Origin of the sequence: Vulgatibacter sp. (assembly GCF_041687135.1) — a bacterium.
Taxonomy (GTDB): Bacteria; Myxococcota; Myxococcia; order Myxococcales; family Vulgatibacteraceae; genus JAWLCN01.
Genome location: NZ_JAWLCN010000006.1, coordinates 168,638 through 249,564 on the forward strand (window position 1 = coordinate 168,638; position 80,927 = coordinate 249,564).

The window sequence follows — 80,927 nt, forward strand, 5'->3', positions numbered from 1 at the left end:
ACCGGCTTGTCCGGCGGCGGGTGCGGCGCCGGGGCGGCGCGGATGATGCGTGGCTCTGCGTTCACGGCGAAACCTCCTCCGGTTGCGGGCAAGGTAAGCCTTCGTCGCGATCGTCCCGCCTCCCTGCCATGCGAGTAGGGCCCCGCCCGCCCGTGGGGCCACCGAACCCCGGGAAGGTCACCGAGCCGCCGGTGGTTGCGGCCTGCGATGGCACCTTTGATCGCTGCGATTCGCTGGCTGGCCTACAACCTGGCGCCTGCCCTCTGCCCCGAATGCTCGGGACTGCTCTCGCCCGTGCTCCGGCGCACCGCCCGCGAGATCGGCGCCGCCCTGCCGCACACCGATACGCGGCGGGAGATCCGCTCCGATTGGCTCTGCTGCGAGGATTGCGACTACGCCATCGCCCTCGACATCGGCGAAGAAACGGCTCGCTGAGCCTGCAAGCGTCCCGGCGTTTCCTCTGGGAGCCTCTCCCGGGTGACCCATTGCCGACCGCGCCTGCAGCCCAAATGTTCCCGGTGGGACAGTGTGGGGCAGGCGACTTTCGGCCCCGTGTGCGCCGCTCCCTGCGGCGCCAGGCCCGAAGGAGGTTGGGACATGGCAGGGACGAATCCGCTCGTCCAGAACGAGCTCTTGGCAATGGAAAAGCCGGTCGCCCGCATCAGCTGGGGCGGCATCTTCATCGGCGCGATCGCGACGCTGGCGGTGGGCATCCTGCTCCACGCGCTCGGCGCGGCGATCGGTCTCACCGCGATCAACCCGGCCCGGGGGGAGTGGGGCGGCAATGCGGGGATCTGGACCGGTCTCTGGTCCTTCTTGAGCATCGTGGTCGCGACCTTCCTCGGCGCGCTCCTCGCGTCGCGGGCGTCGACCGTCTTCTTTCGCAGGGACGGCGCCTCGCTCGGCTTCATGACCTGGGCGCTCTCCTTCCTGGCGATGCTCTTCTTCGTGGCCTTCGCGGCGGGGAGCGCCGCCCGCGCCGGCACCCAGCTCGTGGGCTCCGGGCTCGAGGCTGCGGGCGCCGCCGCTCCTGCGGTGCAGCAGGAGCTGAGCCAGGCGCAGCAGCAGATCGCCGGCCAGGCCCAGCAGGCGCAGCCGGGGCAGGCTGCGACGCAGGCCGCCGACGTGGGCGCCGCAGCGGGCTGGTGGTTCTTCGTCACCGCCCTCCTGGGCATGGGCGCCGGCATTCTCGGCGGCGTCGCCGGTGTGCCGAAGACGGCCAAGCGGCTCGAAACCCGCCGCACCGCGACGGTCCGTCCGCGCGAGGCGTAGGCGGCGAATCTGGTCAGGCCAGGAAGGCCGGCGGCCTCTACGGAGGCAGCGCCGGCCTTTCCTTTGCGCAGGCCCGCCACTCTTCGCTATCTAGCCGGCCCATGTCCCGCTCGATCGTCCTCCATCTCCACGGCGAATCCTTCGCCCGCCGCTACCAGGTGGCCTCCCATGCCATCACCGCCGCAGCGGCGGGGGACGCGGTGCTGGTGGTCTTCTGGTTCGACGCGCTCGCGCGCCTCGCTGCCGGCACCTTCGACGAACCGCTGCAGGGCGAGGACGAGGCGGTGGCAGCGCGCCACCGCGCCCTCGGCCTGCCGCCGCCGGCGGAGATGCTCGCGGAGGCGCGCCTCCTCGGCGCCCGTTTCGCCGCCTGCGAGACCGGCGTGCGCCTCGCCGGCGTCGATCCTTCGCGGGCCCGGGAGCTGGTGGACGAGGTGCCGGGGCTGCAGGAACTCCTCTCCCGGGCCCGGGCGGCGGACCTCGTACTCTACGTATGAGGTCCCATCCTCCCATCCTTGGCGCTTGATCCGGCCCCGCCTCGTGGTCGACAGTCGCATCCCGACCCGGGGGGGCAACCCGCAAGAGGAGCCTGGTTGAAGACCGCCAGCTACGCCGTGATGTTCACGGACATCAAGGGCTTCACCGAGCGCACCAGCCGGCAGACCCGCGCGGAGAACGAGCGGCTCCTGCGGCTGCACGACGCGTTGCTGCTGCCGGTGATCGCCGGCTACGGCGGCAGGCGGGTGAAGACCATCGGCGACGCCTACCTGGTCGTCTTCGACTCGGCCACCCGTGCGGTCGCCTGTGGCGCCGCGCTCCAGGACCGGCTCGCCCTCTTCAACCGCCGGGTCGCCGACGCCGAGCAGATCGAGGTCCGTGTCGCGATCAACGCCGGCGAGGTCCGCGTCGAGCGCGACGACGTCTACGGCGAGGCGGTCAACATCGCTTCGCGGGTCGAGGAGACCGCCGAGGCCGGCGAGGTCTGTTTCACCGAGGCGGTCTATCTGCTCGCCGACCGCACGTGGATGGAGGTCGACGACCTCGGACCCCACTCGCTCCGCGGGATCCCCGAGCCGGTGCGGCTCTACCGCCTCCACCGCACGCCGGAGGGTGGCATGCCCTACGGTGGAGCGGCGCTGGAGCGGCTCGAGCTCGCCGATCCCGACCCCGCCGAGCTCGCCCGCAGGCGCCTCTCCGCGTCGCGGCTGTGGCGCTGGTTCGCCGTCGCCGCCACCGCGGTGATCCTTGCTGCGGCGGTGGTGGCGCTCACCGACACCGGCCCGCTGCGGCGGGTGGAGCGGCTGGCGGAGATGGGGCGGGCCGGCGAGGCGGAGCAGTCGATGCGCTCGCTGCCGCCGGGCACGCTCTCCGACCCGGAGCAGACCTATCTCGAGGGGCTGATCGCGCAGGCCCGCGGCGAGTCCGATCGCGCCATCCGCCGCTTCACCGAGGCGGCGCAGCGCGATCCGAAGCTGGGACGGGCCCGCGCCGGCGACAGGCTGGTGGCGCTCCTCGGCCACGACGCCTGCGAGGTCCGGTCCGCCGCGGCGAAGAGCCTCGCCTCGATCGACTACGAAGCGGGGATCGAGGCGCTGCGGGATCTCTCGGAGCGGGAGCCCGAAGGGGAGGGCTTCCTCGCCAGGATCAAGCTCGGCGGCTGCAACGCCGGCGACGCGGCCCGCGAGGCGATCGCGACCCTCGAACGCAAATAGCGCGGCGCACCTCACAGGCAGCGCCTGGCCCGGGCGTGCCACGCCGGCGCTCCCGCTTCCCATCGGCGGCGCAGGATGCCAATGTCCCCCGCGTACGAACGAACAACGCGAGAGGGAAGGCCGTGATGCGTACGGGTCTCGAGGTTGCCGCCGCCAGCCGGTTCTCCGTGCTGCGCGGCCTGCGCGTCGGCGCGATCTGCAACCCCACCGCGGTGGATCGCCGCTTCGTCCACCTGGCCGATCATCTGGCTGCGGCGGAAGGTGTCCACCTCGCCGCGCTCTTCGGTCCGGAGCACGGCATCCGCGGCAGCGCGCAGGACATGATCCACGTGGCGGGGGGCGTGCGTGATCCCCGCACCGGCGTCCTCGTCCACTCCCTCTACGGCCCCACCTTCGATTCGCTGGCGCCGACGCCGGCGATGCTCGAGGGGCTCGACGTGCTGGTCTACGACGTCCAGGACGTGGGCGCCCGCTACTACACCTTCGTCTACACCATGGCGCTCTGCATGCGCGCGGCAGGGCGGGCGGGGATCAAATTCGTGGTGCTCGACAGGCCCAATCCGATCGACGGCGTGCACGTCGAGGGCAACCGGGTGCGCGAGCCCTTCCGCTCCTTCGTCGGCCTCTACGATCTGCCCAACCGGCACGGCATGACCGCAGGCGAGCTGGCGCAGCTCTTCAACGAGCTCCACCCGCCGGAGGAGCGCTGCGCGCTCGAGGTGATCCGCTGCGAGGGCTGGGATCGCACCAAGGAGTGGGACGCAACCGGCCTGCACTGGATCCCGCCCTCGCCCAACATGCCCACCGTCGACACCGCCCGCGTCTATCCCGGGATGTGTCTGCTCGAGGGGACCAACCTCTCCGAGGGCCGCGGCACCACGAGACCCTTCGAGCTCTGGGGCGCGCCCTTCCTCGATCCGGAGGCGCTGGCGGAGCGGCTCGCGGCGGAGGCGCTCCCCGGCGTGCTCTTCCGGCCTGCGTATTTCGAGCCGACCTTTCAGAAACACGGGCGGCAGATGTGCGGCGGCGTGATGCTGCACGTCACCGATCGCGAGGCCTTCCTGCCGGTGCGCACCGGCGTGGCGTGCCTGCTCGCTGCGCGGGAGCTGGGCGGCGACGCCTTCCGCTGGCGGACCGAGGAGTACGAGTACAGGAGCGACGTGCCCGCCATCGATCTGCTCGCCGGCAACGACGAACTCCGGCAGGGGATCGACGCCGGCCGCTCGCTGGCGGAGCTCACCGCCTCCTGGGACGGGGAGCTCTCGGCGTTTTTGCCGCTCCGGAAGCGCCACCTCCTCTACCCGGAGGCCTGAAGTGCGGATCGCGCTCTACGGCGGCTCGTTCAACCCGCCCCACGTCGGCCACCTGCTCGTCGTCTCCTACGTGCTCGCCACCGCGGAGGTGGACGAGATCTGGCTGATGCCCTCCTACCGCCACCCCTTCGGCAAGGAGCTCGCGCCCTTCGTCGATCGGGTGGAAATGTGCTCTCGGGTCGCCGCGGTCTTCCGGCGCGGCGTGGCGGTGAGCTCGGTGGAGTCGGAGGTGCCGGGGGAGGGCCGCACGGTCGACACCCTCGAATACCTGGTGGAGCGGCACCCCTCGTGTTCGTTCCGGCTGGTGATCGGCTCGGACATCCTGGACGACACGCCGAAGTGGAAGGCGTGGGACCGGGTGAAGGAGCTGGCGCCGCCGCTGCTGATCGCGCGGGGCGGGCATCCGCATCCCGAGGCGCAGGGGCCGGAGATGCCCGCGGTGTCGAGCACCGAGGTGCGGGGCCGGCTCGCCAGCGGCGCTGGGGCGGAGGCGCTGGTGCCGAAGGCGGTGCTGGAATACGTGCGGGCCCGCCGGCTCTACGGCACCGGCGGCTGAAGATCGCGATCTTCAGCGGCGGCGGATCGGCTTGCGGAGGAGCTTGTCGATCCGCTCGAGGCCCTCGGGATCGGCCGCGCCCTGCTGCGCCGCGATCTCCAGGGCCCTGGCGGAGAGCGCGACGTAGGCGGCGTATTGCGGCAGCTCGCGCAGCGCGGCGAGGTGGGCCTGCACCACCGCCGCGTCGCCGCGGGCCACCGGGCCGGTGAGCGCGTCGGGGAGGCCGGTGCGCTGCAGGTTCTCGAGGGACGAAGCCAGCAGCGGCAGCAGCGCCGCGAGGGCCTGCTCCCTGGCAACGCCAGTGGAGGCGAGGAGCTCTGCGGCGAGATCCGCCAGGGCGACGAGGCCGTTGGCGGCGAGGCTCGCCGCCGCGTGGTAGCGGACCCTGCCTGCTGCGGGAACCTGGAGCGGCCGCAGGCCCACCGTCCGTGCCACCCGGCGCAGGAGCCGCGCCGCAGCGGGGACGCCGTCGATCGCCGCGGCCTTGCCGGTGAGCTGCACCGCACCGGGGCTGGCAGCGACGAGGGGGTGGAGCGAGCCGATCGCGGCGCCGGCAGCCGCCGCCGCCTGCAGGGGCTCGAGATCGAGGGCGCCGGCGCAATGGGCCACCACCTGGCCCCTGCCGACGAGGCCACGCTGCGCCAGATCCGTCGCCACCGCGGCGATGGCGCGATCGGGCACGGTGAGGAGCACGAGCTTCGCTCCCTCGACCTCGGTGGGCACGCCGCCGCTGCGCAGGGTGACGCCGGGCAGCCGCCGGCGGGTGGGCGTGCGGCTCCAGGCCTGCACCTGCCAGCCGTGGGCGGCGAGGGCCCGGGCGAGGGCGGTGCCGAGGCGACCGAGCCCCACCACGAAGACGGTGGGGCGCCTTGGCGTGCGCTCGAGGCGCGGCACGCGGGAAACGGAACGCTGGTGGACGGTGCGGGCGCTGCGGCGGACCATGTTCGAGACATAGCGCGCCGCGGCGGACGGGGCACGCACGGATCGCGTTGCGCGCCGGCGTTCGCTGCGCCAAGGTCTGCGGCCATGCGCACCGTCCATACGACGCTCGGCGGATTGACCTGCCACGTGGTCGAGGAGCCGGGCACCAGGCCCGACCTCGCCGTGATCCTCTGCCACGGCTTCGGCGCCACCGGCGACGACCTCGCGCCCTTCGCAGCGGAGATCGCGGCGCGGCTCCCGGCGGTGCGGGGGCGGGTGCGCTTCGTCTTTCCCGAAGCACCGCTCACCCTGGGCGACCTGGGCTACGGGACGTCGCGGGCGTGGTGGATGATCGATCTCCAGTCGATCGCCGCCCGCCGCGCTGGCGACGGCGAGGCGCTCCGTCGCTACCGGCAGGAGACGCCCGAGGGGCTCGGCCATGCGCGGCGGCTCCTCCGCGGCGCCGTCGATCAGCTCCTCGGCGAAACGGGGCTCGGTTTCGGGCAGGTGGTGCTGGGCGGCTTCTCGCAGGGATCGATGCTCACCCTCGATCTCGCGCTGCGCCTCGACGAGCCGCCGGCGGCGCTCTGGGCCCTCTCCGGCACCCTGATCGCCGAGCCCGAGTGGCGCCGGCTCGCGCCGCGGCGCAAGGGGCTCCACGTGGTGCAGAGCCACGGGACGCTCGATCCGATCCTGCCCTTCGAGAACGCCGTGGCGCTGCGCGATCTGCTGATCGAGTCGGGGCTGGAGGTGGATTTCCTCTCGTTCCCCGGCGAGCACACCATCCCGCCCACCGCCCTCGACAAGCTGATCGGATCGCTCACCGGCCTGCTCGCCGCGAAGTAGCTAGACGCGGAAGGCGAGGTCGTCGCCCTGCACGGTGGCGTGGACTGCCGCGCCGTCGGCGATGGCGCCGCGGAGGATCGCCTCGGCGAGGGGCGCCTCGATCTCGCGCTGGATCGCCTGGCGCATCGGCCGCGCGCCGAGGGTCGGATCCCAGCCGCCGCGGTCGAGGAGCCGCTCGATCACCGCGTCGTCGAAGTGGACGGCGATGCGCCGCTCCGCAGCGATCCGCTTCGCCGAGTCGGCGAGGAGCAGGCGCGCGATCTGCGCCACCTCGTCGCGCCGCAGGGGCTCGAAGAGGCAGCGGTCGTCGATCCGGTTCCAGAGCTCGGGGGGCAGCTGCGCCCGCGCCGCTTCCAGCGCCCGGGATCCCTTCGCGCCCTCGTCCTGCGCCGCGGCGCCGAAGCCCATCCGCGGCGCGGAGCGCTCGGTGAAGGCCTCCGCGCCCAGATTCGAGGTGAGGATCACGATGCTCTGGGTGAAGTCGATCGCCTTGCCGCGGGCGTCGGTGAGCCGGCCCTCGTCGAGGACCTGGAGCAGGAGGAGGAGCACGTCGCGGTGCGCCTTCTCGATCTCGTCGAAGAGGACCACGCTGGCAGGGCGCCGGCGCACCGCCTCGGTGAGCTGCCCGCCCTCGCCGTGGCCCACGTAGCCCGGCGGCGCGCCGATGAGCCTCGCCACGCTGTGCGACTCGCCGAGCTCGCTCATGTCGACGCGGACCAGGGCGCCCTCGCTGCCGTGGAGCACCTCGGCGATCGCCTTGGCCAGCTCGGTCTTGCCCACGCCGGTGGGGCCGAGGAAGAGGAAGGAGCCCATCGGCCTGCGGGCGCCGAAGCCGGCGTAGTTGCGCCGGATCGCCGCGGCGACCTTCGCGATCGTCTCGCGGTGGCCCATCACCCGCCCGCCGAGATCCGCCTCGAGGCGGAGCAGCTTCTCGCGATCGTCGAGGAGGAGCCGGTCGAGGGGAACGGCTGCGATCCGCGAGACCACCGCGGCGATGGCGCGCACGTCGACCCGGTCGCCGCCGGCCCGTGCGGTGCGGGAGCCGGCGAGATCGAGGAGGCCGATCGCCTTGTCGGGGAGCTGCCGGTCGGGGATGTAGCGGGCCGAGAGCTGCGCCGCAGCCTGCAGCGCCTCGTCGTCGTAGGCCACGCCGTGATGCCTGGCGTAGCGGGGCGCGAGGCCGCGGAGGATCTCCACCGTCTGCGCCAAGGTGGGCTCGTCCACCCGCACCGGCGTGAAGCGCCGCTCGAGGGCGGGATCGCTCTCGACATATTTGCGGTACTCGTCCCAGGTGGTGGCGCCGATGCAGGGGAACTCGCCGCGGGCGAGCGCGGTCTTGAGCTCGTTGGCTGCGTCCTGGGGACCGTCGCCGGAGGAGCCGGCGCCCACCACGGTGTGGAGCTCGTCGAGGAAGACGACCACGCGGCCGCCGGCGGCGCGGACCTCCTCCTTGATCGCGCCGAGGCGCTCGGAGAAGGAGCCGCGCAGGGAGGTGCCGGCGACGAGGCCGCCCATCTCCAGCTCGACCAGGAGCCGCGGCGCCACGCCTGTGCGGGTGGCGGCGAGGAGCTGCTGGGCCACGCCCTCGACCACCGCGGTCTTGCCCACGCCGGGATCGCCGACGAGGACCGGGTTGTTGCCGCGGCGCTTGCCGAGGATGTCGACCACCTCGTCGACTTCGCGCTCGCGGCCGATCACCGGATCGAGGCGGCCCTGCGCCGCAGCTTCGGTGAGGTTGCGGCCGAAGGTGGCGAGCTGCGGGAAGACCGCCGGATCGAGGGCTAGCTCCGCGGTAGAGAAGCGGCGGGGCGTCGCAGCTGCGTGGATGCGGGCCACCGGATCGGGCTTCGCTGCGGGCGCGGGCGCGGCTGCGCGCGCGATCGGTTCCGGCGGAGGCGCGATGGGCGCTGCTGCACGTGGGGTCGACGCAGGCGGTGGTGCGGCAGGCGGCGTCGCGCTGGGTCGCGCTGCGGTAAGGCCGGGGGCCGCTGGCGTTGCGGGCGGTGGCGCCATCCGCGGCGCCGGCGGCTCGGCAGGCTGCGCGGCCCGATCGATTGGCGTCCGCCGCGCGGTCGCGGCCCGGGGCCTCGGCGGCTCGGTGCGCGTCGGCGCCAGCGCCGCCTCCACCGCCAGCCCCCCCACCGGCTCCATCCCCTTGGGCCTGCGGCCCCCCGTGTACCAGGAGAGGACGGTGTTCCGCAGCGCCGCCAGCGGCAGCCCCGCCTTCACCAGCAGGTCGTAGGCGAGCGTGCCCCGCTGCCGCCCGAAGGCGATGAGCAGGTGGAGCGAATCGGTGGGCGCGCCAACGCCAGCGGCGATCTCCCGGGCCCGGAGGAGCGCCTCCTCCACCTTCGCCGCAGGCTCGTCCGGCGTGCGGGTGAGGCCCGTCACGATCTCCCGATCCCCGATCCCGCGCTCCGCCAGCAGCGCGCCTGCGGCGCAGGGCGTGGTGAAGAGCGCCAGCAGCAGGTGCGCCGTGGTGAGGGGCTGGCCGACCGAAGCGGCGATGTCCTCTGCCTGGGCGAGGATCTGCTGGATCTCACGGGTCTCGGGCATGGCGATATCGCTTGGCTAGCAGGCCGGAAAGCAGCCGGACAACCGGCATGCGCCGCGCCCCCTGTGGATAAGGAGGGGGCTTGGCGCTATCGTGCGCCCGTGAACACTGCACCCCTCGTCATCGGCGTCGCCGGTGGGACGGCCTCCGGCAAGACCACCGTGGCCCGGCGCATCGCCGAGGCCCTCGGCGAGACCTGCACCCTGCTCGATCAGGACGCCTACTACCGCGACCTCTCCGACCTCTCGGTGGAGGAGCGCGCCGAGGTCAACTTCGACCACCCGGACGCCTTCGACGTGCCGCTGCTGGTCGAGCACCTCCGGGCCCTGAAGCGCGGCGAGGCGGGGGAGAAGCCGGTCTACTCCTTCGCCGCCCACAACCGCGAGGCGCGGACGGAGCGGGTGGTGCCGGGCAGGGTGGTGCTCCTCGAGGGGATCCTGGTGCTGGGGATCGAGGCGATCCGCGACCAGATCGACGTGAAGATCTACGTCGACACCGAGGACGACGTGCGTGTGCTCCGCCGCCTCACCCGCGACGTGAAGGAGCGCGGCCGCGACTTCGACGGCGTCGTCTCGCAGTACCTGCGCACGGTGCGGCCGATGCACTACGGCTTCGTCGAGCCCTCGAAGCGCCACGCCCACATCATCATTCCGCACGGTGGCAGCAACACCATCGCCGTCGACATGGTGGTGGGCGCGATCCGCGGCAGGCTCGCTTCGCCCGAGCAGTAGGAATCCTTTCCCCGCCTGCGCGCATCCAAGGTCTCCACGCCGGGACGCCGGAGATGAGGAGCCTCGTGATGGAGAAGAACGTCGGCGCGCAGTGGGACGAGCGGTTTTCGAACGAGGAGTACGTCTACGGCACCGAGCCGAACGACTTCCTCCGCGAGCGGGCGCCCACCTTCCCGGAAGGCGCCAGCATCCTCTCCCTCGGCGAAGGGGAGGGGCGCAACGCCGCCTTCCTCGCGGGCCTCGGCCATCGGGTCACCGCGGTCGACGCCTCCGCGGTGGGGCTGGCCAAGGCGAAGACACTCGCCGAATCCCGCGGCCGCTCGATCGAGACGGTCCACGCCGATCTCTCGGCCTTCGCCATCGAGCCGGCGCGCTGGGACGTGGTCCACGCCATCTTCTGCCACCTGCCGGCGCCGCTGCGGCGGCAGGTCCACCGGGCGGCGGTGGCGGGCTTGAAGCCCGGCGGGCGCCTCGTCCTCGAGGCCTACACGCCGGCGCAGCTCGGGTTCCGCACGGGAGGTCCGCCGGTGCGCGAGCTCCTCTACACGCTGGACGAACTCCGCGAGGATTTCGCGGGACTCGATCTCGAGGTGGCCCGGGAGATCGAGCGGGAGGTGGTGGAGGGCAGGCTCCACCACGGCCGCGCGGCGGTGGTGCAGATCGCGGGGCGCAAGCCCGGGGTGTGAGCGCGCGCCGGCGGCAAGGAAGTTGGAAGGGCCGTGCCCCCGTGCTAGGCACGACGGCATGCGTGCCTTCCTCGTAGCGCTCCTGCTCGCCACCGCCTGCACCAGGACCGAAGCGCCGCCCCCGGCACCGCCGCCGGATCCGCTGGCGGAGCAGCGGATCGCGGCGATGACGCGCAGCCTCGAGGCCGTCGGGGTCAAGGTGACCGAGGTGGAGCAGCTGCGCAGCCTGCGGGAATTCCCCAACTGCGTCGACGCACAGCTCCGCTACCGGATCCACTTTGGCGCGTCGCCGCGCTTCGTCAACGTTTCGCGCTTCGCCAAACCCGAGGAGGCACGGGCCTGTCTCGAGGATTTCAAGGCGACGGCCCTCAAGGCGGGGCCTTCCGCCTGGGATCGGCTCGGCCCCACCATCTCCACCAACGGGCCGTGGCTCTACCTCTTCCCGCAGGACCTGACCGACGGGGCGCTCCGCAAGAAGGTCGTGCAGGCGCTGCAGCACGTGCAGTAGCGGCCCGGTGAATCTGCGGGAGCGGCGGACGTCGAGCACGGCATCGACGCACGGCGCGCCGTGCACGGAGGTCGGATGCGCTATCCCCTGGTTGCACTGCTCCCCTTGATCGTTGCCGGCTGTGCCGGCTCCCGGCCGGTGCCGGACGAGGAGCCCGGCGCCGTTCCCGTTCCCGAGGAGACCGAGGAGGCGCCGCCGGCAGGTGGCCCCGCGGTGGCGGTGCCGGTGGAGCCGGGCTACGAGCCGGCGCCGGACGAGCCTGCGACGGAGGAGCCGGAGGAGCCGGAAGCGATCCCCGAGGACGAGAGCGGTGCCGGCGAGCCGCAGGGCACCGTCGATCTGCCGCCACAGGGCGAGGAGACCTGGGTGGCCCCGGAGATCCGCACCCTCGCCGAAGCGCTGCAGCAGGCCGAGGTGCCGCCGAGCGCGGTCTACTACGTGGGCGGCACCAACGCCGCCGGCTGCATGGAGCTCTACACCTTCCGCTTCTACTACGGCGAGCGCACCCGCTACGCCGACGTGGCCGGCTTCGAGCGCCTCACCGACGCGGAGGAATGCCAGCAGCTGGTGGAGCAGCGCGGCGGCCTCGTCCCCGATCGGATCGGCGTCTTCCTCGTCGACTTCTCCGACGAGGTCGCAGGCGAGATGGAGATCCGCCGCAGCGTCGTCGACGGCGTGGGCAACCTGCCGGTGGGCAAGGCCACGCCGATCCCGAAGGCCACCACGCCCTTCGGCGCCGAGCCGGGCACGGTGGTGCGCAAGCGCCAGCCGCCGCCGGCGGGATGAGTGCGGCGGACAATCTCGAGGTACAGTGATGGCCGATCGGGTCACCAGCTCGTGTCGTGACGCAGCTCGGTACCTTTTCGCACATTGATCATCGAATTACCGGTAACCGTCCTCGGCTGAAGCGCTGGTCGGCCTGCGCCGGGCACTTCCGCCGGCTGAGCTGCCGCCCGATCCCGGGCGGCAGCTCAACGCTATTCGGAGCGTGGCTCGTAATCCCAGCCGAACGGGGTGCCGATCGACTCGAACGACGCCAGGTCGTAGCGGTAGACCGCATCCACCCGCCGATAGTGCATGCCGAGCGGCGTCTGGGTCACGTAGAGATGGCGGTCGGTCAGCGCGATCTTGTGGACCGTGTGATCGGGCAACGACGCGATCCGCCGCGCCACCCAGGCACCACCTTGGGCGAGAAGGACGTGTGTGTACTCATCGAGATCCTCGTCGGGGATGCGGTAGTGGTGCACCACCGCTGCCACGTGATCCCCCCACGTGGCGAGCGCCGATACGAAGAGCTTCTCGTCGAGGATGGGGCTCGTCGGATGCTGCTGGCCGTCGGTACCGATCAGGCGGAATCGGCCACCGGGCTGATCGAGGTCGCAGCCGCGTAGCCCGTCGGGCACCACGGCCCACGTGGCGAGCGTCGCGTCGCCTGCCGCCACCCTGCAGACGTCGGCATCCGGCTCCGTTGCGCGGAGCGTTGGCTCATCGTTCCCCGGTGCCCAGGAACGCAGCCTCGAGCCGATTTCACTGCGCTCCAGCTCCGACCAGACCACCTGCGTGCCGGTGGAGATGGCCGCCGCGAGAGAGACGGCCTCCAGCGGATCGACCTCCACGAGCTCGGTCGATCCGGCCTCGCGCGAGGCGCGCAGGTTTCCGCCGTGGCCGACGACGAGGTGGCCGGTCGCCTCGAGTGCGTGGCGATACCAGATGCCGATCTGCTGGAGCGGGGTCCAGGGGGCGAGCCAGCGCCATGCACCCGTCTCCGGGTCGAGCAGGCCGATCGCCTCCATCACCGTCCCGTCGTCGCCGAACGAATACTTCCGCCCGAGCGACTGCTCGCCGAGCAACGAGCCGAGGCAGCTGCCCCCTGCGCTCTCTGCACGGGTGCGCCGAAGTGCAGCGAATGTGGTGCCATCGCTGAGGTCGATGTGCCGGTCGATGACCACGAGGCCCAAGGGCGTCTCGGGCAGCACGTTGGACACCGCGAGGTAGGTGCGGCTCTCGCCGCCCACGACGCGAGAGGTGAGTTCGGCCGTGGCTGCGAATTCGCCCAGGCCGGCGACGACATCCGCCCGCTCGCACCCGGAACCGCAGGGCTCCCAGCGCAGCGGCGGCGCCTCGAGCCGTTCGGCGCGTCCCTGCTCGATTCGGCAATCGGAGGAAAAATACGCCGCACCGGGCAGGGGCTGCCAGGTCTCCTCTGCGAGGATCCAGGCGGGGACTTCGGCCGCGGTGCCGCCGCTGCCGCCCGTTGCGACGCCGCCGGCACCACCAGGGGCCGTGGCTCCCGCGGATCCGCCAGCTGCGACCTGCCCGCCCGTGCCGCCTTCGCCCTGCGAACCCGCCGCGCCGGGGGAGCCCCCCCGCTCCGCCTCGGAGGAGGCGGAGCCTGGGGGGCACCCGAGGGTGCAGAGGGACGCGAACGCGATGGCGATCAGAGCCCCGCGCATGGCCCCTCGTCGACGCAGCGGTGGGGGGCGAGTTCGACGTACGAGAGCCCGGCACCCTCCACGGCGATCGCTGCCACCGGTGCGAACGGGCCCATCACCGGCTCGTCGATCAGCAGGCCCGGCGCCGTCGCGGTTCCCTCGAGGGCGAGTGTGTCGGCGCTCAACCGGGCGATCCACGCGTGGACCTCCGACTCGGCGGCGGTGACCGCAAGCGTCGCAGCGCCGAGCACGTGCAGCGAGTGCCGGTCGAATGAACCCGCAACTCTCGACACGATGCGCATCTGATCTCCGTGAAAATATGTGCCAACCGAGGCCGGATGCGAGACCCACGATGTCAGAAGCTGCCTCTCCTGCTCAACGTTCGCGCTGCGTCAACGCTGTCGCATGGCTTTCGAGCTGCGCGAGATCGATGCGGATGATTCTCTCGAGAGAGGAATCGTGCCTGTCTCGATCCCGTATCCCGAAGTACAGGGCATCAGCGTCCAGGGCGAGCGTTCCATGCGGGATGTCCTCCGCAGGATCGAGCCGCAACAACCATGCGCCGCCGTCCGACGAACGCACGACAGCAATTCCAGCGGCCTGGATGCTGTTACCGTCGAGGAAGTTGATGTGGGCGGCGGAGTAGTCGCCGCTTCGGACAGCGCGCTCGTCGAAGATGAAAGGCTCGAGTTCGTAGCTCGTCGATCGAGCAGGCACGCCAGAAGCCGAAACTTCGTTCGTGTGGAGGAGGTTCGCCGCATGCCAACAGGAGGACGTCCCCGCGGCATCGCTACCCCAGAAAAGAGAGACAGAATCGTCGGTGTCTGGGGCGACGAGGCAGGCTCGCTCATCGAGCTGGACCACAGCTGTTGCTGCCCCCTCATCCGTCAGCCTGCGAAGAACATAGCCCCCCGAGGCATGGTCCTCCACCCAGGTGACCCGCACGTCGCCCGACGAACCGTGGACCTTTCCGGTGCTCTCGATGCGCCTTCCCCCTGTGGCCAGTTCGATGGAGGCGATTGCACCGAAGCAGTCGAGTGCGAACCGGCCACCAGCCAATCCCAAGGGGACGCAGACAGCGGAGTCGCGTTCGAATTCATGCGACCAGACTCTACCGGCTTCCGTTGCGACACTACCGGACCGGAGTCTGCGCCCATCGCTCAACACCGCCATGATCATGTCGGCGGTGCCTGAGCGAGAGCCCGCGGCAGCGCATGCTGCCGTCTCTCCTGGACCGTTATCCTTGTACCTGAAGCCGTCGCGCACCTCGCCGTCTAGGAGGTCGATAAGAAGCTTCAGCCCGTAGATTCCATCCTGGTGCCTGATAGGTGTGAACGTACTCAGAGCTACCGAACCCGCGTAGCTGACCAACGAGGGTAGAGCGCGCCGCTCGAGAAGTCCGCTTACGTCCAGTTGCCGGCATCCATCGCCGCACGCTTCCCAACGCAACGAGAGGGGAGCGGGATAGATGAGCGGGCGGTCCACCTGGCAGTTCGGCCGCCACTGCTCCGTCTGCGGCACGGCCTCCCAGAGAGCTTCGTCGGCCATCCACTCGCCCAGGGTCGCAGGCCGGGCGAGCTGGTTGCCGCCGGTGCCTCCCGCGCCTGCGCCGCCACCTCCCGCGCCTCCATGCGCGCCGGCGGTACCAGCCCCGCCGCCAGCGGCTCTCGATCCCGAGGGCGTGTCCACGCAAGCCGCCACTGTCATGCACGCCAACGCGATCAAGCCGACTGATTTCCGCACGCGAGCGACCTCGATGGGGTGAGGGGCACGTGGATAGCCCAGCACATTCCATCATGGGCTGCATCGCTGCGGGGAACGGTATCGCCATGCATGCGTTCGCACGGGAGCACTGCCCAACGCCCCAGTGATGGCGTGGGGACCGTGCTCGGGCCGCGGCTGGCTGTTAGAAGCCCGCGCCGATCCCGAGGTAGGCGCGGTGGCCGCCGCCCAGCTCCACGTCGAAGCCGTAGCCGTAGCCGAGGCGCACCGTGCCGCCCAGGTTGCCGGCGAGCACGTTCCAGCGGAGCTCGCCGCCTGCAGCCGGATGTACGGCGCGGGTGCCCAGGCCGTCGAAGGCGTCGCCCGCCTCGGCGAAGAGCGCGCCGGAGAGCTGCCCCGCGTAGAGCGGCAGGGTCCAGGCGCCTGCGTCGGCACGCCAGATCGGGAAGCGGTATTCGAGGGTGCCGAGCACGAGGTTCGAGCCGGCGAAGGCGCCGGGCTCGTAGCCACGCAGCACCGCGGTCCCGAGGAAGCGGCCGGTGTAGAGCAGATCGAGGAGCGGATCGCGCAGCGTCGGCCCGCCCAGCGAGAAGAGCCGGCGGTTGCCGAGATCACCCTGGCCGAGGCCCACCCGCCCCAGCACCGCGAGGACGTGGTGCTTCGCCCACGGCAGGCGCAGGTAGGCGCCGCCGCTCAGGTCGAGGGCCGCGTAGGAGAAGTCGCTGCCGAGGGCCTCGCTGCCGAAGCGGGTGCCGATCGAGAAGCCGACGCCGTCCTCCGGCGAGATCGCGTCGGCGGGGCGCTCGGTGGAGCCGAAGCCGAAGCCGAACTGCAGCTCCGAGGCGAGGCCCGCCTCCGGCGCGTCGTCGGGATCGACCGCCAGCGGCTCGAGCCAGTTGCCCTCGTAGCCCACCGTGAAGGAATGGGAGCGCCGCGTATTGCCCCAGGGGAAGGTGAGGGAGGCGGCAGCGCCGCTGGCCCGCTCGGTGGTGCCGGCCGGGAAGCCCGGCACCGAGCGGTAGCTCGTGCTGGCGCCGAAGCCGAAGCGCGGGAACCAGCCGCCGTAGCCGTAGCCCAGCGCACCCTGCGGCTGCCCCGAGTTCAGCCCCATGCCCGCAGCCAGCGACCAGGCGTGCAGGCCCACCATGTCGCTGCCGGCGATCGAGGCGCCGATCACCGTGCCGGCGGTGTCGGCGGCGAGGTAGGGGAACCAGGTCTGCGGCGCGATCGTCTCCAACGGATCGTAGGCGCGCACCGGGTAGAGCGCGCCGTCGGTCGGGGCGAGGGGCTGCGGGCGCTGCTCCACGTGGACGCTCGCCGGCCGCGGCTCGAGCGAGGCGAGCGGCGCCGCCGCCACGTCGAAGCCGTAGGAGGAATAGGTGGTCCAGGCGAGCCAGGTGCCGTCGGGCGAGACGTCGGGCTGGAAGGCGCCGGTGAGCACGTTGGTGAGCTGCACCGTCTCGCCGCTCGCGAGATCGAGGCGGTAGAGGTTGAAGACGCCGCTGCGATCGCTGGCGAAGATCACCGCGTCGCCGTCCGGCGTGAAGGTCGGATCGAGATCGAGGGCGCCGTCGTCGGTGAGCTGGCGCAGGGCGCCGCTCTCGCGGTCGAGCAGGAAGAGATCGCGGCCATGGGCAGGGCGCGTGCGTCCGAAGACGATCCGGCTGCCGTCCCGGGAGAAGCGCGGCGTGTAGACCTGGAGCGCGCCCGGGTCGTGGAGGATCGTCGCGTCCGCTGCGCCGTCGAGGGCGAGGGTGGCGAGCCGAGTGCGTCCCTGCCCGCGCTGGACGAAGACCGCGGTGGTCCCGACCACGTCGACCTCGGAGGCGCGCAGGCCGTGGGTGAGGCGGCGCTCGCCGTCTTCGTCCACGCGGAAGAGATCGCCGTAGTACTCGTAGGCCCGGAAGACCTCGCCGCGGGCGAGGAGCACGCCGCCGTCCGGCAGCGGGGCGATCTCGCCGGTGGTGCCGAGGTCGTGGATCTCCTCGTCCTCGAGGGTCTCGCGATCGATCCGCCGCAGCCACGGCCGGCGATGGGCGGAGGCCTCCACGTAGAAGATCGAGCGGCCGTCCTGCGCCCAGCGCGGTCCCATCGTGCGCTCGCCGTGGCGGGTGCGGAGCTTCGGCTCGGTGAGCGGCGCCGCCTTTTCGATCGCCTCCGCCTGCGACGCGTAGCGCACCCGCAGCGAGCGAGCCCACTCGTCGTAGAGCTCGATCCAGTCGACCTCGGCCGCGGTGCGCAGATCGACGTTGGTCGACCAGGGGATGAAGTTCCCGCCGTATTCGTGGCTGTAGCGGAGAAGGACCTCGTCGCCGCGGGTGGCGGCGAGGTGCTCCATCAACCTGCCGCCGTAGAGGTACCAGGCGGTGCCCCAGGGCCAGCGGCCGGGGCCGCTGGAGAGCTGGCCGAGATCGAGGAGGCGATCCTCGAGCACGTCCGCCCGCAGGTACATCTCGAAGAGCGCCGAGCGCACCCGGCCGGCGCTGGAGAGGTGCGACTCCTGGTAGGTGGCGAGCCCCTCGGTCATGAAGCGGGGCTGGGCGCCGTTCGGGATCCAGACGTCGCCGAAGATCCAGTTGAGCCAGGAGGGCAGGCCGTTCACCGTGCCGAGGTGGAGCACGTGCACGTATTCGTGGGCGACGAGGAGGTAGACGTAGTCGTCGTAGTCGCCGAGGACCGAGAGATCGTCGGGGGGCTCGGCGAGCAGGTGGATCTGCGGCCTGCCCGCTGCGGTGGCGGAGCCGTTGGCCGAATCGGTGTCGTCCTCGAGCACCACCTGCGTCTTCCGCTTCGGCTCCGCGCCGAGGAGGGGCACCAGCTTCTCGTGGGCCTTCTCCAGGCTGCGGGCGGCGGAGAGGGCCACGGGGTAGAGCCCCTCGTGGAAGTGGAGGACGAAGTGCGGGGTCTCGAGGGTCTGCCAGCGGTGGTGGGGCGCAGCCGCCCGGGCTGCAGGCGCGGCGAGGAGCAGGGCGCAGGGGAGCGCGACGGCCCCGAGCGCGGGGGCAGCCAGGAGCAGGCGGACGAGGGCGGCGAGGAAGGACGACACGCGGGCTGCCAGGTGCACGCCACGGGCGCGCGGGGCCCTACCGTGGCACAGCGGCAGGGGGCCTTCAAGGGCGCGAGAACGTGGAAGAATCCGCCGCGCCTGCTCGTTTGGCCGGGACGCTGCCGGGCAGGGCGGCGCGTCGCACGGGCGAAATGGCGTCCGTTGGCGTAGAACTCCTCGCAAAGACGGGTGCCAACCCCCGGCAGCGGGGCGCATCTTCGAGTGCAGGGGCTTTCGCAAGAGCCCACCGAGTGGACGAATGGCCGAGCAGCTCTCCAGAAACCACGCGCACGGGCCCGAGGACGATCACGGCCACGACCATGGCCACGGGCACAAGGGCCACCACCACTTCCCCGACGCCCGCGAGGCGGCGCGGATGCGGCCCGAGGAGCGGGCGAAGGAGAAGCGCTCGCTCCTCCTCACCCTGGCGATCACCTCGAGCATCATGGTCCTGGAGGCGGTCGGCGGCTTCCTCTCCGGCTCTCTCGCCCTCAAGGCCGACGCCGGCCACATGCTCACCGACTCCTCGTCGCTGCTGCTCGCGGTGCTCGCCTTCTCCTTCGCCGCGCGGCCGGCGGATCTGCGGCGCACCTACGGCTTCTACCGGCTGGAGATCCTCGCGGCGCTGGCCAACGGCGTGCTCCTCCTCTTCCTCTCCGGCTGGATCGTCTGGGAGGCGGTCGAGCGCTTTACCGAGCCGCGGGCGGTCGACGCGAGGACCATGGCGGTGATCGCCGTGATCGGCCTCGCCGCCAACGCGGTGGGGCTCGTGCTCCTCCACCGCAAGGGTGGGTCGCTCAACCTGCGGGGCGCCTACCTGCACGTGCTCGGCGACACGCTGTCGTCGGTGGGCGTAATCGTGGCGGCAGTGGTGATCCTCCTCACCGGCTGGACGATGATCGATCCGCTGCTCTCGATCGCCATCGCCGGCGTGATCGTCTGGAGCGCGGTGTCGCTGGTGCGGGAGGCGGTCGACGTGCTCCTCGAAGCGGTGCCCGCCCACCTCGATCTCGCCGAGGTGCTCCACGAGATGGAGCACACGGCGGGCGTGGCCCGGGTCCACGACCTGCACATCTGGACGATCTCCAGCGGCATGCATGCGCTCTCCGCCCACGTGGTGGTGGAGAGCTGCGACATGGGGCGCAACGACGAGATCCTGCGGGGGCTGCGCACGATGCTCGCCGAGCGCTTCCACCTCGATCACGTCACGCTGCAGATCGAGACGCCGGACCATTGCGCCGGCATCGAGTTGCACTGATCGCGAACGCCCGGCCGCCTCACGAGCCGTGCCGGGCGTTTCCGCGGAAGCGGAGGAGCGTTCAGCCCTTGTAGTCGGTCAGGTGCTTGCGGGCGCCGCCGCGGGACGGGTCGCGGTTCGACTGGCACTCGACGCAGAGCTCCACGTACGGCATCGCCATGAGGCGCTTCTCGGCGATCTCGTCCTCGCACATGCGGCAGAGGCCGAAGTCGTCCGGATCCTTCTCCAGCCGCACCAGGGCGCGGTCGATCTTCTCCAGATCCGCGGCGCGGGTCCGGTTCCGGTTGGAGGCGATCACCTGCAACATCTCGGTGAGCGGCGCCTCGTCCTCGTCGACCTTCTCGGAGACGTCGCGCTTCACCGGCTCGATGTTCATGTCACCGGCGGAGAGGAGTTCTGCACGCAGTTCGAGAAGACGTGCCTTGAAGCGCGCAAGCTGCTTGGCGTTCATCTTGGGTCTGGCGCTCCGATGGGGCTCAACTAGCCCGGGTGGATGACGAGATGCCGGCTCGGCTCGGAGCCGATGCTTTCGGCGTCGAGGTGATAGCGGACGACCATGCGGTGCTGCAACTTCCGCACGGCGGGGCGCCTCGGCGCAAGGGGCACCGCGACCCCTTCGCTCATCACCCGCTTGATGGCGTGCTCCACCTCCTGCACCGCCTCGCGGACCTCCTCCTCGTCGACGCCCTCTGGCGGCACGAAGAGGCTCTGCAGCAGCCTTCGCATCTGCGAGGTGGAGTTGCGCTTGACTGTCTGTACCTGGATCCCCTTCTCGGCGGCGCGGCGGATCCGCCCGTCGTTGGAGCGGGCCTTCAGAGCGAGGATGAGGTCGGCGTTCTCCGGCCGCTCCACCAGCTTGGAGTCGAGGCGCAGGTCGCGCAGGACCCGGGCGACGAGATCGGGGCTCAAGGCGTAGGCGTGGATCCGGATCGGCCCCTTGTGGCCGGTGGGCACCGGCCCGCGGCCGGGCTGGGCCAGCGGCTCCTCGGCGGCCTCCTCGACCTCCACCTCCTCCACCTCGACCTCGCCGTCCTCGGTGACCCGACGGCGCTCGCCGCCCACGTCGACGCCGGCGAGGATCCGGTCCACCGCGGCGGCGGTCTCCCGGTGGACCACCACCTCGTCGCGGCTCACCATCTCCACCACGATGTCGAAGGTGGGCGGCGCCTTGCGCTCGTTGACCGTCTTGGGCGTGCCGCGGCGCCGCGCCTCCTCGTCGCTCAAGGTGACCGTGTGCACCCCGCCGACGAGATCGGAGAGGGTGGGGTTCATCACCAGGTTCTCGAGCGTGTTGCCGTGGGCGGTGCCCACCAGCTGCACGCCGCGCTCGGCGATGGTTCGGGCCGCAGCCGCCTCCTGCTCGGTGCCGATCTCGTCGACGATGATCGCCTCGGGCATGTGGTTCTCCACCGCCTCGATCATCACGGCGTGCTGGCTCTCGCTCTCCGGCACCTGCATGCGCCGCGCGCCGCCGATGCCGGGGTGGGGGATGTCGCCGTCGCCGCCGATCTCGTTGGAGGTGTCGACGATCATCACCCGCTTGCCGCCCTCGTCCGCGAGCACCCGGGCCAGCTCCCGCAGCTTGGTGGTCTTGCCCACGCCGGGCCGCCCGAGGAGCAGGATGTTGAGGCCGCTCTCCACCAGGTCGCGCAGGGCGTCGATGGTGCCGAAGATCGCCCGGCCCACCCGCAGGGTGAGGCCGACCACCTCGCCCTGGCGGTTGCGGATGGCGGAGATGCGGTGGAGGGTCCGCTCGATGCCGGCGCGGTTGTCGTCGGAGAAGGCGCCGAGCTGCGAGACGACGTGGTCGAGCTCCTCGCGGCGGATCGGATCGCGGCCGAGCGGGACCACGCTCGCGGGAAAGCGGGCCTGGGCGACCCGGCCCAGATCCATCACCACCTCGACCAACTCCTCCGCGGGCTGCCTGCGGAGCGCGCGGCGCAGCCGCTCGGGCAGGACCGCGAGCAGGAGCGCGAGATCGTCGGGTGGGTTCACGGGGGGTGCCATCCTCTCTTGATATGTCGCGCGCTGCGCCGCTGGAAGCGCCGATCTGCACAGGCCGGCCGGGGGCTTGCCGACTCCTCGACGGAGCAGCATCTCCCGCTCGATCGTCATCGGAGACGAGGAGGGGGGCGCGATGCGGGGAACCGTGGCCTTTTCGTTGGCGTTTGCACTGGCGCTGGCCTCCGCCTGTGGAGGCGGCGTGGACGAACGGGGGCCGGAGTGCGAGCTCTTCCCGGACTCCTGCTCGGCAGGTTCGCAGTGTTACCCGGGGGACCCGGAGCTCGAGCTGACCGTCTGCCTCGCCGAGGGGCAGCGGGCGCTGGGCGAGGCCTGCGACGCGGAGTCGGACGACTTCGCCAGCTATTGTGGACGGGAGCTGCTCTGCGTCGCCTATGGCACCGCCGGCACCGAGAAGCTGTGCAGCCCGCTCTGCGCCACGGACGCCGAGTGCGCCGCTGCAGGGCTGGAGACCGCCTGCGAGCCCGGTGACCAGACCGGCCTGAAGTTCTGCTCCCTGCGCTGAAACGGGCGCCGCAGCATCCTTGACGCGGCACGCCGGGGCGGTTAGTTGGCCCCGTTCCACGGAGGGTGCTTGCGGATCATCGGCGGCGAAGCGAAGGGAAGGCGCCTCAAGGCGCCGCAGGGGGCCGGGACCAGGCCCACCGCCGACCGGGTGCGCGAGACGATCTTCAACATCCTCGGCCAGCGCCTCGCCGGCGAGCGGGTCCTCGATCTCTACGCCGGCTCCGGCGCCCTGGGCCTCGAGGCGCTCTCCCGCGGCGCCGCCGCAGCGGTGCTGGTGGAGCGGGACCGCGAGGCGGCGAAGATCTGCACCGAGAACGCCGCCACCCTGGGCTACGGGGGCCGCGCCGAAGTGGTCCGGGCGGAGGTGCCCGCGGCCCTCGGGCGGATCGCCGGCCCCTTCGATCTCGTCTTCGTCGATCCCCCCTACGCACTGGGCCCCGGGGAAGCGCTCCAGCTCCTCGCCGCGCGCGGGCTCGTGGCCCCCGGCGGTCTCGTCGTCGCCGAGCACGGCAAGCGGGAGGAGACCGCCTCGGCCTACGGGGATCTGGTGCGGAAGGATCTTCGTCGGTTCGGCGATACCGCGGTATCGTTCTTCGAACGCATCCAGGAGCCTGCATGAAGCGCGTGGCCCTCTACCCCGGGTCTTTCGACCCGATGACCCACGGTCATCTCTCGATCATCCACCGGGGCCTCAAGACCTTCGACGGGCTGGTGGTGGCGATCGCCAACAACTCCAAGAAGACACCCCTCTTCTCGGTGGAGGAGCGCAAGGAGATGATCCTCACCGCGATCGGCCACGATCCGCGGGTGGAGGTCGATTCCTTCCAGGGGCTGATGGTCGACTACGCCAAACGCCGCGGGATCAGCATCGTGCTGCGCGGGCTGCGGGCGGTGAGCGACTTCGAATACGAGTTCCAGCTCGCCAACATGAACCGGAAGCTCGATCCGACGGTCGACACGGTTTTCATGATGACCGGCGAGGACTACTTCTACATCTCCTCGCAGCTCGTGCGGGAAGTCGCCTCGCTGGGCGGCAACCTGGAGGGCCTGGTGCCCGAGCCGGTGGCAGAGGCGCTGCGGGGCAAGTTCGTAAAGACCTCGAAGGAGCAGCCGTGAAGATCAGCCGTCGTGCCGCAGCGATCCAGCCCTCCCCGACGCTGGCGATCACCGCGAAGGCCAAGGCGATGGTCGCCCAGGGGATCGACGTGGTCTCCTTCGGCGCGGGGGAGCCCGACTTCGACACGCCCGAGCACGTCAAGGACGCGGCGGTGGCGGCGATCGGGGCGGGATTCACCAAATACACCGCGACCCCGGGCATCCCGGAGCTGCGCCGCGCGATCGCCGCCAAACACGAGCGCGAGAACGGGCTGAAATACGAGGAGTCGGAGATCATCGCCACCGTGGGCGCGAAGCACGCGCTCTACAACGCCTTCCAGGCGCTGGTGGACGAGGGCGACGAGGTGATCGTCGTCGCGCCCTACTGGGTCAGTTACCCGGACATGGTGAAGCTCGCCGGCGGACAGCCGGTGATCGTGGAGACGCGGGTGGAGGACGGCTTCGTACCGTCGCCCGACGCGATCCGCGCGGCGCTCACCGATCGCACGGTGGCGGTGGTGCTCAACAGCCCGTCCAATCCCACCGGCGCGGTGTGGAGCCGGGAGGCGCTGGCGGGGATCGCCCGGGTGCTCGAGGGGCACTCGTGCACGATCATCACCGACGACATCTACGAGCACCTCATCTACACCGGCGAGAAGTTCATCAACATCCTCAACGTGGCGCCGCAGCTCCGCGACCGGACGCTGGTGGTGAACGGCCTCTCGAAGAGCTTCTCGATGACGGGCTGGCGGATCGGCTGGGCCGCCGGGCCGAAGCCGCTCATCGCCGCGATGCAGAAGATCCAGGACCAGTCGACCTCGAACCTCACCTCCTTCGTGCAGAAGGCCGCCATCGCCGCGCTCACCGGCGGCAACGCGTGCGTGGAGCGGATGCGGGTGAAGTTCGACGAGCGCAGGCAGTACGTGCAGAAGCGCTTCGCCGCCATGCCGGGGGTGGAGTGCGCGCCGATCGGCGGCGCCTTCTACGCCTTCGCCGACGTGCGGGCGCTCTGCCCGAAGCACTACAAGGGCCAGGCGGTGGGCAGCGACACGCGCCTCGCGGAGATCCTCCTCGAGGACTTCCTGGTGGCGGTGGTGCCTGGGGCGCCCTTCGGCGCGCCGGGCTTCATGCGGCTCTCTTTCGCCACGTCGATGGAGCAGCTGGAGAAGGGGCTCGATCGGATCGAGTCGTTCGTGCAGGCGCTCAGCTGATCAGCTGCGCGAGCGAGCGAGCGGTCGTCGCCTGCGGCCGGCAGGTGGTGGCCGCTCGTCTGTTGCAGGGCGCAAGGGTTCTGGCGTAGGAGCAGCGCCTCCGGGGCGACCCGGGGACATCTGCCAACCAGGATCGACACCATGCGCGCACTCCACCTGGCCGCGGCCTTCGCCGCCGTTCTCGCCGTTGCCCCCGCCGCTCGCGCGGACTTCAACGCCACCAGCCTCACCGCCCTCTACGGCGCGGGCTTCGACGACGTGGCGAGCGGGATGGCGACCCCCTCCGAGCGGCTCTTCACGCTCACCCTCGAGAACAGCGTCTCGTGGAAGTACGGCGACAGCTTCGCCTTCCTCGACATGGCGTCGGGCCGCTTCGCCCAGGGGGAGGGGACGGACTACAGCATCTACGCCGAGTGGCAGCCGCGCCTGTCGTTCGGGAAGATCTTCGGCACCGAGATCGCCGCCGGCCCGGTGAGCGATCTGCTCCTCGCCGCCGAGGTGAACCGCGGCGCAGGCTTCTCCGCGCTGCTCGGCGGCCTTGGCACCAACCTGGTCGTGCCCGGCTTCCGCTACTGGACCCTCAACGCCTACGTGCGCAAGGACAACTTCAACGACGCCACCTACCAGGTGACCAGCGCGTGGAGCGTGCCCTTCCGGCTCGGTGTCGGCCTCGCCTTCGAGGGCTTCGTCGACGTCTACGGCACCGACGCCGCCTCGGTGAACATTCTCACGCAGCCCCAGTTGCTCGTCGACGTGGGCGAGCTGGTCGGCGCCCGCGGCGGGCAGTTCCAGGTCGGCTCCGAGGTGTGGATCCACCACGCGATGGACTTCGCCGGAGAGCGCTACACCACCGTGGCGCCGCAGGTGATCGCCAAATTTAGCTTCTGAGGCGGCGTGAAGGAACGCGAAAACGGCGGGCCCTCCAGGGGGACCCGCCGTTTTCCTTTCGGCCGGGCTGGGCCCCGGCCTACTCCTGCTGCCAGCAGGGCAGGGCAGCAGGGCACTCGGACTCGATGCAGGCGATCAACGCCGGCTCGGTCTGGGCGCCGCAGGGCTCGCCGATGCAATCGTAGTAGGCGTCCTTCTCCTCGGCGCAGGGGCCGACCGGATTGCCGGTGGCGCCGCTGTCGATGCAGGCCGCGTTCACGTCGGTGGGGCACTCGCCTCCGCCACCACCGCCGCTGCCGCCGTTGTTCAGGCCGCCCTCGGAATCGCCGTCGCCGCTCCCGCCACACGCCACCGCACCCAGGGCCACCACCGCCACCAGCATCGCCAGCCGCTTCGACATGTCGCATTCCCCCACGCGGCCATCGCCGCCGATCCGGCGCCGGGCGGGGCCCGGCAGGTCGCGCGGATGGAACACGAGGAGGAGGACGCACCGACAGTGCGGATTTCTGCACTCCCATACCCGTGGGGCAGCCTGGCGCCGGGGCCCCCGGCCACCTGGGGCCGGCTCCCGGACAAAGGGGGATCCCCCAGGAAGATCAGGGTCCTGGCCGCCGTTCGAGGCCCAAGCGTGCACCCCCGCTCCACCAGGCGTCGGGAATGCTTTCAGCATACCTGTGCACCCTCGAACGTTTCTGGTAAAAGCCGCGCGCGCGCCAGCCGGAGGAGCACCCACATGCCCCGCAGAACCGACCTCAAGACCATCTTCGTCGTTGGCTCGGGACCGATCGTCATCGGCCAGGCCTGCGAGTTCGACTACTCGGGTACGCAGGCCTGCAAGGCCCTGCGCGAAGAGGGCTACCGGGTCGTCCTCCTCAACTCCAATCCGGCGACGATCATGACCGACCCGGAGACGGCGGACGCCACCTACGTCGAGCCGCTCACGGTCGAGGTCGCCACCAAGATTCTCGAGAAGGAGCGGCCGGACGCGCTCCTCCCGACGCTCGGCGGCCAGACCGCGCTCAACCTCGCCAAGGCGCTCGCCGAGCGGGGCATCCTCGAGGCGCACGGCTGCCAGCTCATCGGCGCCTCCCTCGAGGCGATCGACAAGGCCGAGGACCGCGAGCTCTTCGGTGCGGCGATGGCGCGCATCGGCCTCGAGACCCCGAAGAACGGCGTGGCCCACTCCCTCGAAGAGGCCCGCGAGATCGCCGAGCGCACTGGCTTCCCCGCCATCCTCCGCCCCTCCTTCACCATGGGCGGCACCGGCGGCTCCATCGCCTACAACAAGGTGGAGTTCGAGGAGAAGGTGAAGTGGGCGCTCGACGCCTCGCCCACCCGCAGCGTGCTCATCGACGAGTCGGTGCTCGGCTGGAAGGAGTACGAACTCGAGGTGATGCGCGATCGCAACGACAACGTCGTGATCGTCTGCTCCATCGAGAACTTCGACCCGATGGGTGTGCACACCGGCGACTCGATCACCGTCGCCCCCGCGCAGACCTTGACCGACAAGGAGTACCAGCGGCTCCGGGACGCCTCGGTGAAGATCATCCGCGAGATCGGCGTGGACACCGGCGGCTGCAACATCCAGTTCGGCGTGAACCCGGTGGACGGCCGCGTGGTGGTCATCGAGATGAACCCGCGCGTCTCCCGCTCGAGCGCGCTCGCCTCGAAGGCGACGGGCTTCCCCATCGCCAAGATCGCCGCGCGGCTGGCGGTGGGCTACACCCTCGACGAGATCGCCAACGACATCACCCGCGAGACCAAGGCCGCCTTCGAGCCCTCGATCGACTACGTGGTGACCAAGGTCCCGCGCTTCGCCTTCGAGAAGTTCCCCCAGGCAGACAGCCGCCTCACCACCCAGATGAAGTCGGTGGGCGAGGCGATGGCCATCGGCCGCACCTTCCGCGAGTCGTTCCAGAAGGCGCTGCGCTCGCTCGAGACCGGCTCCCACGGCTTCGAGTCGCCGCTCGGCAAGAAGCCCGGCGCCACCTGGAGCGAGGACGAGCTCGAGCAGGTCCGCGACGGGATCCGCAAGCCCACCAACCAGCGGCTCTACTGGGTGGCCGAGGGCTTCCGCGCCGGCCTCATCGTCGACGAGGTCTTCGAGATCTCCGCGATCGATCCCTGGTTCCTCCGGGAGCTCGCCGCCATCGTCGAGGAGGAGGGCTTCGTCGCAGCCGAGGGGCTAGGCGACGCCGACCGCCTCCGCGAGCTCAAGGGGATGGGCTTCTCCGACCGCCGCCTCGCCCAGCTCACCGGCACGACCGAGGCGCAGATCCGCTCGCGCCGCTACGAGCTCGGCGTGCACCCGGTCTACAAGCGGGTCGACACCTGCGCCGCGGAGTTCGAGGCCCATACGCCCTACCTCTACTCGTCCTACGAGCAGGAGTGCGAGGCGCGGCCCACCGACAAGCAGAAGGTGCTGATCCTCGGCGGCGGTCCCAACCGCATCGGCCAGGGGATCGAGTTCGACTACTGCTGCGTGCACGCCTGCTTCGCGCTCAAGGAGGCCGGGTTCGAGACCATCATGGTCAACTGCAACCCGGAGACGGTCTCCACCGACTACGAGACCGCCGATCGCCTCTACTTCGAGCCCCTCACCTTCGAGGACGTGCTCGAGATCGCCCGGGTCGAGAAGCCGATCGGCGCCATCGTGCAGTTCGGCGGGCAGACGCCGCTCAAGCTCTCGGTGGCCCTCGAGCAGGCCGGGGTGAAGATCCTCGGCACCGTGCCCGACGCCATCGACCGCGCCGAGGACCGCGAGCGCTTCGCCGAGGTGGTGAACAAGCTGGGCCTCAAGCAGCCCGCCAACGGCATCGGCCGCTCCGCCGAGGAGGCGATCCGCGTCGCCAACGAGATCGGCTACCCGGTGATGGTCCGCCCGTCCTACGTGCTCGGCGGCCGCGCGATGGAGATCTGCCACGACGAGGCGCAGCTCAAGAGCTACCTCGAGCACGCGGTGCAGGCCTCCGAGGAGAAGCCGGTGCTGGTGGACCGCTACCTCCGCGACGCCCTCGAGGTCGACATCGACGTGGTCCGCGACGGCGACCGCGTGGTGGTCGGCGGCGTGATGGAGCACATCGAGGAGGCCGGCGTGCACTCCGGCGACTCGGCCTGCGTGCTCCCGCCGTACTCGCTCTCCGCCGACATCGTGCGGAAGATCGAGGAGCAGGCGATGGCGATGGCCGAAGAGCTCGGCGTCGTCGGCCTGATGAACACCCAGTTCGCGGTGCAGGGCGACGAGGTCTACGTCCTCGAGGTGAACCCCCGCGCCTCGCGCACCGTGCCCTTCGTGGCCAAGGCCACCGGCACGCCGCTGGCCAAGCTCGCGGCGCTGGCGCAGGTGGGGATCAAGCTCCCCGCCGATCTGCCGGACCGCCCGGTGATGAAGCACTCGGCGGTGAAGGAGTCGGTCTTCCCCTTCATCAAATTCCAGGGCGTCGATCCGGTGCTCGGGCCCGAGATGAAGTCGACCGGCGAGGTGATGGGCATCGACACCGACTTCGCCCGCGCCTTCTGGAAGAGCCAGGTCGGCGCCGGCAACGCGCTGCCCACCTCCGGCCGCTGCTTCGTCTCCGTGCGCAACGAGGACAAGGGCGCCGCTGCGGAGCTGGCCCGCAGGCTCGCGGCGCTGGGCTTCGATCTCATCGCCACCCGCGGCACCGCGACCTACCTCGCGGAACAGGGGATCGAGACGGCGATGGTGCTCAAGATCGCCGAGGGGCGGCCGCACGTCATCGACAAGATCCTCGACGGCGACATCCACTTCGTGATCAACACCACGGCGGGCAAGAAGGAGCTGGCGGACAGCTACCCGATCCGCCGCGAGACGCTGAACCGGGGCATCCCCTACTACACGACCATCGCCGGCGCCCGCGCCGCGGTCTCGGCCCTCGAGGTCCTGCAGAAGGCGGAGCTCGGCGTGCGCTCGCTGCAGGAGTTCCACCCGGCGTACCGCCGCTAGAGCCCGGCCCGCTGGAACGACGACGGCGCTCCCGCCTCGACAGGCGGTGAGCGCCGTTCGTGTTTGCGGCGGAGGCTACTTGCTCTTGCGGCAGGTGTACTCGGCGATGCGGGTGAGCGAGCCGCCCTGTTCCAGCTCGATCACCAGCTGGCCCTGGCTCTGGCCGGAGCGGGTGAAGGTGCGGCGGGCATCCATGTCGGTGCCGTCGGCCATGTCGGTGTCGCCGGTCCAGACCATCTTCTCGCCTTCCCAGCCCTTCGACGTGAGCTCGCTGTAGGCACCGGTGTTGTCCACGCCGTGCCACACGTACTCCTTCTCATCGGCGTCCCAGCCCATCACCGATTCCTCGGCGAGGGACCACTGCCCCTTCGCGCCGACGCCCTGGTAGCTGACGCCGATCCAGTGGCCGCCGAGCATCGACTGGATCTTCGAGTTGGACTTCGCGTCGCCCACCGGGCCCAGGACCGGGGCGAGGTTCTTGCCGGTGCAGCTCCAATTGCCCTCGTACCAGGCGAGCTGCTTCAGCTCCGGCGCCGGCGTGGTGGCGCCCGCCTTGCGGGCCTGGCCGTTCTTCTGCGGCGCCTGCTGGCCCTGCTGCTTGGGCGGCGGCGCCTTGCTGCGGCCCTGGCTCTGGCCCTGTGCGAGTACGGGCCCTGCGAGAACGAGACATCCGAGCACAGCCGCCATGCGAAAGACGTGCATCGTCGAACCTCCATTGGGTGGTGAGAGGTCCGAGTAGGCACGGCCTCGCAGGGGCGCCACGCCCCGGCCAGGGGGGGGCAGCCGTGCGGTGTCTTCCCGCCGCCCTCCTTTTCGGCTACGTGCCCTTTCAAGAGCCATATTCAGGGAGAGCCATGCCTGTCGCTCTAACTCGTACGCTTCCGCTCGCCACCGTCGCGTTCCTGTTCGGCGCGGCGGGGGTGGGGTGTGTCGAGTCGACGGCGTTGCCCGCTGCTGGACGGGACGGCTCCACTGGCGAGACGCCGATCGCCACGGGCGGGGCGGGTGGCATCGCGGCCGGTGGAGCAGGCGGAACGGGAGCCAACGCTGCGACCGGCGGAGAAGGAGGAGCGGGCGCCGGCGGTACGGGTGGCAGCGGAGGCAGCCTGGGGGAAGAGAACGCGGGACCGGTGCCGATTCGAGCTGACCAAGCGTGGATCGCTGCCGACGAGGGTTGGAGCCCCGCGCCGGCGGAGGACGGTTGGGGGTACGACTGCACGCTGGCAGTCGCCGCTCCTGCCACGGCGGAGCTCTTCCCCGCCATTGAATGGAGCTCCTGCGGCACGGGGTGCGAGACCGCCGACGTCTGGCAGGGCTTCGGTCGCTTCGCTGCCCGGCCAACGCTTGGCTCCACCGTAGTCGGCGGAGAGGAGCGCATGCACCTCTCCTTCGGTCACTCGATGATCGAGACGGGCGAGACGGGGCTCGTCCTCGGACGGATCGTCGATCTGGGAGACGGCGTGACCCGGACCGCCTGGCGCCTGGAGGTACCGGCGGACGGTAGGGAGACGACCTGCCTCTTCTTCGGCGGCTTCAACAGCGCCCTGCAATTGGTCACCTCGCGAAAAAGGCCCTCTTCCTCGACCTTCTACCGCCTCCAGGGATACTGGGATACGGATGCGGCGCGGTGGATTTGGCAGCTCCCCTGGACTCCGACCAGCGCCTACGACCGCGCGTGCGACCGCTTTCACATCGATACGGGCGGCGGTCATCGCTTCTACGATTGCGGCCAGGCCATTCTCGCCTCGGTGGAACCAGGGTCGAGCGAGATTACGGAGATCACCCGGCTCGCGTCCGGCTCCTTCGTGGGGATCGGCAGCGCGGGGGCGGGCCTCGCGATCTGGGCGGAGAACCGAGCTGCCGCCCCATTCGCCAGCCTCCGGGCGTGGGCGCCCGACGGCGCCGGCGTACGCAGCATCGGACCATCGCTTCCCGGCCAGGTCTGCGGACTCGCCGTAGGGGCGGACGCAGCCGCGGGCATCTATTTCGAGCCGGGGCCCGTGGCGGCCTGCGACGCCAGAGCTGGCGCGCATTTCTTCGCAGCCGCCCGCGCGGACGATGGCTTGGAGGCGGGACCCTCTCTAGGGGACGAAAAAGTCCTCATCCGCGATATGGCGACCTCGGGCATCTTCGTGGCCGCCACGATTGCCCACGACCGGGATTTCCTGCCAGCAGGGCGGTACCGCCACCGCATCTGGCTGACCCGCGCAGGCGATTGGCCCCTCACCGAGGTGAACGGCACCAGTGACGAGGTGCAGATCCTGGACATGGGCCTGACCGGCGAGCATCTCTACGTGGTGGAGACGCCCGCTGGTGCCGGACATGGCAAGGTCAGCTCGCTGCGGCGCTACCGCCTCGATTCGCTGCTGCCGCAGCAGGGCGAGACCGAGACGAAGTGAACGAAGGACCGGCAGCCAGGCGCTGCCCGTCCTTCAGCGCTGGTTGCCTTCGTCCCTGGGGCCGCGGCGGTCCTGCTCGAAGGGCAGGTCGCCGCGGTGATCGTGGGGCTCCGGCGGCAGGTGCGGGGGCTGGAAGTTCGGACCCGCCTCCGCCGCCGGGGGCAGCCGGAGGAAGTCCTCGCGCCAGATCCGCAGGAAGGCGCCCACCGCCGCGGCGATGAGCGGGCCGATGAGCGCGCCCACGGGGCCGAAGGCGGCGAGGCCGCCGAAGATGGTGACGAAGACCACCGCCGGCGGGAGCTGCAGGGAGTCCTTCGTGAAGAAGGGTTTCACGATGTTGTCCACCGAGCCGAGGACCAGCATCCCGTAGGCGAGCAGGAAGATCCCTGCCCACGGCCTGCCGGCGAGGATCAGCCAGACGCCGGCGGGACCCCAGACGAGGCCGCTGCCGAGGACCGGCACCAGCGAGAAGACGAAGGAGAAGAAGGCCATCACCGCAGCGAGGAGCATCGGGTAGGGCAGGTGGATGAACCAGAAGGCGCCGAAGCCGAGCACGCCCTGGATCGCCGCGGTGAGGAGGCTGGCGAGGATGATGGTCCGGATGCCGGCGCCCATGGTCCGGAGGAGATCGTCGGTGTAGCGCGGCTCCATCGGGATCGATTCGGCGAGGCGCCGGATGATGAAGGGGCCCGCGGCGAAGAACCAGACGAGGGCGACGACGAGCACGAAGCCGTCGGTGACGAGGAGCACCGCCACGGTGGGGAGCTTGGCGACGAAGGCCCCGAGCCACGCTGCCGTGGCGCCGAGGGCGTCGCGCAGCTGCTCGCCGAGGCCCATCTCGATCACCCGCTCATAGGTGCGCCGGAGCGGCACGGGGGCCTCGGCGGTGAACCAATGGGCGAGGCCGCCCTCGCCGACGGTGCGGGCGAGCTCGCTCACCACCGGCACCGCCTCCACCACCACCCGGATCGTGATCAGGGTGAGCGGCGCGAGGAGGAGCACCACCGTGAAGAAGGTGCAGATCCACGCTGCCAGGGTGCGGCGGCCGCCGAGGAGCCGGGCGAGGCGATCCTGCACCGGCATCAGCACCACCGCGCCGGTGATGGCGATGGCGATGGTGACGAGGAAGGGCCGGAGCACCCAGACGAAGAGCGCCAGCGTCAGGAGGAAGCCGGTGAGGAAGACGGTCTGGGACCAGCGGGCGCGTTTCTCCTCGTTCATCGGAGCGAAGATGCGCACGCCCGGCCGGTTGCAAGAGATCTTCGCCTTAAAGTGCGGATTGGACCCCACAGGACGGACTTTCGCCTGGACCGGGGAACGTTGACACTGCCGATTCCGTTGTGCGAACGTGGCTACTCGTTGCGGCCGATCCGGGCACCCCCCGGAGCCGGCCGCTTGCTTTTCAGGGACTCGACGTGCCGGCCCGGAGGGAGAACGGGCCAGGCCCATAGGCAGGAAGAGAGACGATGTCCGACAAGATCCCGATGACCGCCTCCGGCAAGGCCAAGCTGACCGACGAGCTCAAGAAGCTCAAGACGGTGGAGCGCCCTCGCATCGTGCGCGAGATCGAGGAAGCGCGGGCCCACGGCGACCTGTCCGAGAACGCCGAGTACAAATTCGCCAAGGAGAAGCAGAGCCACATCGAGGGCCGGATCCAGCAGGTCGAGGATTGGCTCGCCCGTGCGGACGTCATCGACGTCTCCAAGCTCTCCGGCGACCGGGTCCTCTTCGGCGCGACCGTGAGCCTCGAGGACACCGAGGGCGAGAAGACGGTGCGCTACCGGATCGTGGGGGAGTTCGAGGCCGATCTGAAGAAGGGCCTCATCTCCGTGACCAGCCCCATCGCCCGATCGCTGATCGGCAAGGAGGTCGGCGACACGGTGGTGGTGCAGGCCCCGGGCGGGCCCCGTGAATACGAGATCCTCGAGGTGGACTTCGTCGAGGACGAGGAGCCGGCGCTGGCAGAGGGCGCCTGACCGCATCGCCGCGCAGGCGGTGCTTTTCCACGGGGCGTCGTGCCGGCTTTCCTTGCCGGCGGACGCCCCGTTCGGCTTGATGGACGCCGTGGCCGGACCGCTCACCGAGCTCTTCTTTCCGCTGCGCTTCGCGGTCCGCGATGGATTCGCCGGGGCGGCGAACCTGCGCGATCTGCGCCGGGTGGTGGAGCACCACGCGCCGAAGGCGCTGGCGGCCGGGGCCGACCCTGCAGGGGTCGAGGCGCTGGCTGCTGCGGCGGCGGCCTTCGACGCGGCGCCGCCGGGTGGCCGCGAGGCGGCGGTGCGCCGGGTGCTCGAGGTGCTCGGGCGGCTGGTGGCGCTGCCGCCGGATCTGGCGGCGGCGGCGGGGGGTGTTCCCGCGGGAACGCGGCGGGGGCCGCAGGTCCCCCCCGGCGTCGAGGTGGTGGAGCCGTTCGCCGCCGATCTGCCCGACGCCTGGCAGCCCTTCGCCACCAGCGCGCCTCCGCGGGAACAGTCCTTCCGCCTCGAGCCGCCGGCGGCACAGCAGCAGGCGAAGCCGAAGCCGAAGCGCGCCGCCCCTCCCACCGCGAAGCCGAAGGCCCGCAAGGCAGCGCAGCCCAGGGCCGCCGCTCCCGCCGAGGAGCCGGAGAGCAGCACCCCCGCCCGGATCACCTTGCCCGCCTACGCCCGCGGCAGGCTCGATCTGCCCCTCGCCGACTACCCCGGCGTCGGCCCCCGCACCGCGCAGCTCCTGGCGAAGAAGGGGATCGGCTCCGTCGGCCACCTCCTCTTCGCGCTGCCCCGCGGCTACCAGGACCGCCGCGGCCTCGCCACCATCCGCGACCTCGTCCCCGGCCAGAAGGGGCTCACCTTCGGCGAGGTGGTCGAGGCGACCGAGGTCTTCAATCCGCGGCAGCGGCGCAAGATGCTCCGCGTCGTCCTCCGCGACGAGACCTCGCGCCTCGCGCTCACCTTCTTCCACTACTGGCCCTCGATGCTGAAGCGCTTCGAGCGGGGGAAGCGCTTCTTCGTCTGGGGCGAGGTGAAGCTCTTCGGCGGCTTCAAGCAGATCGTCCATCCCGAACTCGAGGAGAGCGACGAGCTCGACTCCGAGGGCGCCTCGCTCAACATGAACCGGATCGTCCCCGCCTACCGCGGCATGGACGAGGTGGGGCAGGGCCGCTACCGCGCCCTCGTCCACCGGGCGCTGGCGGCGCACCTGCGCGACGTGCCGGAGGTCCTCCCGGCGGCGCTCCGGGAGAAGCGCGGCCTCGTCCCCGTGCAGGAGGCGTTGGCCTCGGTCCACTTCCCCGGAAACGAGGCCGACGCCGCCGCCTTGGCAGCAGGCGCCTCGCCGGGACACCGCCGCCTCGCCTACGAAGAGCTCCTGCTCATCTCCATCGGCCTCGCCCTGAAGGCCCGCGGGGTGCAGGTCGAGCCGGGCCACGTCTTCGACGTGTCGCAGCAGCAGATCGACCGGGCGATCGGCATGCTCCCCTTCACCCCTACCGGCGCGCAAGTGCGCGCCATCGCCGCCATCGCCGAGGACATGGGGCAGCCCGCGCCGATGAACCGCCTGATCCAGGGCGACGTGGGCTCGGGCAAGACCGCGGTGGCGCTGGTCGCCTGCCTCCTCGCCGTCTTCGACGGCAGGCAGGCGGCGCTGATGGCCCCCACCGAGATCCTCGCCGAGCAGCACCACCGCAACTTCACCCAGCTCCTCGAGGGCACCGGGATCGAGGTGGCGCTCCTCGCCGCCGGCCGCGGCGGCAAGGCGCTCTCGCAGGCCCGGGAGGCGATCGGATCGGGCAGGGCCCGGATCGCGGTGGGCACCCACGCCCTGGTCTCGGAGGGCTCGCTCTTCTCCGAGCTCGGCCTCGTGGTCATCGACGAGCAGCACCGCTTCGGCGTGGAGCAGCGCGCCGAGCTCATCGCCAAGGGGCGCCGCCCCGACGTGCTGGTGATGACCGCCACACCGATCCCGCGGACCCTCGCCCTGGTGCTCCACGGCGAGATGACCCAGACCGTGATCGACGAGCTGCCGCCGGGGCGCACGCCGGTGAAGACGAAGGTGGTGCCGTCGAAGAGCCGGGAGAAGATCTACGAGATCCTCGACGCGCAGCTCGGCGAGGGGCGCCAGGCCTACGTGGTCTATCCCCTGATCGAGGAGAGCGAGCGCTCCGATCTCGAGGACGCCACCCGCGGCCTCGCCGTGCTGCAGGAGCGCTTCCCCGGCAAGCGGCTTGGCCTGCTCCACGGCAGGATGAAGGCCGACGAGCGCGACGAGGTGATGGCCGCATTTCGCGCCCACGCGATCGATCTGCTCGTCGCCACCACCGTGGTCGAGGTGGGCGTCGACGTGCCCAACGCCAGCGTGATGGTGATCGAGCACGCCGAGCGCTTCGGCCTCTCGCAGCTCCACCAGCTCCGCGGCCGCGTGGGCCGCGGCGCCGCCAGGAGCTTCTGCTTCCTCGTCGATCACGCGGGCAGGGAGGGCAGGGCCCGCGAGCGCCTCGCGATCATGGAGCAGACCACCGACGGCTTCCGGATCGCCCAGGCGGACCTCGAGATCCGCGGCCCCGGCGAGTTCCTCGGCACCCGGCAGGCGGGCCTGCCGGAGCTGCAATTCGCCGATCTCTCCCGGGACGCGCGCCTCCTCGAGGAGGCCCGCGCCGACGGTTTCGAGCTGGTCCGCGCCGATCCCACGCTGGCCCGCCACAAGGCGCTCGAAGCGGAGGTCTTCGAGCGCTTCGCGGAGCGGATGAGCCTGGCGCGGGTGGGTTGAGCTCTTCTGCAACGAACCCCCGCGCCGGTGGAGATCAGGGCAGGCCGATGCCGACCGGCGTGCTGCGGAGCGCGGTGCCCTCGCCGAGCTGGCCCGACGCGTTCTCGCCCCAGCAGGCCACCGTGCCGTCGGCACGGACGGCGCACGTGTGGTCGGTGCCGGCGGTGACGCCGATCCAATCGCTGGCGATCCCTACCTGCACCGGCGCTGCGGTGGAGGGCAGGGCACCTGCTGCAGCCTGGCCGCGGTCGTTGGCCCCCCAGCAGTGGAGTGTCCCCGCGGTGCTGATCGCACAGGTATGCCTGCCGCCTGCGGCGAAGGCCACCCAGCTGCCCGGGACCTGCACCGGCTCGCTGAGCGCATCGGTGGCGGCGCCGTCGCCGAGCTGCCCGTCACCACCCAGGCCCCAGCAGTGGAGCTCGCCGCCCGCGCGCAGACCACAGGCGTGGTGGTTGCCGGGATCGATGGCGACGAAGTCGTCGTACGCGGCTGCGACACGGGTCGGCTCGGCACCGGGCAGGGTGCCGGCCTCGACGCCACGCCAGGAACCCCAGCACCAGGCGCTGCCGCCGTCGCGGAGGCCGCAGGTCAGCCGGTGGGCTGCGGCGACGCGGCTCCAGCCGGTGCCCGACACCCGCATCGCGGTGCCGGTGCTGCCGAGCCCCACGCCGAGGCCCGCCTCGCCGCTTCCGTTCTGGCCCCAGCACCACAGCGACCCCGAGTCGCGGACGCCGCAGACGTGGCCTTCGCCTGCGGCGACGTCGACCCAGCTCTGGCTCTCGTCCCACGGCGTCGGCGCCGGCAGGACGTTGCCGAGGCCGAGGACCTGGTTGCGGTCGGTGCCCCAGCAGAAGAGCGCGCCGCTCTCGTCGATGCCGCAGCCGTGGCCGAGGCCGAGCGCCAGGTCCGCCCAGCGCCGCTGATCCGCACGCCGGGCGACGGTCCGGGAGAGCGCGCCACCATCACCGAGCTCATAGCCGCCGTTGCGCCCGGCGCAGAAGCGGCTGCCGTCGCCGGTGATGCCGCAGGTGGTGGCGACACCCGCCTCCACGGAGGCGATCCCACGCATGCGGAACGCGTCGAGCGGTACGCTGCTCGCGCCGGTACCGCCGAGGCGCAGCTGCCCCGAGGCGCTGGAGCCCCAGCACCACGCGCTGCCGTCCGCCCGCAGGGCGCAGGAGTTGGAGACGCCCGCTGCGAGCCGCGACCAGAGCGCGCGAGGCGCCGCCTGCGCCGGCGGCTGCACCACGGCCAGCTGGTTCGAGCCGCTCTGGCCCGCGTCGTTGGCACCGGCGCAGGCGATGCTGCCGTCGAGCGCCACGCCGCAGCTGTGGTAGCCACCGGCCACCGCCTGCATCCAGTCGGTGGCGAGCGGGGTGAGGGAGCGGGCCAGGGGCAGCGGCCCCACCTGCCCCTGCGAGTTGTCCCCCCAGCACGAGCTGCCCATGAAGACGTTGGCGCAGGTGTGGAGGGCGCCGGCGCTCACGCCGATCCAGTTGCCGGGCACCGTCTGCGGCGAGGAGGCGGTGCGCGCCGGTGTGGTGCCGAGCTGGCCGTGGATCCCGTTGCCCCAGCACTGCAGCACGCCGCCTGCACGCAGGCCGCAGGTGTGATCGCCGCCTGCGGCGATGCGCTCCCAATCCGCGTCGGTGCCGATCTGCACCGGTGCCGGGCGATCGATGTAGGTCGCGTCGCCGATCGCACCGCTGCCGTTCTGCCCCCAGCACCACAGCGTCCCCGCCCGGATGCCGCAGGCATGGCCCGCCCCCACCGACACCGCCTGCCAATCGCTCGCGGTGCCGACCCGGGTCGGCGCGGCTCGATCGACGAGATCCCCCTGCCCGAGCTGCCCGAAGAAATTCGATCCCCAGCAGTGCAGCGCGCCGTTCTCGTCGATGGCGCACGTGCTCGACCAGCCCGCGTCCACCGCGGTCCAGCTGCCCGGAAGCTGCACCTGCGCGACACCGGGGCCGGCGACGTTCTCGCCCCAGCAGTGGAGCCGCCTCTGATCGTCGATGGCGCAGACGTGGGCCGCACCGACGTCGATGGCGGTGAAGACGGGCAGCGAGACGGTCCACGTGCGCGCGTCCTCCCGCTCGTTGCCGAGATCGTCCGCCGCGCGGACCACGAGGCGGTGCTCGCCGGGCTCGATCCCTTCGAGGAAGAGCCCCTCGTCGCAGCGGGGAAGCTCCGTTCCGTCGTCGAGACTGCAGCGCAGGGTGCAGGGGGCCTCGCAGTGGGGCTGCACCAGCGCCCAGGTTCTGTCGGTCGGGCCGATCGGCACGCCGGCGAGGGTGAGCGCCGGCGGCTCGGTGTCGATCGTCCAGCTTACCCGTGCGTCCGCGGTGTTCCCCGCACGATCCCTGCCGATGAGGGTGAAGACGTGATCGCCGTCGGCGAGATCGGCGTAGGAAGCGGCGCCCTCGCAGGGCGCGCTGCGCCCGTCGAGGCTGCAGGTCGTGGTGCAGTCGCCACTGCAGACGAAGCCGATGGTAACCGCCGTCTCCGCCGTGCGGCCAGCGGGCGCCGCCTCGATCACCAGCTGCGGCGGTGTGGCGTCGTGGCTCCAGCGGTGCGCCACCGGGAAGCCGACGATGCCGTCGCGGTTCGCTGCGCGGATCCGCACCTCGTAGGCCCGCTCCACGGCGGCCTCCACGGCCCAGGGGGAGGTGCACGCCTCCCACGCGCGGCCGTCGACCGAGCAGGAGAAGCTGCAATCCTCCAGACTGCAGCCGAAGAAGAAGCTGGCGGTGGGGCGGTTGGTCGGATCGGCGGGCGCCTCCTCGAGCAGCACCGCAGGCGCCTCCCAGGCGAAGCGGACCTCGGCGACGTTTCCTGCCTCGTCGCTCGCGCTCACCACGAGTTCGTGGGGCTCGGGTCCGAGCTCCTGGAACGAGAGCACCGGACCACAATCGCCCGGCGCGCCGCCATCGAGGGAGAAGCGCCGCTCGCAGCTCTCGCCGCCGCAGTCGAGGGTGAAGCTCGCCTGTGGACCCACCACCGACTCGGGCCGGACGACCAGCGGCGGCGCCAGAATGTCGTTGTCGAGAGCGAGGGGCGCTGCCCGCTGATCGCCGGCGCGGGCGACGGCCCAGACGCGCGCGTGCGCGTTGTCACCCAGATCGATCGCCTTGAAGGATCCGTCCGCCTCGACGGGCCTGCTGCCCACGAGCTTCGCGAGCGCCTCGTCGGCGTAGACCTCGACCGTCTTCGCGTCGCGGGCTGCACCGGCCTTGCCGGCGAGGTAGTCGGAGGTGCCGGGGGGCTGCGAGAGGAGCTCCAGGAGCCTGTCGCTCAAGACCGGCTGGGCGACGGGCTCCTTCTCCTCGGCAGCACAGGCGGCGAGGGCGATGGAGAGGAGGAGGGCTGCGCTGCGGGCGATCCGCATGACGAACTCCGGGTGTCGGTTCGTCCTGCAGGATGTGAGCGGTAGGCGTCGCGGATCACCGCGAATCGTGACGGGCCCCCTGCCTCCCGGTGGCAGGGGGCCCCGTCACACAGCGATGACGGCCCCCGGGCAGTCGCGCGTCTCTCCGGCTCTCGCGGAGGCAACGAGCGCGTCCTGGCCCCTGGGGCGGATGGCGTGAACGGCCAGCTGGTGGGATTCGTCGGCGACCTTCGTCCATCCGGCAGGGATGGTGCTTTGCCTGAATGACGCGCCGTCCAGCGAGCATGCCCGAAAGCAGTCCGCCTCGTCGCAGGTGAAGACAAAAGTTGCCGACGTGCTGGCCGTATAGGTGTGGGGCCCGTCGGTGCGCTGCACCGACGGGTCGAGGCGCTCCACCTCGGAGAAGTGGGCGGCCTCGGCCTCGTTGCCCGCAGCGTCGCGGGCCCGGCCCCTGAAAGCGTGAACGGCCTCGTCGAGGATCGCGGTGGCGGGCGCTGTGGCTGCTGGTGCGGCGATGCGTCCGAACATGGCGCGGTCTCCTCCGAGGACGAGACCGGTATCCCACGAGCGCAGTACACGCAGGGAGTGCGGAAAGTTGCACCCCCTCCGCCGGGCCTCGCTGCTTCAGAAGGAGGAACCCGGCTGCTGCAGGAACGCCTTCTCCTCGTCGCTGCTCTGCCGTCCGAGGATCTGGTTGCGGTGGGGGAAGCGCCCGAAGCGATCGACGATCTCCCGGTGCCGGACCGCGAAATCGGTGAAGACGTGGAAGCGTTCCCGCGCGTCGGGCGGCGCCGCAGCCTCGAGCGCTTCGTAGAGGCGCACGCCCTCCGCCTGCGCCGCGCGATCCTCCGCGTGCTCGAAGGGCAGGTAGTAGAACGCGCGCTCGACCGGCCGCAGCTGCCGATCGAAGCCCTGCTCGATCCCGTCGCGGACCAGCGCGAGGGCCTGGCCGTCGTGGGCGAAGGCCGCCGGGGTCCCGCGGTGGATGTTCCGCGGCATCTGGTCGAGGAGGATCACCAGCGCGAGGCTGCCGCGCGGCGTGCGGGCCCAGTCGCGGAGCAGTCCCGCTGCTGCGCGCTCCATGTCGTAGAGGAAGCGCCTGCGCATCTCGGCGTCGACGGCGTCGTCCTTGCCGAACCAGAACGCCTGTTTGCCCGCAGGAATGCTCCAGCCATCGCCCCCCTCGTCGCCGAACCAGTAGCGGAGGATCTCCTCGCTGCGCTCCCTGGCCACCTCTTCGCTGCGCTCCATCGTCTCCTCCTTCGGGTCGGGCTGCGACCGTAGCGATCGGCAGGAGGCCAGGCAACCGCACGGTCGGCCCGCCGCTTTCCGCAGCAGGACACAAGGCCCGCGATTGACCCGGGGGAAGGGGCGCCGCTACGGTTCGCGGCGATGAGCGCTCCCCAGATCGTGTGCCCGGTTTGCCATACCCAGCAGGACAACGCCTGGGATTGCGTCGTCTGCGGGGCCTCCCTGCACGACCGCCCGAAGCATTGGGCCGTCCCTGTCCAGCAGGTGGAGGGGCTCGAGACGACCCGGCTCGACGAGGCGGGGAACGTGGCGCTGGATCGGATTCCGGGGCTCGAACTCACCTCGGTGGACGACGGGATCGAGCCGCTGCCCGACGGGCTCGAGGGGCTGGAGCCGACCCACTTCGAGACGCAGGACGTCCCGGTGCAGACCGAGCCGGTGCCGGCCTTCGAAGCCACCGCCCTCGACGAGAAGGTCGCAGCGCCTGTGCCTGCTGCGATCGCCTGCCGCTACTGCGGCACCTCGTGGCAGCAGGGGATGAGCGTCTTCTGCGGGCGCTGCGGGATGCGGGTGGGGGCGGCGCCCGGCGCCGCAGCGAAGCGCCAGACAGCGGCCGACGGCGATCTCGCCACCTGCCGCGGCTGCGGCCTGCCGGAGCAGAGGGTGGGCTCGCTCTGCGGGAGCTGCCAGCAGCCGGTGATCGGCGCTTGACCCGGTCCGGCGCCCCTGCCTACAGACGCCCGGTGGCGAGCAAACGCGGACGATTCATCGTATTCGAGGGGCTCGACGGCGCCGGCACCACCACGCAGGCGCAGGAGCTGGTGCGCCGGCTGCGCGCCGCCGGCGAGCGGGCCCATTTCACCGCCGAGCCTTCGAGCGGGCCGATCGGATCGCAAATCCGGATGATGCTGGCGGGCCGGCTGGTCGGCTACCGCGGCGGCAGCTGGGACCGGCGATCGCTGGCGCTGCTCTTCGCCGGCGACCGGCTCGATCACGTCGCCTCGGACATCGAGCCAAAGCTCGCGCAGGGCATGCACGTCGTCTGCGATCGCTACGTGCTCTCCTCGCTCGCCTACCAATCCCTCGACAACCCGGCGGAGTGGGTGGCGGCGATCAACCGCTACGCGCCGCCGCCGGACGTGACCTTCTTCCTCCGGGTGCGCGCGAGCGTGGCGCTCAAGCGCAGGCAGGCCGCGAGCCCCGGCACCGTCGATCTCTTCGAGACCCTGCCGCAGCAGAAGCGGATCGAGCGCCACTACGATCGCGACGTGGAAGCCCACGGCAAGCGCCACAAGGTGCAGGTGATCGACGGGGAGCTGCCGCTCGAGACGGTGAGCGAGCAGATCTGGGCCGACGTCGAGCGCCGTCTGCCCAGGCGTCGTTAGAAGGCGTCCGGATCGTCCGCGAGCCAGGCGGCGGCGCCGTCGAGGAGCGGCACCACGCGCACGCCCGCAGGGACCTGCGCCGGCGGCCGCAGGGCGAAGAGGTAGGCCCGGGCATCTCCCAACCAGCCCTGTTGCCGCAGCCGCTCGAGGATCCCGAGGGCGACGGTGCCCATGGTGTAGCGCGCGTTCAGCTCCACCACCGGGCGGAGCACCTCGCTGCAGTCCGCGGTGCGGTAGAGGAAGGCGTCGATCCCGCAGGGGCCGAAGAAGCCCTGCGCCGCAGCTGCTGCGCCGATCTGCAGCGCCGCCGCCTCGAGGGCGTCGTCGCGGTCGGTGCCGGCGCGGGGCCTCTCGCCGAGGAGGCAGCGGTTGCCGAGGTAGATCCCGGAAGAGGAGAGGATCTGCCGGGTGCTGCCGAGGAGGCGCACCGCGCCGTCGCGGTCCACGTGGAGCTGCACCGAGAGATCGGCGGTGCGATCGAGCCACGGCTCGAGCACCGCGCCGCCGAGGCGGGCGAGCCGATCGATCGCGCCGCCCAGCGGCGGTAGAACGCCGCCGCGGACCGGGATGCGGCCCCTGCCGCTCGAGCCGAAGCGCGGCTTCACCGCCCAGCCCGTGCCCGGCTCCAGCGCGGCCAGGGCCGCTTCGAGGCCGCCAAGCTCGTCGGGCTCGAAGATCCGGATCCGATCGCCCAGGGGGCAGAGGCCGAGCTTGCGGGCGGTGCGGAGGGCGAAGGCCTTGTCGTGGACCCTGCGGACCACCTCCGGATCCGGCGCGGCGAGGCGCAGGCCCAGCTTCTCGAGGCGCCTGCTGGCGCGGGGCGTAGAGAGCCAGGGCACGCCGCCCTCTGCCGGGATCCAGTCGAAGGCGGCGCCGGTGGCGAAGCGCGGCGGCTGCGGCTCCACGTCGAGGACGCGCACGTCCGGGCCGAAGAGCTCCCGCCAGAGGCGCGCCGCGGTGCGGAGCTCGGGTTTGTGGCGGATCGCCCCCTCGTCGCCCTCCTCGGCGCCGAAATTGGGCAGGAGGGTGATCATCCCTGCTTTCCGTAGGGCTTGGCCGCCCGCACCCAGTCGATGAAGGCGTCGGAGAGGCCGGCCCTGCGGCGCGCCTTCACGTCGAAGCGCCGGGCCTTCGCCCTGGCGGCGGAGAAGGGGAAGGGCACCGCCGCTGCGTAGGCCTCCACCTCGTCGCCGGTGCCGGCGAGGCGCCGCAGCCAGACGGCGGCGAGGCGGACGTGGCCGATCTCGTCGTCGTGCACCCGCTGCAGGACCTGCGCCGTGGCCTCGTCGCCTGCGGTGCGGAAGGCGTCGCGGTAGAGGAGGGTGAAGTCGAGGTTTGCCTGCTCGAGGGTGAGGCCCATCGCAGCGAGGAAGGCCTGCGGCCCGCCTGCGGCGATGGCGGGCACGTGCTGCCAGAAATAATCGGAGAGGGGCACGTCCCCCAGGGCGGCGCCGTGGGCGGCGAGGCGATCGAGGTAGAGGCCGAGGTGGATCTGCTCCTCCGCCAGCGCCTGGAGGAAGCCGCGGCGCAGCGAGGCAGGCAGCTCCGGCCATTGGAGCAGGGCCCAGGCGAAGAGCTCCACCGCCATCAACTCGTGGTGGGCGAAGCGGGCGAGGGTGGAGATCCTGGCGGCGGGATCGCCCAGGGCGTTCAGCGGCGGCAGCCGTCCGGCCCCCTTGTGGAGGCGGAGGCGCTCGTTCCGGGCAGGGGCCTCGACGTGGATCGCGGGGCCCGGCGCGCTGTCGTCGAGCCTGCCGCCGTCGGCTGCGCGGGGGGGCGCGAGCTTGGCGGCGAGATCGCCGGCGCGGAGGATCCGGAGGCAGTAATCGCGGACGGTGTCGGTCATCGGCGCGGGGAAGATAACAGGTAGCGGATGGAAGGGGCCGTGTGTAGGCTGCCTTCCCTATGCAGGAGGGAGCCATGGCGGGGAGGAGCGGCGCTGCGGCCATCGTGATCGGAGACGAGATCCTCTCCGGCAAGATCCGCGACAGCAACGGTCCCTACCTGATCGACAAGCTCCGTGGCGTGGGGATGCCGCTCGGCCGCATCCTCACCGTGGGCGACGATCTCGACGAGATCGCCTGGGCGATCAACAGCTGCCGGGGCACCTTCCGTCCGCTCTTCACCTCCGGGGGGATCGGCCCCACCCACGACGACCTCACCGTCGCCGGGGTGGCCCGGGCCCTCGGCCGCGAGGTGATCCGCCACCCGGAGATCGAGGCGGCGATCCGCTCCCACTACGGCGACGCGATGAAGGAGGAGGCCCTGCGCCTCGCCAACGTGCCCGAGGGCGCGGTCCTCGTCCGCTCGCCGCGGAGCTGGTACCCGGTGATCGCGGTGGAGGAGATCTTCCTGCTCCCCGGCGTGCCCGAGCTCTTTCGCATGCACGTGGACGGGCTGGTGGAACGCTACCGCGGCGATCCCTTCTACCTGCGCTGCGTCTACCTCGGGGTCGGGGAGACGGAGGTTGCCGCGGTGCTCGATCGGATCGCCCGCGAGCACCCCGCCGTCGCCCTCGGCTCCTACCCGCGCCTCGACGACGCCGACCACCGGGTGAAGCTCACCCTGGAGGCGCAGGTGGAGGCGCCGGTGGAGGCGGCCCTCGCCGCGCTCCTCGCCCTCCTGCCCGTCGAGATCGTGCTCCGGATCGAGTAGCCGCCCCAGCTACGCGATTCAGCCGGCCACCGCCGAGCCGAGCTGCTGGCGCAGCGCCAGGTGCTCGGCGGAGAGCGCCCACCGCAGGAGCTCCAGCGCCCGCGGTGTCTCCTCCAGCGCGGCCCGCACCGCTGCGTGATCCTCGAGCGCCAGCTGCGGCGACACCTCGCGGAGCACCTGCTCGAAGGCGAGCTCGGGATCCGCCGCGAGGAGGAGCGCTGCCCGATCGGCCCCGTGGCGGACCGCGTCGACGAAGGCCGCGGCGTCCCACGGCGAGGGCTCGGCGGCGATGGTCCTGGCGATCGGCTCGATCGCCCGCCGCGTCCTGCGCGAGAGCGCTTTGGCGAGGCGCCTGGCGAGGCCCTCGTCGACGGGTCCGAGCCCCTCGAAGTGGGGCTCGTGGAGCTGCACCGCCGCGCCGAGGATCGCCGCCGACTCCGCCGCTGGGAGCCGGTGCACGAAGGCGTCACCCTGGGCCATCTGCCAGGCGAGCCTGCCGAGGAGGAAGGCCTGCGTGCGGGGCGGTGCCGCAGCGAGATCGGCGCCGAGGATCACCGCCTGCGGATCGCTCGCCTCCACCGCGAGCACCCCGGGCTGGGGCGAGCCGTAGAGCTCACAGGTGGCGGAATCGCCGCCGAGGCCCCGGAGCTGCGACTCGAAGGCGAGCCGGAGATCGCTGTCGGCGCGGAGCCGCTCGCTGCGGCCCACCCCCCAGCGGTCGAGCTGCGGCGGGAGCACCTTCCCCAGCTCGCCGCCGATGGCGGAGGCGAGCTCCCCGAGCGGCCCGCGGGCAGCAGCCGGGAGGAGTGAGGCCCGGATCGACTCGGGCAGCCCGGTCCGGCACGCGAGCTTCTCGCGACGCGCGTTGTACCAGCGCCGCTCCTCGCCCTCGAGGAGGCCGAGGAGGGAGAGCACCGCCGCCGCATGGAAGGCCCGATCGTAGGCGCCTGCCTCGCGCCACCGCTGGAGGAGCAGGGACCAGGACGAAGCGCGGAGGGGATCGCGCTCGAGCAGCCAGCGGTGCTGTTCGAGGGCGGTCGCGCCAAGCGCGGCGTCGGTGGCAGCGTGCTCCGCCAGGGCGAGGCGCGCCTCGGCGCAAGCGGGATCGAGGGCGATCGCCTGCTCCCAGAGGGCCACGGCGCCGGCGCCGTCCCGCAGCGGCACCGCCCGGATCCCGGCGGCCTTGTGGAGGAGGGAGGCCGCAAGCGGCCCAGCCGCCAGCGCCGCGCGGCGCTCGAGGGTCTCCACCAGCCGGGGCAGATCGCGCACCCGCTCGTAGAGCGAGGTGAGCCGCTCCCACGCCGCCTCGTCGTCCGGCTGGATCGCGAGCTGCTCCTCGATGGTTGCAGCGGCGCCGGCGAGATCGCCGAAGCCCTCTTCGAGGACCCCGGCGAGATCCGCATGGAGGCGGGCTCTCGCGTGGGGATCCTGTTCCCGCTCGAGGAGGCGCCGCAGCGGCTCGAGGGCGCCCTCGAAATCCCGGCCCGCGAGGTGGAGCCTGGCGAGGAGGCGCAGCGCCTCGACGTGATCCGGGTCGCCGCCCACCGCTGCCTGCAGGTGGCCGATGGCCCGGTCGACGTCGCCGAGGTGATCGGCGTGGAGGACGCCGAGCTGGAAGTGGATCGGGCTGAGGCTCCTGCCGTCGCCGCCGAGCTGGATCCGGGCGGAGAGGGCGCGCACCGCCTCCCGCCACTGGCCGAGCTCGCGGTGGATCCGACCCCTGCGCTCCAGCGCCTCGCGGTGTCCGGGCGCCGCCTGCAGCGCCCGCTCGAGCAGATCGAGCGCCGCTTCGGGCTGCTGGAGATCCTCGTGGCGGAGCCGCGCCGCGGCGACCCAGCCCGCCGCTGCGTCGGTGGTGTTGGTGGCGCCGGCTGCGCGCTGCTCGTGGAGCCGGGCCAGCTCCTCCGTGCCGCCCCTGGCCGCGAGGAGCTCCTCGAGCATCCGTCCCGCCCGCGGCTCGGTGGGATCGCGGGCGAGGACGAGGCGCAGGTCGGCCTCGAGGGCATTTTCGTCGCGAAGGTGCAGGTGCGCCACTTCGCCAGCGCGGACCAGCGCCGCCGCAGCGAGGCCGGGATCACGCAGCGCCGCCCCCTGGGCATGGAGATTCTCGCGGAGCCGCGTCCACGCGCCCCGGGCCCGGAGCAGCCGCTCCTGATCGGCGAGCACCGGCAGATGCCCGGGATCGAGGGCGAGGGCCTCGTCCAGCGCCTCGAGCGCGCCGGCAGGATCGCCGAGCTCGCGCTCCCGGATCGAGGCCAGGCGGTGGAGGAGGGCGATGTGCAGGCCCGTGTCGCGCTCGGAGGCGGCCCTCGTCCGCAGCGCCGCCGCGAGGCCTGCGGGATCGTCCGCGCGGCGCAGGGCCCGCTCGAGCGCCTCGAAGGCCCGGTCGTCGCGGGGCTGCAGCTCCACGGCGCGGAGGAGCTCGGCAGCGGCGGTGTTGCCGTCGAGGCGCTCGCGGTCGGCGTGGGCGGCGAGGATCAGGGCCACCTGTGCCTCGGGCTGGCTGGTGGCTTCCGCCAGGCGCGAGCGCAGCTCGGCGCGTCGGTGCCTGTCGCCCTGCAGCGTCCGGATCCGCTCGAGCAGGTGGAGCGAGGAGAGATGGTCGGGAACGAGCGCGAGCGCCGCTTCGCAGCATTGCGCCGCCCGGGCGGGCTCGGCGAGGCGATCGAGGTAGAGCTGGGCGAGCAGGGCATAGGCGGCGGCCCGCGCGGCGGGGCTTCCCACCGAGAGCTGCCGCTCGTAGACCGAGGCGAGCTCCCGCCAGGCCCCTGCCTGCGCGTGGATCCGCTCCAGCGCCTGCAGCGCGACGAGCGAATCGGGCTGGAGCCGCAGCGCCTCCTGCCACGCGTCGCGGGCGGCGTCGGTGCGGCCGAGCCGCTCCTCGAGGATCTCGGCGATCCGGCAGAAGACCGGGGCCCGCTCCGCAGGCGCGGTCCGGGCCAGCGCCTCCTCGCGGAGCACGCCGACGAGGCTCTCCCAATCGGCCCGGGCCTGGTGGATCCGGGCCAGGCGCTGCAGCGCGGGCAGGTGGGTGGGGTCGAGCGCGAGGACCTCGCGCCAGGTGGCGAGGGCGCGGTTCTCGTCGCAGACCTCCTGCTCGAAGAGCGCCGCCACCTTGCCGAGGATCGCGGCAGCGGCGCGCTTGTCGGCGGTGCACGCCGCCTCGTGGCGGTGCATTGCCACCAGCTCCTCCCAACGCCCCTGCCTCGCGTAGATGCGGCCCATGGCGCGCAGCGCCGGCAGGTAGTTCGGGGCGAGGGTGAGGACCCGCTGCCAGACCTCGACGGCGCCGTCGCGGTTGCCGAGCCGCTCCTCGAGGAGCTCGGCGTTGCGGTGGAGCAGGCCGATCACCTGCCGCTGATCGCCGGTGCGCGCCGCCTCGCGGTCGAGGGCGTAGACGAGATCCGCCCAGGCGCCCGCCTCCTCGGCGAGGCGCGCGAGGCTGCGGATCGTGGGCAGGTGCTCCGGGGCGATGGCGAGCATCCTGCGGTGGGTGGCGATGGCGGCGCCGAGATCGAGCAGCCGCGTCTCCTGCACCGAGGCGATCCGGGCCAGGGTGTCCAGGCGGTGGTCGCGATCGGAGGCGCCCTCGAGCTCCTGATCGAGCATCGCCACCAGCTCGGCCCAGCGGCCGCGCGCCGCGAAGAGCCGCGCCAGCGCCTGCACCGCGGGCAGGTAGCCCGGCACCAGCTGGAGGATCGCCTCGTGGCGGACGATCGCCTCGTCGGCGCTGTCGAGCTTCTCCTCGAGGAGGAGCGCCGCCTTGTAGAGCCGCACCGCCCGCTGCCGCGGATCGTCGGCGCCTGCAGCCTCCGCCTCGAAGGTGGCGAGGAGGCCGCTCCAATCGCCGGCCTGGTGGTAGAGCTTGCCGAGGCCCGCGAGGGCGCTGCCGTGGTGGGGCTCGAGGGCGAGGATGGCGCGCAGCGAGGCGATCGCCTTCTCGCGATCCTCGAGTCGCTCCTCGTAGAGGGTGCCGAGGGCGAGGTGGAGGGCGATCCGCTCGGCCTCGTCGGTGGCGGCAGCGGCGCTCGCCTCGAGGACGCCGGCGAGTTCCTGCCAGGCCTGCCGGGCTTCGAAGATCCGCGCCAGCTCGCCGAGGACGAGGGGATCGGCTGGGCTGAGGCGGCGGGCCTCGAGGAGCGCGGCGATCGCCTCCTCCTCCCGATCGAGGCGAACCAGCAGCTTGCCGAGGCGGTAGGCGGCAGCTGCGCCTGCGGCGCCTTCCGCCCGGGCCTGCGCGCCGAGCACCGCTGCGAGGGGCTCGGCAGCGCCGAGGCGCTCGAGGTGGAGCGCGTAGCGGGTGGCCGCGGTGCGATCGCTCGGATCCGCAGCGAAGGCCTCCGCCCAGAGTCGCCCTGCCGCCGCGGTGTCGCCGAGGCGATCCTCGCGGAGCGCCGCAGCGGTGGCGAGGGCCCTGCACCGGAGCGGCGCGTCGGCGAGGGAGGCGGCGAGCTGCTCGAGGGTGGTGGCCAGCGCCTCCGGCGTCGACGCCTCGAGCGAGGCCACGTGGAGGAGCGCCGGCAGGCAGTTCGGAGCGAGCTCGAGGGCGCGGCGATAGAGCCCCAGTGCCTCCTCGGATTTCCCCAGGCGCTCTTCGACGACGAGGCCCCGCTCGAAGATCAGCGCGGCGCGCCGGGCCTCGTCGGTTGCAGCCTCCGCCTCCGCCTCGAGGAGCTGCGCCACCATCTGCCAGTTGCCCACCTCGGCGAAGAGGCGCCGCGCCGCCTTGAGCGTGGGGAGGTGGCGGGGATCCTCGCGGTAGGCGTTCTGGTAGGCGATCGCCGCGTTGCGCGGGCTCTTCTGCCAGCTCTCCCAGAGCCTGCCGATCTCGTGGTGGAGGGCGGCGTCGCCGCCCCGGGCCCGGGACTCCCGCTCGAACGCGGCGATTCGGCTGGCGATCGCCTCCGCGGTCGGCTCCGCCGCCACCGGCTCGCTGTGCAGGCTGGGAAAGTCGCTCGCCGGCTCCGCGCTTGCCGCAGGCGCTGGCGATTCCACAGGGAGCACCACGGGCCCCCCGGTCTTGCTGCTGCGATCGAGCATCTCCCCCGCTCCTTGCCGCGTAGCGAGGGCCCCCGCCTCCCGCGCGCCGGCTCGTCGAACCAGCTGCGACTCCTAGCACGGGGACCGGGCGGGAAAAAGGTCACCACCGGGTCCCATGGAGGCGGTGGCGAGAGGGGGGAATGCTTCGTTGTCGGGGACGGGACGCTTCGCCGGATCGCGCGTTGCCGGCGCGGAGGGGGGCGTGGTACCGCGGTGGGATTCCGACGGTTGCGCACGGGGGGTGGTCGCCGCAGTTTGTGCGCGGAGCGGGAGCGAACGCACGGTCGGACGGAGGGATCGCCCATGGTGGGCCTGGTCGCGCCAGCGAGAAGCGATGCGGAGATATCCGAGGCGATCTTCGCCACCGAGGACGAGCTCCTCTCCCTCGGCTGCAGGCGCGAGCGCCTTCCCTTCGGCGAGGCGCTGGTCGATCCGGTCCACCCCTCGATCTACGACGTGAACACCCTGCGCGCGGTGCAGGGAAGGCCGAGCTGGCCGCAGCTCGAATCGGGCTTCGCCGTGGTCCTCGGTGGCAGCTCCTGCAGGCACCGCCGGCTCGTGGCGCGGGACCCCGCCACCGTGCGCCATCTGGACGAGGTGCTGCTCCCGCGATCCTTCAACCGGCAGGTCTGCGTGGCGATGGCGCTGTCGGCGCGGGCGCCCTTCCGGCCGGTGCCCGAGGGGATGACGCTCCACCTCGTCGCCGGCGAGGACGGGGTGCTGCTCGCCGGCGTCGCCCGTTGCCAGGACCGGGTGCGGCGCGAAGAGGCCTGGTACACGCCCGACGTCTCGGTGCAGATGGACGAGATGGCGGAGCGGCAGATCCACGAGGGCGGCGCCGAGTTCGTCGCCGCCGTGGATCGCTACGGCTCCGTGGCCGGCGCGCTCCTGCTCTATTGCCGGGACGGCGTCGGCTTCATCGCCGACGTGGGGACCGCGCCGTCCTACCGCCGGATGGGTGTGGCCACCGCGGTGGTCGCCGCGGCGGCGGCGATCGCGCAGGCGCGCGGCTGCGACCTCGTGGGGCTCACCGCGCGCAGGGACGACAAGCCGCGCCACCTCTACGCCCGGCTCGGCTTCGAGGTGGTCGGCGAGAGCGTCGACTGGCTCCGGGGCCCCTAAGCCCTGGGCGCCGCCGCCTCGACGGCGGCGAGGAGCCTGCCGTCGTCCAGCATCCGGCCCACCGCCTCGATGTCGAGGTGGAGCTCGCGGTCGTCCTTCATGTAGGGGACCTCGCTCCGGATCAGCTCGAAGGCAGCCTGCGGACCGCGGCCCGCCTTGAGCGGCCGGCGCATGTCGAGGGCCTGCGCCGCCACCAGCAGCTCGATCGCCAGCACCGAGCGCACGTGCTCCACCACCTGCCTCGCCTTGAGCGCGGCGGTCATGCCCATCGAGACGTGATCCTCGCGCCCGGCGGAGGAGGGGATCGAGTCGACGCAGGCCGGGTGGCTCAAGATCCGGCACTCCGCCACCAGCGCGGCAGCGGTGACCTGGGCGATCATGAAGCCCGAGTTGAGGCCGGAGTTCTCGGCGAGGAAGGGCGGCAGCCCCGAGAGCGAGGGGTTGACCAGCTGCTCGACGCGCCGCTCGGAGATCGCGGCGAGCTGGGTCATCGCGATCGCGAGCATGTCGAGGGCCTGCGACACCGGCTGGCCGTGGAAGTTGCCGCCGGAGACGATCAGCTCCTCGTCCGCGAAGACGAGTGGGTTGTCGGTGGCGCAGTTGACCTCGATCGAGAGCGCCTCGCCGGCGAAGCGCACGCCGTCGCGGGCGGCGCCGTGGACCTGCGGCATGCAGCGCAGCGAGTAGGGATCCTGCACCTTGGCGCAACTGGCGTGGGAGGGCGCGATCTCGCTCCCCGCGAGGAGGCGGCGGAGGTTGGCGGCGCAGGCCACCTGGCCGTGCTGCGGGCGGACCGCGTGGATCTGGGGGATGAAGGGCTTGTGCGAGCCCATCAGGCCTTCGAGGGTGAGGGCGCCGGCGACGTCGGCGATCTCGGTGAGGCGCTGGCCCCGGAGCAGGGCGGGCACGCCCACCGCGCCGATCGCCTGGGTGCCGTTGATCAACGCGAGGCCTTCCTTGGCCTCGAGGACCACCGGCTCGATCCCGGCGCGGCGGAGCGCCTCGGCGGAGGGCATGCGGGCGCCGTCGAAGAAGGCCTGCCCCTCGCCGATCACGGTGAGGGCGAGGTGGGCGAGCGGGGCGAGGTCGCCGGAGGCGCCCACCGAGCCGCGGGAGGGGACCACCGGAACCACGTCGCGGTTGATCATCTCGAGGAGGGTCCGGACGGTCTCGGGGCGGACCCCCGAGTGGCCCTTGGCGAGGACGTTGGCGCGCAGCGTCATCAGCGCGCGGGCCTCGGTCTTCGGCAGCGGCTCGCCGACGCCGGCGGCGTGGCTGAGGATGAGGTTGCGCTGCAGCTGCTTGAGGTCGCCCTTCGCGATCCGCACCTCGGCGAGGGTGCCGAAGCCGGTGTTGATCCCGTAGGCCGGCTTGTCGCCCGAGGCGATCACGTCGACGAGGGCGCGGGCCTTGCGGAGCTTCTCCCAGGCTGCGGGGGTGAGGTCGACGCTGGCGTTGCCCCGGGCGATCGCCTCGAGCTCCACGAGCTCCAGGGTGTCGCCGTCGAGGAGGATGGTCTGCTGCTGCATGGCTGTTCCCTCTGGGTTTCGAGCCCTTTCTGGTCGCGGGGGGCCATAACACACCGCCCTCGACCGCGAACAGTGCGGTTGATAGATCAGCCGCCTTGCCGGAGGGAAGAGCGTGGCTGCACCGTTCGAAGAGGTCCTGGTCACCGTCACCGGGAGGCAGGAGCCCGCGCTCCTCCCGGCGCTCACCGGCATCCTCGCCACCTGCGGCGCGGCGCTCCTCGACGTGGAGCAGGTCTCGATCCGGGGCCGCTCCCTCCTCGGCCTGCTGGTGCGCCTGCCGAAGGAGGGGCGCTGCCTCACCGAGCTCGCCAGGGCCGCCGCCGAGCACGGGGTCGAGCTCGACTTCGAGCCGGTGGAGGCGGGCAGGCCGGCGGTGCGGGGACGCCACGTGGTCACCGCCTTCGGCGCGTCGGTCGGTGCCCCGGAGCTGCGGGCGGTGGCCGAGGTGATCGTCGGCCACGGCGCGGTGGTGGAGTCGATCACGCGGCTCGCGGAGGGGGCCTTCGAGCTCCACCTGGCGCTGCCGGCGGATCGGGATCCGAAGGCGCTGCGGCGCGCGCTCCTCGAGCTGGCCATGCGCAGCAGCTTCGACGTGGCGCTGCAGGCGGAGGGGCTCTACCGCAGGGCGAAGCGGCTGGTGGTCTTCGACATGGACTCGACCCTGATCCGGATCGAGGTGATCGACGAGCTCGCCAGGGCCCATGGGGTCGTGGACCGGGTGGCGGCGATCACCGAGCGGGCGATGCAGGGCGAGATGGACTACGACGAGTCGCTGCGGCAGCGGGTCGCGCTCCTCGCCGGCCTCGACGTGGGGGTGTTGAAGACGATCGCGTCGAACCTGCCCTTGACCGAGGGCGCCGAGCGCCTCGTCCGCGCGCTGCGGCGGCTGGGCTACAAGGTGGCGGTCTTGAGCGGTGGCTTCTCGGTGGCGGCCTCGGCGCTCAAGGATCGGCTCGGCCTCGACGAGGCCCACTCCAACGTCCTCGAGGTGAAGGGCGGCAAGCTCACCGGGGCAGTGGTGGGGCGGATCGTCAACGCCGAGCGCAAGGCGGAGCTCCTCGAGGAGATCGCGATGCGGGAGGGGATCCTCCTCGACCAGGTGATCGCGGTGGGCGACGGCGCCAACGATCTGCTCATGCTCCAGAAGGCGGGGCTGGGGATCGCCTTCCGCGCCAAGCCCCGGCTCCGGGAGGCGGCGGATCTCTCGATCAGCGCAGCGGGGCTCGACGCGATTCTCTACCTCCTCGGCCTCGGGGAGCGCGAGCTCGGGGAGATCCGGTGAGGGAGAGGATCGCGTTCGTGCGGGCCTTCCCTGTGGCGGGGGCGCCGGTCGAGAAGGCGGCGTGGTTCTTCGCCGAGCTCTGCAGGCCGGACGCGGCGCTCGAGATCGATCGTGCAGGCAGGCAGGCCCTCGTCGGCGCGGTGATCGACACCTGCGAGAACGCCGAGGACGAGGCGCGGATCGAGATCCTCGGCCTCGATCCGGCGCTGGTGGACGAGGCGCTGCTCCGCGAGGCGCTCGAACGGGCCGAAGCAATCGCAGCCGCTGGCCCGCGCAGCAGGCTGGCGGTGGGCGTGCCCGGCCCCTTCGCGACGCGCCTCCTCGAGGCGGCGGGCTTTTCGCCTGCGTGGCGAGGCTACGAGATGGAGCGCCCCGCGCTTCCGCTGCCGCCGGTGGAGACGCCGCCGGGCATGCGCTGGCTCGACGCGGATCGCAGCTGGGCGGAGCCCCTCGACGCTGCGCTGCGTCCGGCGATGGCCACGGTGCCGGGAAGCTTCGTGCCACCGTTTGCCGTCTTCGCCGCGCGGCTCGAGGCGCAGCCGATCCCGACCCGGATCCTCGCCGAGGGCGGGCGGGTTGCCGCCTTCGTCCGGCCGGAAGTGCAGGGGGATCGCGGCTTCATCGGCATCCTCGGGCGGGCGCCGTGGGCGCGGGGCCTGGGGCTCGGCAGCCTGGCGCTCCGGGAGGGGATGCGGCTCCTGCGCGAACGGGGCTGCGGGTCCATCGGTCTCGAGGTCGCCGCCGTGAACGAGAGGGGCCTGCGCCTCTACCGTGCCCACGGCTTCGAGGTCCACGACACCCACGCCACCTGGTCGAAGCGGCTTCGGTAGTCGCTGCTGCCGCCGTGCGTCTCCCACCTGCACCCCGAACCCGGCGGGGCGCTTCTCTCCACACCCCTGCGTGAAAATTCTTCACCCAGCACGGGAAGTCGGTGCTGGCGGGGGAACCCGCTGCAGGGGGGCTGCGGCGTCGGCACCCGATTTCCCCAGGTGAAGGAGGGGAGTGGTGGCTGCACGCATCTTCTTGCTCGACACGACTTTGGCAGACGGCATCCGGGCCGACGACATCGCTTTGGCTCCCATCGATCAGGTGCGGATCGCGCTTCGTCTCGATGCCCTCGGCGTCGACTACCTGGAGATCGATCCACGTGGTGGTGCAGCGCGCTTCATGCAGGAGGCCCGCCGCGTCGCGCTCCGCTCCACGCGCCTGCTGGCGCGGGTCCCCTTCGGATCGTCGAACCAGCGGGAGCGGAAGTCTGCCCTGGAGCGGGCGCTCCGCTTCGAGGCTGCTGGGGTGGTCCTCCACTGCGGCGCCCTCGAGGACGGCCCCGACCTCGCCGCGGCGATCGCGCGGGTCCGGGAGCGGGGCCGCGAGGCGGTGGTGCGCTTCGAGGATTGGTTCGCCCGCTGGAATGCCGCGCCGGATCGGGCGCTGGCAGCGGTCGCCGACGCGGCGGCTGCAGGCGCCCGCCACGTGCTGCTTCGGGATTGCTCCGCATCCCTCCTGCCCCGCAGGCTCGGCGAGGCGGTGGCAGCTGCGCGCCGGGCCGCTGGCAGGCGCGTGGGGATCGGCGTGGGCTGCGCCAACGACGCGGGGCTCGCGGTGGCCAGCGTGATCGAGGGCGTGGGACGTGGGGCGGTGATCGCCGAAGGGGCGATCAACGGCTACGGCCCGCGCTGCGGTCTCGCCGATCTGGTGCAGGTGGCGGCGAACCTCTCGCTCAAGCGGCCCGGCCAGCCGGTGCTGCCTGCGGACCGGCTGCGGCTGCTGGCACCCACCGCCCGCTTCGTCGCCGAGCTCGCCAACCAGGCACCGGATCGGCGCGCGCCCTTCGTCGGGGACGCGGCCTTCCTCGGCAACCAGCGCGATCTCCCCCTCGATCCGCGGCGGCTCGGATCCCGGCGGCGCCAGCCCCTCGAGGACGGGCACGGCCACAGCCTGCTCTCGCGGATCGCGCGGGCCCGGGGGCTGCGCAGCCACGAGGCGCGCAAGCTCCTCGCCGAGCTGCGGGCGCTGGAGGCCCGGGGCTTCCGCTTCGAGGGGGCGGAGGCCTCCTTCGAGCTGGCGCTGCGCCGCCTCACCGGAAACCTGCCCCACTTCTTCGAGGTCGAGTCCTACCGCTGCCTGAGCGAGCGGGTGGGTGCGGACCGCCGGGTGGAGGCGACCTGCGTGGTGCGGGTGGGCAAACACCGCGAGCGCACCGCCGCCAACGGCGACGGGCCGCTCCACGCCCTCGACGCGGCGCTGCGCAGGAGCCTCGAGCGTTTCTACCCGGGGCTCCGCGACATGCGCCTCCACGACTACAAGGTCCGGCTCCTGCCCGGGCCCCGGAACGCTGCCGCCACGGCGCGGGTGCTGGTGGAGAGCGGCGATCGCCGGGAGCGCTGGGGGACGAGCGGCGTCTCCGACGATCTCGTCGATGCGAGCTTCCTCGCGCTGGTCGACGCGATCAGCTGGAAGCTCCACAAGGACGGGGTGCGGCCCGTGGCCCCGGACACGATCGCGCCGCTTGCTGCATCGGCCAGTTGACCGAGGGACGGCGGTTCAGGTGGTCCCTACGCTGGCACGATGGAACCGAAAAGCTGCCTGGCGGCGCTCCTGCTCCTCGCCGCCACCTTCCTCCCGCCTCTCCTGTCGGATCGACCGGCCGGGCGCCTGCTGCACGGTAGCGATCGCGGCCTGCTCGAGCGGATCGATTCGAACGGGCTGCGAGGTGGCCTGCCCGTGCTCGCGTCGCCCGGCGAAGTGGCTGCCTGCACCGCCGCGGGTTGTGCCTTCCGCCCGCCGCGGGGGGCGCCCGGGCTCCTCCTCGGCAGGCCGATCGATCTGCTCGACGCCTCCGCGGCGGAGCTCCAGGCGCTGCCCGGGATCGGCCCCGGCCTCGCGCGGCGGATCGTCGCCGCGCGGGATCGCGGCGTGCTCGATGCGCCCGGTGGGCTCCACCGCGTTCGCGGCCTCGGGCGCAGGCGTGTCGCCGCCCTCGCAGGATGGACCCGGGCAGGCCCCGAGCGGGAGGCCTCTTTGCGCGGCGATCGGTGAAGAAAGGTTCCAGCAGGCGGCAACCTTTTTCCCAGCACCAGCGCAGAAGGGCGGCGGAAAAGGCGCGCGACGCAGGCACGGCCATTGCTTCGACGCACCGGGTGGGGACGAGGAGGCAGGATGGTGGAGCTGATCTTCTGGCTGTGTGCACTGGGCGTCTTGCACACCTACCTGTTCTATCCGCTGGTGCTGGTCGCGCTCGAAGCTGCCAGGGGAGCGGTCGCCGACCTGCGCTACGTGGCCGGCGGCCGTGACCGCCGCAGCCCGGCGGAGCCGCTCGCGCTGCCGTCGGTCTCGGTGGTGGTGGCGGCCTACAACGAAGCCGACGTGATCGGGGAGAAGGTGCAGAACAGCCTCGCCCTCGACTACCCGGCCGAGAAGATCGAGGTGGTGATCGGCTCCGACGGATCCGACGACGGCACCGACGAGATCGTCGCCGCATGCGAGGATCGGCGGATCCGCCTCGACTCGAGCCGGCAGCGGAGCGGCAAGGTGGGGGTGCTCAACCGCACCATCCCCACCGCCACCGGCGACATCGTCGTCCTCTCCGACGCGAACACCATGCTCGACCGGGACTCGATCCGGAAGCTGGTGCGCCACTTTCGCGATCCGAGGATCGGCGCGGTCTGCGGGCGGCTGCGGCTCTACAACCCGAAGAAGAGCGGCTACGAGGAGAGCGCCTACTGGGTCTACGAGTCCTTCCTCAAGCTCCACGAGGGGAAGCGCGGCGCCGTCCTCGGCGCCAACGGCGGGCTCTACGCCATCCGCAAGAAGCTCTTCACGCCGCTGCCGCCCAACACCATCGTCGACGACTTCGTCATCGCGATGCGCTGTCTGCAGCGGGGCTACCAGGTGATCTACGACCCGGAGGCGGTGGCGATCGAGGAGACCACCGAGGACTACGCCAAGGAGCGGATCCGCCGGGTTCGGATCGCCGCGGGCAATTTCCAGTCGCTGGGGCTTGTGGGCGATCTGCTCCACCCGAAGCACGGCTTCGCGGCGTTCGCCTTCTTCTCGCACAAGCTGCTGCGCTGGCTGGTGCCCTTCCTGCTGGCCTTCGCCTTCCTGGCGAACCTCTCGTTGCTCCACCGGCCGCTCTACCAGGCGACCTTCGCGGTGCAGATGCTCTTCTACTGGCTGGCGGTGATCGGCTTCGCGGTGCGGCTGCCGGGGCCGATCGGCAAGCTGGCGTCGATCGCGCGCTACTTCGTGGAGATGAACGTCGGCATGGCACAGGGCTTCGTACGCTACGTGCGGCGGACCCAGAAGGTGACCTGGCAGCGGACGGCACGGGTCTCTTGAGCGCGACCGCCGGATCATCAGGACGACGCGGGCCCCGGTGGCGAGCCGGGCGCCCGCGTCGTTCGTTTCGAGCTGCGGCTTGCGGCGTTCGTGCTTGCGGCAGCCAGCGGGAAGCGGTGTCTTGGGCAGCGGAGGAGATGCCGATGCTGCTCTGCAACGCCCGGGTGATCACGCAGGACGAGAACAGGCCCGTCGCCGAGGCGGTGGCGATCGCGAAGGGGCGGATCGTCGCGGTGGGGACCGAGAGCGAGTGTGCGCCGCACGCCGACGGCGAGCGAATCGATCTGGGCGGTGCGGTGGTGCTGCCCGGGCTCACCGATGCGCACGCCCACGTGCTGGGACTCGGAATCTTCCTCGCCGAGGTGGACCTCACCGGCAGCGCGAGCGAGCCCGAGGTGGTGGAGCGCGTGGCGCGTGTCGCAGGGCAGGGCGCCGGCTGGCTGCGGGGATTCGGCTGGGATCAGAGCCGCTGGCCCGGCGGCGCCTTCCCCCACCAGCGCTCCCTCTCCGCGGCGGTGCCCGGGCGGCCGGTCTGGCTCACCCGCATCGACGGCCACGCGGCCTGGGCCAACGGCGAAGCGCTGCGCCTCGCGGGGATCGACGGCGCGACCGCCGATCCGCCCGGCGGCAGGATCGTCCGGGACGGGAGCGGCGCGCCGACGGGCGTGCTGGTCGACACGGCGATGGAGCTCGTGGCGCGCTGCATCCCGCCCTTCACCGAGGCCGAGCGGGAGGCGCGGATCCTCGCCGCCTGCGCTGCCTGCGCCCGGGTCGGCCTCACCGGCGTCCACGACGCCGGCGACGACGCGGCGACCCTCGCCACGCTGCAGCGTCTCGACGCGCAGGGCCGGCTGCCTCTGCGGATCTACGCGATGGTCGATGGCGGCAAGGCCCACACCTTCGAGCCCTGGCGCGAGCGGGGACCGTGGCAGGGAGAGAACCTCGCGATCCGCTGCGTGAAGCTCCTCCTCGACGGCGCGCTGGGCAGCAGGGGCGCCGCCTTCCACGAGCCCTACGCGGACGAGCCGGGCAACCGCGGCCTCACCCTCTTCGCGCCGGCGCGTTTCCGGGAGCTCCTCCGGCAGAGCCACGAGGCGGGCTTCCAGCTCGCGGTCCACGCCATCGGCGATCGCGCCAACACCGACGTGCTCGACGGCTTCGCCGCGGTGGGCCTGCGCGCGGCGGATCGGCCGCGCCTCGAGCACGCGCAGATCCTCCGGCCTGCCGACGTCTCCCGCGCGGCGGGCCTCGGCGTGATCGCTTCGATGCAGCCGACCCATTGCACCAGCGACATGCCGTGGGTCGAGGCGCGGATCGGCAGGGGCCGGATGGAAGGCGCCTACGCGTGGCGCTCCTTTCTCGACGCCGGTGCGTGCCTCGCCCTCGGCAGCGATTTCCCGATCGAGTCGCCGGATCCGCGCAAGGGGCTCTACGCTGCGATCACCCGGCAGGACGAGCGGGGTCACCCACCGGGCGGCTTCCATCCCCACGAGCGCATCTCTGCAGCGGAGGCGCTGCGCGGCTTCACCACCGGCGCCGCCTTCGCCGCCTTCGCCGAAGGCGAGCTGGGGCGGATCGCGCCGGGCTACCGGGCGGACCTCACCGTGCTCGACCGGGATCCGCTGGCGGTGGAGCCCCGGGCAATCCTCGACGCGGCGGTGCTGCTCTCGGTGGTCGCGGGGCGGGTGATCCACGACGGCCGCTGAAGGCTCTCGAACCCGCGCGGGCACGAGCGGGCGTGTATTCGTCCGCGAATACGGCAAGTGCGCTGCGCCTCTTACCCGACGCGCCCCGCCCGGCTAGTCTGCCGGGCTGGAGGGGACATGACACGTTTCTCGATTCTCGCGGCGCTCGCCGCCGGCGGCCTGCTTCTGCTCGGATGCGACAGCGACTGCGAAAGCCTGGAGGAGGAGGCTGCCGCCCTCCGCGACGAGTACGCGATCTGCGAGCCCGGCGACGAGTGCGTGGTGGTGGAGCCGCTCGGGATTCCCGGGGAGAGCACGTGCCTCGATCCCCTGCGGTGCGGCCATGCCGTCAACGCCTCACGGGACCTGGATGCTTTCCATGCGGAGGCGCGGCGCCTCTCCGAGGAATTCGAGGACTGCCCGGATTGCGAGTACGGCGGCTGCCCGCACTTCGTCGCCAATGCTGCCCGCTGCGACGAGGTGCAGCGGCGCTGCGTCCTCGCCGAGGCACCGGTCGAGTGATGAGGCGCACGCTGCTGCTGGCCGGGATCGCCGTGCTCGCCGCGTGTGGCAGCGAGGCGGACGAGGGTGAGCCGGACATCGTCTGTTGGCTCGGAATGGAGCAGGCCTGCGCGCCGGCGGTGGAGGCGGCGGCCCACGCCGATCTCGAGGCGCTCCAGCGCCGCGTCGGCGCCCTGCATCTCGACCACGTGCCCGACGGCGACGGCGTGATCATTGCCCTCGACGCCGAGTCGATCACTCTCAGGCTCGACGACGGCTTCCACGTCTTCGGCTGGCCCGGGCCGCTGCCCGCGGGCTTTGCGATCGCCGAGACCGTGCGCTTCGAGCAGAGTTACGGGTGGCAGTCGCTGCGCTCGGAGACTTTCGGCCTCGCCATCCACTCGGTCGAGGAGTACGCGCCGAGCCTGCGTGCCGGGCCGCCCCCCGGCGGCGGCCCCGCACTCCTCTACGAGCCCTCCTGCCAGACCAGCCGCGGCACGGCGATCGCCCTGGGAATCGACTGGTTCGGCGAGGAGCGGATGGTGCACCCGGGCGAATCGGCGACGGTAGGGGCGTGGACCATCGCGAACCACGGCGGCCTCGCCCTTCCCACGGGCAGCGACGGCGACCCCGGGACGTGGGAGGGCGGCGGCTGCGTCGAGCGCAGTGCCATGGCGGCGCCTGTCCTCTTCCGCCTCGTCGCCACGGCGGAATGGCGCCCGGACGAAGCGGTGCAGTGGTGCGATCGCGCCGCGTACGACGACGCCCGCACGTTCCTGGACGAGGGGATCGGCGGCTACGGCATCCGGTTCGAGGGCGCCCCTGCCACCGAGACCACCAGCGGGACCATCGAGCAGCTGGGCCACGACGAGATCGTCGTCGCCCTGGCCGATCGCGGCACGGCACGTTTCCGCTGGCCCGAGCCGATCCCCGCCGGCCTGGAGGTGGGCGAATCCGTCGAGATCGCCGCCCCATCCCATGGCTGGCACATGTTGCAGGGCAGCATCCGGCTGGCGCTCTGGGCGAACCAGGATTTCGTCTACCCCGACGCACTCCCGCCGCTCTTCGGCACGCTCGATCTCGCGCTCGTCCCCGGCTGCGCCTTCCCGGACACCGGCGCCGGGATGACCTGCGGCCAACCGGCGGGGCGGGGCGAGCTGCTCGCCCTCGAGCTACCCGACGGCAGCCTGCTGCCCTCTGGCGGCAGGACGCAGGTGGGCGAAACCGTCGTTGCGCTCCACGGTGCGGTCCAGCTGCCCTCCTACGGAAGCGACGGCTGCGTGGTGGACGCCTGGTTCACCGGGCTCGTCACCGCGGTGGCGCCGGCACCTTAGGCGTCGAGGCCACCTTCGTCGTCGCCCTCGTCGCCGAGGAGGCGATCCGCCTCCGCCTGGAGGCGCGGGTGGACGAGCCGCATCGTCACCACCACCGGCGTCCCCTCGTACTCCCGGGCAGCGGCGACGCCGGGGAGCCGCGGCCGCCCCTCCTCGAGCCACTGGCCGACGAGGGCGTCGGCAGCGTCCATGGCGACCTCGACCGAGCCGCCGGCGCCGCCGACCCGCTGCGGCGCCTTGACCTCGAACTCGTGCCGCGTGGCGCCGTCGGCGTCGACCAGCGTGATCGACACCCGGGCCTCGGTGCCTTCGGTGTCGATCGCCGCCTCGAAGGATTCGCCCGCCTGCAGGTACTCCTCCCAGCGCTCGCCGAGGGCTGCAGCCACCGCCTCTGCCGAAAATTCTGCCATCTCGTCCTCCGGGCGGCCGGTGTACCATCCGCGCCCCAGCCCCGGAAAGGATCGCCGTGCAGTCCCGCGCCCGCCCAGCAGCCCTCGCCACCGCAGCTGCGATCGGCGGCCTCGGGCTCTGGGCCGCGATCGGCACGGGGGAGGGCGCCAGCGCCGCCGCCGTCACCCTGCGGGTGGTGGGCCTCGCCACGCTCCTCGCCCTCGGCGCCGGGCTACCCGCTGCGTTCCTCCTCGCCCGCTGGCAGAGCCCCTTGCGCCCCTTCGTCGAGGCGCTCCTCCTCACCCCGCTGGTGCTCCCGCCCACCGTCACCGGCTTCGCCCTGGCGGCGCTCCTCGGCGAGGACGGGCCCCTGGGTTTCCTCGGCCTCGTCCTCACCTGGCAGGGGGCCGCGGTCGCCGGCGCCGTGGTCGCCTTCCCGCTCTTCCTCCGCGCCGCCCGCCCGGCGCTCTCCGCCATCGACGGCAGGTACGCCGCCCTGGCCAGGACCCTGGGCGCCGGCAGCGCGGCGACGCTCTTCCGCGTCACGCTGCCGCTCGCCGCCCCGGGCCTCCTCACCGGTACCGCGCTCGCCGTGGGCAGGGCCCTCGGCGAGTTCGGCGCCACGCTGATGGTGGCGGGCAGCATCCCCGGCGCCACCCGAACCCTGCCGCTCGCGGTCTATGCCGCCTTCAAGGCGGAGGACGACGGGCAGGCCCTCGGGCTCTCGCTGATCCTCGTCGCTGTCGCGGTGGTCCTCGTCGGCGCGGCGGCGCTGCTCGAGAGGCGCGGCCCATGAGCGGCCTGCGCCTCGAGCAGCTCCGGGTGGAAGCGGGTGGCTTCCCCGTCGGCCCCGTCGACCTGGAATTGCCTGCAGGCGGGTACGGCGCGCTCCTCGGCCCCTCGGGCGCCGGCAAGAGCACGCTGCTCCGGGCCCTCGCCGGCGCGCTGCCCGCCACGGGAAGCGCCCGCCTCGGCGACGTGGAGATCCTCGCCTGCAAGCCCGAAGGGCGCCGCATCGGCCTCGTGCCACAGGGCGGCCTGCTCTTTCCCCATCTCTCCGTCGCCGGCAACGTCGGATTCGGCGTGCCCCGCACCGAGCGGGACCGCCGCGTCGCCGAGAGCCTCGAGGCGGTGGGCGCCGCCCACCTCGCGGGCCGCGACCCGCGCCACCTCTCCGGCGGGGAGACGATGCGCGTGGCGCTGGCCCGGGCGCTGGCGATCCGCCCCGCGCTCCTTCTTCTCGACGAGCCCCTCGGCGCCCTCGACCCCGCCTCCCGCGAGGCGCTGCTGCCGCTCCTCGCCTCGCTCCCCGCGCGCCTCGGCGGCGCGCCCATCCTCCACGTCACCCACGACTTCGACGAGGCCTTCCGCCTCGCCGGCCACCTGGCGGTGCTGCTCGATGGCAGGATCGCCGCCAGCGGTCCGCCGGAGCGGATCTTCGCCCAGCCGCCGAGCGCCGCCGTCGCCACCTTCCTCCACGTCGACAACCTGCTTTCCGGCACTTTCGTCCCTGCTGCCGGCGGGCTCTCCACCTTCCGGCGCGAAGGCCTCACCTTCCACGTCGCTGGCTCCTTCGAGGGGCCGGGGTGGGTGGCCTTCGACGGGAGCGCCCTCGTCCTCTGCGAGCCGCCACCGCCGATGGCCTCCGCGCGCAACGCCTTCCTCGCGGAGGTGTGCTCGGTCGAGGCGCTGCAGCGTGGGCTGCTGGTCTCCCTGCGCGCAGGCGGCGTCTCGCTGCGCGCCCGCGTCACCGCCGGTGCAGCTGCTGCGCTCGCCCTCGGCGAAGGCCGCCGGATCGGTGTGCTCCTCAAGGCGACGGCGCCGCAGATCATCCCACGGGAGCGTGGCAGCGCGCGGTGAGGGAGGGGTCCACGCTGCGTGCGGGAACCCGCGCGGGAGCTTTCCCTGCTGCTTCGCATGGGCCATCCTTGGAGAACATCCGACGTTTCGCGAGAAAGGCAGGGGCATGCGGGAGGCTGTGGCCGATGGCGTTGCACCGGAGGTGGAACGCCCGGCAGCGCCGGTTGCGGAGCAGAACGAGGCCCGCTTCGAGCGGCGGCGGCAGCCGAGCATCGTCACCCTCGCAGCGCTCGCCGCTTCGACCGATCTCACCGCCTGGACCGCGACCACCCTCGATGCGCTGGAGAGCATGGGATTGCACGGCGCCCACGTCCTCCTCCGCCGCGACGGCCAGCTCGCCCTGGTCGGCATGCGGGGCCTGCCCGCGGAGCTGGAGGCGGCGCTGCGCAGCGGCGGCGAGGTGGCTGGGACCGCCTTCGAGAGTCTCGACGGCGGCGCCGCCAGGATCGGCTGGCTCGCCGACGGCGCGCCGGCTCCCTCGCTCTCCAGCCTGATCGCCGTCGCCGGCGGCGCGCTCCACCGCCTGCTCTGCACCACCCCCGTCGACGAGTTCTGGTACGCGGCCCACGCCCTCGACGTGGAGGCCCGTGGCGCCGTGCTCCTCGAGACCATCGCCACCCAGGCGCGTCGCCTCGCACAGGCAGCCCACGTGGAGGTCCGCTGGGTCTCCGGCACCGGCGAGGTCCTGGCGGCATGCACCAGCGGCGGCGCCGCGCCGGAGGAGCGCCCGGCCTGCTGCGTCGGCGCTGCCCACGAGGCCACGCGCCTGCAGCTCCGCTTCGGAAAGCAGCCCCACGGCGAGCTCCTCGTCTCGGGATGCCCGCTCGCAGGCGGCGCCACCCTGCAGCTCCGCCGCTTCGCCACGCTGGCTGCAGGCCGCCTCGAGGTCGAGCGCCTCCGCTCCGAGATCGGCCTCCTCGCCCGGGAGGAGAACCGCACCAGGGCGCGGGAGGAACGCTTCGAGGCAGCCCTCGCCAACGCGCCGGTGATCCTCTCCACCCAGGATCGGAGCCTGCGCTACACCTGGATCCACCGGCCGCGCTACCACCGCCCGGAGGAGATCACCGGCCGCACCGACTTCGACCTCGTGCTCCCAGCCGAGGCGCTCCGCCTGCAGATGCTCAAGCAGCGGGTCCTCGACACCGGCGAGCCTTCCCACGCGGAGGTGACGGTCACGGTGCGGGGGCAGCAGCGCACCTACCAGATGGCCGTCGATCCGGTGCGGGATCCCTGGGGCGCGATCACCGGCGTCGCCTGCGCCGCGGTGGACATCACCGCCAGGGCACGGGAGGCAGGGGTCCGCGAGCAGCTCCTCCTCCAGCGCGAGGACGAGCGGAGCTGGCTCCTCTCGGTGATCGAGCGCTCGCCGGTGGGGATCCTCCTCTTCGAGATGGAGGAGGGGGACGAGCGGATCACGGCCAACCGGCGGGCGGCGGAGCTCCTCGGCCATGCGGTCGATCCGGTCCGGGCCCGGAAGGTGGTGGCAGGCAGGCTTCTCCACGCGGACGGCTCACCGATCGCGCTCCACGATCTCCCGTCGAGCCGGGCGCTGCGTGGCGAGCGGGTGAGCATGGAGGAGGCGCAGCTCCGGCGCCTCGACGGGACGCAGATCCCGATCGTGATCAGCGCCGGGCCGATCGTCGACGCTGCGGGGCGCCAGGCAGGCGCGGTCGTCACCTTCGACGACATCAGCCCCTTCAAGGAGCTGGAGCGGATGCGCGAGCAGTGGACCTCGCTCATCACCCACGACCTCCGGCAGCCGATCACCAGCATCGCCGGCTTCGCCAGCGTCCTCGCCGAGCATCCCGATCTGCCGCAGCACCTCCGGGCGAAGGTGGTCCACATCGTCGCGGCGGCGAAGCGCCTCGGCAGGATGACCGCCGATCTGCTCGAGGCCTCCCGGCTCGAGTCGAACCAGCTCGCGCTGGAGCGGCAGCCCACCGATCTCGCCGCGCTGGTGGGGGAGGTGGTCGAGCGCCTGGCCGGTGAGCTGCAGGATCACCCGGTGCAGGTGGAGCAGGGGGAGTCCCTCGAGCCCCTCGAGCTCGATCCCGAGCGCTTCGAGCAGGTCCTCGGCAACCTGCTCTCCAACGCGGCGAAGTACAGCCTGCCCGGCAGCCCGATCCTGGTGCAGATCGACCGCCACGGCAGCGAGGCGGTGGTCGGCGTGACCAACCAGGGCGGCGGCCTGCCGGTGGACGAGCTCGGGGCGATCTTCCGCCGCTTCCACCGCACCGACGCGGCGCGCCGCTCCCGGATCCGGGGGCTCGGCCTCGGGCTCTACATCGCCAGGGGGCTGGTGGAAGCCCACGGCGGTCGGATCTGGGTGGAGACGGAGCCGGGCCGGTCGGTGACCTTCCGTTTCGCCCTGCCGCTCGCGTTGGATTGAAACGGCGAGCAGCGGCCTTCGATTGACCGGGCGGCTCCCGACCGATATCGTCGGCAACGCCCGTTCAGCATCCTATGGCTACCCGTCGCTACCAGCTCAAGGCCGCAGCGCCCGTCGTCCCCACCTTCCGCATCGACTACGCCGCAGCGCTCAACCACGAGCAGCTGTCGGTGGTCGAGGCGCCGCCGGGGCCCACCCTCGTCATCGCCGGTGCCGGCTCGGGCAAGACCCGCACCCTGGTCTACCGCCTCGCCCGGATGCTGGAGTCGGGGATCCCGCCGGAGCAGATCCTGCTCCTCACCTTCACCAACCGCGCCGCCCGCGAGATGCTCAAGCGGGCAGGGCAGCTGGTCTCGGCGATCCCCGGGATCGACGTGCGCCGGATCACCGGCGGCACCTTCCACCACGTGGGCTTCCAGCTCCTCCGGGAGCACGCGCCGCTGCTCGGCTTCGACGACAAATTCGGCGTCCTCGACAGGGAGGACCAGGCCGATCTGATGTCGAGCTGCATCGCGGAGCTGGGCTTCGCCGTGGGGCAGAAGCGTTTTCCCAAGGCGGACGTGGTGGTGGATCTCTACTCCACGGCGATCAACACCCAGAAGCCGCTGGCGCAGGTGGTGATCGACAAGCGGCCGCAATTCGGCTCGCTGACCGAGGAGATCCTCCGCGCCTGCAGCCGCTACGTCGAGCGCAAGGTCCAGATGAACCTGATGGACTTCGACGACCTGCTGCTCCACTGGAAGCTGCTGCTCTCCGAGCACCCGCAGGTGCGCTCCTACCTCCAGGACCGCTACCGCTGCATCCTCGTCGACGAATACCAGGACACCAACCGGCTCCAGGGCGATCTCATCGACCTGATGGCGGCGGGCCACCGCAACCTCACCGTGGTCGGCGACGACGCGCAGTCGATCTACTCCTTCCGCGGCGCCGACTTCTCCAACATCCTCGAGTTCCCGGCGCGCTACGCCGGTTGCCAGATCCACAAGCTCACGGTGAACTACCGCTCGAGCCCCGAGATCCTCGCGCTCGCCAACCGCTCCATCGCCTGCAACACCCGCCAATATCCCAAGGAGCTCCTCTCGCGGCGCGAGCCGGGGGCGGTGCTGCCGGCGCTGGTGCCTGCGCGCGATGCGGTACAGCAGGCCTCCTTCATCGCGCAGCGGGTGCTGGAGCTCCGGGACGAGGGGGTGCCGCTCAAGGAGATCGCCGTCCTCTACCGGGCGCACCACCAGTCGATGGAGATCCAGATCGAGCTCTCGCGGCGCGGGATCCCCTTCGTGATCCGCAGCGGGGTGCGCTTCTTCGAGCAGGCCCACATCAAGGACGCGCTCGCCTTCCTGCGGGTGGCGGTGAACCCCAACGACGAGCTTGCCTTCAAGCGGCTGGTGAAGCTCTTCCCCGGCATCGGCTCGGGGACCGCCGACGCCCTGTGGCAGGCCTATCGATCCCTCGGCGAGACCACCAGGCTCCAGCCCCGGGACATCCTCCTGCGACCCGAGCTCACCGAGCTGGTGCCGCGCAAGGGCAGGCCCGGCTGGGATCGCTGCAAGCGCACCCTCCACGACGTGGCGGGGCCGGGCAGGCTCAACGCCCCCGCCTCGGCGATCGACGCGGTGCTGGCAGGTGGCTACGAGGACTACCTCAAGGCCCAGTTTCTCAACGGCGACTCCCGGGCCGACGACATCCGCCAGCTCGGCGAGTACGCGCTGCAATTTCCCGACGTGGGCGCCTTCCTCGGCGAGGTCTCGCTCCTCAGCGAGTTCTCCGCGGAGGAGGTGGCGGAGGGGACCGATCCCGACGAGTACCTCACCCTCTCCAGCGTCCACCAGGCCAAGGGGTTGGAGTGGCGGGTGGTCTTCGTGGCCTGGCTCGCCGACGGTCGTTTCCCCTCGGCGCCGGCGCTCAAGGACGTGGCAGGCGAGGAGGAGGAGCGCCGCTGCTTCTACGTCGCCGCCACCCGCGCCAAGGACGAGCTCTACCTCTGCTACCCGATGCTCGCTGCGCCGCGCGACGGCGAGCGGGTGCTGATGAAGCCCTCTCGCTTCGTCGAGGAGCTCCCTGCTGGCGACGACGCGCCCTACGAGAAGTGGCAGCTCGACGATGCGCCGGTGCTGCCGCAGCTCGCAGCGCCGCCGAGCCGGGCGGCGCTGGCGGAGCATGCCCGCAAGCTCCTCGGCGCCCCGCCGGCGAACGAGGCGCAGAACACCGTGCCGGAGGCGCTGGCGGTGCCGGGAGAGGAGGGGCTCGTCGAGGACGACTCCTTCGATCCCGCGGTGCTCGAGCAGGAAGCCCGCAAGCGGCTCCACTGACGGGGAGGCGGGCCCTCCCGCCCCTGCCGGCAGCCCGCCCCTCGGCCCTTGTCCCCGACAGGGCCGCCCCCCATCTTTGCGCGACCCCCGAAGGGAGCCGCCGGATGCAGCAGGTCGTCTTCATCGGACTCGTCGGTCTGCTCGCGCAATTCATCGATGGCTCGCTCGGGATGGCCTACGGCGCGACCACCGCCACGCTGCTCCTCGCCATCGGCCTCAGCCCCGCGCTCGCCTCGATGATCACCCACCTCTCCGAGGTCGGGACCACGGTGGTCTCCGCAGCGGCCCACCAGCGCTTCGGCAACGTCGAATGGCGGGTCGTCGGCTGGCTCGGTGTGCCCGGGGCGATCGGGGCCGCACTCGGCGCCTATGCGCTCACCAGCCTCGACCCTGCACTGGCCCGGCCGTGGATGGCCCTCTTCCTCCTCGCCATGGGCGCCTACATCGTCGTGCGCTACGCCACCATGCGCCAGATGCAGCTGCGCCTGGGCAGGCGTCTCGGCGGCCGCTTCCTCGCCCCTCTCGGGATCGTGGCCGGCTTCCTCGACGCCGCCGGCGGCGGCGGGTGGGGGCCCCTCGGCACCTCGAGCCTGCTGGCGTCGCGGCGGATCGAGCCGCGCAAGGCGGTGGGCACCATCGACACCAGCGAGTTCCTCGTGGCGAGCGCCGCGAGCGCGGGCTTTCTCATCGGGATGGCGGACGAGCCCGTGCCCTGGCTCTATGTGGGGGCGCTCCTCGCCGGCGGCGTGATCGCCGCGCCCTTCGCCGCCTGGCTGGTGCGCAAACTCCACCCGCGGCTCCTCGGCACCGCCGCCGGCGGCGTGATCGCGCTCACCAACCTCCACACCGCGCTCCGCGCGTTGGGCGTCGGGCTCCCGGTGATCCGGACGCTCTACGTGGTCATCGGGTTGCTCTGGCTGCTGCTGCTGGCGTGGGCGGTGCTGCGGGTGCGGCGGGACCGGGTGGAGGCTGCCTGATTCCGAGGCGGCGGTTGGGGCCGAAGCCGAGGGGCGGCAGCCCCGTCGTCTCGAAGCGGTGGAGCGACTCGAGGGCGCGGACCACCGCCGCCCGGGTCGGCCTGGCGCCTGCGCGGCGCAGGGCCTCGGCGAGGACCTCGATCGCGGCGGTCGCCTCCGCCGCGCTCGCTGCAGGCGCCCGGACGAGATCGAAGGTGAGCCCGAGGGGATCCTCCTCCCGCGGCAGGAGCGGGCCGATCGCCGGCACCGAGGCCGGAAGCACAGTCGCCGCCGGGGCGACGAGGACGAGGACCTCCTCGGCGATTGCCCCGGGATCGGAGGCCAGCACCAGCACCAGCCTCCGGCGGTAGATCCCGCCTGCGGCGTTCACCTCCGCCACCGCAGTCTCCAGGGCCTGCAGCACCGCCTTCCCTGCGCGCCCGGCGGGCAGCACCGTGCCGACGTGGATCCGATCGGCCTCCACGCCGGGATCGACGTCGGTGGCGAGGCGCTGCAGGTAGGCGTGGAGGGCGTCTATCGCCGCTCCTTCGAGTCGATAGCGCGGCATCAGCGAATCGAGGGGCCGCCCCGCCGGATCGACGCCGTCGCCCAGCGCCCTCGCGAGCGCCGCGCGATCGTAGCCCCGCTGGCCGAAGAGCAGGTGGGGCAGGAGCGCCGGCGCCACCCGGCCCCCCTCGCTGGAACCGCTGCCATCCGCGCCATGGCAGCGGGCGCAGGCAGCGGCGGCTCCCTCGAGGGCGACGCCGATCGCGAGCTTCCCTGCCACGGGACGATCGCCGGCGAGGCCGCGCTGGTAGATCGCCTTGCCGGCGCGGGCAGCAACCGAGAGCGGCGCGTCGGGATCGACCGGGGCCGGTGACGAGGCCGAGCAGGCGGCGAGGAGGAGGAAGAGGGCGGCGGCGCGTCTCATTCGTCGTTGAGGTGGAGCACCGCCTCGGCGATCTGCTCCGCAGGCGCGGTGGCCATCGCGCGGATCCAGTTGCCGGTGCGCGTGTCGCCGATGAAGAGGGTGGTCGGGTGGGCGTCGCGATCCTTCGTCACGTCGCCGAGGCGCTGGCGGATCGCGTCGACGTTCTCCCGCTCGCCGGTGAGGAAGAACCAGCCGGCCTTCGCCCCGAAGCGCTGCGCATAGGTGGTGAGGGCCGCGGGGCTGTCGCGTTCGGGATCGACCGAGACGGTGAGGATCCGCACCTCGCCGCCCACCCGATCGCCGAGGAGCTTCTGTACCCTGGCGAGGTTGGCGGCGATCGGCGGGCAGGCGCCCTGGCATTCGGTGAAGCCGAAGTTCACCAGCACGATCCGGCCCCGGACGAGATCGCTGTAGAAGCGGTGGCGCTTGCCGTGCTGATCGACCACGGGCCTGTCGGTGAACCACCGGCGTGCCGCCTCCTCTGCCGACGCAACCGCCTGGCCTGCGCGCAGCCCCTCGATCTCCTGCACCAGCCGCTCCGGCGAGGCGAGGCCGAGGACCTTGCGCCAGGTGCCGGTGCCGGTGTCGCCGATCAGCACCCAGGGCGCGTGCCGGTTGCGATCGGGGACATGGCCGCCGAGCCCCCGCAGCGCCGCCGCCACCTTGTCGCGGTCGCCGGTGAGGAAGGTCCACCCCTCGCGCCTGCCGAAGGAATCGGCCCAGCGCTTCAGGCGGGCAGGCGTGTCGGTGGCGGGATCGAGGGAGATCGAGACGAGCGCCACGTCGCTGCGCCCGCGGGTACCCAGCTCCCGCTGCAGCCTGGCGAAGACCGCCGTCATCGGCGAGCAGATCGTCGTGCAGGTGCTGAAGACGAAGTTGATGGCGACGGTGCGATCCCGGAGGAGCGCCTGCAGGTCGACGGCGGTGCCGTCCTGATCGAGGAGGACGACGTCGGGGATCCGTACCTCCGCTGCAGGCTCGCTCCGGATCGCGTCGGTCGCGCGGGCTGCTGCGGGGAGGAGGAGGAGGGCGACGAGGAGGAGGTGGATCATCGGGGCTCGTTTCCCGCGGTGGCAGGGTTCGGTGCGGCGGCGACGCCGAACTCCACCGGCGGCAGATCGCCGAGGCTGGTGCCGGGTCCGGCGACGAGGAGCCGGTAGCGCCCCGGCGCAGGCGGCGTGAAGGAGATCGCGTAGCCATCGCCCCGGCGCTCCACCGCCGGGCGGAGCTGGTGCGTGCCCGGGAGCCGGTAGACGAGGCTGCCGATCTGCGCCGCTTCGATCGCCGCGCCGCCCGGCGCACGGAGTTCGAAGGGAAGGGTCGCTGCCGTTCCGGCCTCGAGGAGCTTCGTCTGGTCGAAGCGCGCGGCGAAGTGGAGGGCGGGCGCCTCGGGCTCGATCGACGGCACCCCTTCCACGTCGTAGGTGAAGCAGATCGCCGTGCGCGGGCTGTCGGTGAGGAGCGAGACCGTATAGCGCCCCCCGCCGCGCAGCGGGACCGTCGCCCGGTGCCTTCCGCCGGCGACCTCCTGCAGCGATCGATCGAGCACCGCCAGCGCCACCGGCGTCTTGCCGTAGGTCCGGTGGGTGCCCATCGGCGCCATCATCCCCTCGGTGTAGAGGTAGAGCGCCTTGTCCGCCGGGTTGGCGACGAGGACCGATCCGGGTTCGGGAAGGGCGGCGATCGCGCCGGAAGGCCCCGGGGCGAATTGCCCAGCCATCACCTCCACCAGCCGCGGCCCGGCGGCGGTCCCGAAGCCGGCCCGGTCGAGGAGGCCGAGCTGTGCGGTGGCGGCGCTGCGCACGTAGACGTAATCCTCGCTGAAGGCAAAGCCTGCAGGTTGCGCGAGGCCGGCGAAGGTGTGGCGGACGGCACCGGAGGAGGCGTCGATCGCCGCCACCGTTCCCGCGTCGGCGCTCGCCACCAGCACCCAGCGGCCCCCGGGCACCACCGCCAGCGCGGAGACGCCGGGATCCACCGGGATGCGCCGGGTGATCCGGTGGCGGAAGGGATCGATCTCGATGACCTCGCCGGCGCGCCGTGCCACGTAGATCGCCCGGGCGGTGCTGCTCGCCGCCACCGCGACCGCATCCCTGCCCACCGGCAGCTCGGCGCGGCTCTCGAGGCTCGCAAGGTCGACCACGCGCAGCCCCTCGTCGCCGCTGCCCGCCACGTAGGCGGTGCCGCTCTCCGCGTGGAAGGCGAGGCGCTGCGCGCCGCCACCTGCGGCGACCGTGCCGCGGACCCGCCGCGTCTCGGGATCGATCACCGAGACCGTCCCGTCGCCCTCGTTGCCGACCCAGAGGCTTCCATCGGGCGCCACGGCGATCGGGCCGGGGGCGTCGCCCACGCCGATGCTGCCATCGACCCGCAGCCGCCGGGGATCGACCACCGTGACCCGGTCGACCGCTGGCAGGGTGATCCAGATCGCCTCCTCCGTGATCGCCCAGTCGGCGCTCTTGCCGCCCAGGGTGATCACCGCCTCGAGCTTGGTCCGCCCGAAGGCGATCTGCGGGTTGATCACGGCGAGGGTGTTGTCGTCGTTGCGGGTGAGGACCAGGTAGCCGTTCAGGTCGACGTCGGCCCTGGTGGCGAGGAGGCCGGCGAGGTGCCCGCGGATCCGGTCGGTGCAGGCGGCGGCGTCGGTCGGGTGATCGCCCCGGTCCATCCAGGCCAGGGGCCGCAGCCCCGGCAGCGCCGCGCCAGTCTTCGCGTCGGTGAAGCCGAGCTCCACCTCTGCCTCGCCCCGTGCGTGGAGCGGCCCTGCGGTAGCGCCGCCGATGGGCCGCAGCCGGAAGTCGACGGCGAGCCCCCCGTGCTCCACCCGCACGGCCGCGGCGTCGATCCGCTCGGGCGTCTCGAGCCCCTCGCGCACGATCAGCACCGCGGCCACCACGGCGAGGAGGGCGGGCAGCCCGAGCCGCAAGGCGATCCAGAATCTCGTCTTCATGGTTCCACCCGGAGCAGGCCCCAGAGGCCGTTGCCGAATTGCATGCTCGCCTGGTCGCGGTAGAGGTAGTCGATCGCGACCTTCCACCTGCCGCCTGCGCCGCCGAGGAGGTTGGCGTTCCAGGCGGTCATCGCGCTCACGCCGCCCTGGGTTCCGATCACGTACGAGCGCAGGTTGTCGCCCATCCAGCCGCCCGCCGAGGTGGCGGCCCAGGGAAAGCGCGCCCAGGCGTGGCCGTGGAGGGTGAAGGCGTGCTGCCGCGGGTGCCCCGAAGGCGCGAGGATCCGGAAGCGGACCGCGTCGCCGGCCTTCGCCCGGAAGATCGGCGTCTCGGGATCCCCGTGGGCCGAGGAGAGGATGCCGGAGAGATCGAGGTCGCCCAGACCCTCCGTCGCCTGCGGCGGGATCCCGAGCCGCGCCCAGAAGGGCTCGGTCCGGTAGTTGAACGCCTTGTGCCCCGAGTCCTCCGCGTCGTCGGCGCCGCCATAGTTGCGCAGGGCGGTGCCGCAGTTGAGGCGCACGTCGCCGCATTGGAATTGCGGCCGGTCGCTGTGGAGTGCCACCTCGTCCTGCAGGACGAGGACGAACTCGCGGAAGGTGCGGGTGTAGCCCTCCTTGTCCACGTAGCGCACGGTGGCCTGTGCGTCGGTGCCGGGATCGGTCTCCCAGGTGGCGCCTGCGGGCTCGACGACGAGGGCGCCGAAGGCGCCGTGGACGCCGTGGTTCACCACGTCGGACATGCTCCGCAGGTTGATCGCGCCCAGCTCGAGGGGCACCGCCTCGAGGCGCTCGCGGCCCTTGCCGCCGAGCTTGTACGCCCCCGCGTACCACTCGAAGGTGCGCACGCCGCCCGGCTGCACGTCCTGTTGCAGGTTGAAGCCCACCGTCGGTCCGTCCGCCTGGTTCACGTCGTATTGCACCAGCTGCGGGTGGAGCGAGACGTGGCTCGAGATCGGCACCTGGTTGGTGTTGAAGTGCTCGGTGATCGGCGGGCTGTAGTTCCAATGGGGCAGCTTGGAGATCGAGGCCGGCAGCTCGTTCACCACCTTCACCGCGATGCAGTCGCCAGCGTTCGCCCGGAGGATCAGCGGCTCGGGCTTGCGGGTCCCTGCGCGCAAGCCCGGCAGGTGCTCGGCCCTGGCGAAGAGGATCGCGTCGGGATCGTAGAGGCCGAAGCGCTCGTTGTAGACCAGCCTGCCGCCGGGCAGGTTCCCCTTCGCCGTGATCGCGTGGACCGTGTACGCGCGCTTTGGCGCACCTGCGGGGCAGGGGTGCACGGCGTTCGGCTGCGTGGACGGCGGCGGGTTGTTGGGGAGCGGGAGGAGGTCGGGCTGCTTCACGCCGTGGGCCCGGAGGATCCCCCACATGCCGTTCCAGAGATCGTCGGTGGGCGTCGACTGGTAGAGGTAGTCGGCGGTGCCGAGGAGGTTCTTCACCTGCTGCAGGCCGCCCGCCAGGTGGAACTCGAAGTGCTCGGAGATCCCGATCGGTTGGGCGTTCACGAAGCCCGCGTCGCCGTCCGAGATCTCCTGTGCCCAGCGGTGCCCGTTGACCGAGAAGACGTGCTGCTCCTCCTGCGCGCCCTGGATCAGGTTGATCTGCACCTGATCGCCCTCGTAGCCGCGGAGCACCGGGGTGAAGGGATCGCCGTGCAGGTCGGAGCGGAAGACGTTCTCCATCCGCCCCGCCGCATCGGGCTTCAGGCGCCAATCGTCCTTCCCCGCCCGCGTGGCGATGCGCAGCGGAATCGGCTCGTTCGCGTAGTTGATCAGCATGGTGCCCGGATCGCCGGTGGAGATGATCTCGGGGGCGCGAACCGGCGCGTGCTCCACCGCGAAGGGGAGCCGCGTCTCCCGGAAGGTCGGCGGGTTCACCGGGTCGCCGTGGCCGTCGTAGACGATGGCGAAGTCGGCGAACGCCAGGTTGAACTCCCGGAAGCTCTCCTTTCCGCCGCCGCCGACGAGGATGTCCGCGCGGTAGCTGGTGGGACCGCCGTCGGGCCTGGTGCCCATGGTGGCGCCCGTCTCCGGATCGCGCCAGGTGGCGCCAGCCGGCTCGATCACGAGGCCCGCGTAGAAGCCGTGCTGCTGCTGGGACGAGGGCGCGAGGTGGTCGTGGGTGAAGACGCTGCGGATGGTGCGGTCGTCGCCGGCGGCGTTGAGGAGCGGATCGGCCCACCAGCGCTGCACGGTGGTCTGCGCGCCGTCGGGCAGCCCGCTGCTCCTGGTGGGATGGAGGATCCGCCTGCCGCCGGGCCCGACGATCCCGCCCACCACGTTCGCCGCTTCGATCCGCGCGATCACCTCCTCCGCGGCGAAGGTCGCGTCTTCGTAATTCCAGCCGTTGGCGGAGCCGTCGGAGGCGGTGAGATCGAATTTCACCAGATGGATGTGCTGGCCGACCGTGTCGGTCGGCGTGCGGACCTGGAAATCGTCCTCCTCCAGCTCCGCCGGCATCCGGTTGGTTGCAGCGAATTGGATGCAGTCGCCGGAGTTGGCCCGGAAGAAGAAGGGCTCCGGGGGCCGTTCGCCGCTGAGGGTCGCGTCCACGTCATCGTCGAGGACGATGAGCCGGCCCTGCGGATCGTGCCAGCCCGTCTCGTTCACCACGAGATCGAGCTGCAGGTAGCTGGCCCGGTAGGTGCGCATCGGCGCTCCCGGCGGGCAGGGATCGGCGAAGGGTGCGCCGGGCCGCGGCGGCTGCCCGTTCACGTAGAATCGCGCCGGATCACCAGCCGGCGTGAAGGCGGGGTAGGAAGCCGCAGGCCAGCCGTAGCGGTTGGTCCTGCGCTCGGCGCCGGGGTGGAGGCCCGCGTGGAAATCCATCGCCGCCCGCTCCTCGGAGGTGCCGTTCTGCGGGAGCTCGAGCAGGTCGGCAGCGAGGATCTCGTCCGCGTCGAGGAGCGTCTCGCCCGGCGCGATCTCGTGGACCGCTGCGACCCGGTGCCTGGGCAAGCCGCCGTCCCGGACGATGTCGAGGGGCGGCTGCGGTGGCCGGTGCCCCGGCTCCGCCGCCAGGTAGAAGGGATAGCCGGGCATCGGCGGACGCTGCTGCTTCGTGCCGTCGGGGAGCGTCACCGTGGTCTCGGCATAGGTGGGCAGCGGCGGCATCGCCCTGCGGGGCATCGGCACCACCGCAGGCGTCGGGGTCCCGGCGGCGATCTCGCCGTCGGGGAGCCAGCGGTCCGGCGTTCCCGCCTCGAAGGTGTCGTGGTTGCGCCACAGGCCCCACATCCCCTGGGCGAAGTGGGGATAGAGGTGGCAGTGGAAGATCGCGTCGCCCGGCGTGTAGTTTCGGTTGCCGCTGCCGCCGTAGTTCACGTCGTAGCTGAAGGCGCTGCCGGGGCCGAGGGTTTGGGAGTCGAGATAGGTGGAGAGGTCGCTCCCCGGGTTGTGGAGCCATTGGTGCCCGTGGAGGTGGAAGACGTGGGTCTCCTTCGGCCCTGCGTGCAGATTCCGGAGGCGGACGGGGTCGCCGAGATAGGAGTGGGCGACGTTGGAGGGATCGTCCGGCCAGAGCGCAGCGCCGGCCCTGCCCAGCGCGTCGGGCTCCACGTTGAGGGCGGGATCGCCGTTGGCCCACGAGGTCAGGAAGAACTCCTCGAATTTGCACTCCGCGCAGCCTGCGGCAGGGCCCACCTTGCGGCGCTGCGAGAGGAGGATCGATCCCATCCCCGAGGCGCCGTAGTTGATCCCGAAGCCGTCGCGCACGCCGTGGAAGGGGCCGAGGTCGAGCTCGGCGAAGGCCTGCACCGCCTTGAGCTCGTCGTGGAAGAGGATCACGAACTCGCGGAACTGGCCCTCGTCGTAGGCGGAGGGGGCATCGAAGATCGGCGCCGGGTAGCCCGTGACGATGGCGTTGAGGTCCCCGTGGACGATCTCGAGGGCGTCGTCGAGGATCCGCAGCACCGGCAGCTGCGAGCCGGGGTAGCGGGCGTCGTAGTCGATGCGCGGCGTGCCGTCTTCGTTGGCGCCGGTGGTGGCGGCGCGCAGGTCCTCGGCGCTCACCTGCGAGCGGTACCAGACCGATCCTGCGGGCTCGACCGCCACAGCGGCGAAGAGGCCGAGGGCGGTGGCGCCGCCGTCGCCCTCGCTGCCTGCGGTGGCGCCCATCGAGTGGGCGAAGAAGACGCCCTCCCGATCCGCGTGGAAGCGGTAGGTGCGGGTCTCGCCCGGCGCCGCGAGGCTGCTCGTGTTGCGGCCGACGTGCGCGCCGTCGGCGCCTGCGTCGCGGTAGGCGAGGCCGTTGACGTGGAAGGAGGCGCTGCGGGTGCGAGGTGCATCACCACCGCCGACGGTAGGGGAGAGCCAGTTGGTGAATTCCACGTCGAGGCAGTCCTCGGCGTTCATCCGCAGGACGAGCGGCCGCGGCCGCTTGCCGGGACGCAGCTGCACGTTGCCGGGGCCCGGCGTGGTGCCGGAAACCATCGCCACCACGTCCCGGCGGAGGGCGTAGATCATGCCCACCGGGTTGAAGGCGCCGAAGCGGTTGTAGGTGAAGACCTGGTCCAGGGCGACGACCTGCGCGCGCAGCGTCCGCGCGCAGGTCGGCGCCGGCGCCGTCGGTGGCTCGATCCCACCGGGACCATTCCCCTTCGGTGGGCGGGGGCGCTTCGCTCCGCCGCCATCCGTCGGTATGGATGCGACGAAGAGAGCGAGCAGCGCCGCGATCAGCAGGCGCACGCCCCTCCCTCCGGCACGCTTTCCCCCCATCGCGCACCTCGGTCAGTCGTTTGGGTTGACTGCCGCGAATTGCGCATGGGTGGGGGGAGGTGGCAGCCCCGCGCCCGGGGGCGCCGAACGGGCCGCACCAGCCGGTGAGCGCAGCGGCGGGGCTGGTGTGGGCCCCTGTCGTGCACAGCGTTTACACGGCGAGCGAGTGCTCGCACGGCTGCGCGGACGAACAGCCGAGCGGAGGGGGGCTGCGATGAGGGGAATCGTGCCGGGACGGCGTCCCGGAAGATGGGGTCGTGCGATTGGGGGCGGGCTGGCGCTCTGCCTGGGCATGTGGGGCAGCAGCGCCGCGGCGGATCACGTGGCGGGGGGCCATCTGGTCGAGGTGGGGCCCACCGGCGACCACGGCTTCCCGATCTGGTACCGGGACGCGCAGGGGCAGACCCTCGAGCTCTGCCTCGATCACACCAACCCGCTCTGCAACTTCCTGCCGGGCGACGTACCCGATCCCACCCGGCCGATCTCCTTCCCGGACAACTTTCCCGGGGAGGCCTTCTGGTGGATGGCGGAGGCAGCCATCCCCACCAGTGCGGGCGACGCCGCGCTCACCCTCGCCCTCGAAGCCGCCTGGGCCGCGGAGGAGGTGATCGACGGCGACCAGGTCGCCTTTGGCCGCGTCCGCATCCGCATCGACGCGCTGCAGGCCGGCGTCTACACCGTGACCCATCCCTTCGGCGTGGACGTCTTCGAGATCGCCGCAGGTGGCGATCGGGCGATCAACTACACCGAGGACATCGGCGGCGGCCCCCTCGACTTCAACGGGGCGATGACGAGCCGGATCGGGCCCTTCCTGCAGTGGAGCCCGATCGCCGACGCGCCCGCAGGCTACGTCGGTGATCCCGCCGTGCCACACGCGGTGAGCGGAAGCCCCTTCGGCACCAACTTCTTCCGCGTCGAGGGGCCGGGGATCGGCACCGCCGGATCGCCGAACCTCTGCGACAGCGACGGCGATCTCGTCCCCGACGTCAACTGCATCGAGACCCAGCTCTTCAACCTGCAGGGCAGGATCAGCACCACCGGCGGCGTGAACGTGCCCCGGGCGATCTACGCCCGCGGCGAGCTCGCTGGCGGCACGCTCTCGGTCTTCGCGAGCTCCGCCGGCGGGCAGCAGATCGAGGTGAGCGGTGACGGTGTTCCGTTGACCGCGTTCGTCGGCGACGGGGCGCGCTACATCGCCAACGTCGACTTCACCGGCGATCGCCCGCAGACCGTCACCGTCACCAACCAGAGCGACGTGCCGCCCTCGAGCAAGACGGTCCAGGTACGCGACCAGGTGACCATCCTCCGGGCCGAGTGGGATCCGGTGGCGCGGCAGCTCCTCGTCGAGGCCCACTCGAGCGATCGGGCCGTGCCGCCGACGTTGCAGGCAGTGGGCTTCGGGCCCCTGGCCTCGGGCATCGGCGTCTTCGCCGACGTGGTGGTGCCGCCGCCCTACGTCACGGTGACCTCCTCCGCAGGCGGCTCCGACAGCGAGCCGGTGATGCCGCTCCCCGGCGGCTTCACGCCGGTGCCGGTGCAGGCGAATGCGGGCGCCGACCTCGTGGCGCAGCAGGGGCAGATCGTCACCCTGAACGGCAGCGCCTCCTCCGGCGCGATGCTCGCCGCAGCCTGGACCCAGCTGGCCGGGCCCTCCGTCGTGCTCCTCGGCGCGGACACCCTGCGGCCTTCGTTCGTGGCGCCTGCGGAGGCAGCGACCCTGACCTTCCAGCTCCAGATCGAGGGCGCCGGCGGGCCCTCCACCGACACCGTCGACGTGGTGGTCCAGGCGGTGGCGCCGCCGGTGGCGGACGCAGGAGCCGACCAGGTGGCGGTGATGGGAACGCAGGTCACCCTCGACGGCACTGCGTCGCAGGGGACGACCGCGTACGCCTGGACCCAGATCGGCGGCGCCCCCGTGACGCTGGCAGGCGCCGACACCGCCAACCCGAGCTTCACCTTCCCGCTCTTCGACACCACGCTGGTCTTCCAGCTCACCGTGAGCGGGCCCGGGGGCACCGCGGTGGACGTGGTGGAGGTGTCGGCCTTCACCGACGTGCTCACCGTGGCCCGGGCGCAGTACCGACGGGGCAAGCGGGAGTGGGACGTGGAGGGCACCGCGAGCATCCCGCTGCCCAACGTGGTGTCGATCTACCTCGCGGACGGCGTGACCCGGGTCGGCGTGGCGGCGGTGGACGCAGCCGGGGCGTGGCGCTTCCGGGAGCGGCAGTCGGCGGTGGCGCCGGAGGCCGGCGAGACGCTGATCGTCCGGTCGTCGGTGGGCGGGGAGCTCACCGGGGTGCCGCTCAACTTGCGGAACTGAATGCGGCGGGGGGCGCCCGCGGGGCGCCGCGGCAACGACGGGCTGCCTGTCATGGGCGGTCCTCTGCGAAGCGCGCGGACCCGTCGGCGCGCGAGCGGACGGGGCGCCGGTACGCCGGTCCTTGATGCTGACAGTTTGGCGCAATGGTACTTGACAGCAGATCCCCGGCGGTTTGATACCATCGAAGTTGCCTACCTGGACGGCAATGAAA

63 protein-coding genes (1 of these 63 cut by a window edge) are annotated in these 80,927 nt (G+C 72.1%); 39 read left to right on the top strand and 24 right to left on the bottom strand.

The genetic code is table 11. From position 1 onward, the window contains the following. Positions 1–65, bottom strand: the beginning of a protein-coding gene (locus ACESMR_RS15600; protein WP_373048024.1) for a hypothetical protein. Its footprint begins 88 nt before the window's first position; 65 of the gene's 153 nt are visible here — the first part of the coding sequence; it begins with the start codon at positions 63–65; its stop codon lies beyond the left edge, outside the window. 142 nt (positions 66–207) lie between these two features. Between ACESMR_RS15600 and ACESMR_RS15605 the strand changes: the two genes are divergently transcribed. From ACESMR_RS15605 to nadD, 6 genes are all read left to right on the top strand, one after another. Next, positions 208–435: a hypothetical protein gene (locus ACESMR_RS15605; RefSeq protein ID WP_373048025.1), complete on the top strand. Its 228-nt coding sequence runs from the start codon at positions 208–210 to the stop codon at positions 433–435. 162 nt (positions 436–597) lie between these two features. Beyond that, positions 598–1,272, top strand: a complete 675-nt coding sequence (locus ACESMR_RS15610) for a hypothetical protein (RefSeq protein ID WP_373048026.1) — start codon at positions 598–600, stop codon at positions 1,270–1,272. A 101-nt stretch (positions 1,273–1,373) separates the two neighbouring features. Next, positions 1,374–1,769: a hypothetical protein gene (locus ACESMR_RS15615; RefSeq protein ID WP_373048027.1), complete on the top strand. Its 396-nt coding sequence runs from the start codon at positions 1,374–1,376 to the stop codon at positions 1,767–1,769. 96 nt (positions 1,770–1,865) lie between these two features. Beyond that, entirely contained in the window at positions 1,866–2,984 is a 1,119-nt protein-coding gene (locus ACESMR_RS15620) for an adenylate/guanylate cyclase domain-containing protein (RefSeq protein ID WP_373048028.1), read from the top strand. 125 nt (positions 2,985–3,109) lie between these two features. Then, on the top strand, positions 3,110–4,297 hold the full coding sequence (locus ACESMR_RS15625) for an exo-beta-N-acetylmuramidase NamZ domain-containing protein (RefSeq protein ID WP_373048029.1): 1,188 nt from the start codon (positions 3,110–3,112) through the stop codon (positions 4,295–4,297). A gap of 1 nt (position 4,298) precedes the next feature. Continuing rightward, positions 4,299–4,853 (top strand): nicotinate (nicotinamide) nucleotide adenylyltransferase, encoded by a 555-nt coding sequence (nadD, locus tag ACESMR_RS15630; RefSeq protein ID WP_373048030.1) that lies wholly within the window; start codon positions 4,299–4,301, stop codon positions 4,851–4,853. 12 nt (positions 4,854–4,865) lie between these two features. Here the strand turns inward: nadD and ACESMR_RS15635 are convergent, their stop codons facing one another. Then, a complete protein-coding gene (locus ACESMR_RS15635) occupies positions 4,866–5,834 on the bottom strand; it encodes a DUF2520 domain-containing protein (protein WP_373048031.1) in 969 nt (322 codons plus the stop codon). Between the two features lie 45 nt (positions 5,835–5,879). On the opposite strand from ACESMR_RS15635, the gene ACESMR_RS15640 reads away from it, so the two are divergent. Then, on the top strand, positions 5,880–6,620 hold the full coding sequence (locus ACESMR_RS15640) for an alpha/beta hydrolase (protein ID WP_373048032.1): 741 nt from the start codon (positions 5,880–5,882) through the stop codon (positions 6,618–6,620). Here ACESMR_RS15640 and ACESMR_RS15645 read toward each other — a convergent pair whose 3' ends face one another. Next, the gene (locus ACESMR_RS15645) at positions 6,621–9,176 is read right to left on the bottom strand and encodes an AAA family ATPase (RefSeq protein WP_373048033.1); all 2,556 of its coding nucleotides are present in this window, start codon (positions 9,174–9,176) and stop codon (positions 6,621–6,623) included. A gap of 99 nt (positions 9,177–9,275) precedes the next feature. Here ACESMR_RS15645 and udk point away from each other — a divergent pair, with 99 nt between their 5' ends. The 4 genes from udk to ACESMR_RS15665 all read left to right on the top strand — a co-directional run bounded on the left by udk (position 9,276) and on the right by ACESMR_RS15665 (position 11,885). After that, positions 9,276–9,905 (top strand): uridine kinase, encoded by a 630-nt coding sequence (gene udk / locus ACESMR_RS15650; RefSeq protein ID WP_373048034.1) that lies wholly within the window; start codon positions 9,276–9,278, stop codon positions 9,903–9,905. Positions 9,906–9,973: 68 nt separating this feature from the next. After that, a complete protein-coding gene (locus ACESMR_RS15655) occupies positions 9,974–10,591 on the top strand; it encodes a class I SAM-dependent methyltransferase (protein WP_373048035.1) in 618 nt (205 codons plus the stop codon). Positions 10,592–10,649: 58 nt separating this feature from the next. Continuing rightward, positions 10,650–11,099: a hypothetical protein gene (locus ACESMR_RS15660; protein ID WP_373048036.1), complete on the top strand. Its 450-nt coding sequence runs from the start codon at positions 10,650–10,652 to the stop codon at positions 11,097–11,099. Between the two features lie 75 nt (positions 11,100–11,174). Further along, complete coding sequence (locus ACESMR_RS15665; protein ID WP_373048037.1) at positions 11,175–11,885, top strand: hypothetical protein; 711 nt, start codon at positions 11,175–11,177, stop codon at positions 11,883–11,885. Positions 11,886–12,076: 191 nt separating this feature from the next. On the opposite strand, the gene ACESMR_RS15670 is transcribed toward ACESMR_RS15665, so the two are convergent. The 4 genes from ACESMR_RS15670 to ACESMR_RS15685 form a co-directional block, all read right to left on the bottom strand. Then, positions 12,077–13,552, bottom strand: coding sequence for a hypothetical protein (locus ACESMR_RS15670; protein ID WP_373048038.1), 1,476 nt, complete (start codon positions 13,550–13,552; stop codon positions 12,077–12,079). Next, the gene (locus ACESMR_RS15675) at positions 13,537–13,833 is read right to left on the bottom strand and encodes a hypothetical protein (RefSeq protein ID WP_373048039.1); all 297 of its coding nucleotides are present in this window, start codon (positions 13,831–13,833) and stop codon (positions 13,537–13,539) included. The genes ACESMR_RS15670 and ACESMR_RS15675 overlap by 16 nt, the downstream gene beginning before the upstream one ends. A gap of 73 nt (positions 13,834–13,906) precedes the next feature. Then, a complete protein-coding gene (locus ACESMR_RS15680; RefSeq protein WP_373048040.1) occupies positions 13,907–15,079 on the bottom strand; it encodes a hypothetical protein in 1,173 nt (390 codons plus the stop codon). Positions 15,080–15,437: 358 nt separating this feature from the next. Beyond that, positions 15,438–18,299, bottom strand: coding sequence for a BamA/TamA family outer membrane protein (locus ACESMR_RS15685; RefSeq protein WP_373048041.1), 2,862 nt, complete (start codon positions 18,297–18,299; stop codon positions 15,438–15,440). A gap of 259 nt (positions 18,300–18,558) precedes the next feature. Between ACESMR_RS15685 and ACESMR_RS15690 the strand changes: the two genes are divergently transcribed. Beyond that, a complete protein-coding gene (locus ACESMR_RS15690) occupies positions 18,559–19,557 on the top strand; it encodes a cation diffusion facilitator family transporter (RefSeq protein WP_373048042.1) in 999 nt (332 codons plus the stop codon). A 61-nt stretch (positions 19,558–19,618) separates the two neighbouring features. Here the strand turns inward: ACESMR_RS15690 and ACESMR_RS15695 are convergent, their stop codons facing one another. Both ACESMR_RS15695 and ACESMR_RS15700 read right to left on the bottom strand, forming a co-directional pair. Next, entirely contained in the window at positions 19,619–20,008 is a 390-nt protein-coding gene (locus tag ACESMR_RS15695) for a TraR/DksA family transcriptional regulator (RefSeq protein ID WP_373048043.1), read from the bottom strand. Positions 20,009–20,037: 29 nt separating this feature from the next. Then, entirely contained in the window at positions 20,038–21,552 is a 1,515-nt protein-coding gene (locus tag ACESMR_RS15700) for a R3H domain-containing nucleic acid-binding protein (protein ID WP_373048044.1), read from the bottom strand. 142 nt (positions 21,553–21,694) lie between these two features. On the opposite strand from ACESMR_RS15700, the gene ACESMR_RS15705 reads away from it, so the two are divergent. The 5 genes from ACESMR_RS15705 (at position 21,695) to ACESMR_RS15725 (ending at position 25,280) form a co-directional block, all read left to right on the top strand. Next, positions 21,695–22,084 (top strand): hypothetical protein, encoded by a 390-nt coding sequence (locus ACESMR_RS15705; protein WP_373048045.1) that lies wholly within the window; start codon positions 21,695–21,697, stop codon positions 22,082–22,084. A gap of 69 nt (positions 22,085–22,153) precedes the next feature. Beyond that, positions 22,154–22,705: a 16S rRNA (guanine(966)-N(2))-methyltransferase RsmD gene (gene rsmD, locus ACESMR_RS15710; protein ID WP_373048046.1), complete on the top strand. Its 552-nt coding sequence runs from the start codon at positions 22,154–22,156 to the stop codon at positions 22,703–22,705. Beyond that, positions 22,702–23,202: a pantetheine-phosphate adenylyltransferase gene (gene coaD / locus ACESMR_RS15715; RefSeq protein WP_373048047.1), complete on the top strand. Its 501-nt coding sequence runs from the start codon at positions 22,702–22,704 to the stop codon at positions 23,200–23,202. Before rsmD ends, coaD begins: the two co-directional genes overlap by 4 nt. Beyond that, complete coding sequence (locus ACESMR_RS15720; RefSeq protein ID WP_373048048.1) at positions 23,199–24,392, top strand: pyridoxal phosphate-dependent aminotransferase; 1,194 nt, start codon at positions 23,199–23,201, stop codon at positions 24,390–24,392. Before coaD ends, ACESMR_RS15720 begins: the two co-directional genes overlap by 4 nt. A gap of 141 nt (positions 24,393–24,533) precedes the next feature. Next, the gene (locus tag ACESMR_RS15725) at positions 24,534–25,280 is read left to right on the top strand and encodes a hypothetical protein (RefSeq protein WP_373048049.1); all 747 of its coding nucleotides are present in this window, start codon (positions 24,534–24,536) and stop codon (positions 25,278–25,280) included. Positions 25,281–25,359: 79 nt separating this feature from the next. Here the strand turns inward: ACESMR_RS15725 and ACESMR_RS15730 are convergent, their stop codons facing one another. Next, positions 25,360–25,680 (bottom strand): hypothetical protein, encoded by a 321-nt coding sequence (locus ACESMR_RS15730; RefSeq protein WP_373048050.1) that lies wholly within the window; start codon positions 25,678–25,680, stop codon positions 25,360–25,362. A gap of 333 nt (positions 25,681–26,013) precedes the next feature. Here ACESMR_RS15730 and carB point away from each other — a divergent pair, with 333 nt between their 5' ends. After that, positions 26,014–29,244 carry a carbamoyl-phosphate synthase large subunit gene (gene carB / locus ACESMR_RS15735; protein WP_373048051.1) on the top strand — a complete coding sequence of 1,077 codons (3,231 nt, stop codon included), beginning with the start codon at positions 26,014–26,016 and terminating at the stop codon, positions 29,242–29,244. A 75-nt stretch (positions 29,245–29,319) separates the two neighbouring features. Here the strand turns inward: carB and ACESMR_RS15740 are convergent, their stop codons facing one another. Next, entirely contained in the window at positions 29,320–29,946 is a 627-nt protein-coding gene (locus tag ACESMR_RS15740) for a hypothetical protein (protein WP_373048052.1), read from the bottom strand. Between the two features lie 674 nt (positions 29,947–30,620). Between ACESMR_RS15740 and ACESMR_RS15745 the strand changes: the two genes are divergently transcribed. Next, the gene (locus tag ACESMR_RS15745) at positions 30,621–31,643 is read left to right on the top strand and encodes a hypothetical protein (protein ID WP_373048053.1); all 1,023 of its coding nucleotides are present in this window, start codon (positions 30,621–30,623) and stop codon (positions 31,641–31,643) included. Between the two features lie 33 nt (positions 31,644–31,676). On the opposite strand, the gene ACESMR_RS15750 is transcribed toward ACESMR_RS15745, so the two are convergent. Then, positions 31,677–32,864, bottom strand: a complete 1,188-nt coding sequence (locus tag ACESMR_RS15750; protein ID WP_373048054.1) for an AI-2E family transporter — start codon at positions 32,862–32,864, stop codon at positions 31,677–31,679. A 245-nt stretch (positions 32,865–33,109) separates the two neighbouring features. Here ACESMR_RS15750 and greA point away from each other — a divergent pair, with 245 nt between their 5' ends. Continuing rightward, on the top strand, positions 33,110–33,619 hold the full coding sequence (gene greA, locus ACESMR_RS15755) for a transcription elongation factor GreA (RefSeq protein ID WP_373048055.1): 510 nt from the start codon (positions 33,110–33,112) through the stop codon (positions 33,617–33,619). 79 nt (positions 33,620–33,698) lie between these two features. After that, positions 33,699–36,386, top strand: a complete 2,688-nt coding sequence (recG, locus tag ACESMR_RS15760; protein WP_373048056.1) for an ATP-dependent DNA helicase RecG — start codon at positions 33,699–33,701, stop codon at positions 36,384–36,386. A 34-nt stretch (positions 36,387–36,420) separates the two neighbouring features. On the opposite strand, the gene ACESMR_RS15765 is transcribed toward recG, so the two are convergent. From ACESMR_RS15765 to ACESMR_RS15775, 3 genes are all read right to left on the bottom strand, one after another. Continuing rightward, positions 36,421–39,774 (bottom strand): hypothetical protein, encoded by a 3,354-nt coding sequence (locus ACESMR_RS15765; protein ID WP_373048057.1) that lies wholly within the window; start codon positions 39,772–39,774, stop codon positions 36,421–36,423. A 105-nt stretch (positions 39,775–39,879) separates the two neighbouring features. Continuing rightward, positions 39,880–40,302, bottom strand: coding sequence for a hypothetical protein (locus ACESMR_RS15770; protein ID WP_373048058.1), 423 nt, complete (start codon positions 40,300–40,302; stop codon positions 39,880–39,882). 96 nt (positions 40,303–40,398) lie between these two features. Further along, positions 40,399–41,025 carry a DUF924 family protein gene (locus ACESMR_RS15775; protein WP_373048059.1) on the bottom strand — a complete coding sequence of 209 codons (627 nt, stop codon included), beginning with the start codon at positions 41,023–41,025 and terminating at the stop codon, positions 40,399–40,401. A 141-nt stretch (positions 41,026–41,166) separates the two neighbouring features. On the opposite strand from ACESMR_RS15775, the gene ACESMR_RS15780 reads away from it, so the two are divergent. Further along, positions 41,167–41,736, top strand: a complete 570-nt coding sequence (locus ACESMR_RS15780; protein ID WP_373048060.1) for a hypothetical protein — start codon at positions 41,167–41,169, stop codon at positions 41,734–41,736. A 32-nt stretch (positions 41,737–41,768) separates the two neighbouring features. Further along, positions 41,769–42,410 (top strand): dTMP kinase, encoded by a 642-nt coding sequence (gene tmk, locus ACESMR_RS15785; protein ID WP_373048061.1) that lies wholly within the window; start codon positions 41,769–41,771, stop codon positions 42,408–42,410. Here the strand turns inward: tmk and ACESMR_RS15790 are convergent. Together ACESMR_RS15790 and ACESMR_RS15795 are read right to left on the bottom strand one after the other, a co-directional pair. After that, positions 42,407–43,444: a hypothetical protein gene (locus tag ACESMR_RS15790; RefSeq protein ID WP_373048062.1), complete on the bottom strand. Its 1,038-nt coding sequence runs from the start codon at positions 43,442–43,444 to the stop codon at positions 42,407–42,409. The two genes, tmk and ACESMR_RS15790, sit on opposite strands and share 4 nt — an antisense overlap. Continuing rightward, positions 43,441–44,256 (bottom strand): DUF455 family protein, encoded by an 816-nt coding sequence (locus tag ACESMR_RS15795; protein ID WP_373048063.1) that lies wholly within the window; start codon positions 44,254–44,256, stop codon positions 43,441–43,443. The genes ACESMR_RS15790 and ACESMR_RS15795 overlap by 4 nt, the downstream gene beginning before the upstream one ends. A 74-nt stretch (positions 44,257–44,330) precedes the next feature. Between ACESMR_RS15795 and ACESMR_RS15800 the strand changes: the two genes are divergently transcribed. Beyond that, positions 44,331–45,065: a competence/damage-inducible protein A gene (locus ACESMR_RS15800; RefSeq protein WP_373048064.1), complete on the top strand. Its 735-nt coding sequence runs from the start codon at positions 44,331–44,333 to the stop codon at positions 45,063–45,065. An 18-nt stretch (positions 45,066–45,083) separates the two neighbouring features. Here the strand turns inward: ACESMR_RS15800 and ACESMR_RS15805 are convergent, their stop codons facing one another. Beyond that, on the bottom strand, positions 45,084–50,105 hold the full coding sequence (locus ACESMR_RS15805; RefSeq protein WP_373048065.1) for a tetratricopeptide repeat protein: 5,022 nt from the start codon (positions 50,103–50,105) through the stop codon (positions 45,084–45,086). Between the two features lie 303 nt (positions 50,106–50,408). Between ACESMR_RS15805 and ACESMR_RS15810 the strand changes: the two genes are divergently transcribed. Beyond that, on the top strand, positions 50,409–51,227 hold the full coding sequence (locus tag ACESMR_RS15810) for a GNAT family N-acetyltransferase (RefSeq protein ID WP_373048066.1): 819 nt from the start codon (positions 50,409–50,411) through the stop codon (positions 51,225–51,227). Here the strand turns inward: ACESMR_RS15810 and hutH are convergent. Further along, positions 51,224–52,756 carry a histidine ammonia-lyase gene (gene hutH / locus ACESMR_RS15815; protein WP_373048067.1) on the bottom strand — a complete coding sequence of 511 codons (1,533 nt, stop codon included), beginning with the start codon at positions 52,754–52,756 and terminating at the stop codon, positions 51,224–51,226. The genes ACESMR_RS15810 and hutH overlap by 4 nt on opposite strands. 112 nt (positions 52,757–52,868) lie before the next feature. Between hutH and serB the strand changes: the two genes are divergently transcribed. The 8 genes from serB to ACESMR_RS15855 all read left to right on the top strand — a co-directional run bounded on the left by serB (position 52,869) and on the right by ACESMR_RS15855 (position 61,899). After that, entirely contained in the window at positions 52,869–54,038 is a 1,170-nt protein-coding gene (serB, locus tag ACESMR_RS15820; protein WP_373048068.1) for a phosphoserine phosphatase SerB, read from the top strand. 17 nt (positions 54,039–54,055) lie between these two features. After that, positions 54,056–54,868 (top strand): GNAT family N-acetyltransferase, encoded by an 813-nt coding sequence (locus tag ACESMR_RS15825; protein WP_373048069.1) that lies wholly within the window; start codon positions 54,056–54,058, stop codon positions 54,866–54,868. 175 nt (positions 54,869–55,043) lie between these two features. Beyond that, entirely contained in the window at positions 55,044–56,567 is a 1,524-nt protein-coding gene (locus tag ACESMR_RS15830) for an alpha-isopropylmalate synthase regulatory domain-containing protein (protein ID WP_373048070.1), read from the top strand. A 39-nt stretch (positions 56,568–56,606) separates the two neighbouring features. Then, the gene (locus ACESMR_RS15835) at positions 56,607–57,077 is read left to right on the top strand and encodes a ComEA family DNA-binding protein (protein WP_373048071.1); all 471 of its coding nucleotides are present in this window, start codon (positions 56,607–56,609) and stop codon (positions 57,075–57,077) included. Positions 57,078–57,197: 120 nt separating this feature from the next. Beyond that, a complete protein-coding gene (locus ACESMR_RS15840) occupies positions 57,198–58,379 on the top strand; it encodes a glycosyltransferase family 2 protein (RefSeq protein ID WP_373048072.1) in 1,182 nt (393 codons plus the stop codon). Between the two features lie 143 nt (positions 58,380–58,522). Continuing rightward, complete coding sequence (locus ACESMR_RS15845) at positions 58,523–60,085, top strand: amidohydrolase (RefSeq protein ID WP_373048073.1); 1,563 nt, start codon at positions 58,523–58,525, stop codon at positions 60,083–60,085. Between the two features lie 117 nt (positions 60,086–60,202). Further along, on the top strand, positions 60,203–60,586 hold the full coding sequence (locus tag ACESMR_RS15850) for a hypothetical protein (protein ID WP_373048074.1): 384 nt from the start codon (positions 60,203–60,205) through the stop codon (positions 60,584–60,586). Continuing rightward, on the top strand, positions 60,586–61,899 hold the full coding sequence (locus tag ACESMR_RS15855; RefSeq protein ID WP_373048075.1) for a hypothetical protein: 1,314 nt from the start codon (positions 60,586–60,588) through the stop codon (positions 61,897–61,899). The genes ACESMR_RS15850 and ACESMR_RS15855 overlap by 1 nt, the downstream gene beginning before the upstream one ends. On the opposite strand, the gene ACESMR_RS15860 is transcribed toward ACESMR_RS15855, so the two are convergent. Further along, a complete protein-coding gene (locus ACESMR_RS15860; protein WP_373048076.1) occupies positions 61,896–62,309 on the bottom strand; it encodes a hypothetical protein in 414 nt (137 codons plus the stop codon). The two genes, ACESMR_RS15855 and ACESMR_RS15860, sit on opposite strands and share 4 nt — an antisense overlap. A 56-nt stretch (positions 62,310–62,365) precedes the next feature. Between ACESMR_RS15860 and ACESMR_RS15865 the strand changes: the two genes are divergently transcribed. The 5 genes from ACESMR_RS15865 to ACESMR_RS15885 all read left to right on the top strand — a co-directional run bounded on the left by ACESMR_RS15865 (position 62,366) and on the right by ACESMR_RS15885 (position 69,824). Further along, positions 62,366–63,085, top strand: a complete 720-nt coding sequence (locus ACESMR_RS15865) for a molybdate ABC transporter permease subunit (RefSeq protein WP_373048077.1) — start codon at positions 62,366–62,368, stop codon at positions 63,083–63,085. After that, the gene (locus ACESMR_RS15870) at positions 63,082–64,149 is read left to right on the top strand and encodes an ABC transporter ATP-binding protein (protein ID WP_373048078.1); all 1,068 of its coding nucleotides are present in this window, start codon (positions 63,082–63,084) and stop codon (positions 64,147–64,149) included. Before ACESMR_RS15865 ends, ACESMR_RS15870 begins: the two co-directional genes overlap by 4 nt. A 106-nt stretch (positions 64,150–64,255) precedes the next feature. Then, positions 64,256–66,538 carry a sensor histidine kinase gene (locus ACESMR_RS15875; protein ID WP_373048079.1) on the top strand — a complete coding sequence of 761 codons (2,283 nt, stop codon included), beginning with the start codon at positions 64,256–64,258 and terminating at the stop codon, positions 66,536–66,538. Between the two features lie 74 nt (positions 66,539–66,612). Further along, positions 66,613–68,847 carry an ATP-dependent helicase gene (locus tag ACESMR_RS15880; RefSeq protein WP_373048080.1) on the top strand — a complete coding sequence of 745 codons (2,235 nt, stop codon included), beginning with the start codon at positions 66,613–66,615 and terminating at the stop codon, positions 68,845–68,847. A gap of 104 nt (positions 68,848–68,951) precedes the next feature. Further along, on the top strand, positions 68,952–69,824 hold the full coding sequence (locus ACESMR_RS15885) for a sulfite exporter TauE/SafE family protein (protein ID WP_373048081.1): 873 nt from the start codon (positions 68,952–68,954) through the stop codon (positions 69,822–69,824). On the opposite strand, the gene ACESMR_RS15890 is transcribed toward ACESMR_RS15885, so the two are convergent. The 4 genes from ACESMR_RS15890 to ACESMR_RS15905 are packed head-to-tail and all read right to left on the bottom strand — an operon-like array spanning position 69,748 to position 78,366. Then, positions 69,748–70,734 (bottom strand): c-type cytochrome, encoded by a 987-nt coding sequence (locus ACESMR_RS15890; RefSeq protein ID WP_373048082.1) that lies wholly within the window; start codon positions 70,732–70,734, stop codon positions 69,748–69,750. The genes ACESMR_RS15885 and ACESMR_RS15890 overlap by 77 nt on opposite strands. Continuing rightward, positions 70,731–71,786: an SCO family protein gene (locus ACESMR_RS15895; RefSeq protein WP_373048083.1), complete on the bottom strand. Its 1,056-nt coding sequence runs from the start codon at positions 71,784–71,786 to the stop codon at positions 70,731–70,733. Before ACESMR_RS15895 ends, ACESMR_RS15890 begins: the two co-directional genes overlap by 4 nt. Beyond that, positions 71,783–73,684: a YncE family protein gene (locus ACESMR_RS15900; protein ID WP_373048084.1), complete on the bottom strand. Its 1,902-nt coding sequence runs from the start codon at positions 73,682–73,684 to the stop codon at positions 71,783–71,785. The genes ACESMR_RS15895 and ACESMR_RS15900 overlap by 4 nt, the downstream gene beginning before the upstream one ends. Continuing rightward, positions 73,681–78,366, bottom strand: coding sequence for a copper oxidase (locus ACESMR_RS15905; protein WP_373048085.1), 4,686 nt, complete (start codon positions 78,364–78,366; stop codon positions 73,681–73,683). The genes ACESMR_RS15900 and ACESMR_RS15905 overlap by 4 nt, the downstream gene beginning before the upstream one ends. A gap of 244 nt (positions 78,367–78,610) precedes the next feature. Here ACESMR_RS15905 and ACESMR_RS15910 point away from each other — a divergent pair, with 244 nt between their 5' ends. Then, on the top strand, positions 78,611–80,716 hold the full coding sequence (locus ACESMR_RS15910) for a PKD domain-containing protein (RefSeq protein ID WP_373048086.1): 2,106 nt from the start codon (positions 78,611–78,613) through the stop codon (positions 80,714–80,716). Positions 80,717–80,927 lie beyond the last annotated feature (211 nt).

Coding starts and splice junctions, on each gene's coding strand:
- ACESMR_RS15605 (WP_373048025.1), top strand. CDS start 208: ATGGCACCTTTGATCGCTGCGATTCGCTGGCTGGCCTACAACCTGGCG.
- ACESMR_RS15610 (WP_373048026.1), top strand. CDS start 598: ATGGCAGGGACGAATCCGCTCGTCCAGAACGAGCTCTTGGCAATGGAA.
- ACESMR_RS15615 (WP_373048027.1), top strand. CDS start 1,374: ATGTCCCGCTCGATCGTCCTCCATCTCCACGGCGAATCCTTCGCCCGC.
- ACESMR_RS15625 (WP_373048029.1), top strand. CDS start 3,110: ATGCGTACGGGTCTCGAGGTTGCCGCCGCCAGCCGGTTCTCCGTGCTG.
- ACESMR_RS15640 (WP_373048032.1), top strand. CDS start 5,880: ATGCGCACCGTCCATACGACGCTCGGCGGATTGACCTGCCACGTGGTC.
- ACESMR_RS15645 (WP_373048033.1), bottom strand. CDS start 9,176: ATGCCCGAGACCCGTGAGATCCAGCAGATCCTCGCCCAGGCAGAGGAC.
- ACESMR_RS15655 (WP_373048035.1), top strand. CDS start 9,974: ATGGAGAAGAACGTCGGCGCGCAGTGGGACGAGCGGTTTTCGAACGAG.
- ACESMR_RS15660 (WP_373048036.1), top strand. CDS start 10,650: ATGCGTGCCTTCCTCGTAGCGCTCCTGCTCGCCACCGCCTGCACCAGG.
- ACESMR_RS15665 (WP_373048037.1), top strand. CDS start 11,175: ATGCGCTATCCCCTGGTTGCACTGCTCCCCTTGATCGTTGCCGGCTGT.
- ACESMR_RS15670 (WP_373048038.1), bottom strand. CDS start 13,552: ATGCGCGGGGCTCTGATCGCCATCGCGTTCGCGTCCCTCTGCACCCTC.
- ACESMR_RS15675 (WP_373048039.1), bottom strand. CDS start 13,833: ATGCGCATCGTGTCGAGAGTTGCGGGTTCATTCGACCGGCACTCGCTG.
- ACESMR_RS15680 (WP_373048040.1), bottom strand. CDS start 15,079: ATGGCCGACGAAGCTCTCTGGGAGGCCGTGCCGCAGACGGAGCAGTGG.
- ACESMR_RS15690 (WP_373048042.1), top strand. CDS start 18,559: ATGGCCGAGCAGCTCTCCAGAAACCACGCGCACGGGCCCGAGGACGAT.
- ACESMR_RS15695 (WP_373048043.1), bottom strand. CDS start 20,008: ATGAACGCCAAGCAGCTTGCGCGCTTCAAGGCACGTCTTCTCGAACTG.
- ACESMR_RS15705 (WP_373048045.1), top strand. CDS start 21,695: ATGCGGGGAACCGTGGCCTTTTCGTTGGCGTTTGCACTGGCGCTGGCC.
- coaD (WP_373048047.1), top strand. CDS start 22,702: ATGAAGCGCGTGGCCCTCTACCCCGGGTCTTTCGACCCGATGACCCAC.
- ACESMR_RS15725 (WP_373048049.1), top strand. CDS start 24,534: ATGCGCGCACTCCACCTGGCCGCGGCCTTCGCCGCCGTTCTCGCCGTT.
- ACESMR_RS15730 (WP_373048050.1), bottom strand. CDS start 25,680: ATGTCGAAGCGGCTGGCGATGCTGGTGGCGGTGGTGGCCCTGGGTGCG.
- carB (WP_373048051.1), top strand. CDS start 26,014: ATGCCCCGCAGAACCGACCTCAAGACCATCTTCGTCGTTGGCTCGGGA.
- ACESMR_RS15740 (WP_373048052.1), bottom strand. CDS start 29,946: ATGCACGTCTTTCGCATGGCGGCTGTGCTCGGATGTCTCGTTCTCGCA.
- ACESMR_RS15745 (WP_373048053.1), top strand. CDS start 30,621: ATGCACCTCTCCTTCGGTCACTCGATGATCGAGACGGGCGAGACGGGG.
- ACESMR_RS15750 (WP_373048054.1), bottom strand. CDS start 32,864: ATGAACGAGGAGAAACGCGCCCGCTGGTCCCAGACCGTCTTCCTCACC.
- greA (WP_373048055.1), top strand. CDS start 33,110: ATGTCCGACAAGATCCCGATGACCGCCTCCGGCAAGGCCAAGCTGACC.
- recG (WP_373048056.1), top strand. CDS start 33,699: ATGGACGCCGTGGCCGGACCGCTCACCGAGCTCTTCTTTCCGCTGCGC.
- ACESMR_RS15765 (WP_373048057.1), bottom strand. CDS start 39,774: ATGCGGATCGCCCGCAGCGCAGCCCTCCTCCTCTCCATCGCCCTCGCC.
- ACESMR_RS15770 (WP_373048058.1), bottom strand. CDS start 40,302: ATGTTCGGACGCATCGCCGCACCAGCAGCCACAGCGCCCGCCACCGCG.
- ACESMR_RS15775 (WP_373048059.1), bottom strand. CDS start 41,025: ATGGAGCGCAGCGAAGAGGTGGCCAGGGAGCGCAGCGAGGAGATCCTC.
- ACESMR_RS15780 (WP_373048060.1), top strand. CDS start 41,167: ATGAGCGCTCCCCAGATCGTGTGCCCGGTTTGCCATACCCAGCAGGAC.
- ACESMR_RS15790 (WP_373048062.1), bottom strand. CDS start 43,444: ATGATCACCCTCCTGCCCAATTTCGGCGCCGAGGAGGGCGACGAGGGG.
- ACESMR_RS15795 (WP_373048063.1), bottom strand. CDS start 44,256: ATGACCGACACCGTCCGCGATTACTGCCTCCGGATCCTCCGCGCCGGC.
- ACESMR_RS15800 (WP_373048064.1), top strand. CDS start 44,331: ATGGCGGGGAGGAGCGGCGCTGCGGCCATCGTGATCGGAGACGAGATC.
- ACESMR_RS15805 (WP_373048065.1), bottom strand. CDS start 50,105: ATGCTCGATCGCAGCAGCAAGACCGGGGGGCCCGTGGTGCTCCCTGTG.
- ACESMR_RS15810 (WP_373048066.1), top strand. CDS start 50,409: ATGGTGGGCCTGGTCGCGCCAGCGAGAAGCGATGCGGAGATATCCGAG.
- hutH (WP_373048067.1), bottom strand. CDS start 52,756: ATGCAGCAGCAGACCATCCTCCTCGACGGCGACACCCTGGAGCTCGTG.
- ACESMR_RS15835 (WP_373048071.1), top strand. CDS start 56,607: ATGGAACCGAAAAGCTGCCTGGCGGCGCTCCTGCTCCTCGCCGCCACC.
- ACESMR_RS15840 (WP_373048072.1), top strand. CDS start 57,198: ATGGTGGAGCTGATCTTCTGGCTGTGTGCACTGGGCGTCTTGCACACC.
- ACESMR_RS15845 (WP_373048073.1), top strand. CDS start 58,523: ATGCTGCTCTGCAACGCCCGGGTGATCACGCAGGACGAGAACAGGCCC.
- ACESMR_RS15850 (WP_373048074.1), top strand. CDS start 60,203: ATGACACGTTTCTCGATTCTCGCGGCGCTCGCCGCCGGCGGCCTGCTT.
- ACESMR_RS15855 (WP_373048075.1), top strand. CDS start 60,586: ATGAGGCGCACGCTGCTGCTGGCCGGGATCGCCGTGCTCGCCGCGTGT.
- ACESMR_RS15860 (WP_373048076.1), bottom strand. CDS start 62,309: ATGGCAGAATTTTCGGCAGAGGCGGTGGCTGCAGCCCTCGGCGAGCGC.
- ACESMR_RS15870 (WP_373048078.1), top strand. CDS start 63,082: ATGAGCGGCCTGCGCCTCGAGCAGCTCCGGGTGGAAGCGGGTGGCTTC.
- ACESMR_RS15875 (WP_373048079.1), top strand. CDS start 64,256: ATGCGGGAGGCTGTGGCCGATGGCGTTGCACCGGAGGTGGAACGCCCG.
- ACESMR_RS15880 (WP_373048080.1), top strand. CDS start 66,613: ATGGCTACCCGTCGCTACCAGCTCAAGGCCGCAGCGCCCGTCGTCCCC.
- ACESMR_RS15885 (WP_373048081.1), top strand. CDS start 68,952: ATGCAGCAGGTCGTCTTCATCGGACTCGTCGGTCTGCTCGCGCAATTC.
- ACESMR_RS15890 (WP_373048082.1), bottom strand. CDS start 70,734: ATGAGACGCGCCGCCGCCCTCTTCCTCCTCCTCGCCGCCTGCTCGGCC.
- ACESMR_RS15895 (WP_373048083.1), bottom strand. CDS start 71,786: ATGATCCACCTCCTCCTCGTCGCCCTCCTCCTCCTCCCCGCAGCAGCC.
- ACESMR_RS15900 (WP_373048084.1), bottom strand. CDS start 73,684: ATGAAGACGAGATTCTGGATCGCCTTGCGGCTCGGGCTGCCCGCCCTC.
- ACESMR_RS15910 (WP_373048086.1), top strand. CDS start 78,611: ATGAGGGGAATCGTGCCGGGACGGCGTCCCGGAAGATGGGGTCGTGCG.